At 44.6% G+C, this 115,343-nt stretch carries 78 protein-coding genes (2 of these 78 only partly in view); 46 read left to right on the forward strand and 32 right to left on the reverse strand.

Features of this window, described 5'->3' with window-relative positions; genetic code table 11:
* The 14 genes from PNC201_RS05260 to PNC201_RS05325 form a co-directional block, all read left to right on the forward strand.
* Positions 1–660, forward strand: partial view of a hypothetical protein gene (locus PNC201_RS05260; RefSeq protein ID WP_102056404.1) — the 3' portion only. 225 nt of this gene lie to the left of the window's left edge; the window shows 660 of its 885 coding nt (coding positions 226–885); the start codon falls outside the window, past its left edge; the stop codon is at positions 658–660.
* Entirely contained in the window at positions 660–2,528 is a 1,869-nt protein-coding gene (locus PNC201_RS05265) for a GGDEF domain-containing protein (RefSeq protein WP_102056405.1), read from the forward strand. Before PNC201_RS05260 ends, PNC201_RS05265 begins: the two co-directional genes overlap by 1 nt.
* Before the next feature lie 76 nt (positions 2,529–2,604).
* The gene (gene hrpB / locus PNC201_RS05270) at positions 2,605–5,115 is read left to right on the forward strand and encodes an ATP-dependent helicase HrpB (RefSeq protein ID WP_102056406.1); all 2,511 of its coding nucleotides are present in this window, start codon (positions 2,605–2,607) and stop codon (positions 5,113–5,115) included.
* A gap of 76 nt (positions 5,116–5,191) precedes the next feature.
* Positions 5,192–5,995, forward strand: coding sequence for an MBL fold metallo-hydrolase (locus PNC201_RS05275; RefSeq protein WP_102056407.1), 804 nt, complete (start codon positions 5,192–5,194; stop codon positions 5,993–5,995).
* A gap of 64 nt (positions 5,996–6,059) precedes the next feature.
* A complete protein-coding gene (locus tag PNC201_RS05280) occupies positions 6,060–7,160 on the forward strand; it encodes a hypothetical protein (protein WP_102056408.1) in 1,101 nt (366 codons plus the stop codon).
* Between the two features lie 318 nt (positions 7,161–7,478).
* Entirely contained in the window at positions 7,479–7,706 is a 228-nt protein-coding gene (locus tag PNC201_RS05285; protein WP_010604090.1) for a DUF1496 domain-containing protein, read from the forward strand.
* Positions 7,707–8,030: 324 nt separating this feature from the next.
* Entirely contained in the window at positions 8,031–9,224 is a 1,194-nt protein-coding gene (locus tag PNC201_RS05290; RefSeq protein WP_233525214.1) for an efflux RND transporter periplasmic adaptor subunit, read from the forward strand.
* A gap of 11 nt (positions 9,225–9,235) precedes the next feature.
* Positions 9,236–9,958, forward strand: coding sequence for an ABC transporter ATP-binding protein (locus PNC201_RS05295; RefSeq protein ID WP_102056410.1), 723 nt, complete (start codon positions 9,236–9,238; stop codon positions 9,956–9,958).
* Positions 9,958–12,384: an ABC transporter permease gene (locus tag PNC201_RS05300; protein WP_102056411.1), complete on the forward strand. Its 2,427-nt coding sequence runs from the start codon at positions 9,958–9,960 to the stop codon at positions 12,382–12,384. Before PNC201_RS05295 ends, PNC201_RS05300 begins: the two co-directional genes overlap by 1 nt.
* A gap of 40 nt (positions 12,385–12,424) precedes the next feature.
* Positions 12,425–13,759: a sigma-54-dependent transcriptional regulator gene (locus PNC201_RS05305; RefSeq protein WP_102056412.1), complete on the forward strand. Its 1,335-nt coding sequence runs from the start codon at positions 12,425–12,427 to the stop codon at positions 13,757–13,759.
* Positions 13,752–15,020 carry a sensor histidine kinase gene (locus PNC201_RS05310; protein WP_102056413.1) on the forward strand — a complete coding sequence of 423 codons (1,269 nt, stop codon included), beginning with the start codon at positions 13,752–13,754 and terminating at the stop codon, positions 15,018–15,020. Before PNC201_RS05305 ends, PNC201_RS05310 begins: the two co-directional genes overlap by 8 nt.
* A gap of 111 nt (positions 15,021–15,131) precedes the next feature.
* A complete protein-coding gene (locus PNC201_RS05315) occupies positions 15,132–16,505 on the forward strand; it encodes an MATE family efflux transporter (RefSeq protein ID WP_010604084.1) in 1,374 nt (457 codons plus the stop codon).
* Positions 16,489–17,463 (forward strand): AraC family transcriptional regulator, encoded by a 975-nt coding sequence (locus tag PNC201_RS05320; protein ID WP_010604083.1) that lies wholly within the window; start codon positions 16,489–16,491, stop codon positions 17,461–17,463. The genes PNC201_RS05315 and PNC201_RS05320 overlap by 17 nt, the downstream gene beginning before the upstream one ends.
* 66 nt (positions 17,464–17,529) lie before the next feature.
* Positions 17,530–17,946, forward strand: coding sequence for a GNAT family N-acetyltransferase (locus PNC201_RS05325; RefSeq protein ID WP_010604082.1), 417 nt, complete (start codon positions 17,530–17,532; stop codon positions 17,944–17,946).
* A gap of 8 nt (positions 17,947–17,954) precedes the next feature.
* On the opposite strand, the gene PNC201_RS05330 is transcribed toward PNC201_RS05325, so the two are convergent.
* Positions 17,955–18,407, reverse strand: coding sequence for a HugZ family pyridoxamine 5'-phosphate oxidase (locus tag PNC201_RS05330; protein ID WP_102056414.1), 453 nt, complete (start codon positions 18,405–18,407; stop codon positions 17,955–17,957).
* A 198-nt stretch (positions 18,408–18,605) separates the two neighbouring features.
* Between PNC201_RS05330 and PNC201_RS05335 the strand changes: the two genes are divergently transcribed.
* The gene (locus tag PNC201_RS05335) at positions 18,606–20,630 is read left to right on the forward strand and encodes a methyl-accepting chemotaxis protein (RefSeq protein WP_010604080.1); all 2,025 of its coding nucleotides are present in this window, start codon (positions 18,606–18,608) and stop codon (positions 20,628–20,630) included.
* Positions 20,631–20,645: 15 nt separating this feature from the next.
* Here PNC201_RS05335 and PNC201_RS05340 read toward each other — a convergent pair whose 3' ends face one another.
* The 8 genes from PNC201_RS05340 to PNC201_RS05375 all read right to left on the reverse strand — a co-directional run bounded on the left by PNC201_RS05340 (position 20,646) and on the right by PNC201_RS05375 (position 30,622).
* Positions 20,646–21,035, reverse strand: a complete 390-nt coding sequence (locus PNC201_RS05340) for a YbaN family protein (protein ID WP_010604079.1) — start codon at positions 21,033–21,035, stop codon at positions 20,646–20,648.
* The gene (locus PNC201_RS05345) at positions 21,032–21,622 is read right to left on the reverse strand and encodes a biliverdin-producing heme oxygenase (protein WP_102056415.1); all 591 of its coding nucleotides are present in this window, start codon (positions 21,620–21,622) and stop codon (positions 21,032–21,034) included. Before PNC201_RS05345 ends, PNC201_RS05340 begins: the two co-directional genes overlap by 4 nt.
* A 67-nt stretch (positions 21,623–21,689) precedes the next feature.
* On the reverse strand, positions 21,690–24,419 hold the full coding sequence (locus tag PNC201_RS05350; RefSeq protein ID WP_102056416.1) for a TonB-dependent receptor: 2,730 nt from the start codon (positions 24,417–24,419) through the stop codon (positions 21,690–21,692).
* An 84-nt stretch (positions 24,420–24,503) separates the two neighbouring features.
* On the reverse strand, positions 24,504–25,469 hold the full coding sequence (locus tag PNC201_RS05355; protein WP_102056417.1) for a FecR family protein: 966 nt from the start codon (positions 25,467–25,469) through the stop codon (positions 24,504–24,506).
* Between the two features lie 10 nt (positions 25,470–25,479).
* The gene (locus PNC201_RS05360) at positions 25,480–25,950 is read right to left on the reverse strand and encodes a sigma-70 family RNA polymerase sigma factor (protein ID WP_010604075.1); all 471 of its coding nucleotides are present in this window, start codon (positions 25,948–25,950) and stop codon (positions 25,480–25,482) included.
* Positions 25,951–26,158: 208 nt separating this feature from the next.
* A complete protein-coding gene (locus tag PNC201_RS05365) occupies positions 26,159–27,361 on the reverse strand; it encodes an iron-containing alcohol dehydrogenase (protein WP_010604074.1) in 1,203 nt (400 codons plus the stop codon).
* A gap of 78 nt (positions 27,362–27,439) precedes the next feature.
* Positions 27,440–29,779, reverse strand: a complete 2,340-nt coding sequence (gene ygjK / locus PNC201_RS05370) for an alpha-glucosidase (protein WP_102056418.1) — start codon at positions 29,777–29,779, stop codon at positions 27,440–27,442.
* Between the two features lie 96 nt (positions 29,780–29,875).
* Complete coding sequence (locus PNC201_RS05375; RefSeq protein ID WP_010604072.1) at positions 29,876–30,622, reverse strand: substrate-binding periplasmic protein; 747 nt, start codon at positions 30,620–30,622, stop codon at positions 29,876–29,878.
* A gap of 180 nt (positions 30,623–30,802) precedes the next feature.
* Between PNC201_RS05375 and PNC201_RS05380 the strand changes: the two genes are divergently transcribed.
* Positions 30,803–31,318, forward strand: coding sequence for an acyloxyacyl hydrolase (locus tag PNC201_RS05380; protein WP_102056419.1), 516 nt, complete (start codon positions 30,803–30,805; stop codon positions 31,316–31,318).
* A 169-nt stretch (positions 31,319–31,487) separates the two neighbouring features.
* Positions 31,488–32,723 carry an MDR family MFS transporter gene (locus PNC201_RS05385; RefSeq protein WP_102056420.1) on the forward strand — a complete coding sequence of 412 codons (1,236 nt, stop codon included), beginning with the start codon at positions 31,488–31,490 and terminating at the stop codon, positions 32,721–32,723.
* Between the two features lie 64 nt (positions 32,724–32,787).
* On the opposite strand, the gene PNC201_RS05390 is transcribed toward PNC201_RS05385, so the two are convergent.
* The 17 genes from PNC201_RS05390 to PNC201_RS05470 form a co-directional block, all read right to left on the reverse strand.
* Entirely contained in the window at positions 32,788–33,858 is a 1,071-nt protein-coding gene (locus PNC201_RS05390) for a hypothetical protein (protein WP_102056421.1), read from the reverse strand.
* A 75-nt stretch (positions 33,859–33,933) separates the two neighbouring features.
* Positions 33,934–34,986, reverse strand: a complete 1,053-nt coding sequence (locus tag PNC201_RS05395; protein ID WP_102056422.1) for a hypothetical protein — start codon at positions 34,984–34,986, stop codon at positions 33,934–33,936.
* 191 nt (positions 34,987–35,177) lie between these two features.
* Entirely contained in the window at positions 35,178–36,416 is a 1,239-nt protein-coding gene (locus PNC201_RS05400) for an NAD(P)/FAD-dependent oxidoreductase (protein WP_102056423.1), read from the reverse strand.
* Between the two features lie 128 nt (positions 36,417–36,544).
* On the reverse strand, positions 36,545–46,342 hold the full coding sequence (locus PNC201_RS05405) for a non-ribosomal peptide synthetase (protein ID WP_102056424.1): 9,798 nt from the start codon (positions 46,340–46,342) through the stop codon (positions 36,545–36,547).
* Positions 46,343–46,344: 2 nt separating this feature from the next.
* Positions 46,345–54,189, reverse strand: a complete 7,845-nt coding sequence (locus PNC201_RS05410; protein WP_102056425.1) for a non-ribosomal peptide synthetase — start codon at positions 54,187–54,189, stop codon at positions 46,345–46,347.
* 3 nt (positions 54,190–54,192) lie between these two features.
* Positions 54,193–58,746, reverse strand: coding sequence for a non-ribosomal peptide synthetase (locus PNC201_RS05415; protein ID WP_102056426.1), 4,554 nt, complete (start codon positions 58,744–58,746; stop codon positions 54,193–54,195).
* Between the two features lie 23 nt (positions 58,747–58,769).
* Entirely contained in the window at positions 58,770–59,525 is a 756-nt protein-coding gene (locus PNC201_RS05420) for a thioesterase II family protein (RefSeq protein ID WP_102056427.1), read from the reverse strand.
* Entirely contained in the window at positions 59,522–60,229 is a 708-nt protein-coding gene (locus PNC201_RS05425; protein WP_102056428.1) for a hypothetical protein, read from the reverse strand. Before PNC201_RS05425 ends, PNC201_RS05420 begins: the two co-directional genes overlap by 4 nt.
* Positions 60,226–60,957 carry an SDR family NAD(P)-dependent oxidoreductase gene (locus PNC201_RS05430; RefSeq protein WP_010606256.1) on the reverse strand — a complete coding sequence of 244 codons (732 nt, stop codon included), beginning with the start codon at positions 60,955–60,957 and terminating at the stop codon, positions 60,226–60,228. The genes PNC201_RS05425 and PNC201_RS05430 overlap by 4 nt, the downstream gene beginning before the upstream one ends.
* Positions 60,958–60,968: 11 nt before the next feature.
* On the reverse strand, positions 60,969–61,367 hold the full coding sequence (gene fabZ, locus PNC201_RS05435) for a 3-hydroxyacyl-ACP dehydratase FabZ (RefSeq protein WP_010369411.1): 399 nt from the start codon (positions 61,365–61,367) through the stop codon (positions 60,969–60,971).
* Positions 61,364–62,479: an ABC transporter permease gene (locus tag PNC201_RS05440; RefSeq protein ID WP_010369409.1), complete on the reverse strand. Its 1,116-nt coding sequence runs from the start codon at positions 62,477–62,479 to the stop codon at positions 61,364–61,366. Before PNC201_RS05440 ends, fabZ begins: the two co-directional genes overlap by 4 nt.
* On the reverse strand, positions 62,472–63,239 hold the full coding sequence (locus PNC201_RS05445; protein ID WP_010369407.1) for an ABC transporter ATP-binding protein: 768 nt from the start codon (positions 63,237–63,239) through the stop codon (positions 62,472–62,474). Before PNC201_RS05445 ends, PNC201_RS05440 begins: the two co-directional genes overlap by 8 nt.
* Before the next feature lies 1 nt (position 63,240).
* Positions 63,241–65,424, reverse strand: coding sequence for a beta-ketoacyl-[acyl-carrier-protein] synthase family protein (locus PNC201_RS05450; RefSeq protein WP_102056429.1), 2,184 nt, complete (start codon positions 65,422–65,424; stop codon positions 63,241–63,243).
* Positions 65,417–66,913 carry an AMP-binding protein gene (locus PNC201_RS05455; protein ID WP_102056430.1) on the reverse strand — a complete coding sequence of 499 codons (1,497 nt, stop codon included), beginning with the start codon at positions 66,911–66,913 and terminating at the stop codon, positions 65,417–65,419. The genes PNC201_RS05450 and PNC201_RS05455 overlap by 8 nt, the downstream gene beginning before the upstream one ends.
* Positions 66,914–66,947: 34 nt before the next feature.
* Positions 66,948–67,241 (reverse strand): phosphopantetheine-binding protein, encoded by a 294-nt coding sequence (locus PNC201_RS05460; protein WP_010369398.1) that lies wholly within the window; start codon positions 67,239–67,241, stop codon positions 66,948–66,950.
* Between the two features lie 137 nt (positions 67,242–67,378).
* Positions 67,379–68,998 carry an HAL/PAL/TAL family ammonia-lyase gene (locus PNC201_RS05465; protein WP_010606259.1) on the reverse strand — a complete coding sequence of 540 codons (1,620 nt, stop codon included), beginning with the start codon at positions 68,996–68,998 and terminating at the stop codon, positions 67,379–67,381.
* Between the two features lie 650 nt (positions 68,999–69,648).
* The gene (locus tag PNC201_RS05470; RefSeq protein ID WP_102056431.1) at positions 69,649–70,308 is read right to left on the reverse strand and encodes a hypothetical protein; all 660 of its coding nucleotides are present in this window, start codon (positions 70,306–70,308) and stop codon (positions 69,649–69,651) included.
* A gap of 280 nt (positions 70,309–70,588) precedes the next feature.
* Between PNC201_RS05470 and PNC201_RS05475 the strand changes: the two genes are divergently transcribed.
* Both PNC201_RS05475 and PNC201_RS05480 read left to right on the forward strand, forming a co-directional pair.
* A complete protein-coding gene (locus tag PNC201_RS05475) occupies positions 70,589–71,182 on the forward strand; it encodes an ABC transporter ATP-binding protein (RefSeq protein WP_010606261.1) in 594 nt (197 codons plus the stop codon).
* Position 71,183: 1 nt separating this feature from the next.
* Positions 71,184–72,257 carry a DUF6136 family protein gene (locus PNC201_RS05480; protein WP_102056432.1) on the forward strand — a complete coding sequence of 358 codons (1,074 nt, stop codon included), beginning with the start codon at positions 71,184–71,186 and terminating at the stop codon, positions 72,255–72,257.
* Positions 72,258–72,266: 9 nt separating this feature from the next.
* Here PNC201_RS05480 and PNC201_RS05485 read toward each other — a convergent pair whose 3' ends face one another.
* Entirely contained in the window at positions 72,267–74,273 is a 2,007-nt protein-coding gene (locus PNC201_RS05485) for a winged helix-turn-helix domain-containing protein (protein WP_233525216.1), read from the reverse strand.
* Between the two features lie 150 nt (positions 74,274–74,423).
* On the opposite strand from PNC201_RS05485, the gene PNC201_RS05490 reads away from it, so the two are divergent.
* Positions 74,424–76,682, forward strand: coding sequence for a DUF5916 domain-containing protein (locus tag PNC201_RS05490; protein WP_102056434.1), 2,259 nt, complete (start codon positions 74,424–74,426; stop codon positions 76,680–76,682).
* 283 nt (positions 76,683–76,965) lie between these two features.
* Here PNC201_RS05490 and fadE read toward each other — a convergent pair whose 3' ends face one another.
* Positions 76,966–79,419 (reverse strand): acyl-CoA dehydrogenase FadE, encoded by a 2,454-nt coding sequence (gene fadE / locus PNC201_RS05495; RefSeq protein WP_102056435.1) that lies wholly within the window; start codon positions 79,417–79,419, stop codon positions 76,966–76,968.
* A 532-nt stretch (positions 79,420–79,951) separates the two neighbouring features.
* Between fadE and PNC201_RS05500 the strand changes: the two genes are divergently transcribed.
* The 12 genes from PNC201_RS05500 (at position 79,952) to purF (ending at position 94,565) form a co-directional block, all read left to right on the forward strand.
* Complete coding sequence (locus PNC201_RS05500) at positions 79,952–80,272, forward strand: DUF6419 family natural product biosynthesis protein (RefSeq protein WP_010606266.1); 321 nt, start codon at positions 79,952–79,954, stop codon at positions 80,270–80,272.
* An 83-nt stretch (positions 80,273–80,355) separates the two neighbouring features.
* Positions 80,356–81,480: a 4-phosphoerythronate dehydrogenase gene (locus tag PNC201_RS05505; protein WP_102056436.1), complete on the forward strand. Its 1,125-nt coding sequence runs from the start codon at positions 80,356–80,358 to the stop codon at positions 81,478–81,480.
* A 37-nt stretch (positions 81,481–81,517) separates the two neighbouring features.
* Positions 81,518–82,534, forward strand: a complete 1,017-nt coding sequence (locus tag PNC201_RS05510; RefSeq protein ID WP_010606268.1) for an aspartate-semialdehyde dehydrogenase — start codon at positions 81,518–81,520, stop codon at positions 82,532–82,534.
* A gap of 289 nt (positions 82,535–82,823) precedes the next feature.
* Positions 82,824–85,646: a FimV/HubP family polar landmark protein gene (locus PNC201_RS23475; protein WP_233525217.1), complete on the forward strand. Its 2,823-nt coding sequence runs from the start codon at positions 82,824–82,826 to the stop codon at positions 85,644–85,646.
* Positions 85,600–85,923 (forward strand): hypothetical protein, encoded by a 324-nt coding sequence (locus PNC201_RS23480; RefSeq protein WP_233525218.1) that lies wholly within the window; start codon positions 85,600–85,602, stop codon positions 85,921–85,923. The genes PNC201_RS23475 and PNC201_RS23480 overlap by 47 nt, the downstream gene beginning before the upstream one ends.
* Positions 85,866–88,565, forward strand: coding sequence for a FimV/HubP family polar landmark protein (locus PNC201_RS23485; protein WP_233525219.1), 2,700 nt, complete (start codon positions 85,866–85,868; stop codon positions 88,563–88,565). The genes PNC201_RS23480 and PNC201_RS23485 overlap by 58 nt, the downstream gene beginning before the upstream one ends.
* A 142-nt stretch (positions 88,566–88,707) precedes the next feature.
* On the forward strand, positions 88,708–89,502 hold the full coding sequence (gene truA / locus PNC201_RS05520; RefSeq protein WP_010606270.1) for a tRNA pseudouridine(38-40) synthase TruA: 795 nt from the start codon (positions 88,708–88,710) through the stop codon (positions 89,500–89,502).
* Positions 89,503–89,636: 134 nt separating this feature from the next.
* Entirely contained in the window at positions 89,637–90,512 is an 876-nt protein-coding gene (gene accD, locus PNC201_RS05525) for an acetyl-CoA carboxylase, carboxyltransferase subunit beta (RefSeq protein ID WP_010606271.1), read from the forward strand.
* Positions 90,513–90,538: 26 nt separating this feature from the next.
* Complete coding sequence (gene folC / locus PNC201_RS05530; protein WP_102056437.1) at positions 90,539–91,795, forward strand: bifunctional tetrahydrofolate synthase/dihydrofolate synthase; 1,257 nt, start codon at positions 90,539–90,541, stop codon at positions 91,793–91,795.
* 36 nt (positions 91,796–91,831) lie between these two features.
* Positions 91,832–92,458 (forward strand): SPOR domain-containing protein, encoded by a 627-nt coding sequence (locus PNC201_RS05535; protein ID WP_010606273.1) that lies wholly within the window; start codon positions 91,832–91,834, stop codon positions 92,456–92,458.
* Positions 92,459–92,519: 61 nt separating this feature from the next.
* Positions 92,520–93,014 carry a CvpA family protein gene (locus PNC201_RS05540; protein WP_010369359.1) on the forward strand — a complete coding sequence of 165 codons (495 nt, stop codon included), beginning with the start codon at positions 92,520–92,522 and terminating at the stop codon, positions 93,012–93,014.
* 18 nt (positions 93,015–93,032) lie between these two features.
* Entirely contained in the window at positions 93,033–94,565 is a 1,533-nt protein-coding gene (purF, locus tag PNC201_RS05545) for an amidophosphoribosyltransferase (RefSeq protein ID WP_010606274.1), read from the forward strand.
* Between the two features lie 85 nt (positions 94,566–94,650).
* Here the strand turns inward: purF and PNC201_RS05550 are convergent, their stop codons facing one another.
* On the reverse strand, positions 94,651–95,436 hold the full coding sequence (locus tag PNC201_RS05550) for a MipA/OmpV family protein (RefSeq protein ID WP_010606275.1): 786 nt from the start codon (positions 95,434–95,436) through the stop codon (positions 94,651–94,653).
* Positions 95,437–95,655: 219 nt separating this feature from the next.
* Positions 95,656–98,421 (reverse strand): two-component sensor histidine kinase BarA, encoded by a 2,766-nt coding sequence (gene barA, locus PNC201_RS05555; RefSeq protein ID WP_102056438.1) that lies wholly within the window; start codon positions 98,419–98,421, stop codon positions 95,656–95,658.
* A gap of 78 nt (positions 98,422–98,499) precedes the next feature.
* Here barA and rlmD point away from each other — a divergent pair, with 78 nt between their 5' ends.
* The 5 genes from rlmD to eno all read left to right on the forward strand — a co-directional run bounded on the left by rlmD (position 98,500) and on the right by eno (position 106,200).
* On the forward strand, positions 98,500–99,819 hold the full coding sequence (gene rlmD / locus PNC201_RS05560) for a 23S rRNA (uracil(1939)-C(5))-methyltransferase RlmD (RefSeq protein WP_102056439.1): 1,320 nt from the start codon (positions 98,500–98,502) through the stop codon (positions 99,817–99,819).
* A gap of 92 nt (positions 99,820–99,911) precedes the next feature.
* Positions 99,912–102,065: a GTP diphosphokinase gene (gene relA / locus PNC201_RS05565; RefSeq protein WP_102056440.1), complete on the forward strand. Its 2,154-nt coding sequence runs from the start codon at positions 99,912–99,914 to the stop codon at positions 102,063–102,065.
* Entirely contained in the window at positions 102,049–102,867 is an 819-nt protein-coding gene (mazG, locus tag PNC201_RS05570) for a nucleoside triphosphate pyrophosphohydrolase (RefSeq protein WP_102056441.1), read from the forward strand. The genes relA and mazG overlap by 17 nt, the downstream gene beginning before the upstream one ends.
* 163 nt (positions 102,868–103,030) lie before the next feature.
* The gene (locus PNC201_RS05575) at positions 103,031–104,665 is read left to right on the forward strand and encodes a CTP synthase (protein ID WP_010369341.1); all 1,635 of its coding nucleotides are present in this window, start codon (positions 103,031–103,033) and stop codon (positions 104,663–104,665) included.
* Positions 104,666–104,907: 242 nt separating this feature from the next.
* Entirely contained in the window at positions 104,908–106,200 is a 1,293-nt protein-coding gene (gene eno, locus PNC201_RS05585; RefSeq protein ID WP_010606280.1) for a phosphopyruvate hydratase, read from the forward strand.
* A 66-nt stretch (positions 106,201–106,266) separates the two neighbouring features.
* Here the strand turns inward: eno and PNC201_RS05590 are convergent, their stop codons facing one another.
* Positions 106,267–106,446: a hypothetical protein gene (locus tag PNC201_RS05590; RefSeq protein WP_102056442.1), complete on the reverse strand. Its 180-nt coding sequence runs from the start codon at positions 106,444–106,446 to the stop codon at positions 106,267–106,269.
* Positions 106,447–106,547: 101 nt separating this feature from the next.
* A complete protein-coding gene (gene mutH / locus PNC201_RS05595) occupies positions 106,548–107,183 on the reverse strand; it encodes a DNA mismatch repair endonuclease MutH (RefSeq protein ID WP_233525245.1) in 636 nt (211 codons plus the stop codon).
* 478 nt (positions 107,184–107,661) lie between these two features.
* Between mutH and rppH the strand changes: the two genes are divergently transcribed.
* The 9 genes from rppH to PNC201_RS05640 form a co-directional block, all read left to right on the forward strand.
* Positions 107,662–108,186: an RNA pyrophosphohydrolase gene (gene rppH / locus PNC201_RS05600; protein ID WP_010369331.1), complete on the forward strand. Its 525-nt coding sequence runs from the start codon at positions 107,662–107,664 to the stop codon at positions 108,184–108,186.
* Between the two features lie 15 nt (positions 108,187–108,201).
* Complete coding sequence (gene ptsP, locus PNC201_RS05605; RefSeq protein WP_017218101.1) at positions 108,202–110,490, forward strand: phosphoenolpyruvate--protein phosphotransferase; 2,289 nt, start codon at positions 108,202–108,204, stop codon at positions 110,488–110,490.
* 47 nt (positions 110,491–110,537) lie between these two features.
* Positions 110,538–111,347: a sulfite exporter TauE/SafE family protein gene (locus PNC201_RS05610; protein ID WP_010369329.1), complete on the forward strand. Its 810-nt coding sequence runs from the start codon at positions 110,538–110,540 to the stop codon at positions 111,345–111,347.
* Positions 111,348–111,356: 9 nt separating this feature from the next.
* Positions 111,357–112,169 carry a prolipoprotein diacylglyceryl transferase gene (lgt, locus tag PNC201_RS05615; protein ID WP_102056444.1) on the forward strand — a complete coding sequence of 271 codons (813 nt, stop codon included), beginning with the start codon at positions 111,357–111,359 and terminating at the stop codon, positions 112,167–112,169.
* 13 nt (positions 112,170–112,182) lie between these two features.
* Positions 112,183–113,016 (forward strand): thymidylate synthase, encoded by an 834-nt coding sequence (locus PNC201_RS05620; protein WP_102056445.1) that lies wholly within the window; start codon positions 112,183–112,185, stop codon positions 113,014–113,016.
* 8 nt (positions 113,017–113,024) lie between these two features.
* Positions 113,025–113,909 (forward strand): UTP--glucose-1-phosphate uridylyltransferase GalU, encoded by an 885-nt coding sequence (galU, locus tag PNC201_RS05625; RefSeq protein WP_102056446.1) that lies wholly within the window; start codon positions 113,025–113,027, stop codon positions 113,907–113,909.
* Positions 113,910–113,996: 87 nt separating this feature from the next.
* Positions 113,997–114,506: a hypothetical protein gene (locus PNC201_RS05630; RefSeq protein WP_102056447.1), complete on the forward strand. Its 510-nt coding sequence runs from the start codon at positions 113,997–113,999 to the stop codon at positions 114,504–114,506.
* A gap of 99 nt (positions 114,507–114,605) precedes the next feature.
* Positions 114,606–115,187 carry a DUF4402 domain-containing protein gene (locus PNC201_RS05635; RefSeq protein WP_010606289.1) on the forward strand — a complete coding sequence of 194 codons (582 nt, stop codon included), beginning with the start codon at positions 114,606–114,608 and terminating at the stop codon, positions 115,185–115,187.
* Positions 115,188–115,190: 3 nt separating this feature from the next.
* Positions 115,191–115,343, forward strand: partial view of a DUF4402 domain-containing protein gene (locus tag PNC201_RS05640; protein WP_233525220.1) — the 5' portion only. Its footprint extends 306 nt past the window's final position; only the first 153 of its 459 coding nucleotides appear in the window; the start codon lies at positions 115,191–115,193; its stop codon lies off the right edge, out of view.

A 115,343-nucleotide genomic window follows, 5' to 3' on the forward strand; every position in this document is an offset into this window, starting at 1 on the left:
GGTGAGACGCGCAAAGTTGTATTTAATCCAAAACCTTCGGTGAATATTTTAGAGTTTTCCGATCTGATCGCTGGGGAAAGTTTAATCCTTGCTCGCAGTGTTTGGCATGAAAATATCGTGGACTATCGCGGCTCATTATTTATCTCAGATCCGCTTGTTGAAGTAGGAGATTACGAAGCTGGGCTTTACGTCACCAAGCGTAATGTCGCACTGCAGCAAACGCCGCTTTCACAGCTTCGGCAGCTGAATGTGGTATCTAACCCGCAATGGGAAGTGGATTGGCGTGCCTTGATGAATACAGATTTACACATGGTGAGCTTTATTGGCCCGTGGGAAACTATGTTGGCAATGGTAGAAAGTGATGTCGTCGACACTATGTTGATTAATTTTAGCGTGAGTGATTCTTTAACTTTAAATTTTGAAGGTAAAGAATATGTCCCAATCGAAAATATTAAGGTTGTCTTGCCAGACTCTCGGCATTTTGTCGTCAGTAAAAATCATCCTGAAGGCGTGCAAATATTTGCGGCACTCAATCGTGGGTTAAAAATACTTAAACGACGAGGCGTGATCAAACGGGCATTGACAGAATCTGGTTTTATCAACAAAAAAGTGGCGAATTGGCAGGTGGCTAACGCTGAAATGCTGGTGGGGGGGGACTAATGCAGCCAGCTGTGGTATCGCTTTGCATATTGGTAAGTGCGCTAATTACATTTTGTGGTTTTGCTTACGAATCATCGGAACAAATACAGCGCAACTTAAATGCGCTACAAATGTCGGCTGAACAAGATTATGACTTGTCTTTATTACCGGACATCAGAGCTCTTCGAGAGCAAGCGCGTGCGCAAGGTAATAAGCCGTTGCAAATCAAAGCATTACTGTTAGAGGGTAGTATAGTTCAACACTTTGGTGAGTTTGAGGATGGTTTGGACTTGCACCAACAAGCGTTGCAGTTGGCCGAAGCCGATAATAATACATTTTTAAAGGCAAACACCTATCTCGCCATCGCTCACCTTGATATTGACTTAGAGAGCTATGAGTTAGCGCAGCGCTATTTAGATAAAGCCTCATTGCTGGCTGAGCAAATTGATGATAATGCCCAGGTAAAAGCCGATATCAGTTTATGGCAGTCGCGCTTGAATATGGATAAGGGCGCTTATCGTTTAGCGCTTAAGTCTTCTTTCGTACCAGAGATTTCAGGCATTCGGCAGGAGACGCTTGCGCAGTTAAAGCTGACGCGTTCTTGGGCTCATTTACAGCTCGGGGAATATTTACCAGCCAAGCAAATTCTAGATGAATTAGACAATGCGGGTTATTTGGTTCAAAACCAAAGAATGCGGATTATGTCGGCAGTGCAGCGTGCCAGAGTGGCTTTACAAAGTGGCGATTTTGCAACTTCAATTGATTTAGCTCAGGCTGGGCTGAGAGATACACTCGGCACACGTTTTTTACTTTTTCAATCTCAGTTGCAGTGGATACTGGCCTCAGCCTATGCTCAGCTTGGAGACTATCAGCAAGCGCATCGTTATTTAAAACGCTATGCCGTTACCGAGCAGTCACTGAATTTGCAAAAGCGTAATAACAAACTACTTAAGCTAGAAGCGCAATATTCTCTTGCCCAACAAAAGCAGGCACTTAATGAGCTTGAGCGAGACAATGCCCAGCAGGCAAAGCAGATTATGGCGCATCAGCAACAGATAGAAAATGCAAGATTAAGCCAGCAGCGTTGGTTATTGATAGTCCTGCTTGTATTTACCTTAGCGCTGGTCTTTTATTGGCGTTGGCAAAATCGCCTTTACACCAAGCTGTTAGAAAGTCAGGTTGCGCAGCGTACTGAGGAACTCGCAGAGCGAAATAAGCGGTTACAAACCCTTAGTTTCACCGATAGCTTGACCGGTCTGAGTAATCGGCATCATTTTTTTAGCGTGATCGATGGCACCATTGAAGTGTACAGGCAAAAGTGGCAAATTCCGCAAACACAACAGAATGCCGATCTAATTTTTGTGATTATTGATATCGACCACTTTAAAAATATCAATGATAGTTTTGGCCATGCCGCAGGAGATATCGTGTTGCAAGACTTTGCTGAAATCCTCAAACAATGCACACGAGAGTCAGATATATTAGTGCGCTGGGGTGGGGAAGAGTTTTTGTTGGTGATGCCGGATATGGACAGAGCGGCTGCGCACGAAGTGACAGAACGGATCCGTCGCCAAGTGGAGAGCTATCCATTTGTGGTGAACGATCAAACTATCAACTGTACTTGTTCAATTGGCTTTGCTCCATTCCCGTTTGACCCAACACAACCAGACAAGCTTAACTGGGAACATGTGTTAGAGTTAGCCGACGGTGGCTTATATCTTGCGAAAGAATCTCATCGTAATGCCTGGGTTGGCGTGCACACTGGAGACGAGGAAGTACAGAGTCCGGCAGAGCACATGGTGCAAAATCTACGCTCATATTTACAAGCAGGCAAACTAAAAACGTGGTCAAATCTATCCGATCTTATTTATGCTTGTAATACTCGTTAAGCGAATTCTGCTGTTTGGAGACATCCAGTTTAGGTGTATCATATTGAACAAGATAGAATAATAAAGCGCTATAGTTTTGCTGCCGATTGAAGCCTTCATCCCCGAGATTATTTCCACCTTAAACAATGATAACCGTCTGGTATTACAAGCCGAGCCCGGCGCAGGTAAATCGACCTTAGTGCCGCTGCGTTTACTGCAAGCTGATATTTTTTCCGGTAAAAAAATTATTATGCTTGAGCCACGTCGTGTTGCTGCAAAATCTATCGCGACCTATTTGGCCAAACAGCTGGGGGAATCGGTCGGTGAGCGAGTCGGTTATCAAATCCGAAACGAGCAACGTGTTTCATCCAACACCCGCTTGGAAATCGTCACCGAAGGCGTATTGACTCGCCGTCTTCAAGCGGATCCCGAACTCAGTGATGTTGCACTTATTATCTTCGATGAATTCCATGAGCGTTCTATTCATGCGGATCTAGCTTTAATGCTCGCGTTTGAAGTGCAACAAGCGTATCGCGACGACCTCAAATTACTGGTGATGTCTGCAACGATAGACACCGAGCTTTTATCGAATTATCTGGATGGTGCACCAAGGTTATCTTGCCCCGGTAAAACCTATCCTGTTGAAATTGAATATGTCGGTAAAGCGAGTCGTTACTTAGCGGAGCATGTATTAAGTGCGCTGCGTCACGCTTTCACTCTACAAAGCGATGGTGATGTATTGGTTTTTCTTCCTGGGCAGGCTGATATTCAGCGCTGCATTGAGGCGTGCCAAGTGCTTGACCAAAGTAATATTGAGCTTCTGCCTTTGTACGGCGGGTTACCCTTATCTGAGCAAGAGAAAGTACTCAGTAAAAGCGCCAGCGCATCAAGACGTATTATTTTTTCGACCAATATTGCTGAGACCAGTTTGACTATAACCGGGATCACTATGGTTATAGATTCTGGCCTTGAAAAACGCTTAACCTATGACGTTAGAAGCGGTCTCTCGCGGCTCGATACGGTGATGATCTCAAAGGCATCAGCAACACAACGTGCAGGGCGTGCGGGTCGTCTACAAGCGGGCCATTGTTTACGTCTTTGGCGCGAAAGCGAGCATAATAATTTAAGTGACTTTCAGCCAGAAGAAATAACCACCACTGACCTTTCTGACTTAGCGTTAGAGCTCAGCGCGTGGGGAGTGACACAATACAAGGACGCGAATTGGCTAACATCGCCACCGGTGCAACATTTTTCGGTGGCCTGTCAATTGAATCAGTCGCTTGGCTTGGTCGATGCGCATAATAAAGTGTTAACTGCTGGGCAGCGTGCACTACAACTGGGGGTTTCGCCTCGTCTTGCCTGCATGCTACTGCGATGTGAGTCGCTAATTTCGCAACAACTTGCTTGTTTTTTGGCGGCAATATTGAGCGAGCGAGATATTTTAGTACAAGCTAACACAAGTGATGTATGTGAACGAGTATTGGCATTGGTAGAGTTTGTGCAAGACCGTACCCGTGCCGCCAAAGCATATCGCTTGCACAGAGCTGTCGCAGAGCAGGCCGTAAAATTGGCCAAATCATTTGCACACAGACTGGGAATTAGTCTCAAGAGTGAAGCAATCACCCTTGTAGATATTCAAACCTTAGCACCTACTTTATTGCTCCATGCCTTTCCTGACAGAGCTGCACAAAAACGTCCTTTAGGGGACAACCGCTACTTACTTGCGAATGGTCGGGGGGTGACATTACGTGACGGCGATCCGCTGCAAGGTCAGGCTTATTTGATTGTTTGTGATGTGGATGGCAAAAATAAGGATGGCTTGGTATTTCTAAGCTGCGCAATCGAAAAGAGCACATTACTTGAGCAGCTAGCGCCATATTTGAGTGAGGTGGTGCAGTATCAACTGGATAGTAAAAAAGAGGCGATTCAGGGCCGGCAACAAGTTAAATATCATGCTCTGGTATTAAAAGAGCAAAACCTGAGTCAGATCCCCAAAGAAGCGTTTGCCCAATGTGTGAAGGATATTCTCACATCGGAAGGACTTGGTTTGCTCAATTGGTCGGTAAAAAGTCACGCTTGGCTCGCTCGAGCTAAATGGTTAAGTGAACAATTGAATACCTTCCCACAGATATCTGAGTCAAGTTTGATAGCGCAGCTTGATACTTGGTTATTGCCCTATTTGACGGGCGTAAACACTATCAAACAACTGAAGCAACTGGATATTTTTAACCTGCTTCAAGCGACACTCACTTGGGAGCAGCAACAGCAACTCGAAGCGCAAGCACCTGAGTTTTATGTTACGCCAAGCGATAAGCGAGTCGCGATCCGCTACGATGAGCACCAAGGGCCAACCGTTTCTGTGGTGTTACAAGAAATGTTTGGTCAATTGACGTCGCCAACGCTCGCCAATGGTCAAGTCGCAGTGCGATTTGAGCTGTTATCTCCAGCGAAAAGGCCAATCCAAACCACCAGTGATTTAAGCAACTTTTGGCAAACTTCTTATTTTGAGGTGGCCAAAGAAATGCGTGGTCGATATCCAAAACACCGATGGCCAGATAAACCGCTTGAGGAAAAGCCCGGCCGCTCCATAAAAGCGAGAGGAAAGTAGGCTGGTGGAGCAACAGGCTTGTAAAGAAGTCATAATGGCTATAACGTGAACAGTCTAATGTAGAAAGGAGTGTGAAATGCGGTCTATTACGGGGTTCATCTTATTGGGCTTAATTGTTGCTCAGCCAACTTATAGCGGTGAGTTTGAAGTGCTTTATCAATCTGACACAGCAAAAGTCGTTAGAGATAAAAGTTATGGCACAAACATTGGGATCTTTGCAACGAAAAGGGGAGTGGTGATCATTGACCCCACAGCTGAAGATGCGGATTTGCCAAAGCTCAATGATTTGATACAGAATAGCTTTCAGACCGAGAAAAAATACCTGCTAAATACGCATAGTCATTCGGATCACACTGGTGGTAATGCTTTTTTCCAACAACAGGGTTTTACACTTATTGACAGCCCACAAGGGTTAAAGGAGCTTGGGGTGATAAAGCATACTCAAGCCGTTTCACATACCGCCAATGACAACATTCTCTATCACCCCACGAGCAATATTTTATTCACCGGGGACATTTACACCACAAACTGGCATCCAACATTTTATGCTGGGGGCTTAACGGGTTTTAATAAAGCGGTAGACTTACTTTTATCGATTGGCGATCAAAATACGTTGATTGTGCCAGGTCATGGCAAACCTACATCGAAAAGAGAACTCGAAGAACATAGAATTCAAACATTCGCTTTGGTTGAGCGGGTGAAGATTTTGAATCAAGCGGGTAAGTCGGTTGAGCAAATAAAGAACGATGAGGAGATTAAGCGCTTATTATCACAGTTTAATCTTGAAGGGCGACAACCCTTTCTTCCAGAGCGGGCGCTGAATACATTTGTAAAGCGGACATTATCTGTGGTAGCCAATTATCCAGAAAATCACAAGTAAGATCAGTTTTAGTTAAGCTTTGTTCATCAATACTAAACCTTTAGCATTCTAGGTGTGTATGTAGATGGTCTGGGCTAAAATAGGTAAATTTGTATTACTTACTATCTTGGTGGTATTAAGTTGGTCATCAGCTTTCAATCTCACCATGACGGAGTTCATTGATGGAGCGCTGCTACAATCTTCACTCGTCTATGCTTCAGCACGTACAGTAAATGGCGCTATTTCTTTGTTGCAATCTGCCGAGGTTGGGATTGGTGTTGCAAGCATTCAGCCTGCGCAGCTACTCGATCCTATCAATGATTTAGCTGAATACATTTCTGATGTGATGCAACTAGCCATTGGCTCTTTGTTTATACAACGAATTCTCTACACCATTTCTACTCATGTATTGTTTAGTGTCGCTTTTACTGTCACGGTAATTGGATATTTCGTGTGCTGCTATCTAGGGCTTTGGCAAACGGTTAGAACTAAAATATTAGCCACGATGCTATTGATCCGTTTTGTGGTTCCCTTTGTAATTCTATCGACAGGTCTCACTAGCCAACTCTTACTGGACCAAGAAATAAATAAACAAAGTGAAGTTGTGTCGAGCAGTGTTGATCTCTTCCAATCTCAAGCAACAAAGACCAGTGCGCAAAGTGCAAAAATAAAGGCCCAAATCACCGGTCAAAAGCAAAGCCATAGTGAACAAATAGCGTTATTGACAAAACAACAGATCCGTCTTCATGGTGAAGCTACCGAGCTACATGCTGAAATTACCGCGCTGGAAGGTGATATTGAAGCGGCTCAAGCAAACCGTAGTTTATCCGAGTGGCTAACATTTACCAAAAGTGAAGAGGCTAAGCCACTGATTGAAAAGCAACAACGATTGGCTAGTGATAAGGCTAAAATTGATACTCAAATTGCACTTATTAATAGAGAGAAAGATCAACATCAACAACAAATAGAAAGGCTCAATGAGCAGCTACACGGTAGTAATGAGGGGACGTTAAGTCGAGCAATTAAAGCCGTTTCTAGTGGTATTAACGATATGCTCGACGCTGCTGAGTCACTCTTTATCGACTTCTTAAACGTGGTATCGCTTTTGCTACTGAAGTTAGTATTGATGCCGCTGTTATTTTTCTATTTGGCGAGCAAAACCTTTAAAGCGATTTGGCGATTATAGTATTAGAGTCTAAGAATACCTCCACGTATATAGACATAAAATATAGTTCAATAGGGCCAGTGTTAATATGATTAGCATCATTCTTAAAGACTTCTATAGAGTTTTAGAATTCGGTGGTCGGTGTTAAATAATTGACATTGGAATTGAAATAGGTACGATTTAAAATTAGTCAGTTTTTATTGCTTTTAAGTTGTTTTAGGTAATTTCTGAGCAGGTTGAAATGTAATAAGAGCTTGGCTGTTGCGGTTGATATACCCGTCTTAACATGTAAATGAAACACCCCATAGGCTTTGTGGGCTGAATAAAAAGGAAATTAAAATGATAAAATATATTTTTTCAGTTTTGCTATTAGCACCTGTTTTTTCAATTGCTGCTGAAGCGAATAATGTTGAAGTAAATAACAAACAAGCAAAAACTTACGACTCAACAAAGTTTTGCTACTACGCAGATAAACAATTCTCTGAAGGCGCAAAACACTATATCGGCGATGTCGTGCAGCGTTGTGTTAGACGTGGGGACAATATCTTGGTCTGGAAGACACTCTAGTTTGCTGTAAACTTCGCGACCTATCATAGGTGTGTAGCTTACATCGGTTATACACCTCTAACTATGACCAAGTTAAAGCGTAACTAAGAGTTACTTTCTAGACTTCCAATTCATTATTTACTTCAAAAATTCCCAGAAAAGCTCTGCCACAGTCCCACTGTTGGGAAAGAAACACAAACAAAAAATCAAAAAACACAATAAATCAATTGCTTAACTTTGGCATGGATGTCGCTTTTACGTATAAAAAATTAATACAGTGAAGCGATGGATATTAAAACGACTCTGACAAAACCACCTGTCAAGGCTTTTAGGTGGCGATTAATTGTGACTGTCACCCTAATTATACTCTTTGGTATGTTGTTCTTACCGGACAAGCACCAGCTAGATGTAGAAACACTCAAGTTTGCCTCTATTCAATCCGGGCCAATAGAATTTAGTGTTAAAGGCTATGGAAGGTTACGCTCAAAGATCAGTAGAGAGATCACGACCGCATTTGCAGCTCAAGTTGAAACCATACTGCATCTTCCAGGCAGTAGGGTAGAGCCAGACACCGTTATTTTACAGTTAACCAATCCTGAGTTAACTCAGCAACTCCACCGAGAAAGACTAGTACTCGCTAGGCAAAAGGCCAATGTTGAAGCGTTAAGGCTAAGCCAAGAAAGTGAGCGACTAGTATTGAAAGGACAAAATACCCTACTCAGCAGTGAGCTTGAAAATGCCAAATTGCGAGAACAGGCTGAGCGCCAATTAGTTACTCAAGGCATAGTTTCAAGCTTAGATCATCAGCGCTCAAGCTTAACTGTTGCTCAGTTAAGCGAGCGAGTAAAGCTCGCTCAGCTGCAACTTAGCCAAACCAGTGCATTACACAAGCAAAGAATTGAGATTGAACTAGAACTATTAAAAGAATATGAGCTGAGCTATCAGGTCGCGCTTCAGGCGGTGGAGCAATTACAAGTCACTGCGGGGATCAGCGGCATGTTGCAGCAAGTACATGTTAGTCAAGGTCAAGCAATTACACGCGGGCAGGCGCTAGCTGTGGTGGGCAGTGAGCGAACTTTGGTAGCCGACTTACTGGTGCCAGAGCGAGAAGCAAGCGAGATTATCTTAGGTCAACGAGCAGTAGTAGACACCTTTGTTGGTCAGGTTGAGGCAAAGGTTAGCCGCATTGTGCCCATCGTACAAGACGGGCGTATTGCGATAGAGCTGGCATTGCTTGGGGAGCTGCCAAGCAATGCTCGCCCACTTTTGACTGTTGAAGGGCAAATTTTTACAGCAAAAAAGACCGCCGCACTTTCACTTATTAAGCCACCGCGTGCAACTCCACAATCTCAGAGTCAATTATTTGTTTTAGATAAACAAAACAACATGCTTATCAAAAAAAGTTTCAAGTTTGGTAAACTAGCCGGCAATGCCATAGAAGTACTCGAAGGCGGTGTATCCGGTGAGCAAGTGGTGGTGTCAGAAATGTCTGACTACCAGCACCTAGAAAAAATAACAATTAAATCACTCAATCGGTAAAGGAAGAACAAATGGACAAGACAATTTTGGCATTACATCAAGTGAGCAAAGTGTTCTTTGGCGAGGATGTTGAAACTCACGCCATTAGCAACATTAACCTTGAAATTGAAATGGGCGATTATGTTGCGATAACTGGCCCGTCAGGATCGGGAAAATCCACTCTATTGAGCATTCTTGGACTATTAGATGACATCACGTCGGGCAGCTATCGCATCCAAGATATAGAAACCAGTACGCTAGACGCAGACACGCAAGCAGAGCTGCGTAATTTGCATATCGGTTTTGTCTTTCAGTCATTTAATCTACTGGATGGGTTAACGGTATTTGATAATGTGGCTTTACCGCTTCAGTATCGAGAGCCTGCGCTTGCGACTGACGAAATTGAGCGCCGTGTGATGGGCGCGCTTAAGCAAGTTGAAATGTCTCACCGAGCAAAACATAAACCAAACCAACTATCTGGTGGACAGCAGCAGCGAGTGGCTATTGCGCGTGCGCTTGCAGGCGAGCCAAGTATCTTATTAGTTGATGAACCAACTGGAAACCTCGATTCTAAAAATGGGGATGCGGTAATGGCCTTGCTGGGAGAGTTGAATAGGCAAGGCACAACCATTTGCATGGTGACGCACGATATTCGCTATGCAGGTTATGCCAAGCGGCAAATTCAGCTTTTAGATGGTGTACAGGTTTCATCAAGCGTTGCAAAACGCGATATTTGTACTGCGGAGGTGGTGTAATGGGGTTTTTGCAACTTCGGCGTCAACTAGGGCTGGCAATCAAAAGTTTGCTTCAAGTACCGAATTTTTGTATCACGCTAGTACTAACGTTGGCACTCGCGTTAAGCTGCTTTTTTGTCGCATTGAGTCTGTTTAGTGGCTTTTTTATTAAGCCGCTTGAGATTGAAAATGAATCGCGATTTGTGGTGGTAGAACAAAAAAACGTATACCAAGACAGGGCGTCTGAAGGGTTGCAAAGCTTTCAAAATATGCTGAACTGGTATCAGATCCCCTCCATATTTGAAAAACGAGCTTTGATCAGTAGCTTTTCCGATGTGGTTGAAAATCTAGCTGGCAAGCCAAAGCTTACGCTGACTTTTGCAAGTTCGGATTATTTTAGTATGGTGAAAATGCCGCTAGCACTGGGGCGATACCTAACGCCGACGAAAAGTATTAGCCAGAAAAATCCAGAGGTCATTATTTCCTATAAACTTTGGCAACAATACTTCAATGGTGATGACAATGTGCTTGGGGAGAGTTTGCGGATTGTTGGCAGACTGTACACCATCGTCGGTGTTGCTGCGCGTACGCATATTGACCCTTACTTTTTAAGTGAAGGAAATGGGGCGCTGTGGCTTAGTTTTTCTGAAGATGAGCGATTTTTTGGTGATCAGCGCGGCGAGTATCATCCGTGGAGTAGCAGACTAAACAACTTGAAGTTAATGGCGATATTACCAGTCAATAGTGGTCAGGATATCCTCGCAGAGCAGCTATATCAAAATGCTCAACTGCACCAAAGCGAATGGAAATCGGCTGACGAAGCGTTACTTGATATTGAACCTATAGTACGTTCGTACCGTGACGTAGAACTGGCGGGACATGACAAGCTTGCCATTATCGTGTTGTTGAGTGTGTCATGCTTGGTACTCATCGCAATTTTTAATGTGAGTAATTTGTTTATCTCTCGAGCTCACACCATCCAGCAGCAACTGACCTTACAAGCTATGCTCGGTGCGAAGCGTAAGCTGTTGTTTCGTGGAATTTTGCTAGAAGCGCTGTTATTGGTGTCAGGCGCTGTGCTGGTGGGGTTATTTATCGCCGCGTGGGAGCTGAGGTTAGTTAAATCGCTCACCAGTGGTTATTTGCCGCTGATTGATACCTTAACCTTAGATACCACTGTACTGCTCAGTGCTATCCTAACCGTACTGTTATTGGCTTTATTGTTTGCGTTTGTCACCTCACGCATGATTGATTTTAGCCAGCTTAAGCAAAGCATGCAGTCGTCAGGTAAAGGCAGCGTAAAAGCGGTACGCATAGCGACGACAAAAACACTGGTTGCGGTACAGCTGTTTTTTACCACTGTGTTGGTGCTTGGGGCGACCTTAGTGTTGTGTAAAAGCGCCGATACCTTGCTTAGACCGCTCGGAACAAAGTTGGACAATATGTATAGCGTGATGCTACATATTCCCGCAGATCCCACTCCATTTCCCGCGCGTTACGCCAATATTGAAAGATTCAAACTCGCGCTGACTAACATTCCGGGCGTGTTAGGCGTAGCCCATGGAGAAAGTCCATTACAAAGCGATGTCCCTGTGGTTGCTATGCAAGATATGGCGGGTGAATGGACACCGAGCATGGTTAGAGGTAACGTTGGGCCGGATTATTTTGCATTAACTGGGCTTGAGCTCGTTGCCGGGCGCACTTTTAGCGAAGCTGCAATTCGAGGCGAAAAGGAAGAGGCTATTGTTTCTTGGGCTGCGGCACAGGCGTTAAAACCAGATGGGGATGTGATTGGTGAAACGTATTTTATTTTTAACCCAGATGTACCTGCTGAAATCGTAGGTATTTCAAAAAACTTCAATTACCCTAAACGTCATCATGAACTTCAAGGTAAAACCGTTTGGCTACCCGCGCTGCCTTTGGGTTATCCATTTATGATAGAAATGGAACCGGGAGCATCACTTACTCGCGCTCAGATCCAAAATGCCATCAGCGCCGTGAATGGTCAGGCGGGAATATGGCGTTTTTTAAACTTAACAAAGACATATCAGAGCATTACCTATTTGGAGCGCCTGACTTTACTGCTAAGCTTTGCGCTTTGTGGTTTTTGTTTGTTGTTATCTGGGGTGGGCATTTACGGTGTGCTTAACTATAGCTTTCAACAAAGACGCTACGAGTTTGGGATGCGAATGGCACTTGGTGCCAAACGACACCGCTTATATCGGTTGTTATTGTCAGATACCATCGCGCCGATGCTAGTGGCGATGTTGGCTGCCATTATGGTTGTTGCGGGATTTTATATAAGTGTTTCGTCAGATTGGTTGTTGGCAAAATCCAGCTGGTTGTTTGTAGTGATTGTTACCATGTTGGCTTTTGCGTTAGCCACGGCGATTTACCCAATGAGACAGTTAATAAACTCGACACCAATGCGAGCATTAAAACATTAAAGTTTGGGCGTAAGCCCAAACAGAATATAAGTAGGAAGTGATGACGCCAGTTTTAATCATCGACGACAACCCTGACGTGCGAATGTCAGCCACCATAGTGCTACAAAGTCATGGTTTTATGAGCCTTGAAGCCGCACACCCTGATGAAGCTAAAGCTATTTTATCGCAGCAGCCCGTTGCGCTTATTTTGCTTGATATGAACTTCAATAGAGATACAACCTCAGGAAAAGAAGGGCTGCAATTTCTTAGTTGGCTGAGACAAGCGCAAATGAGTGTGCCTGTGGTTGTTATTACTGCGTGGGCCAAAGTTGAACTTGCGGTCCAAGCAATGCAGTTGGGCGCATGTGACCTCATTGAAAAACCTTGGCACAACCAGCGACTGCTGAACACCGTTAGACGTTACACCAAAAGTGATAAAGCGCTATCGTCATCACATGAACCACACACAGACAATAACGCAACCACTCAGTTGTTTCAGCAAGCTCAGCGCGTTGCAAAAACCAATGCTAACGTACTTATTTTGGGAGAAAATGGCTGCGGAAAAAGTCAGTTGGCTAAATATATTCATGATAATAGCGGTCGCTCTGAGCACGCTTTTGTGAGCGTGAATATGGCCGCTATTCCAACGGAATTATTTGAAAGTGAGTTATTTGGCCATTGCAAAGGCGCATTTACCGATGCAAAAGCAAACCGCACTGGACGGTTTGAAATGGCTGAAAATGGCACTTTGTTTTTAGATGAAATCGGCAGTTTGCCGTTGTCACTTCAGGGCAAGCTATTACGCGTGCTCGAAACGGGTGAATATGAAGTCGTGGGAGATTCTGAAACGCGCCGCAGTAACGCGCGGATTGTTTCTGCCACTAATACGGATTTGTCAGAAGCGATTAACACCGGGCAGTTTCGTCAGGACTTACTCTATCGCTTAAATACGGTGGTGCTAAGGGTGCCACCACTCAGAGCGAGATTAGCAGAGCTTCCAAGCTTAGCAGCCCATTTTTTAACAAAGCACACCCTACGCCATGGTAATGATACTGGACGGGAGCGCTCGCTAACTGCTGCGGCGCTAGACAAATTATTGAGTTACAGTTGGCCTGGGAATATTCGTGAGCTATCTCATGTCATTGAACGGGCCGTGATCTTAGGACTTCAGCCTGAGGTAACCGCGGATGATATCGAGCTTGAGGAAGGTGTACTAGAGCAAGAGCTCCCACTTTTGAGCCTGGAAGAAGCCGAAAAACGCATGATTGCAAGAGCGATCCGCCATTTCGATGGCAATGTAGTGGCCGCTGGAGAATTTTTAGGTTTGAGTAAATCTGCAATTTATCGACGCCTAGAAAAGTACGATATTAGCCCAAAGGCAGAGCTTGATGGCTAAGCTGGCATCACTTGAGCACAAGTTACTTGTTGGCTTTGCGATACCTATAATCACACTTGCTATGCTCGCGCTTGGGTTGATCTGCTATTTTGAGCTTACGTTGTTAAGTGCAATCACTTTGTTGCTCGGTGTGATGATCCCCTCTGTATTAGCACTGAGTTACGGCTATCAATCAGTAATGCAGGTGCTTGAAAGTTTGGCGGTCCAGTTGGACGGTGTAACCAATGAAGAGTTTGGTGTATGGCAGTTAGCGCAATACCGCAAGGGTCGGGTTGAATTGCTCAAGGCTGAGCTCAAAGAAGCTGCCAAGCGATTACAGCAAAAGCGTCAAGAATATGGTCAGAATGAAGCTTTTGTATTTAATTTTATGAGCGAACTCACCCTGCCAATCGTGGTACTTGATGCGCATCATCATGTGTATTTTGCCAATCATGCCATGAATACAGTGTATCCAGAACAGGTGTTACATGGTGCACATGCTAAAGCTCTGGCGCTTCAGTATGTGGATGAACAATGGCAGCATACGCAGCACATCTCTCGATTTAGCATTGCGGCTCATAAACTATATCGGGGGCAGCGAGCCTATCAATTATTGGTGTTTTTCTCGGTGGAGCAAGCGCTGCGAGATAATGAAAAGCAGGTATGGCAAAAGCTACTATCGGTACTCAATCATGAAGTGCGAAACGCCTTAACTCCGGTGTACTCAATGGCGCAATCCCTGCAACAAGATGGCAATATCATTTCACCTGAGATGCAGCAAACTATGCTCGGTGTAATAGAAAGTCGTGCAGCTCATTTACAGCAATTTGTTGCAAACTACGCACAAGTAGCGCAGCTTCCACCCGTTGATATGCAAAACATTGAGGTGGAGTTGCTGGTATCGCGCTGGCAAGCTTTATTTCCCAGTGTTGAGATAAAGGCGCTTAATAAGGGCTTGGTTTATTGTGATGAAGCTCAGCTAACGCAGGCTATGATCAACCTTGTCAATAATGCTGAGCAAGCAAATCAATCTGCGGGGAATGATGGCATAACACTAACCATAGATAGACCAAAAAATTGGCGCTTTACCCTAGAAGATAACGGCGCTGGTATCGCCAATCCAGATAACCTTTTTGTACCATTTTATTCTACTAAACCAAAGGGATCGGGTATCGGCTTGGTGTTGAGCCGGGAGCTTATTCGTAATCAGCAAGGGGAGTTGCATTTAGCGAATTTACCGGACAATAAAGGGGCTCAAGCTGTGGTTACTTTGCATTTCTAGTAAATTTAGAAAAACTTCGCAATATTTGAATATTTATCTTTCTTTGGAATTTGTAACCTCAGGTTAAGTAGTTTTACCTTGCCATATTATGGCAACTGAGGAGTAGTTTACATGAAAGATAAAAATCAATTAGGGCTCGTGCAGCTCGCCGAGATGCCCATATTAGTGCTGTTTATTCGAACCTGTATTCCCATTTGTATCGGTTTACTCGTTGTGGGTTTATATGCCTTGGTTGACGGCTGGTTTATTAGTCGCTACGTGTCAGAGATGGCATTTGGTGCCGTGGCTATGGTTTACCCGCTGCAGGTGTTAATGATAGCGCTAACCGCTATGGTATCTGCAGGTATGGCGGCCACAATGACAAGATTAATCGGAGCAAAGCAAGTAGGTAAAGCCGCAGAGGTTATCGGTCATGGACTGATAATTGGCGGTATAGTTAGCGTGGTATTCTTGGTACTTGGTTGGCTTTATCCACTTGAGCTCTTATCACTTTTGCAAGTGGAAGCGGTTTTTGTAAAGGATGCGCTTAGCTACATACAGCCGTTATATCTTTGTGCCATTACCGGAGTTTTATTACCTATCGTGGCTGATATGTTCCGTGGTCAGGGTAAACCGCAGTTGATGATGCTGTTGTTATTAGTCTCGGCTGTGCTCAATATACTGCTTGATTATCTATTTATCGCGCAATTTGGTTTGGGGGTTGCAGGTGCGGCATATGCGACAATCGCAGCGCAATTGGGGGCATTGATTATTGCGCTTCAGCTAAAAAGAAAGCGTACTGACTTGCTTGCGGTTAAGGTGTGTTGGAAACCTCGTGCTTGGCTACCGATCCTCGCAATCGGGATGCCTATCTTGATCACGCAATTTTGCCTTGGCGTGCAAACTGCGGTGGTTAACTGGCAGCTGTTGTCTTTTGCAAACGAAAATTGGGTAGTCGCCCACGGCATGCTGGGACGTATCATTAATTTTGCAATTCTACCCGCGATTGCAATGTTGATCGCATTTCAAACTATCGTCGGCTATAACTTAGCGGCAGGACATAGTGGGCGAGTAAGAGCGTGTACGCGAGTTGCTTTTTTGGGTATGACAGGATTTGCACTGCTATTGACGCTAGGGTTGATGGGATTGCCGAGGCTATGGCTGAGCCTGTTTACCGAAGCGAGTGAATTTCTCGAAATAGGAGAGCGCGTTTTTCGCTCAGCCCTTTGGGGGATGCCGCTATTTGGCGTGGTAATTTTAGCATCTGGATTTTATCAAGCAAAAGGTGATGCCAAACGCGCTTGTTTTTACAGTGCCTTGAAGGTGATGTTTATTCTAGTTCCATTAATCGTTATTGCACCGCACTACTTTGGCTTAAATGGTGTATTTATGGCACTTGTAGGGGCTGATTTTATAGCCGCAGGGTTAACATTTATACTGTGTTGGCGGCACTATCAACAGGCTAAGAGCCAATCGGGAGAGATACAGCTTGCATCAATCAACTGAGCAAAAGTTAAGCGCTGAAGAGATATATTTAGGGCGGTTACAACCTGTCATTGAGTGGGTGCATAGTAATCCAGAGTCGCCGCTTTCGTTACAGCAAGCGGCGAGCCTGAGCCATTTTTCTAAGTTTCATTTCCAGCGCATTTTTGCAGCTGTGATTGGTGAATCTTTGAGCCAGTACACTAATCGCGTGAGGTTGGAGCGCGCGGCCAATATGTTGTTGCTAGCCGAAGAGTACAATGTGACAGATATTGCGCTACAGTTTGGTTTTTCTGGTAGCGCAAACTTTTCGCGAGCGTTTAAAGAGCACTTTGGTGTGACTCCTTCAAGTGTGCGAAAAACAGAACAACTACGTAAATTGGTGACAAAAAATAACATTGAGCCGGCCCTTAACACGACACAACTTACCCGAATACACGCATTAAGAGCTGAGCGACACAGTGTTATCCAGCCGGTTAAACTACACTCCATTTCACAGCTACCCTTATGTACATTACGCGCGTCACAAGGCTACCAATTGCAAGGAATTAGCGCCTGTTGGCAGCAGCTTGCAGCGTGGGCTAGTGCACATGGACTGGATTATAGCCAAGTACAAAAGTTTGGTTTTGGTCATGATAACCCCGTTTTTACGCCACTAGATAAAGCGCGTTACGATGGCGCAATTGTGATTAACGACGAGTTAAAATCTGCGGTGACTCGGCCATATCAACTCAATGTGCTCAGCGCGGGAATATACGCAATTTTTGATTACCGTGGAGCAATTAAAGACTTGTTGAGTTTCCAATTAGATATTTTCGCAAAGTGGCTGCCACAAAGCGGATACGAGCCAGAAGATGCGCCCTTAATTGAACATTATCCTGAAGTAATTTCACAAGAAAATGGAGGCTCGCCAAGTGAAAAGGTGATTGCGCTGGAAATTTGGTTAAAGGTCAAGCCGCTAAAATTTACTAAATCAATCTAAAAACTTCACAATTCGCCCACAAACTTTAAGCATGATCAACCGTACACCAAGCGGGAGATTAAAAAAGTGGTTGAACTAGAGTTAATTCGAGTTGATAAATACAGCGAGCAGACTTTTACACATTTGCTAGAAGCGAGCCATTATCAAAAGCAAGTGGGCTCGTTTGAACTGTGTAGCGCAACCAATATCGCTTATCTTTTTTATGCAGATGGTAAGCTGGTTGGCTTTACCGTAATAGGTATTTCAAACCGCCGAGAGTTTGAAGTCTGTGCGCTTTATATTACTCCTGCCGAGCGCAGAAAGCGTTACGCCACCGAGTTTATGGCACACATTTGGTCAGTATACAAAGGTCGTTGGAAAGTGCGTATGCAAGATAAGCTTGAAAGTTCGTGCGGTTTTTGGCGCAAAACCTTGGCTGAGATGACCAATCAACCGCAATCGCATAGACGAGAAAGCGAGTTTGAACACGCTTTTGCAGTGTAACACCTACGTTAGTACCATTCCTGTTTTTCTAGCCAAAATGCACGGCCAAAACCGCCTACATATCGAACCCTAGCCACTTCAATTCGCCATAGGTGGAAGTCACAGAGCATGGCATATTGCTGAGCTTTTTCGTGCTTTATTACGAATTGTGCAATCAGGCTTTCGCTATCCGCTCTTGGTAGTTTGTGTGCATGCCCAAGAATAGTAACTCGCGCATTTTCAACGTCTTCAACCGCACCATCACCGAGCACCATAAACGAAAGTGCCGGGTGCTTGGCTAAATTCTTGGTGTGCTGGGCGATATCACTAATAAAGAAGTAAAAGTGATTATCTTCAAGAAAAACATATTGAGCGATAGAAGAAAAAGGAAAGCCCTTTTGGTTGTTAGAGAAGGTAGATAAAAATGCGCTCTTATGGTTTTGGCATAAGGCCTTTGCTTCGTTGATTGCGGTTTCTCTCATCTTGTTATGCTCTTAAATAATAAAAGACCTAACCGCAATGATCGCTAAAACTAAAAATAAAATCAAAAACTAAGTAAGCAAAACCGCAAATTTGAAGCTACATTTTTAAAAGGTATGTTGGTAATTTTTAGAGTATTTACTTGGTTTTTTATCCCATTTGTAACATAGTTTGTTTACTCAAAATAGAGCAATGACATTATGCTAAGTAAACTAACAATAAAACAAAAAATTACTTTAGGCTTTAGTGCATTAGGCGTGCTGCTGTTACTTGCGTGCGTGCTTGCCTATTTAGCATTGGCGCAAATAAAGTCCGCTAATCAAAATATGGGGCAAATTACTTTGCCTATTCAGCGCAGTGCTGACGCCTTGCAACTTGAACAGCTTAAGCTCAGCAAGTTGGTTTCTCAAGCTTATACCCTCGAAAGCGAGCAAGATATCAATCGGGCTCGACAGCAATTTACCACACAGCAGCAACTGTATGTTGAGCGCCAGCGGCACTTAACGTCATTGACGCAAGCCATGCCTGAATTTGTCACACCATTAAAGCAAACTCTGGCGCTGGGTGAGCAGCTCAGTCGTGCCGCAGAACAAATGTTGCAGGCTAAGGCTGATGTTGTACAAGCGCAGCAACGGATCCAATCACAATATCAAGCACTTAAACAGGATAAAGAACAGGCCAGCAATGCCATGCTGGATCTTGAGTTAATCGAGACAGACAAAACACGGCAGTTGGAAGAAATGGTCGGGACTGGCGTTCGTATTGATGACATGTTGTTTACACTGGAAAACAACAGTCAGCGGATCAGCGGTTTAACGCTAGAGCAAGTAGATCAGCACCAGCAAGATATGTTGTTTTTGTTAGATAATATTGAAAATAACCTAACGTTTTTGAAGCGCCAAGCCTATGGCATGGATGCAGATGATTTGTTAAATCAGTTTAGTGAGGGCATGACTAAGCTCAGGGAAAAGCTGGGTGAGCCCGGTCATCTTTATGTCGCGGTACAAGAGAAACTGCGTCAGCAACAGCAAGCTGCAATGTTATATAAGCAATCAGAGCAGCATGCGTTTGCCATTTTAACCGAGCTTGAGAAAATGCAGCAAAGCGCTAATGCGGCGTTTAATCGTTCTCAAAATAATGCTGAAACCCTTATCGAGCGAGCGCAAAATACCGCCATTTTATTGGTGATTGTCTTTATTGCTTTAGGTGCGTTTATCTCGGTTTCAACTAGCCGGGCAATGCTTGGGCCGTTGGCTGCGGTGAATAAAATGCTCAAATACCTTGCTGCTGGAGACTTTTCGAAGCAAATGAGTAAGCGCAGTGATGATGAATTTGGTCAGTTAATTGATAATATTAATCAGGTGAAAGACAATCTCCGTGCTTTGCTAGAGTCAATCAATAATCAGGTTCATGAGTTAGAAGGACTATCGGAATCATCATTAAGCGAAAGTAAACAAATAGCCAATAATGCGACTGAGCAAATGCGCCGCATGGATAATGCCAATCGCTTAGCACAAAGTATTTCAGCTAGTGCTTTGGCGGTTTCCGAACGCTCGTCAGATAGCCTCGCGAGCATCCATACCGCTAACCAGCATAAAACCGAGGTCAGTAAATACACACAAGACAATAAAGAACATATTCTATCGCTCAGCACGCGCATGAGTGAAGCGGTAGAGAGTATGACCAAATTGACCACACATAGCGAGAATATCGGCAGTATCTTGGATACCATTGTTTCTATTGCTGAGCAAACCAATCTGTTGGCGTTAAACGCAGCAATTGAGGCGGCTCGAGCTGGTGAGCAGGGAAGAGGGTTTGCGGTGGTCGCCGATGAGGTTAGAACGCTTGCGTCAAGGACGCAAGAGTCGACTAATGAAATTAACCAAATGATCGCAGCTCTGAGACAGGATACACATAGCGCCTCTGAGGCCATTAACTCCGGCCAACGTGATGTTGCCTCATGTGTTAAACAAAGTGAGGCGCTTGCCAGTGCCATGGATGAAATTGCCAACGCTATTTTACAGGTTACGCAGTTGAGTGAAGAAGTCAGCCAAGCCGCTGATCACCAAGCGACGGATTGTCAGCAAATTGAGCAGGTGATGCTAGATGCACAAAGTACCGCAAATGAGAATGCTCAGGCGATGCAAAGCTTGGCTAAAGGCAGCGAGTCGCTCAGTAGCTTCTCGCATCGTCTAGCAACACTGGTTGAGCGTTTTAAATTATAAGAATGTAAACTGGTATTACACACGCTTTGATGGTCTGGAATAAATATAAGACATTACTGCGATCTTTATACTGCCAACTACACAGGCCAACCAGGCTGCTGGTGAGAGCAAAATAAGTAAAGCATAGCTCGCTGTCATGCCCACTGTTGCCATGACTTTGGCCTTGAGCGGAATAACCCTGTATTGCTTCCATTGCGTTAATGAAGCGCCAAACCTTGGGTGATTTAGCAGCCACAAGGCAAGCCTAGGAGAGGCTTTTGAAAAGCACGCCAAAGCCAGAATAAAAAACACAGTGGTTGGCATGACGGGCAAAACAATACCAATAACACCGAGGGCTACAAATAGATATCCGCATAGCAGTAGGGCTATTTTTTTATAGTTGGCTAAGGCGGCTTTAAACATCATGAATAAACGTGTGCCTGGAATGCTTGGAAACGGGTGAATGCCTGACGAGCACCTTCAATTAGCGCCTGTTCTTGCTGTTCGCTCAATTCAATTGCGTCTATGATTTGCACAAGCTCTCGCCAAGCGCTGCCGCGACCGGCTCCTGGGCCTGCTAAATATCGAGCGCCGTGCTGCGCATCAAAATTGAGCTTGGCCCCAACTTGTTTACCCAGCATGGCTGCACCGACCTTTGAGCCCTCAACCACATATAGCCAGCCGAGCGCTCTGGCGACGTCGGTATTATTGGTTACTTCTGGCATTAAGTAGGGAGTAGGGATGGTGGTTTCAAGGTCGATAAAGTCTTGCTCAAGCAAACCTAAGCGGCGGCGCGTGGCCAAATCAGGAATAAGCGCTAATAATTCTGGGTGTTCATAAAGAGCGCTCACATCTTTTAAAAAATAAAACTGTAGTCGTAAGAAATCGAGATAGCTTTGTGTATTGGCGAATGGGTCTTGCGCCATAATGGATTTGTCTACATTGTCGTGGGTATCTGCAGTTGCATGTTTTAAGTTTTGCGCTCGAGAAAGTGCAGAGGTAACGGTAGTCATTGATGCTCCAAGGTGATGTAAAAATATAGCGCTGTCTTTAAGCAAAAGTACAGCGCCTAAGTGTTGATTAAAGTTTGAGTTCTAAGCCAATCGAAATGGTTTGGCCAGGTTCTGGCATCGCGACGATTGAGCCGCTTGAAACTTTATACTGATCGGTCAAGTTGGTGATCGCTAGGTTGCCTTTGATGCTGTCGCTAAAGATATAATCAAGATAAAAGTCGAGCTGATAGCCTGCTGGAATATACTCAAGCGCAGTTACTCCAGTCCCTGCCAAAAAGCCGCCCGGGTGATGTTTCTCAGCGTGTTTTTTGTAAGTAAAACCCGTATCAATTGTGTCGTTAAAGAGTGTCATACCAAGCGTTGCGATATAGCTTTTTTCAGGAGGCACACGAAGTGGTGTTAAACTCCCCGCAAAGCCGGTCGTATTACAAGTATCGACACCTGCAGCCTCGGCCATTAAGCGTGAGCACATTTTGACGTCGGTGTACTTTGTGTAAGATAACCTGCTGTAAAATAAGTCGCTTTGGTAATGAAGGCCAAATTCCGTGCCGGGGAGTTCAAACTTATCATAGTTGGTAAAGGTGAACTTTTGATCCCATGAAGGTGCGTCGGGTTTGGGCAAGAAGCCTGTTGCCAACATACTTTCAATATTCGTGTAGAAGTACTCCGCCGAGATAATTAGCTTATCCCCGTGGCTGAGTAAGTTGCTAAAGTCACTCTCAAAGCCAATATCATACGATTTCGTTTTTTCAGGGGTGATCGGGTAGTCACTAGAGTAGGAAAACACCTCATTAGAAACTGTTGTTTCGTACAGGTTTGGCATTCGATATGCGTTGCTATATTTGGCTTTAATAACTGTATTATCAAGCAGTTGATAATTTGCTTGTACAGTCACATCCGCTTTGGCATCAAATGTAAGTTTTTCGCCTGTTTGATAGTCCTCGTTGACCGAGTCATGAAGGTTTACGTTCAGTGCAAACTCTACAGGCGCAAGATCGATATTGGCATTGGCGAATAATGCACGTTTTGTTTGTTTGCCATGTCGTGAAGTGGCTTTTAAATTGAAGTCAGCAGGGTACCAGTCTCGATTAAAATTATCTTTCCAGTCTTTATGAGGGCTTAATTTTTCAACCTGCCAGGATAGGCCGTACGTCAAAGTAATCGGTGTATTTGCCAACGATAATGCAGAGGTATTGAACGCACTTATCCCATGACGCTTATTGTTATAACGGTGAAAATATTGCCCCGCATTTGCTCCTAGGTTACTGCCAAGCGCATTATATTGCTGTAACCTTGCGCTGGTACGCCAAACGTTAACACTGAGGTCGACTAATGAGTTATTACTCGGTAAAAAACGGTATAACGCACTGGCACTGTTTACCAGAGCAGAGCCTGGAGCCCACTGCGGCATGGTTTCTACGCCTTCTGGAATTTCTTCGGACATCCATTGTTCTTGGCCATTTTCATCTATCACCTTCCAAAACTTGGTGTCACCGGCTCTTTGTTTATACCAGTAGGTGGCCAGCATTTCTCCCGCTTCTTGCTTATGGTAACGTGTATTCACCTCTAACGATTGTTCGTCCGTAAACGCATAAGTTAGTTTGGCAAGATATGAGTCGCTTTCAAAGCTTGTATTGACGACTTCGCCATTTTGGTTAACTGGAGGTGGGATCTGGTCGACTACTGTTACTTCGTCATATTGCCCCTCATGATCAGTTGAAGGCACCCAACGCACGTACTCCACGGTTTCAACAAAGTCGTCAAAGCTATTTTTACCAGCAAAGTAGTTACCAACCTTTTTCTTACTATAAGCGAGTACCGCTTGTAAGTTATCCTGTTGATAAGCGGTTGCTAGCGTAAACCCGCCGCCTGCAAAGTCGAGTGTGTCATTGTGGTTGCTGATTTCATAATAACTTTGCAGGCCAAAGCTCTCTGGTACTTCAGGTGTTTTATTGTTGTTATGCGTATTTACCTTAACTAAAGCGCCAAAACGCTTACCGTCTTGGAGAATATCTTGCGTGCCCAATGTTCGGATATTGACTGTTCCGCCGATTGCACCTGAGCCAAAAGGTGATGCTTTGGCCGATGCGCCTTTTTCGACATTAACCGAGCTTATCAAGTTTGAATCGATATAGGTTCTGTCAGACGAGCCCATATAGCCGCGGTTTGTGTGCGTTGATTGCAAACTACCGTCGATGAAAATCGGCACTCGACCTTCGCCTTGCATGCCGCGAATACCAATATCAAGTGCGCCAGCTTCGTTTCGAATATTGTTTGCCTCTATACCAGAAAACGTTGAGAAAATATCCGAGTTAGATAAACCCTTGGTTCGAGCAATCTGTTCACGATTAAGATTGAGTTTATCGCCTTTGACCGTGATAACTTCAATATTATCTTGCGGATTTGGTGTTTGGCTGTGCTTTGCCTTTTCCTGAGTATTATTGGTTTTGCTTTTTACAGGCGCTGACCCGTTAATCGCCGCTTTAATAACGATGTTGTTGTCGATAATGCTCGCTGTTAGCTGGCTACCTTTTAGTGTGCGTTCTAGTGCCTCGGTTAAACTTACCTCTCCTTTAAGTGCTGGGGCTTGCAGGCCATTTAATAGTTTCGCATCGGCAATTAGATTCATACTCGCAGCTTCAGCTACCTGCGTTAAGGTATGGCTAATAGGTTGCTGCGTAAGATTAAATTGATATAAAGCAACATGACTCTGCGCGGTTGCAGGCAGGCTCAGGCTAAGCCCGAGTGCAAATGCTAAGGGAGTGAGTCTTGTGTTTAAAACAGAGCGAGTTCTCATTGTTATGCGTCCAAATAAATTACCTAAGATGAAAACGAATGAGAATGAGAACTCCTCAATAAAAATTTGAATATTTTTATCTCATCATCGAGAATTAACTATAACTATATGATTGTTATACTCTTTAACTTCTACAGGGAGAACATGTGGAAGTAAGTTTAAAAAGCTTTCGAGCTCTGATGCTACAAAAGTACCCGAAATAACCAATTGCTCAGTTGATTGAGCGCTTAAGGTGTAACTTATCGCATGATGTCGTTTAAATTCCTCAAGTGCTTCGTTAAGTGGTGTATTGTCGAACACGAGTCGTCCTTGCTTAAACGCATCAACGAGATTGAGGTTTGGATCAAACTCAGCCTTGACAATGCCGTCACTGTCCACGACCGCCATTTGACCTTTTGTCAGCGTTATTTGCTGATGTTGGCTTTGCACGTTTACACGGCCATGATCCACCACAATGCGAACGCTATTGGGTTTTTTATCAACAGAAAAGCGGGTACCTAATACGGTAATTTTTGTGCTACCGGCGCTGATAACAAATGGACGGCTTTTGTCACTGGCAACGTCAAACAATACGCGTCCACTGAGTAGTTTATTACTACGCCGATTGCCATCAAAATCAATAGCGAGGGAAGTTTTGGCATCTAAGGTCAGTCGAGATTGGTCGGGCAGTGAGATATTGCGTAATTCGCCTCGTGCTGACTGATAGCTGGCGTGAAAGGTGTCTTTGTTTACTTGAAAGAACCACGTTTGATAGCCAAAGAAACTCAACGCAAAAAGTGCAAAGCATGCAGCAATGGCGAAGTACCGCTGAGTTGTCTTTGATTTAAGCTTCGAGTGTGTAATTGGATTCTCTAATTGTGCAATGTCTTGATCTGAAAATTGCGATAACAGTCGCTCAATCTGTTTACTTTCTTGATAGGCTGTTTGGTGCGCACGGTTCTCACCAAGCCAACGATTGAGCGCTTGCTGCTGCGTTTTACTGAGCCCTTGCCTTTCGAGTTCCAGCCAGTGGTTTACTTGCTGCTGTATTGATACATTATGACGGTCCATTGCGATTCTCTTATTGTTTTTGTAATGCGTTACGGCAAGCGAGCATGGCAGTTGCCAAGTGTTTTTCGACCATGCTGACAGATATCCCCATTTGCTCTGCTATTTGTGGCTGGCTTAAGTTTTTAAATTTATAGAGCACAAATGCTTGCTTAGTTTTTAGGGGTAAGGAGTCGATACTTCGATTAAGTAATGCCAGTTGTTGTTGACTTGCAAGCTTAGCCTCAGGCTCATAATAACTTGGCGCGACTAATTCGAAGTCGTCGGGCTCAGCAACGGTTTGATTTTTGCGATACTGATCAATCACAATGTTTTTTGCGGCTTTAAAAAACAGCGCGCGCTCTTGCGTGTTATCCTGCTTTGGATTGCTGCTTTTATAACTTAGTATTCGGGTATACGCCTCTTGGACTATATTTTGAGCCTTATCTTTGCACCCCACTGAACGAGCGATATAACTTAATACTTCTGAGTAATAACGTTCCAAAATACACCAGTTTGCTTTTCAAAAGTCGCGCATACTAGCATTAAAAATTGTTATTGAGAATTGTTTTTGTTTGCGTTTGTCGACTTTTAACTGTTCGTTAATAGGTTTTATGTTTTTAGTGCTTTCACTTGATGGTTTTTTATAAAGCTTTGAAAAGTTTGGGTTTATTTTAAATTTCTTTGAGTCCAAACACTAAACGAAGTGCTTATTAAGGCGTAGGAGCGATACCTTTTATAATGCGTTGGCAGGCGCAGGGATCCATAAAATGGGGCACCGGATAATCTGGATGTGCTTCTTTTAGCGCCAGCTCTGCGAGTAGCGCGGCATCATCAGGAAGTACTTCGGCGAGCGTGGTTTGGATCTGTAAATCAAGCAATAAGCGCTTGATGTGCTCCAACAGGTCATCCGCTTGGCGTTCGACGGGATAGTCTAACGAGGTTAATCCACAGTATCTGGCGATGAGCGCGAGTTGCTGGTTAATGCGCTCGCCATACCAGGTTAGCACGGGCATGAGTAACACCGCATTGGCAAGCCCGTGTGGCGTACCATATTGAGCGCTCAATTGGTGTGAAATTGCATGTACGTAGCCGACAGAAGTTCTGGTAAAAGCTTGTCCTGCGTAATGGGAAGCGAGTAGTAGTTGCGCCCTTGCTTCTAGATTTTGTGGGTCTCGTTGTGCTTTGGGTAAATATTCAAAGATGGCTCTACAGGCCTCAAGAGCACGGCCGCGGCTAAACTTAAGACAGTTAATGCTCAGTAGTGCCTCAATGGCGTGGGTTAGTGCATCAATTGCCGTAGTCGCGGTGATATGTGCAGGCATACTTGTGGTTAATTCCGGTAATAATACGGCATGGTGCGGCACTAAACAAAAATCAGTCGCGGCATACTTGGCGTGATTGCTAGGATCGTTAACAACGGCGGCAACGGTGGTCTCCGAGCCGGTTCCTGCGGTTGTTGGGATCGCGATATTCGGCGGTAGGCGTTTTAAGACTTTAAACAACCCTTTGAGTTTAGTCACCGGTTTGTTCGGCTTGACAGCCCGAGCACCGATCAGCTTGCCCGTGTCGAGTACCGAGCCACCGCCAAGCGCGATAATTGCTTTACACTGATGCTGTTGGTAGACCTTTAGACCATCTTCAACGTTTGTTATGGTTGGGTTGGGTAAAACATCTGCGTAATAATGCGTGACTAACTCTGACTCACGTAGTGTGTTTTCCACAACCTGATGCAAGTTGAGCTTGAGCAGCACTTGGTCGGTCACGACTAAGACGTTATCTCCATTTTTTAACCCCAGCGCCTTAATGGCGTCTAACAGCCCCGTTTTTCCCTGATGTAATTTGGGATTCGGGATCCCGATAAAAATAACAATGCACTTTAGGGCAAAATGGTAAATACGGTAAAACCAACTCATTGCGATCCGTCTAATTTTGTTTTTGTATCATTTAAAAAATGTAGACGGATCATCACTGAATTGCTAGCAAATTTTCGGCTAGTTTGTAGTGATTTGCTGTGAAACTGGCTTTTCTTCTTTAATTGGTGCTTTGGGCTTGTCCATCTCAAATGCTTCTATCATCAGCAAAATATGGGCCGCGCTCCATGAAAAGTTCGGTGCACCTTGCTGCTCGCCGGTGAGTGGATTGTAGTTTTCGCGAATAGGCGCGTTTTGCAGCAGACCATCCGCATTTTGCATAAATCGATCAAGCAAAGTGTTCGCTTCAGTTTCATAACCATAATAACTTAGTCCCATCAAGCCAAAATACAATTGGTCAAGCCAGACACGACCACGCCAATAGATGTTTGCACCAAATGCAGGGTTGGTCTGGGATGCAGAGCCTAGAGGAATATAGGTGTTGAATTCACTGGGGCTGAGCATTACTTCAGAGACGCGTTTAGCATGATACGCTGTTGCGACCTGATTAAAGAGCGGAGCCCAACCCTCGGGGCCGCGACCACGTTCAATGATTGGTTTCCCTGCACAGCCATTTTCAAGCGGTGACGGGGCAATGCGAATATCGTAGTAGTATCCGCTGTTATCGTCGAACATGCAGCGGTTAATATAATCGGCGATTTGCTTTGCTTGTGCTGAAAAGGCTTTGGCTTCCTGTGGCTTAGCCAAGATATTGGCGATGGTACTCAAGTTTTTGGTGTCAGAATAAAAATAACTGGCCCCATCAACCGACTCTTGCATCAAAGAGTAGCCTAGCAGATGGCCTTGGGCGTCCATATTGCTAGCAAATTCGACTTGCCAGTCTTTAGCATCGCCACCTTGTTTCACATAGATCTCAAGCTGCTGTGGTGAGATAAAACCAAAGTTAGCAGCATCGTCTCTTCCAGATTCCCATGACGCTGCGGTCTGTGCGGGAATACTTATCTGTTTACCCTGTGCCTGCGCATCGCGATAGGCTTTTAGCCCAAAATGGGCATGCTTTTGCTTTCCTTCATGTAGATAAAATAACAACTCTCCCGCTTGATTATTATGGTGTTTATCTATGGTTGCACCAAATTCTGGAATACCATTTTGGTTGTGATCACGGTTGCGCAGCCACCAATCACGATAGGCGACAAGTTTAGGGTAAATTTGTGCAAGCCAAGCTTTGTCTTTGCTGGCATGGTAGGTATTCAACACCGCCCAAGCGGCCAGCGAGGGTTTTGAATTCCGTTCGCTCCAATTACCCCCATCGCCACCGCGTTCTGGTGGCTGGTTATAACCAATTAAATCGGGTAATAAGCCTTTATCTTGGGGTCTCACAGGATCGTTAGCTGCTATTTGATAGGAAAATACGGCATCAATGTTGGCCTTGGCTAAATCTGGTGCAAATAGTCTCAGCGCTGACGCTTGTTTCCAACTGTCCCAAGGCCAAGTTAAATTGCCGGAAAACCAGCGAGCAGTGACCGAAGGCGATACGGTATCAAACACGATTGCCCCTGCAGGAGATCGCCAGTTACCAATGAGGGTTTCAACGGCTTTTATCGCCAATGTTTGTTTATCTCGTGGTAAGGTTTGATAGCGTGCTAAATAGCCCATCCAGCGAGCTTTAGAGCGTTGCCAATACGTAACAGGGGATGAGAGAATTTTGGCAACGGCCTTTGCTGTTTGTATGCGTTCCTGTTGATTATGGACATAACTTATGGCGGTATAAAACTGCAGATCACCAGAGATTTGTGTCTCGCTATAATAACGGTCATTTTCCACCACATTTTTGAAAGGGATTGTGCGGGTGATTGAGTACTCGTTGCTACCAGAGGTCAGAAGCGCCCACGGATCGCGAACACGACCAAAAGTGGTACTGATCCCACTTTCGCTGGCAACCATGGTTGGAGCGAGCTTAGGGTATTGTTGGTCCAGTGCTTGTTGTTGATTAAGTTGGTGGAGTAATTTGCCGTCCAATTTTAAAGTAAGTCGTTGCTTAGTATGAATAGTGGTTTGAATAAGAGAAGTGCGCTCGCTAACAAAGCGTAAGCGGATCGTCACCGTCGCGAGCTCATGTCTGAGCGTTTGTACCAGCTCTCCTGGTAGGCTGTACTGCGCTGCATCAAATTGCAATTTGATATCACCGTGAAAAACCTGTAGACGCTCAATACGTTCAAATAAATAGGTTAAATACTCTTCGGTGATAATCGCGTTACCCGTAAAACCACCAAATTCCGCCGCGCTATCAGGAAGTAAGTGACCATGCCATGCGCCGTTGTCAAACAGTGGTGAATAGGGACTATGGCCAAACTTGTCTGCGGGCTTCATCACCTGAGGGTGGCCAAAGCGTGAAACTGCGTTGATGATCTTTGGGCTTGCGTGTGTTTCGCATGCTACAAAGAGCACGAGTAATAACATTCCTGTGAGTACTTTCATTTGTTGTTTTTTGAATAAAGTATACAATTTTGAAAATGCTATCACAGCGACGTACAAAGTTCAGTAGCAAACGATGAATTACTCGTCAATGGGGCAGCCGACATCAACCTTTTTGCGTTGCATCTGCACCCGTTCAGCGGCGGCGCGTAGCCGATTTATATACTCTGGAGGGGCGCTCGGGTTGGCGGTTAAATAGAGGGTTTTACTTAACTCAGGGACTTCTAGCACTTTGTCCCATTGCTCCACTAAACCCATTCTAGCAGCCATTCTATCTACAAAGTTTTCGGCACCAAAAATAAAGTCTATTCTGCCTCTTTCAAGCAGCTCACCTGCACGACTAAAACTGGTTACTGATAGCATATTCTTATCGGCGACAAAGCCTTGTGCTTTTAAATAGTTTTCGGAGAGCTGATCAGCCGCAACAGCGACAACATGTTGTTTGATTTTCCATATTTCCCACACCTGCTGATCGGCAATATCAGCACGCTTATAAAAGGCGACCTTTAGCTCACAAAGTGGCGCAATCCAGATATGGTTTTCTTCACGTTGCTCCGTTCTGGCGATCGAGTAGAGCAATGAATAAGGGGATTTTTTGGAGAAGGCTTTTGCGCGAGTCCAAGGCAACATATAAATTTGATAGCTTAGCTCTGCTTCCCACATAATGAGGCGCACGATATCAGTGGCAAGCCCAGTAATGGTGCCGTTCTTTTGCTCTATCTGGTACGGAGGAAAATGCTCGGTATAGATATCTACTTTTGTTGGTGCTGCGGCTAAGGCACTGAATACACTAAATATCCCTATAACGCTCCCAATTATATACTGCATACCACATTCTCAAGATCGTTTTTAATAGTATAACTCATAATTTGTTATTGGTTTTAGTTAAATTAATGTACCGATTAAAACTTCAGATTGGTGCTTAAATGGCAATTATTATATGGTCTTTTGGTGTCTTTTAAGAATTAAATAACGGCGTAGAATTGCTCTTGTTGTAGAGGAGTCGTTATGCGCTTAGTTTTATTCTTGCTTATGTTGTTTGTGTCTACTTACTCACATGCTAGTGAAGTTGCAGTTGATTATGTGATGGGAGAGGGGGATGTAAAAGGACTGCGGCTTGGGTATCGTCCCTTGCATTATAGTTTAGCGGATTATGGTTTTGGAGAAGGTGCCTATGTTTATTTTGAGCTGAGCACCAACTATTGGGAATACGGCAAACCAAAACGCTCAGACACGACGTTTGCTATTGCATTGTCACCAGTGCTTAGTGTTCCACTGAATGAGTTTGCTGGAAAGCCGGTAAATTTTGAGTTTGGAATTGGCATGACCTACGTCAGTGATACTCGATTTGCGGGTAAAGACATTGGTGTTCACTATCAGTTTGAAGACCGCATTGGACTTAGTGTTAATTTGAACCCCAGTACTAAAGTTGGGATCCGATATCTACATTATTCTAATGCTGGTTTGAGCGACCACAACCCCGGTCTTGACTTTTTTAATGTGTTCTACGTTAAGCGGTTTTAACGCTTAATTTCATTGAGTTAGTTTTATCTCCCTTTGTGATTTCAAGGATGAAATTTTTTCTTCATAAAATTCCAGTATCCAAGATAATAGAATGCAGTTAAACGCTTGACCTAAACTAAGGTTTAGGAATTAGGGTTCTGTGTAAACCAATAATAATCAAGGAACATCAATGGAGAATAGCTCTGCAATTGAGCGGTTAAAGCGCTTTACACCTTTAGTTTGGGTAATGCTTGTTGGTAACTTTTTCGTTCGCGCTAGTTACTACATGGTATGGCCTTTTTTGGCTGTTATTCTTTACGAAAATTATGGACTGAGTGCAACAGAGGTCGGTTTATTGCTGACGGTGTCAGCGACTTTCGCCGTATTTTTGGGGTTTTATACGGGGAATCTCGCTGATCGCTTTGGTCGCACCAAAATGCTCTACACGGCAGTGTTTGTTGGTGTGATTTCTTTTTCTCTGTTGGCTGTGGCTGAGTCGTTGTGGTTGTTTGCAACCTCAGTGTTTTTAGCTTGTCTACCTAGGACGCTTTGGGATGCGCCTAGTAAAGCGTTACTTACTGAAGAACTTGCCGACGCAAAAGACAGAGAGCTTGCACTGCATTTACTCTATTTTCTCGTGAATGTGGGAGCGGCTTTAGGACCATTGTACGGGCTATGGGCGGGGCTTAATGGTGAGCAGTTTAGCTTTATCTATACTGGCATTTCGTATATTGGTTTGTTGCTCGCGCTGCTTTACTTTAGACCTAAACTGAGTGAAGCGCAGACTTTCGCTTTGCAGTCTGCCGCTCAGTCGGTACCCAAGTTTGCAAAGTGGCTGAGGATCTTACGAAAAGATAAAGTTTTTTTAATTGTGCTCATCGCTACAACTTTAGTGTATTTGGTTTATGCGCAATGTGACTCTAGCTTAGTGCAGTATTTGACGCGTGCAGAGGTCCCCGATCTAGCTTGGCTAATTTCTAGCTTAATCATCGCAAATTCTAGTGTGATCATCGTTTGTCAGTTTCCATTACTACATCTGATGCGTAATTGGCGCATTGAAAATAGGCTTTATGCGGGTGGTGTGATATTGATTATTTCACAAGTCATGATGGCCTTGAATGATGTACACAATATTTGGGGATGGATTGCAGCCATGATGGTGTTGAGTCTGAGCGAAGCAATTATGTTTACTAACATCAATGTCTATATTGACAGGTTGGCACCAGATAACCTGAAAGCTAGCTATTTTGGTGCTGCTGGCTTATGTTCATTGGGGTATGCATTAGCGCCCATTTTAGGTGGGCTTATTTTAGATTTTTACTCCGGTATGATGCTGTTTATCATCATGACCTTAGTATCTATCACCGCACTTGGTTTTTATCGTATTGCTGAGCTGAGGCCTAAGACGACGGCTGAAGCGATATAGCTTAGCTAACTCGGTGACCTAAAAAGGGTCACCGTTTAATTATCCAAAGCAAAGGTTAGTTGCTTTACTTACCTGCCATTTTTTGCAAGTAACCTAGACGTTGACGCTCGGCAGCCGAGGGCTTATATGGGCGCTTCTCCAGTGCGTCAAAGTAGAAATCAGTGATGTGGTATTCGGTTATTTTGCTATCACCAAACTGCGCAAGCTCTCCCGGCATTGGCGACATTCTCTCAATCACAAATGTCTTTAACGTGAACTGGGATGGGCCGGATTTAGCTGAAAAAGGAGCAAGCACCGACTGATGTGCTTTTAAGTTGAATACCTGTTTCCCTTCGCTTAACTTTTGCTTTTCAACCAAATGACTGATTGGTGTGCCATCGGGAGTAAATAGGTTTGCACGGATACGATAAGTACCACTTTGCTTTACTTCAAGTTGCAATGGAATTATCAAGTCAGCTTGCTCGGGGTAAGGTTCAGCAATGGCGAGCAGTGTGGCGCTGGGCTGGTAATAGCGGATACTTGCTGTTAATGCAACGGCCTTAGCCGAGTTTGGTTTAGCACGCACAACAACATTCAGCTCTTGAGGCCATGTCGTCTCGCCATCGACTGCGCCAAGCCAAATACCATTAGACTCTTTGAGGCGGGTGGTAGATAAGGTTTGCTGCGATGTAGGGTCAAGTATCGTTGCGGTTGCATTAGAAAATTGACTACCAGATAAACTTATCTCGATAGTAGCGGGGTGTACAAAGCGATATTGATTCAGCGACAAAGATACTTGTTCGTTGTTTTCTTCAATTGGCATTTCGATGGCATAGAAATGATTTGGATTGAGCCTATCAAAATCACCTTTGCCAAGGGGCTGTGAATAAGGCGGTAGAGAAATAGTATATTCATAGTGTGCCGCAGCTGATTGCGCAGCTTGTGCCAGTGGTAGCGATTCGATCAGTGATTGTTTTTGTGTTATCGCAGTTTTAGGTGTGACTGGTGGTGTTGTTGGTGGTGTCAAAATAGGTGTGGTGACTTGTGGTGTTGCTGCTAACTCAGGTGAGGGCAGAGCTTCGCGCTGCAAGGCAAAATATCCTGCAGTGATACAGATCACAATAAGAATGGCGCTAATCAACAAAAACTTTTTCATAGCAATACTCGGTTAATATAAGGAACTGCATGGAGCAGTTCCTTGGGTATAGAAATTAGCAAAATAACCGTTAAGTTACAGTGAGTTTAGTATTAACTGTGAAAAACTTTGTGAGTTAGACTCGCTAACATAACGGTAAGTTTTTTTCCAAAACCAGCTACCCGTTGTTTCTTCATAGGTGTTGTAGCTAATCGTTTTATAACCCGCGTTAAACTGAGTACGAGCCGCTGTTACTTTGCCTTGGTATCCAGCATCTGGCAGGTTACCGTGGCTATATTCCGCGCTCATTAGTAGTGGATAGTGATATGGCATAAAGCTAGTTACTGCATCATCTTGGGAGGCTAACTGACCGTTGATAGCAACGCTTGTACTACAACTACCAAAGTCACCTTTTGCTGATGCACCACAAGAAGAGTGCGTTGATACAACACCATCGTCGTTACCTGGTAAGAAGCCTGAAGTTAGGCCGTAATAGTCGCTTGCATCAGCAACAAAGCGTAGGCGAGGCGCATTGTCACTCGGATACTGAGCAACTTGTCGCGCATTATTTACTTTTAAATCCCACATGATACCAAACTCTTCAGGCATGCTGCCCAGCCATGCCTCAACTGCTTGGCGAGTTAGTTCACCTACTACACCACCAGAAGTCGCAGCGTTGATAGCTGTGTCTGCGAGTTCGCTTCCGCCACCCGCGCCTGCAAGGTCGAAAGTAGCAACGATATTAAGTGGTTGAAGGCCCGCATTTTCAAGCCAAGTTGCTTGGTTATCTAAGATATAGCGCGCGACTAAATCACCCGTTGAGTGGGTAACAAAGACACAGCCAGGATTACAAGTGCCATTTTCTGCAAATGCTTTTAGCTTTGGCCAAATATAATCTGTTGCGATTTTGCCTTGCAAACGCTCATAAGAAGGCCAATCAATACGCTCATCAGCGTGGTTTATCCAAAAAGATGACCAGTATTCTTCACCTTCAAGTTCGACATTGGTGCTGTTAGGGCGGTTAAGTTGGTCCGCTTGAAAGCCATGAATTAGAATTGTTTTATATTCTGAGGCCTGTGCGGGAGTTGCAAGTGCAGTGCCTGTTAATAACGCTGAAAGTGCAGCAGTGTATACAAAGTTAGTTTTCATTGTCTAAGTCCTTTAAAGCGCCAAGTGCCACATCTATGGTCGGCCTACAACAAAATTCCCCACTTTGTTTAATCGCAAATAAGGGAAACTATAGGCATCGCACAACTACTTTCACTACTACTGAAACGCATCTTTGTTAGTATATTATGTGGCGTGAGAAGCTATTCCCACGCCGGTCTCAAAAGCTAAAATCACGCCATTTCAGGGTTATTATGGAGATCAGATAGCAAGTTCAAAGTTTTCTCGCTGCGGTTCACAAATGGGTTAGTCTCATCCCATACATAACCCGCAAGCACAGAAGTGATTTGGCTCTTAATTTTTTCAGGCTTGTTGTTTGAGAAAAATAAACGGCGCAAGCGCCCGTCGTACCAGCCTTCAATATAGGTGCGCATGACAGCAATCCCTTTAAGCATATGCGCTTCATATTCTTGCTGCCAATTTGCTTCTTCGCCATTTAACTGCGCAACAATGAGAGCAGCAGCGCGTGCGCCTGACTCAATGGCAAACATAACACCGGCTGAAAATACGGGGTCAATAAATTCGCTGGCGTTACCGGTTAGGACAAAGTTTTTACCAAACAGTTGTTTGATACCTTTAGAGTAGCCTTTGATCTCCTTTGGTTCCATACACAGCGCCATTCCTTCCAACATTGCAGAGGCATGTTGATCGCGAGCAAGGTAGGTTAAAAAGCGCGCTTTAGCATCGCCTTCTGCACTTTCCAAATACTCAGGGTTACCAACAAAGCCGACTGAAACACGACCGTCAGAGAAAGGTATTAGCCAAACCCATACATCCTCTTCGTGAACCAGAATCGTTACTTTATTGTTTTCAGCCCCAGTTTCTATGCCATCAGCTGGTTTAAATTGCGCGAACAAAGTTGCCCGAGTCGGTGCTGACGAAGGTTCATTTAAGTCAAGTAGATTTGCTAGTACTCGGCCATAGCCGCTTGAGTCAACAACAAATTTGGCTTGGATCTCCTGCTCGTCGCCAGCCTCATTGACTACCTTAATGATAGGTTCTTCTAGATCCATGTTGGCATCGACTACGGAAGTGCCAAATTCGATGGGGGCACCCATTTTTTGCACTTCTTCAGCCAGTACATTGTCAAAGTCATCTCTTGGAACTTGCCATGTCCATGTCCAGCCGTCGGTGTAATTTTTAGAGAAATCGAAAAACTCTTGGAAGTCATCTTGTTTAAAATTAGCACCGATTTTCTTTTGGTAATTGCGTGCGACTAACGCATCCATAAATCCAGCATCTTCTAAATGCTGCATACTTTGTGGTAGAAGACTTTCACCGATAACATAGCGTGGAAAGTGGCTACGTTCAACGATCTTCACGGTTAACCCTGCTTGAATTAGCTTTGCAGCGGTCATTGTCCCAGCAGGTCCAGCGCCGATAATAAGTACATCTACATTTTCCTTAGCCATTTTGTAATTCCTTAATCATATATTGTGAGAAAATGTGGCAATTAATTAATCCTAGAGTGAAGAGGGGAGCTCCCTTTAATGCCTCACTCTAGAAAATCTAATTTAACATTATATTAACGAATAAAATGTTAAAGAGTGTTCATAATTTCTGACATTTTTATTAAGTCTTCCGGTGTTTTTACCCAACTGTTGTGCGACCCTTTCATGGTGAACACTTGAACCTGACTGGGTTGCATTGCTTCTTCGATAAGATTTTGATTCTTATCAAGGTATCGGTTGATTATATGACTGGAAAGTTGTAACTCTAGGCTATCCGACTGAGCCACTTCAACCGCACAACCAGCACTAAATAGCGTCACCTTTGCGGTGCTAGAAAATGCCGGATCATTTTGGTAGTGATAATTAATTCTATCGGGCTCAAGATGACTGAACTCTGGGTGTAGAGCAAAAACTTCATCATGCATCGCGGCATAGTCAAAACAAGGGTCGACGAACACCAAGTGTTCGACTGTGTCCCCCTCATTTTGCAGCAGTTTGGCAACCTCAAGTGCCAGCGTTGCGCCAAAACTCCAACCAAAAATCCGATAAGGACCACTAGGCTTTAGCTTTTTAAGATGAATAGCATACTGCAACGCCAATGTTTGGAACTGATAATAGTCATAGGCGAGCGAGCCCTTTGGTTTTTCCTGTGCGGCATAGATGTTATTGAAGCAATAACAAGGCGCGGAAATCTTGGGAGCAATGGATTGCAAGTAACTCTCAGCACCACCGCCACCCGGAGGGAAGAAAAACCATTCAATAGGGGCATCGGCTTCATTCACCAATACGCCGATCTCAATATCGCTTAGGGTTTTTATGCCTTGGGGATTTGCGGCTGTAATCGAATGTGAAACGACGGCTCGAAGGGCAGCATCGAACTGCTCTATGAATGCGGTGGTTTGCGTCTCATCTAACTGACTTGCAATGCTCACTTGTAGTCGCATTTGACGCACTTCGGCGTTCACGATGAGTGCCATTTCATCCTGATTATTCTTGCTGCTGGCATCGCCTGAGTGTGCATTTAGCATTCGTATGCCCTGATCTTGTGCATCGCTATTGCTATCAAGTTGTCCCAAGTAATTAAAGCTAACTTTAGGTAATTGATTGAAGGAAAATTCCCCACGTCTGACCAATTCGCTGAAACCTAAACCTTTATCTGGAATGGCACGAAGCGTTTCTTTGCTTTGAATAATCAGCGTCGATAAATCCGTGTCATTTTTCAGAGCAACCGGAAACATACTAGTAAACCAGCCTAGTGTTCTTGACGTATCAATATGGTCACTCAGATGTTCTCGGCCGTGGCCTTCTAACGTGAGGTGGCAATAGTTTGTAGCAAAGGTATTGCACCAAGCCCGAGTAAACGCACTCATTAAGAGATCATTGATTTCTGTGTTAAATCCAGCAGGAGCAAGGCGTAGCAATTGCTCAGTAAGCTGAGTATCAAATTGATGCGTAAGACGCTGTTGTGATTTACCGTAAGGTATGTTTTGTTGTGTGCTTAGCACGTTTTGCCAATACGGTATTTGTTGTTCAAAAGGATGCTGGGCCACAACGTCTGACCATTGGCGATAACTGCTGGTTTTGTCGCTTAAGGTGTCGCCTTGTAGCAAGCGGCTTAAGTCTTCGACCAAAATACGCCACGAAACACCATCAATCACAAGGTGGTGAACGATAAGTACGAGTCTAGTTAGCGGCGTATCATCGCTGAGTAAAACCGGGTGCCACAAAGCACCTGAACCGAGTTCAAAACGGGCGTGTATTTTGCTCAACGCCAGTCCAGTTTGCTGCTCATCAAGCCCCAAGGTGTCCAGATGGATAAGCTTTGGTGCTGGGCACGCTTCAATACTTTGATATTGGGATTGCCAAGTCTCGGTTTTGCTAAACTGAGCGCGCAACATGTCATGTTGTTGATGCAGCTGCGCAAGTGCACGCTCCAAAGTATCCAGCGTGGTATTGTGCGGAAGTGCGAGCATGACCGACTGATTAAAATGCGCTTTATGACGGTAGTGGGAGTTGAGGAACCATTGCTGGATAGGTAATAACTTGATTTCTCCGCTGAGCTCACCTTGTTCAGCCTCGATTTCTACCCGTTCATTATTTGCCAAAAATGCACAAAGCGCTTCTAGGGTTGGATACGTAAATATGTCTTTGGTCGACAGCGAATAGCCAGCACGTTTGAGAGCTGACATGAGCTGAATGCTCATAATTGAGTCACCACCAATATGGAAGAAGTTATCTTCCAAGCCAATCTGCTTAATTCCCAATACAGCACACCAGATTTTAGCGATATGCTTTTGCTGTTCTGTGTTTGGAGCATGGTGAGTCTCAGTTTGGCTAAAATCGGGCTGCGGTAGTGCTCGGGCATCAATCTTGCCATTAACCGTAACGGGTAGGGCGTCTAATGTGACGTAAGCACTTGGCAGCATATAACTCGGTAGCATGTGAGAGAGTGCTTGCTTGAGCTTTGCCTCATCTAGTGACTCAGCATTTGCCATGACCAAATAGGCTACGATACGTTTAATCCCATCTTGTTCATTCACGTTTACAAACGCAGTATGAATTTGCGGTTGTTGCTTAATTGCAGTTTCAATCTCGCCAAGTTCGATGCGGTAACCACGAATTTTCACCTGAAAATCATTACGACCAACATACTCTAATAAGCCATCTTCACGCCATTTAACCAAATCTCCCGTTTTATACATTTTGTTCCAACCGCTTGCGAGGTATCTATCCGATGCGAACGGATTAACTAAGAATGCTTGTTCGGTTAAATCTGAACGGTGTAAATAGCGTCTTGCCATACCCGCGCCGCCAATATAAAGCTCTCCTGCCACGCCCGGTGGAAGTATTTTGCCAGCAGGTGACAACACGTAAGCAGATTTATTGGCAATAGCGCGGCCAATAGGTGCTCCGTGATTTACAGAGTTGAGTAAGCAGCAAGTCGCATAAACGGTGGTCTCTGTTGGGCCATAGGCGTGGTAAAGCATCAGCTCTGGCGCTTGATGCTTTACTCGCTCAACCATAGCTAAGTCGACCGCCTCTCCACCAAAATTAATCTGTTTAAGTCCGGCGTGTAAGAAGAAGTCTTCGTTAGCTAAACGATTAAATAGCGCAGTGGTTACAAAACACGTATCAATCTGCTGTGCTTGGCAGTATTCAATCAGTCGTTCTGGATCAAGTTGAGTCTGTTTATCTATCAGGTGTAGTGCTGCGCCATTACTGAGTGTGACAAAGCAGTCAAAAATAAACGCGTCGAAGCTAATACTCGATAAGCTAAGGACTTTGCTCAGTTGTGTGGGATCGATAAAGTGGTCGTCAGTGGCATAGTTTAATAGTGCCTCATGGTTGATTTCTACGCCTTTAGGGTTACCTGTGGTACCAGAGGTATAGATAATATAAGCCAAATCAGACGGGCTCACCGATACCGCTTGGTCTAAGCTTGTTTCCTCCATTGGTGCATCGCTGAGTACATGTGTCAGTGAGGCAAGTGTTGTACTCGCAACTCTATCCATTAATCCCGATTGGGTGACCACGATTTTCGCACCACAGTCCTTGGCAATATATTCAATCCTTGAGTCAGGAAATTCCGGTGATACAGGAACATAACCACCGCCTGCTTTAAGAATAGCGAGGATCGCAACGATAGAGTCCAACTGTTTTTCATGCAGCAACAAGACTGGAAAATCACCTTGATACTCGTCGCCATAAATCTCAGCCTTAATCACCAATAATTGCTGGGCAAGCTGGCAAGCCTGGCGGTTGAGTGCTTGATAGCTTAGTGCTTCATCTTGCCAGAACACAGCGGCTGCATCCGGGAATACAGCGACTCTTTCACTAAATAAGTCGTTGAAGTTCTCGAAGCCACATGACTCGCGCTCGGTTTTATTCCACTCGTTGAGAATACGGGCCTTTTCCACTGTATTAGCAATTTCAATGTGCTGATGAGGTAAGAGAGTATTGTCAGCGACTTGCTTGAGGATAAGTAGCAGTTGAGATTGCAGTTGTGCGGCACGTGCTGGCGAAAGCAAACTGGCGTCGTACATCAGCTCAAGTTGCAGCTCTCCTTGCTCCTTTGCTATCAATGCAAGTGGGTATTCAACTTGCTCTGGTGCGGCGTCAAACTGCCAGCGAGCTTGTTGTGCCTCTGCTTGTTCATTTTCAAGGCTTGGGTAGTTTTCGAAAACGACTAGGCTTTGGAATAGCCGATTACCACCTTGTTGCAGTGACGCGAGTGACACATTCGCATGGCTATTTAAGTCCAAAATGGCAGTTTGGATCTTCTCGAGTTGTTGCGCGATGGTAGCATCTGTAGGCCAATCAAGATAAAGCGGTAGCGTATTGATGTAAGCTCCAACACTTTGCTCTATGCCGTCAATTGGTAAGTCGCGACCTGCGATAGTTGTACCTACTAAAGTAAATTCGTCGCGAGTATGGATTTGGATAAGCTTATGCCAGGCAAATTGTACCGCAGCATTGAGCGTGACAGAATGTTGCTGACATGCTTGCTGCAACTTACTTAACATCTCGTTTGGTAGGGCAAAATGCAGCGCCTGCGGGTCATGATTATGACGGAGCGTTTCTAAATCTGTTGAGTGACTAAACAGGGTGTTAAGATCGTTTGCTTGTGATAAATCAGCGACATGATATTGCCAAAATGCTTTGGTGGCGGCCTGATTATCTCTTAGGTAAGCATGGGCATCTAAATAGGCGTTGTCCACCTGTAAAACAGGTTCTTGACCTTGTAGTAATTGCGTATAGTTCTGGTGAACGGTCTGCATAACTAACGGGCCACTCCAGCCATCACAAATGCTGTGATGCTCTGTTTTTATTAGGTGATAATGCGCTTCACCGCGTTTTACCAAATGCAGTGTAAATAACCCCGGTCTTGCAAAATTAAAGGGCTGATTTAGCACTTGGTTTGCAAGCTTTTCTATGTGTGCTTGTTGTTCTGCTTTTGAATATTGACTGATATCAATCACGCTAAAGTTATCTTCATCAACACAGGTGTGATCCACGATAAGTTGCAGCATGGTTTCTTCAACATCAAAAGCACAGCGCAGCGCTGGATATTGCAGCGAGGTTAGTTGCCACGCACGACAGTAAAGCGCAGTGTCAATTTTATCGAAATACTGCATCTGTGACTGCACCCGATAGGCGGTATCTTCTGGACTATTAAGCTGGTGGAAGATAAAACCTTGCTGCAAGTTTGTTGCGGGATAAAGCGCGGCTAGGTCGTAGCGTGTGCGCAGTGCATCTAAGTGGGCGAAGCTGACGCCTGTCAGGTTATAGTCGCTCGGCGTTTGTTTGGCGCCAAGCGCTTTGGTATGTAATGCCGTGTCCAGCACCGCTTGCAGACTGGCAGTGAACTGACTTTGGAATAGGGCAAATTCGGTTTCAGACAATGCCGTGGTGCAATTTAAGACAAGCTGACCATGAATAATAGCCGCGTTGATATCAAGAACGTAATGACCATTATTTTCGCTTGCGACTGGTTGACCTGTAATGGCTTCAGTTAAGTAGAAGTCACCACTGGGTTGCTGCGTTTTTGTGCCACCGATTTGGCCTAAATAGTTGAATGCAACGGTTGGTAAAGTCCCCGTCACTTGTTTGGAAAAATAGAATTGACCAAAACCAACGCCATTGTCTGGCAATTTACGCAGCTGCTCTTTGGCATTGACAATAGCGCTTTCGAGACTAGAACCCGCATGGAGTGCTAGTGGATATAATGACGTAAACCAGCCCACGGTGCGTGAATGATCTATATCTTCGGCGATGTGTTCACGACCATGTCCTTCAAGCGCAATAACCTGATCATTACTACCAGTGATATGAGCTAGAGTTAGTGAAAGCGCAGCGACGACAAGGTCTCGAGGCTCTGTGTGGTAGCCTTGATTAGCGTCAAACAGCAACGTTTGTGTAAATGCAGAGTCAAGTTTAATTACTTGGTTTCTCGGTGTACTATTCGCTGTTAAGTGTGTTTGACAAGTATCAAGTACTTCTTGCCAGTAATCGATTTGTTCGGCTTGAACATGTGCGTATTGGTTTAAGGTCTCAACCCATTGACGGTAGCTTGAGGTTTTTTGCGCCAATTTTTTGCCTTGATAAAGGCTATTTAAGTCCTCAATTAGGATCCGCCAAGAGACAAAGTCAATGATCAGGTGGTGGAAGGCCAATACCAATACATCTTGGCTTTGGCGTTTGACACGAATTGGCTGCCATAGAGGGCCTGAATTTAACGCAAACTGTGACTGCAAACGGGTTAATTGCTTGGCAAGCTCGTCGTCACTGAGTGTGTCTGCATCAAGTTTAACTAGAGGCGCCATGGTATTATTTTGTTGGTACTGCTGGGTAATGTGCGCCGTCTTTTGATTGAAAACAAGGCGGAGCACATCATGTTGCTCAGCAAGCTCGGACAATAGCTCAACTAATCTCTCATCACTGATTGCGCTTGGCATTACAGTGGCAAAAGTTTGGGCAAAGTGTGCGGGGTTAGCAAACTGATTTGCGAAGAACCACTGCTGGATAGGCAGCAGATCGAACTCGCCTTCAAGCTGGCCTTGTTCGGTTTTTATCGTAACCTTCTTGTCGCCATTCGCACTGATAAGCTTTGCCAGCCGCGCGGGAGTTGGGGCGGCAAATATCTCTTTAACTTGTACCGTTAACCCAGCTTCTCTTAAGCGTGAAACCAGCTGAATACTGACAATTGAGTCGCCGCCGATTTGGAAGAAGTTATCCTCAATCCCCACTTGTTCTAGGCCAAGTACCTGTTGCCAAATCTCACAAAGCTGGGTCTCTAAGGCATTGCGTGGTGCCACATAGAGGTTGTCGGCTTGAAGCTCTGGCACGGGGAGTGCTTTGCGGTCAAGCTTACCGTTACCCGTGAGTGGAATATGCTCGATTAGAGTAAAGTGACTGGGCACCATGTATTCAGGTAAAGCAGCACTTAGGGCGAGCTTTACCTCGGTAATTTCAAGGTCAGGCTCTGCGACAAGATAAGCGGCCAGCGCTTTGCCTTGCGGTGCAGGCACGTCAATCACTACCGCGTTTTGTACGCCTTGTTGGTCGACAATAGCAGCGGCAATCTCGCCTAGTTCGACACGATAACCACGAATTTTCACCTGCTCATCGTTACGACCGAGATACACCAAGTCGCCGTTGTCTAGGAAGCGGGCAAGGTCACCGGTTTTGTACAGCTTGCTATGGGCGGGGTCGTGACTAAATGGATTATCAATAAAGCGCTCAGCATTGAGTTCAGGGCGGTTTAAGTAACCCCGGGCAACCCCAAGGCCTGAAATATATAACTCACCCGGCGCACCAATGGGCATGGGCTGCAGCGACTCAGACAACACATGAAGATTAACGTTAGGGTAGGCTTTACCTATGCCTTGATGAAGACGTGGGTAGGCCTGTGCTAGCATCGCACCGACTGTGGCTTCCGTTGGGCCATATTCATCGAAAATAGCGTTCACATGGTCGCTTAATGCGGCGATGGCCAGCTCGGTCAGCGCTTCACCACCGAGCATTAGGGCATCGACTTGTGCGTCGCTGCCAGGCAATAGCGCCATGGCAAGACTGGGTGTGGTTTTCACAAAGCCAACGTTCGCGGTATTTAGATGAGCTCTAAAGGCGGCGGCATCAAGAATATCGCCTTCATAAACACACACCGTTTGTCCAGCAAGGAGCGGGCATAAGGTGGTCGTCACCGACAGGTCAAAACAGTAGTTAGAAGAAAAGTCGATATTACGATACTTGTCACCTAACTGGCTGGTTAAGGCATGAAGGTAGTAAAGCACATTGTGCTGCGTGAGCATCACGCCTTTTGGTAGTCCGGTTGTCCCTGAGGTGTAGATGATATAAGCCAAGTTAGCCAACGCGGTTGGACGCACTAAGTTCTCATGCTCCACCGCCAGTGCAGGGGTGTTTACGCCGAGCGCTGTGGCTTTTCCAAGCACAGGCTCAAGTGAAGGCAAGTGGCTTTCCTGGGTTAGCACTAAGTCGGTGTTGGTGTCAGTTAAAATAAATTCAACCCGAGCTTCGGGGTAATCTGGTGAAACAGGCACATAGGCACCACCGGCTTTGAGCACGGCCAAAATAGCAATAAGCATCTCGCTACTGCGAGAAAAGTAGAGGGCGATAGGGGTATCGGCAGGCAATAGGCCAGCTTGGGCTTTGGGGTGCTGAGCAATGATTTGCTTCGCAAGGGCATTAGCTTTACCGTTCACTTCGGCATAAGACAGCGTTTCACCGCTGCTGGTTAACATGGCCGCTTGCTCTGGGGTGTTAGCGGCGTGCTGCTCTACTAAGCTGGCCAGATCTTTGTCGGTAGCAAACGACTCGGCGTTGTTGTGCCAAGCACGGAGTGTGTCAGTCTCAGTTCTATTTTGTAGGGCTACTTTTGCAAGTGGCTGTGCGGTTCTGGCGATCACCTGATCGATAATATTGATAAAGCGCTCAGCAAGAGTTGCGATCCAGTCACTTGGAAATAGTGCGGTGGCATAGTTAATATCACCAAATACTTCTTCGTCACCATTTTGTAGCAGTAAACTAATGTCGAACTTAGCCACTTTATGTAGCGCTTTTACTTGTGACTCATCCACAGGCGTAAACAGCTGTTGGCTGCTGTCGTCGCTGTTATTTTTAAATTGCTCAAGCGCAAACATCATTTGAAATAGCGGGTGGCGAGACGGATCCCGTTGTAATTTTAGGGCGTCGACCAATTTATCAAATGGCAGATCTTGGTGCGCCTTTGCCGCTTTTAAGGTTTGGTGCACTTGTTGGATTAAGGTATTAAAGTCGAGTGCGTTATCAATATGAACTGGCAGGGCTAAGCTATTGACCAAAAAGCCAATAAGATTTTGTGTCTGGCTTAGGTGACGGTTGTCAGATGGCGTACCTATGACTAAATCTGACTGACCGCTGGTTGCTTGTAATGTCAATGCCCAGCTGCTGAGCAGTACTACATAAAGACTGGTTTGTTGCGTTTTGGCTATGGCCTTGAGGGCTTCGCTTCGTTCCTGACCCAAATGAATACGGTGGTCGGCACCGTGATATTGATATTCATTTGGCCTTGGTAGTGGCGAATGTAATTCAAGCTGCTCAGCACCTGCAAGTGCATCAGTCCAGTGGTCTAAAAGCTTAGTTAAGGTATCGCCGCTGAGATACTCGCGCTGCCACCTTGCGTAATCTTGGTACTGTAACTCAAGCGCTGGTAGCTCAGGCGTTTTGCCTGAAGCTAGCATAAAATAGGCTTGGTGTAGCTCACGCATAAAGATTTCGGTGGACCAGCCATCAAACGCAATATGGTGCCACATAAATAGCACGTAACGTTCAGCGTCTAATGTCCAACAGCAAACCTTGAACATAGGCTCATTGGCTAAGTCAAATGGTGTACTGATCGCTTGTTTAACAGCCGTATTAAGCGCAGCTAAGTCAGCCACAGGGCTAGGCGTAATCTCAATACAAGCGCTCAACACTTCTTGATAGTCGAGGCCTTGCTCGTCTTGACGATAGACACTGCGAAGGACTTCGTGCCTATCTAACACGATATTCAACGCCTGTTCTAAGTGTGCAAGCTCGGTGTGCTCAGCGAGTTTAACCAAAAACGGAATATGATAAGCGTTGGTGCCATTTTCTAACCGTTCGATAAATAATAAACGCTCTTGCGCAAACGAAAGCGGATAGCGGTTTAATTCTGGCAGTGTATTAAACGCATCCTTTGAAAAAATTGCTTTTGCTTCAAGGTAATCCATTAGCTGCGTTTTGTTTGACTTTAACTTTGCAACAAGCGCAGCATCTGGCGCTTGCGCGCCAAATGACAGCTCTAGTCCGCCGTCTTGCAACCAGATTGAGAGATTGTGATCTTTCAGTTCAGCGAGCAATGACAACATGGTTAAATCCTCATGCTATTAGTTTGTTCTTGTTGTGATCCGGAGTCTGCTTTAATCTCGATATCCACGCTCAGCGTCTCTAAGTTGTCGACGATTGCGGCAATATGGGTATGCTCAAACAAGGCTGAAATTGGGATGTTTAAATCCAGTGCTTTATTACACGCATTCATCAACCGGATAGCCGAGATAGAGTCCCCCCCGATACTGAAGAAATTATCTTCAATCCCCACTTGTTCTAGGCCAAGTACCTGTTGCCAAATCTCACAAAGCTGGGTCTCTAAGGCATTGCGTGGTGCCACATAGAGGTTGTCAGCTTGAAGCTCTGGCACGGGGAGTGCTTTGCGGTCAAGCTTACCGTTACCCGTGAGTGGAATATGCTCGATTAGAGTAAAGTGACTGGGCACCATGTATTCAGGTAAAGCAGCACTTAGGGCGAGCTTTACCTCGGTAATTTCAAGGTCAGGCTCTGCGACAAGATAAGCGGCCAGCGCTTTGCCTTGCGGTGCAGGCACGTCAATCACTACCGCGTTTTGTACGCCTTGTTGGTCGACAATAGCAGCGGCAATCTCGCCTAGTTCGACACGATAACCACGAATTTTCACCTGCTCATCGTTACGACCGAGATACACCAAGTCGCCGTTGTCTAGGAAGCGGGCAAGGTCACCGGTTTTGTACAGCTTGCTATGGGCGGGGTCGTGACTAAATGGATTATCAATAAAGCGCTCAGCATTGAGTTCAGGGCGGTTTAAGTAACCCCGGGCAACCCCAAGGCCTGAAATATATAACTCACCCGGCGCACCAATGGGCATGGGCTGCAGCGACTCAGACAACACATGAAGATTAACGTTAGGGTAGGCTTTACCTATGCCTTGATGAAGACGTGGGTAGGCCTGTGCTAGCATCGCACCGACTGTGGCTTCCGTTGGGCCATATTCATCGAAAATAGCGTTCACATGGTCGCTTAATGCGGCGATGGCCAGCTCGGTCAGCGCTTCACCACCGAGCATTAGGGCATCGACTTGTGCGTCGCTGCCAGGCAATAGCGCCATGGCAAGACTGGGTGTGGTTTTCACAAAGCCAACGTTCGCGGTATTTAGATGAGCTCTAAAGGCGGCGGCATCAAGAATATCGCCTTCATAAACACACACCGTTTGTCCAGCAAGGAGCGGGCATAAGGTGGTCGTCACCGACAGGTCAAAACAGTAGTTAGAAGAAAAGTCGATATTACGATACTTGTCACCTAACTGGCTGGTTAAGGCATGAAGGTAGTAAAGCACATTGTGCTGCGTGAGCATCACGCCTTTTGGTAGTCCGGTTGTCCCTGAGGTGTAGATGATATAAGCCAAGTTAGCCAACGCGGTTGGACGCACTAAGTTCTCATGCTCCACCGCCAGTGCAGGGGTGTTTACGCCGAGCGCTGTGGCTTTTCCAAGCACAGGCTCAAGTGAAGGCAAGTGGCTTTCCTGGGTTAGCACTAAGTCGGTGTTGGTGTCAGTTAAAATAAATTCAACCCGAGCTTCGGGGTAATCTGGTGAAACAGGCACATAGGCACCACCGGCTTTGAGCACGGCCAAAATAGCAATAAGCATCTCGCTACTGCGAGAAAAGTAGAGGGCGATAGGGGTATCGGCAGGCAATAGGCCAGCTTGGGCTTTGGGGTGCTGAGCAATGATTTGCTTCGCAAGGGCATTAGCTTTACCGTTCACTTCGGCATAAGACAGCGTTTCACCGCTGCTGGTTAACATGGCCGCTTGCTCTGGGGTGTTAGCGGCGTGCTGCTCTACTAAGCTGGCCAGATCTTTGTCGGTAGCAAACGACTCGGCGTTGTTGTGCCATTGGCTAAGCGTTGTCTGCATTTGGTTATTGACCAAGCTAATGCTTTGATGGCTTTGTGTCAGTCGCTCCCCAAGCTGAACCAAAATAGCTTGTACTTGGTCAAGGATCCACTCTGCCCGTGCGGTGCTCAGCCATTCCCCGTTGTAATGCATCACAAAGTCTAAGCGGTCTTGTTCGCTTTGGACCACCACAGAAAGCGGATAGTCGCCTTTTTCTATTGATTCTCTAAACTTCCAACTGCCGGTATTTTCTGGAGTCGGGTAGTTTTCAAATACAAATAGGGTATGGAACAAGCGTTGACCATCACGTTGCAGTTTCGACAAGCTCATGTCGCTGTGGCTATTGAGTGCAGCTACGCCTTTTTGAATGGCTTTGAGAATGTCATTACAACTTGCTTCTGCTTGCCAATTCACCACTAAAGGTAAGGTATTGATGAACAAACCGACCGCTTGTTCAATCCCATTGACTGGAATTTCACGACCGGAAACTGTGCTACCAACAATCGTTTGGCTATCACCAGAATAGGTTTGCAGTAACTTATGCCAAGCAAATTGCAATGCAACGTTGAGGGTTACGCCAGCTTGTTGACAAGTATGTTGTAGCGACCTAAACGCCTCGCCTTGAAGACTAAACTGCACCGATTGCACTTGCTCAACGATTCGACTTTGCGATAAGTCATACTGACCACCAAGCAACAAGTTAATATCGTTTGCGGTATCAAATTCGGCTTGTTGTTGCTGCCAGTAAGCCTGAGTTTGCTTGGCATTTTTAAGGTAATAAGCTTGCGCCTCTAAATAGGTTTGCTGCGCTTGCACCTCTGGTGTTTTCCCTGCACAAAGCTGGCGATAATACTCAGCGACTGCTTGCAGGATTAACGGTCCACTCCAGCCATCATTAATGGCATGGTGCTCGGTTTTAATAAGTGTGTAGAGGTTTTCACTGCGCTTAAATAAGGTGAAGCGAATAAGCCCCGGTTGACTTAGGTCAAACGGAACTTGTCGGTCTGCGGCTTGGGCTTTGCTGATGGCTTGCTGTTGGCCGTGCTCGTCAAGGGATGACAGATCTACTTTGGTGAAGTGGCTGTCATCGATACTGGCATCGCGACACACCACTTGGAGTAGACACTCTTGCCAATCAAAAGCGGTGCGAAGAATAGGGAAGCGAAGCGATGCTAAACGCCAGGCATGAATAAAGTGTTCAACCTCTAGCGCTTGTTCAATATCCATGACCAATTGCACTCGGTAGGCATCATCCGTTGGGAAGTTAACAGCATGATAGATAAAGCCTTGTTGCAAGCTATTAGCCGGGTAAAGTGCTTCGATATTATAGTGCTTGCTCAGCGCTTGATAATGCCCATAAGACAAGTCGCTTAATCCCAAATCGCTAGGGGTTTGCTGTGGTGTTTGCGCGGCTAGTTCACAACTTGCATTAATGACCTGATGAAGCGCCATTTCAAAGTGCTCAACAAATGCCAACGACTGTGATTGGTTCAACCTCGAAACCACATCAAAGTGAAGCTTGTCACCGCGAACTGCGCCATTGATGTTGAGTAGCAGTGCATTGTCAGCCTGAGCGTTTGCCTCAGTCATCACATAGCCTGCTTGAGTATCATCCAGCTGCCAATCTCGGTTTTGCTGTTGTTGCTGATTCAATTGACCTAGGTAGTTAAAGCTCACCTGAGGGCGAATTGCGCTGACTTTGTCTGCTTGCACAAAAGCGCCATAACCCACGCCTTTATCCGGGATTTGGCGCAGCATTTCTTTGGTGTTTGCGATGGTTGCAATAACGTCGTCGTGGTGTTCAAGGCGCACAGGATACATACTGGTAAACCAGCCTAAGGTTTGCGACACATCCAAGCGCGGATCTATATTTTCACGACCATGACCTTCAAGTTGAATATGATTAACGGTACTGTCAAAAGTGCTGTGTAGGGCAATATTGAGTGCCGCCAAAAGCAAGTCGTTAATGTCAGTATTCAAACCAAGATTGGCATCTCGTAGCAATTTAGCGGTCGTTTCTTGCTCAAACGTGATGCTGTATTGTGATTGTGCTGAGTAAGTGGGTTGGCTAGTAAAGCCTTTTTGTACCCGCTGCCAATAGTACGCTTGCTCAGGGTGAGCCGAAGGGTAGGTGGCAATGGCATCCACCCACTGACGATAGCTGGTAAGCTTGTCTGTTAGTGCTTCACCATTTAATAGGGTTTGTAAGTCTTGGCTTAACACCCGCCACGATACCACATCAATAATGGCATGATGGAAGGCAAAGAATACCTGACTGCCCTCGGCCGTTTTCACCAACGCTGCCTGCCACAGGGGGCCATTGAATAAATCAAATTGGCTTTGTAGTTTGGTCAATTCGTTAAATAACGCGTCTTTACTCAGAGCCGTTGCATCAAGTAATGGGACTTCAAGCTCTATTGCCGCTTGGTACGCTTGTTTTACCCCGTTGCTGGTCTGAACAAAGTGACAACGTAGCATGTCATGATGCTCGCTCAGCGCTTGAATAGCTTGAGTCAGCCCCGGGTGTTCAATGTGTTCAGGTAAGTTAAGGGTAAATGCTTGGTTCCAATGGTGTGGATTTGGTAGCCCTAAATCGAAAAACCACTGTTGGATAGGCAGTAGTGCAAACTCACCACTTAACCTACCTTGCTCCGTGATAAGTTCAATGGTTTCAGTGCTAACGTGTTGAATTAAATAGGCCTGCGCTGCCACGCTTGGGGCGTCAATGATGTCTTTAACCTGAAGGTTAAAGCCAGCTTTACGCAGCGCAGACACAAGTTGAATACTGACAATAGAGTCGCCACCGACTTTGAAAAAGTCATCATTAACGCCCACTTGTTCTAGACCCAATACTGACTGCCAAATACCACACAATTGTTTTTCTAATTCGCTGCTCGGGGCTTGATAGTTGTCTTCATCCACCACGGTTGGAATAGGCAGTTGCTTGTGATCCAGCTTACCATTGTTGTTAAACGGTAACGCCGACATCACTTCAAAGTAGCTTGGGATCATATAGCTAGGTAAAACCTGAGCCAGTTCCTGTTTTACTGCATTGAGGTCTAACTCGCCGTGCTCTGGTACCACGTATGCAGCAAGTTGCTTGTTGCCCGCTTGTTCGAATACCACCACAGCGGCGACTTTCACTTGCGCCAATTCGTTGAGTTGAGCTTCTATTTCAGCAAGCTCAATCCTAAACCCGCGGATCTTCACTTGGTGATCGTTACGGCCTAAAAACTCTAGTACGCCAGACTCGGACCAACGTCCTAAGTCTCCCGTTTTATACAGTTTATCTAGCCCGAGTTGTTTGGCCTTTGCGCTTGCAAACGGGTTATCGATAAAGCGCGCAGCACTCATTTCTGGTTTATTAAGGTAGCCACAGGCAAGTCCGGCACCCGCTATAAATATCTCGCCTGTCGCGCCGTATGGCACTGGATTAAGATGTTTATCAAGCAATAATACTTGGCGATGATTAATGGCTTGGCCGATGGGCACCGGGCCATCAATATTGGCACATGGATAGAAAGTGGTAAATGTCGTGCTTTCAGTTGGACCATATGCGTTTATCACCAACTCAGGTCGCGTATCTCTGGCGAGAATGCGTTTAACTATGCTTGGAGTGATTGCCTCACCGCCTGTTAGTACGCAGCGGACATTGTCATAAATATCAGGTTGTTGTAAATACAGCGAATCAAACAGTGTGCGCGTTAGCCAAAGTACACTAACACCGTGTTGTTTAATTAACCTTGATAGGCTGTCAGGATCCGCGCCTTGTTGCGCACTTGCTACAACCAATTTGCAGCCGTTTATCAGTGGTGTCCAAATTTCAAACGTTGCGGCGTCAAAATTTGGATTAGATAGGTGAATAAACACGTCGTTTTCTGACGTGTTTATTAAATCAGTATCTTGTACCAAAGAAACAACGCCACGGTGTGGAACGACCACGCCTTTTGGCTCACCTGTCGTACCGGATGTATAGATCACATAGGCTTCGGTTTGCGCATGTGCGCCTGATAGTACGGGCGCTGCATCAGACAAAGACAAGCTATCTAAGCAGGTAATTTGCGGCTCTGCATCACAACTTACAACGAGTGTTTCGATACGCGGGCGCAGCTCGCTTTGTGTTAAAATCAAACCAAGTTGCGTGTCGTTGAGCATATACTCTATGCGCTGATCTGGATAATCAGGGTTAAGCGGTACATAAGCACAACCCGCTTTTAGGATAGCCAGTTTTGCGATTACCATTGCAATAGAGCGTTCACAGAAAAGCCCAACAAAGCGATGGCTGCCAACGTCCACATGATCTTTAATGTAGGCGGCAAGATTATTCGCGCTTTGTTCTAATTCTTGATAGGTCAGCTGCATTTCGCCTTCAACCAGCGCTATTCGAGTTGGCGTTTTTTGTACTTGCTGAGCAACCAATTCATGGATAGTAGAGTGCAAATAATCCGCATGCTCATCTACCTCAACCATTGGTGCTCGCTCATCATTACTTAACAAAGAAATTTGGCTATGCGGCTGGTTCTCATCAGCAATAATGGCATCTAACACCAATGTCATTTGGGTGAGCAATCGCTGTGCTTTGCTTGGTGCCAACATGGTTTCGCAGAAGCTTAACTTAAGTAGCAAGATATCTTGTTGTTCAACAATGCTGATGGTGAGCGGATAGTCTACTTTTTCAATCATCTTATCGAACGACCATTCGAGTACGTCTTGTCCCGCTGGCGTCGGATAGTTTTCAAATACAAATAGACTGTTGAACAGGCGAGTATTCGGCTCTTGTAGTTGCGACAGTGAAACACTGCTGTTGCCGTTAAGTTCTGCAATTTTTTCTTTCAGCGCTGTAAGCTGGGTGCGAATACTGGCCGTTTCTTGCCAATCAAGGGAAAGAGGTAGGGTGTTGATATATAAACCAACACTGGCATGGATCCCGTCAATGGGGAGTTCACGACCCGAGACCGTTGTGCCTACTATGGTTTGCTCAGCGTCGCAGTAATATTGCAGTACTTTATGCCAAGCAAATTGCATTAAGACGTTCAGCGTTAGTCCGTGTTGTTTAGCAAATGCTTTGAGCTGTTGATGGCGCTCTGAAGAGAGCTTTAATTCGCTCGCCGCTGCTTTTTGGATCTGTGACGAGCCAGATTGGTCAATATTTTTACTCAATAAGCGGTTGATATCATTGGGCTCACCAAATTGTGCCTTTTGGGTTTGCCAATAGCTATCGCTAGATTTTTGATTTTGCTGATAGCGCGCTTGTGTTTGTAGGTAAGCCGTTTCTTCTTCAACAATGACCGGCTCGCCTTTGGTTAGTTTGGCGTAGTTTTGATGCACGGTTTGCAGCATCACCGGAAAGCTCCAACCATCGCTGATGCTGTGGTGTTCTGCTTTAATTAGGGTGTAATGTGCATCGGCGCGTTTAACAATAGCAAAACGCATTAATCCAGGTTGAGTCAAATCGAAAGGCGTATTACGGTCGTCGTGAATGAGCTTATCGATACGCGTCTGTTGTTCAATGTGGTCTAACGTGCTGAAGTCGTGAAAACTGAAGTGATTTGGGGTAAATCCGGCCCCTCCTTTGATCACTTGGATGATTTCATTTTCCCAGTTGAACGCGGTACGTAGCGCAGGGTAACGCATTGATGCCAAGATCCAAGCCTGTTGGTAAGCATCGACATCAAGTGCTTGATGGTAATCGATGACTAACTGAACGCGGTAAGCATCGTCATTTGGTTGGGCAAGGTGATGATAAACAAAACCTTTTTGCATACTGTTAGCATCAAAGATGGCACGGATCTCAGATGCCTTTTTATGCTCAGTCGCTAGCAACTGTTCAAAGTCTTGTTCGGAAAAAACTTGTTGCGATACAAGGTAATCTAATAATACGGCTTTATTCGCTTTGAGGTAGTCAACCCATTGTTGGCTGAGTCCTTGCTCACCATGGACAATCTTAAGTTTGTCTCCATTGGCCCAAAGCGCAATGTTATCCTTTGCAAGTGATTGGCATAAATTCAACATGGTTTAAATCTCTAATTCTTGTGTTTTTTCAGACTGAGTCGTGGTTTGTTCTAGTTGTGTTTCACTTAACTGAGATTGCAGTGCAGCTAGTTGATCCTGAGAAAGCGAGCCCGCGCCAAAGTCGCTAGGGGTGCTTACACCGCCGCGCTTTTTCGCCTCGAGCGCCGTATCCAATACGTCATGTAGCGCTTGTGTTAAGTGAGTAGCGAAGGCATCGGTAAGATTGCCATCTAGTAATGAATCCACTTTGATCCTGAGTTGTTCGCCCTGAACTAGCGCATTGATATCGAGGATCAGATCCGAGCCGTTTTGTGCAGAACTTGTCTCGGTTTGCAGTTGGTTGTCTATCTGCCAAAGCGCATCGCTTTGCCCACCCATTTGGCCCAGGTAGTTAAAGCTGATACTTGGCAACGTTAAGCTGGTGTCTTGCAGTTGTGCACTACCAAAACCAAGACCTTTATTCGGGATCTGGCGTAGCGCTTCTTTGGCATCAATAATGGTGTCGCTTAGTGTCGCTTGTTGAGTCAGGCGTAGCGGGTACAAACAAGTGAACCAGCCAATTGTTTGGTTGATATCAGCATCATCACGCCACATTTCACGACCATGACTTTCCAACGTGATAGCATGCTGAGTTTGCTTAAAGGTTTTACTCAATGCTTGGCACAAAGCAGCCAGTAGTAACTCTTCACCTTGCGTATTGAAGCCTGCATTCGCGTCACGTATGAAGCGGGCCGTGGTGTGCGCGTCTAGCTCTAACCAAGCGGTTGACGGTGTTGCAGCCATGCTTGGCGGATAGCTTGGCAAGTTGGTTGCTAAACGCTGCCAAAATGCCATTTCTTGCGGGTGTGCTGCCGGGTACGCTTGCATCATTTCTACCCACTGTCGATAGCTGGTGCGTTTACTCAGCAACTCTCCTTGTGCTAAAAGGGTTTGCAGATCTTGCGCGATGATCCGCCAAGAAACCGCATCGATGATTAAGTGGTGAAGTGCAAAGTGAAGCAGGTCGTAGTCTTCACAAAATGCTTCGATATGTGTAACTTGCCAAAGTGGGCCATTACAAATATCGAACTGGCTTTGTCGCGCGTTGAGCTCTGCTTGTACATCGTGTGACTTGCCGTTAAGGACGTTGAGTGGCGCCATGGTACTCACATCGTTATATTCTTGCGTAATATGGCCTTCAAATTCCATAAAGGTTGTGCGCAACATATCATGTTGATCACTTAAACTGTGTAGCGCCTCTTGTAATTGAATTTGGCTAAAGCCGCTTGGGATCCTGATTGCAAATGCCTGATTCCAATGATTCTCCTCCGGTAGTGCTTTATTGAAAAACCATTGTTGAATTGGCAGTAGATCAAAGCGTCCGCTCAGCAGGCCTTGCTCCTGTGTTATCTCTCGTTGATTCGCTTGTACGCTAACAATACGCTGACTTAACGCCGCTGCAGTTGGACAATCAAAGATATCTTTCACTTGCAGTTCAATGCCTTGCTTTCTGAGCAAAGCAACGAGTTGAATCGTGAGAATAGAATCACCACCGATAGCAAAGAAATCATCTTTGGTGCTCACTTGCTCAACACCAAGCAAAGTTTTAAATGCTTCACACAGTTGCGCTTCCGTTTCGTCTTGCGGCGCCACATATTCGCTTTGGCTTACCAGTTCAGGCTCTGGCAACGCTTTACGGTCTAATTTACCGTTGCCAGTCAAAGGTATTTCCGCAAGCTCAGTCCACGTTTTTGGCTGCATATAACTGGGTAGCGCTTGACTCACATGGGCTTTCACTTGGGCAGTTTGGCCGTGATGTTGTGGCTTAAACTTGATATAAGCGGCTAGGTAGGGAACACTTTGTAGGGTACGGTCGATAACCACCGCTTGGGCAACTTCTGGCAATTGGTTGATCACGCTTTCGATTTCACCCAGTTCAATACGGTAGCCACGGATCTTCACCTGATTATCGTTACGACCGATATACTCCAACTCACCATCCGGCAGGCGTCTTGCCAAGTCACCGGTTTTATACAGTCTGGCTCGTCCTTGTTGAATATCTTGTTCGCTTGCGTACGGGCTGCTAATAAAGCGTTCTTGACTGAGCGCTTCGCGGTTTAAATAACCACGAGCAAGACCTGCACCGCCAATATATAACTCACCGCAGGCACCGGGTTCGACCAACTGCAATTTGGAATTTAGTACGTACGCTTTCATATCTAATATGGGTCTACCGATATGAGAGGCTTTAGAACTTGATTGTTGCGTGAGTGCTTTATAGGTGACATGCACCGTGGTTTCAGTGATCCCATACATGTTGACCAATAGCGGCTGTTCATCGCCGTAGCAGTTCCACCAAGGGTTGAGCATTTCGGGGTTAAGTTTGTCACCACCGAAAATCACATACCTCAGTTTGTCAAAATTCAATTTTGCGCTTAGTGCCGCTGCACTAAATTCATAGAATGCGGCAGGAGTCTGATTAAGCACAGTCACTTGATTATCTGAGCAGTAGTCTGCAAAGGCCTCAAAATCGCGGATCAGGTTGTTGTCAGGAATACAGAGTTTACCGCCATAAAGTAGGGCACCCCACATTTCCCATACACTAAAGTCAAAAGTATTGGCATGGTAAAGCACCCAAGTATCGTGATGGTCAAAGCCATAATCTTGTTCCGTTGCCGTGAACAATCGAGCGACGTTTTCATGAGTTTGCATCACGCCTTTTGGTTGGCCTGTCGTACCCGAGGTATAAATGATGTATACCAAATCCTGCGGTGATTGGTTTATGACAGGGGCTGTGTCGCTTTGTTGCTGGGCATTGAGTGGTGTAACTAATGGGCAAGCCACCTCCGCCAAACGGCATTTTTCTTGTGCAGCGGCATACTCTTGCTCATCGACAATCAATAGGCTTGGGTTAGTATCACTTAGAATAAAGGTTGTTCGCTCGCTGGCATGGTCGGGAGACAGCGGCACATAAGCCGCACCCGCTTTAGTGACAGCAAGAATTGCAATCAGCATCTCGATAGAAGGCTGCATGTACAGCGCAATTAACGTATCTGCAGTGAGGGGTTGTTGATACTGAGACTGATATTGCTCCCGTAAATGCAAGGCAAGGGCGTTGGCTCTGGCGTTAAGGGTTTTATAATCGATAGATTGTGTTTGGGTTTGTAGCGCGATTTGATCTGGGTGTTTACTTACCGCTTGTTCAAACCAGTGATTTAAAGTGGTGTCGGAAAAGAACGTTTCATTATCTTGATTGCTGCGCGCCAAGATCAGCTTTTGCTCTTCTTCATCCAGTACAGGCAGCTCGGCGATATTAAGATCGCTAGAGTGGGTAAGTAATTCAATAAAGCGCGCCTGAATATCGGTGATCCGTGTCATTGCCACGCGAGAAAAGACAGACTTAGCGGCGACCACTTTACGACAAAGGCCACCTTCGGTTTCAAAATGCGTAAATTCGATATCAAATTGTGAAACACCAGGCTCAATGGATACCCCTTTGATAATGGTATCTCCCGCTGTGCCCAAAGCAAGTTCGTACCCTTGGCGACCAATCATCAACGGGGTGATCCCTGGACGAATGCCATTGCTTTTTAGTTTGGCTAAGTAGTTACAGGTGACATTAATATGCTTCGCAGCGTCTTTATTATTATTTCCTGACAGCAGTAATTGGGTGAGCTGGTTACTGACTTCACTGATAAGCGATGCGCCTGTGTACTGCTCAATATCGCAAATAGAAACCGTTTCAACGTCTGAGTAATGACCTAAGATCGCACGGGTTTTACGGGTGCGGCGAGCCATCGGGATCCCTATGGTCAAATCGGTTTGCCCAGTGGTATGAAATAAAGTCAAAAAGACGCTGGCAAGCACGACGCTAAAACTCGTGACGCCAGCTTGAGAGGCTACCTGTTTTACTTGTTTGAGTGCCTCTGGGTTTTCTTCACGAAACGCGATGCCGTCATAATGGTGCGCTAGTGCCTCAGTATTACTCTGGTAAAAATCGATAGGATAGAGTTCGCTCTGTTGTGAAGTTGCTGCACGCTCAGGCTTTTCTTCAAACATCACTTGATAATCAAGGGGGGCGAGATCAAGTTCAGAGTTATCAAGCACCGCTTCTATACATGCGAGTAAATCGCTCATCAGTACTTGCAATGCCCACTGGTCACAGTTGATGTGATGCCCTTTGATGGTCAATAGCAAACGAGTTTCTGAGCTACAAGCGTAGAATTGAAAGGTCTCTTTAGTGATATCGATAGCTTGCTCAATTAAGGTTTTGGCGGTGACAGAGTCACTAAAAGCGGCAATCTCATCAGGCACGGCTAATAACTTAGGGGCACTGGCTAATAATTCGAGTTGTGGCTCGCCATGAGCCTCATCAATACGACTCGATAAAACAGGGTGTCTTGCAAATAGCAACACTAAGGCTCGCTCTAGCGCCTCGGCTGTGAGCCCGCCGGTAAATTGTACCGCGCAAGCGATGTTATATACTGGATTTGCCAAATCAAGCTGTTGGGCTTGCCATACGTGAAGTTGCCTCGTTGTCAGTGACTTGAAATTGGCGGAATTGGACTGTGAGTTCATTGCGTGATCCTTGTTTTTTCGCCTTAACACAACGGCTTTTGCCAGTTTGCTTTTTGGTATTTTGTTTGCTGCAAGCGTGCTAGGTGTCGCGCTACTGCGGCGACAATCACCTCACACGCCAGCGTTGGGCGTTGTTGTAAATACATATGACCGCCATCGACATGATGGTATTGAAAATAGTTCTCGCAGTACTCAGACCAAGCTTGGTGTGACTCAGGCTTAACCAAGTGATCTTGTGTGGCGAGGATCAGTTCGACCGGCATCGTTAACGTAATGTCAGTACTGACGGGTTGCTCGGCTAACATAAAGTCGTCTTTAAACATGGCGGCCACAACCGCTTCTACGTCCTTCGTTAAACGATGTTTAGGCAGCATGTCGAGATGATATAAAGTCGTGAGCAAGTCCGAGTCAGTCAATTTTGAGTACTGGGTAGCCGAGGGAATACTTGGCGCGCGACACCCTGATAGACAGAGTAAATCCGGTGTTGTCAGTGCGTGTTTAGCAAGATGATCGGCAAGCTTATAAGCCACCATCCCGCCAAGACTGTGACCAAAAAACACGCACAACCGCTCACTACGCGGCTGAAGTTGCGTGCTACTACTTAGGTGACTAAGTGCCTCATCCCAGTCCCGTAAAGATTGCATGCCTGCTTTAGTACCACGGCCCGGTAAGTCGATGCCGTGGAGTTGCCAATGCGCAGGTAAATGTTTGGCCCATTCCCTAAAAAACAAAGAAGAGCCACCTGCGTGATGGAAACAGTATAAGTCAACCGGCATCATAGCTTGAGCTCCAGCGTTGGTGTGAATGCGATGGATTGACCGGTGAGCATGGTGTTGGTTTTCATAAAGTTGACTAGGTATTCCACCAAGTCTTGATAGCTGTATACCGCAGGTCGTGCACCCAATACGCCTCCTTTTAGGTTGCGCTTTTGGATTCTTGCGGCTTTGCTATCGGTAGCCAGTAGCGGTAACACAAAACTGTTAACTGCCAGCTTGCTACCTTGATACTCGCGCGCGAGCGTCATCATCAACGCATTATGAGCGTGGTTACAGACACTGGCGGTGGCTTCTAATTCGTAATTTAAGGTGTCTGATTGAGTTAAAAAGACGAGGTTTCCACCACTTACTCTGAGGTTGTCCGCGATGACTCTGAGGACCGAAAATACGCTTTCTAGACGCGCAATCACTTGCTCGCCAACGGCAATGTCTTCGAGTAGATTGCTTTCATCAAGGCGATTGGCACAATGCAGTACCATCACTTCTTGCTGATTATTATTGAGTTCAAACCAATCTAGTAATGTATTGGTATTTAACTCCGAGAGGGGAGCGTTGAGGTGGATATGGCTCGCTTCTGGATTATGCTCGAGCACCTCAGCACTTGCATTGATAAGGAGTAACGGATGTTTTTGCGACAGCAAATGGGTAACGAAGTGGCTATCAAACTCACTTGTTGGATAAAGTAAAATAAACGCTTGAGCATTCATACCGCAAGCCCTCCATCCAAACGAAGCACATTTCCAGTTTGGTAGTTAGAGGCGCTAGAAGCGAGATATAGCGTGGCATCAGCAATTTCTTTGACACTCCCAACACGACCTAGTGCGGTATGTTTAAGCACCGGGTTGATAATGCTTGCGGGGATATCATCAATCATATCGGTTGCAATAAACGTCGGAGCGAGTGCGTTACAGTAAACACCACAGTGACCATATTGCCGTGCAATAGTCCGAGTGAGGCCAATAATTGCGCCTTTTGAGGTCGCGTAGTTGGCTTGGCCTTCACGTCCGCTTATTCCACTTTGCGACACCATGTTGATGATCTTGCCTGCACCTTGCTTAGTCATGACTGGTAACACCGCTTGGCAACACAGCAATGTACCCTTGAAGTTGATATCTAACACGTTATGAAAAGCGTCGTACGACATCTGAGAGAACAAGCTATCATTCGTGATCCCAGCGTTATTCACTAACACATCAACCCGACCCGTGTCGCTTATCGCTTGGCGAATAGCGGAGTTGACGAACTCGCTGTCGGTAATATTGCCGCTTTGTTGAGTGAAACGAGCTTGATACTCAGGTTTGTGTAACTCCGCGATGGGGGTTTGTGTGCGACAAATACCGTATACTCGAGCACCACCTTGCAAAAAGGCGAGTGCGATGCCTTTGCCTATCCCTTTGGATACGCCAGTCACTACTACTGTCTTTCCAGTAAACACAACCAAGTTCCTTAATCCGTGTAAACAATCGTGAGTTCGGCTTTTGCAACCAACTCATCTTCAACGTGTGCTTGTGCTTTAAAGCGCGCCATCGCACCAAATTCAGTTTCTAGTTTTGCCGTTACTTTAATGATTTCGCCGGGGCGAACAGGGCGACTAAATTTGGCTTTTTCTATGGAAGACAGCATGCCTCCTTTGTGCGTGTTGTTGCAGCACAAGCCGCTGATCTGCGCCATGGTCTCAATGATTAACACACCCGGGAAAATAGGCTCATCCGGAAAATGTCCTTGGAGGCCTGGTTCGTTATGCGAGACAAACTTTAGTCCAACAATCATCTCTCCCGGTGAATGTTCGATTATCTTGTCTGCAAACTTAAATGGTGCCTTGTGCGGCAAGTTATCGGTGATCATGATTTTTCATCTCCCCAGTCAAAGCAGAAGTAAACGATGAGGAAGAACACCACGCTGGTGACGCCTAAAATAATCAGTTGACGACTTACCGCAGCCAGTTCAACGCCTTGGTTTGCGACTAAGCGCAGTGCATCCAAAAACGCAGTGGTTGGCAGTAACGAAACTATTTCTCGCAGTAGAGTGGGGAAGTTAGCGGTGTCGAAATAGATGCCCGATAAAAACATCAACGGAAAGTAAAGTAAGTTAGCTATCCCTGATGAGACTTCAACCCGTTGGCTACGGGCGCCGACTAACACGCCGAGCATACAGATACAAAATGAACCGAGTGCCATTACTGCAATGATATCCAGCACGTTTCCTTGCAGCGTGTAACCAAATAAAAAGTGAAATGCGACGAACAGAATCAGCATTTGGAACACCAGCAAGAATAAGCGTGCGAGCACGATCCCAATGATGTAATCACGGCGTTTGAAAGGAGAAAGGCGTAGACGTTTAAAAAAGCCGTTTTGTCTGTCCGAAACTAAACTGTTGGCAATCGACACCAGTGCTAAACCAAGGACTTGTAACACGATGATCCCCGGGATCAACCAGTCAGTGTAACGATAACCTTTGACGCTAATGACATTGCTTCGCATCTCTTCGCCGTTAGCTTGCGCTTTAAGACGCAATAGATAGTTACGTGCCATTAACGATTCATCGGAGTTATGAGTAGAAAACATAGCGTTGGGGGCAAGGTAAACTTCAGGGCTCACCTCATTTTGCAGCTTACGTAGCACTGAGCCTGGTGAGCTGATCACTTCCGCCAGCTGAGCAGAAGCAAAGCTGTCTTCCAGCACAATTGAATCGGTTTGTGAGAGGCGGGTAACGGTAACGAGTGGATCTTCTTCCATCGCTTTAAGCCATTTCTGTTCAATTTGCTCGCCATGCATCACCACCACATTCATAGGAGACATTTTTGGTCCACCGGAGAAGGCTTGGATCAACAATAGGGCGATAAAAATAGGTAAACCGAATGTCCATAGCAATACCGCTTTATCACGGAAAAAAGGTCGAATATTGACCATCATTAATTGCCAAAATGGATATAACTTAGTTTGACTTAACTCAGGCATAACTTTCCCTCTCCATCGTGGAACCTGTGAGTTTCAAAAATACGTCGTTGAGTGTGGCTTTTCTGGGTTCTTTAATCACCGGAGTCTCAAAGGTGCGATTAATAATGTCGCTTGGCGCGCCTGACTCTATGATTTGACCTGAATTAATGATGGCTAAGTTGTCGCATAAGAACTCTGCCTCATCCATGTAGTGCGTCGTTAACATCACACAGGTACCAGCTTCTTTGAGATCTTTAATGATGTGCCAAAACTCCTGGCGACTCGTGGGGTCAAGTCCCGTAGTTGGCTCATCTAAAAACACCAACTTGGGCTGGCCAACCACTGCCATCGCCAAAAATACGCGTTGCTTTTGTCCACCGCTGAGTTCGCTTAGCCAAGCGTCCTTTTTCTCGCTTAAATTGAAGCGCTCAAGCAGCGTATCAATTGGCGTGTAGCTTGGGTAAAAGCTGGCAAATAGCTCGACGCACTCTTTTACTTTGAGTTTTTCGTAGAGGTTATTGTGTTGCATCACGCCACCCATAAGGCTGCGAAGTTTGGTTTCGTGTTGCTTCCAATTAAGACCGAATAACGTCACTTCACCTGACGTTGCACTACGCAAGCCCTGAAGTATTTCCAACGTCGTGGTTTTTCCGGCGCCATTGGGCCCAAGGAGTCCAAAACATTCGCCTTCGCTAACGCTAAAAGAGACGTCATCGACGGCAACTTTTCGTGTTCTTTTGTAGACCTTCCTTAAGTTCTTCACTTCGATCACGGTCGTCATCTTATTTCCTTACTGTTCGTAAAATACATCCCGTCATACTTCCCGCGAGATTAACGCTTAGGAGTAGGGTTTGATCTAACTCGGTATCACCAGCTGGGGTGTTGAGTGCATGCATTAGCGCACGCACTGCTAATTCTGTACTGTGTAGAGGCGTGGTTTGTGGCTGATATTTTATAAGTTGGGCCTGTGGTAAATGGCTGTCCAAGCTTGCTGCAATGGTGGCAAACGCTTCATCGTGATAAGTACTTAACACGACATTGCCCACTTGGCTCAGCTTCCTAGCATGGCTTGCTAATAATCTGTCTAGTGCTTGATGTTCCTGCGCATCATTGATTTGAATAAAATCAATGATTTCTGCGAGAGGTTGGTAGCCTGCCGGTAACACTTCGCTGGTTGCCAAGAGCGCCGCGCTGGAAAAATGACCGATATCTGCTTGGAATTGATGTGCAGCCCAGACTTGCTGCGAGAGTGCAGTATCGTCTTGCGAGCTACATACCATCGCATATCGACTTCGACCTTCACGCATATCAAGTGCTGCGCTCCAAAGCGCATGTAAAAAGTCATTGCCTAAATCACTCACACAAGTGGCCGAGTTTTTAAAGCTGAAGCCGAGTGCCAGTTGGCCTAATGTGGCATTGACGACGGTATTGGGGAAATGCGTACTTTTTAGCTCTGCAATGCCATCTTGAAATGATGCGAGGTTTTTATCTAAGGTTTCCAGCGAACCAATGGGATTAGCATAGTAGGCTGCGAATTCTGGCAGTGGTAATTGCGCAAGATCGAGATCGCTGTCTTGTAAGGTAAATTGGCAGGCACCCAAGGCAAATTGTGCAACACACGGTGTACGGCGCTGGAAAAGTGCAGGGAACTGCTGTTTTAAGTTAAATTCAGCAAAGTGGTCGGTGCTATTTTGTCTAGCATTGTATACTTCAGTATCAGACAGGCTGGTGGCAGCAAGTAGGTACACCGGATTTGGCGCCGTGTTAATCGACGTTTTCTGATGTTTACTGAGTAGCATGCTGGTGTTGTGGCCACCAAACGCTGAGTTAGTCACTGCAAAAACATCAACAACCTGAGGTTTCGCCTGATTGGTCACTAATTGATATGCTTGGCAACAAGACCTTATTGAGTCGACACCCAGTGTTGCTGGTAGAAGCCCTTCATCCTGACTGACCAAAGTTGAAATAAGTTCTACGGCACCAGCGGCACCAAGGGTATGACCAAAGTAAGATTTACTACTTGAAACCGAGACGTCGCGCATGGCCTGTTCACCAATGGCTGATTGGATCCCTTTTAGCTCTGCGCCATCATTTGCTGGCGTACCAGTCCCGTGGCTGTTGATATATTCAATATCACTTGCTGCAACGGGCGCATAGGACAATGTCTGCGTAAAAGCGCGGCGTACACCATCGCCCTCGGGGTTAGGCGCTGTAGCGTGGTGAGCATCTAAGCTCGACCCTGTCGCGAGCAACTGATATCGCAGCGTTGCGTTACGCTTATTAGCATGTGTTTGCGATTCAAAGACTAAAAAACCTGCGCCTTCACCTAAACTTAATCCCATTTTTTCGCTGTACGGAGCACAAGGTTCAGGACTCAAGGACTGTACCGACTGAAAGCCGCCGTAAACTAGCTCGCTGAGGGCATCTGCACCGCCAGCAATGACAACATCTGCTTGGTCATTTTCGATAAGTTGCTTAGCAAAAGCAATGGCACTGCTACTTGCGGTACAGGCCGAGGTGAAAGTCATTACAGGGCCCTGAATATCGAAGTGGCGGCTGACATCGGTTGCAATTTGATGTGGTGGATAAAACTTAAACCCTAGTTGATGCTGACCTTTAAGGCTCTCCATCAATGAAAACATACCGCAGTTTGCATTACCGAGAATAAATGCCACACGGGTACTGTCCATCTCAGTTAAGGCTAAATTTGCATGCTCAAGTGCTTCTGTAACGGCATGGATAGCGTATTGGCTCGCCAGATCCATATCAAAATGTTCTGCGCTGTGGTGCTCGTAGTTGATAGCGAGCGCCCCAACATTGTGTGTTAGTCCCTGTGTGTCGAAACGATTAATGCGGTCAATACCAGTGCGGTTTTCCTTGATGCTAGTTAGCAGCGCTTGGCGATTTTCGCCCGCTGCACAGAGCACACCATAACCAGTAATGAAAGTTTGTTGTTTATTATTCATGTACGCATTCCTGTAGTGCCGAGAGGGTGATTTTGCCGAGCTCGTTTTCTGGAAATTGCGCCAAAAAATGAACCTGCGGCGTGGGTAAATCTTTAAACCAACTTCTGATGTCCTGAAGTGTAGGGATGCAAGATAGTCCTTCGACAAAGGCGACCAGCTCGCCCCCTTTATTATTGTTATTGTCCTCGATAAAAAACACGCGATGGCGAAGTCCCGCAAAGCGTTCTTGGAGGATTTTTTCTATACTTTGTAGCGAGTAGCGTTTACCTGCATACTTAAATATTTGGTCTGCGCGCCCACCGTGTGTGAATTGGTTTTCATTGCTGAAAATCAGCTTATCTTTGAGCTCAAACTCTTCACAATTAGCCACTAAAAACGGCGATCTCAACATGGTTTTACGCTCGGCATTTTGATAAATGTCGACCGCAGTGAACTTAGTAAAGTGTGTTTCGTTGTTGCCTAATGGACGATAGCCGATACCGCCGGTTTCAGTGCTGCCTAGTACCTCAAAAGCTTGTATTGAAAGCGATAGGGAAGAAATAAGGTCGGCAAGCTTTTGCTCTTTCTCACCTTTGAATGGTGCACCTGAGCTTATTAAGTAACAGTGGTTTTGACTTAACTGATCGGCCACAAAATCAAACATAGTTGGCGTTAAGATCACACCTACCTGTTTATCTCTTACTGGTTGTAAATCCGGTGTAGAACCAAGTTCGTAACACACCGGTTTGCCAAGTTGCAGAGGGAGCATAAATGCCCAAATAAAACCGAACATGTGGCGGATATCAACGCAGGCACAGAAATAATCTACTGCGTCAAACGAGAAAGTGTCAGCAAAGGTGACAGCTTCTGCATGGAGTGAGGCGATGGATTTATGCCAAGTTTGTGGCTTGCCTGTGCTGCCTGACGTTTCAAAGCCAATTGTCTTATCGCTATGCTGTTGTAAAAATGCCGTCATGGAATGAAACGGAACTTCTACCTCTTGATTGGCAAGCGGGAGTTCTCGCCAGCTAAACGCATTGGCGTTCGCGGCCGCATTCGCACTTAATACCGGAGTGATATTGTGCGCTAATAACACCATAGTGCTCACAATGATATCGCAGGGCGTGCTGTCTTTGATAAGGCGAACCTGACCGTTGATCTCGCACTCTAGACTACGCTGTATCAGTGCTAGTAAATCGGTCTCGTTGAGAGAGGTGACTTGATCTGCCCAAGTCTCCAAGGGTGTTGCTTGTTTTTGTTGCGTTAAGTTTAACGCTATTTGACGTGTTAGAGTCGCCAAAGTTACAGTGCTCAATTCGCCCAAGTCTTTTAATTGGAACGCTTTTTTACATGCAGCAGATAACTGCATAAGGTCGACCGAGTCGAGAAACAGTGGCGCCTCAATTAAATTGGCGTCGTCACTTAGTACGTCTAGTTGTTCTTTATCTACTTCTAACTCAGCTTCAATCAGTTGCATGAGTGTTGAACGAATGGCACTGTATGTTTGCATGGTGTCCTTCCAAGCGAAAATGGTTACGGTCAGGTCAACAAGCTTCAGCTGTTGTTTGTGCTTCAACTTGTTCGTGAACAAAGCTAGCTAAGGTACTGACGTTTTTCATTTTTTCTTGAATGGTTTGTTCTGGGTAATCTTTGAACTTAAGGTTGTATTTTTTCTCGATAGATACCACAAGATCGAGCACCTCGATGCTGTCTAGATCTAGACCGTCACCGATAAGTTGAGCATCATCTTCGATTTCATCAATGCTATCTACCACTTCTAAATTGTCTACAATGATGTCTTGTTTAATAAATTGTGTTATTGATTCTAAGCTACTCATTTTTATATCCTTTTTAGTTTCTCTGGTGTGTAGTTTACGTCTCATTAGCGGTTTTTGAGCAACAACAAGCCCTAGCTGGCTGCAGTGAAGCTGCCAGCTATAGCGTTATCGTCATCTCAAAAATGACTTAGAGAGGGTTACTGCTCATTAAATAGGGCGTTAACCATATTGTTGATTTCGACATCCATCGGCCTATCTTCAATGACTGGTTGGAAGTTGCTGCTAATTTCGTCGAAAAACTCGCGAGAAAGTGCGTTGAGTTTCTCTGCTTTTGCATCTTTCCCATCAACATAAAATGCCTGGCGGATCGCCATTGCCTGAATAGCAATAACTGGCTTGATAAGATCTGTAATACGACGAAGGTCACGTGCGGCGATGGTGCCCATGCTGACGATGTCTTGGTTTAGTGCTTCTGTTGTGCGTGAAAATACTGACATAGGGCCTGCATTTTTCAGTGCTTCTGCAACAAGAGAAGAAGAGGTAATTTGCATTGCTTTGAAACCGTGGTGTACCCAAGCTTTGTCGCCAAGATCTTCACGCGCAACCAAGTTGTTAGAAATTCCACCGTTAAGACGGTCGTCAACCAAAATGCCTAATTCACGCTCTAGTAAGGCGCCCATGTTTGCAACGAGTGGCTTGAGGGTATCGCACACCGCTGCAACGTGACCACCGTAGAAGTGACCCGCGTTGAGGATAAGGTCGTTCTCATCATCAAATAGTGGGTTATCGTTCACAGAGTTGATTTCAGTCGTTAGGATCTGTGATGCCCACATCTCAGCATCAATTAATGGACCTAACACCTGCGGAGAGCAGCGAATTGAATAGCTATCTTGTAACCTGAACGTTTCTTGCTTGCCAAACTCAATGTTGTCATCGGTGCGGTTTCTGCGACCTAAACGCTGATCGACGTTAGTTAAGCGTTCTAGAATTTTCTCTGCGCAGATCTGCTGTCCGCGGTGTGGTTTGAGTTCGTGTACGCGTTTATGGAATGGCGATGCACGACCTTCGATAAGTTCGACATAAAGCGCGATCAGTTTACAGCTTAAATCAATGCCGCGGCGGATGTCTTTTAGCGCATTCGTGGCGATGGCAGACATAACCGAAGTACCATTCATGATAGCTAAACCTTCTTTCGGCTTTAGCTTGTATGGCGCAATGTTTAGCTCTTCTAACACTTCAGCGGTTTCACGTAGTTGTCCTTGATAGTACACCTTACGCTTACCACCAAGTGCGGCACCGACATAAGAAAGTGGTGTTAAGTCGCCACTCGCACCCACTGAACCCATAGAAGGGATAGCTGGGATGATGCGGTTGTTTAGAAAGGTTTCCATTTGCGCCAGCAATTCCCAACTAACGCCCGAAAAGCCTTTGGCATTACAGTTCATGCGGATCAATAAAGTCGCGGCACAATCAGACTCTGAAAGGTAATCACCAACGCCACAGCCATGATAAGCAATGAGGTTTTGTTGTAATTCTTCAGAGAGAGAAGTCGAAATACGGTTACTTGCTGAGTTACCAAAACCAGTCGTCACGCCGTATATATCTTCTTGATTTGCTAATTTATTGTCCAGGTATTGACGGTTTTGCTCGATTCTAGCTTTTAGTGCCAATTCGTCCAATTTTACTTTGGATAAGGGCTGAGCTGCGTAATCTTGCACTGACTCCAGAGAAAGTGATTGATCTTGCGAGATGAAAACAATACTACCGAGCTTTTTCTCGACCTGAATTGCTTCCTTTTCTGTGTTGTACTGGTTCATGACTTTCCTACTCTGACTAAAATAATGAATCCGATTGTGATTTTCACAATGCTTATATTTTTGTATGGCGGGAAATTGTTTAGAAAACCCAATCATACTTGTTAGAGGCGAGTACTACTTAACCAACGTCCCGTGTGTGCCAATCCGCTAACTTGGTCGGCTTTGTCGCGATACTATTGTCGCTATCTTTGTTACAAGATTATTTTATTTGTAAATAAAAAATATTAAATGTGATTTTTTGATTGTTGTGTTTTAAGAACGGCGGCTAGGTTAAGCCCGAGTTTTCAGGGTGTCAACACGAAAAATTTGACATTTTAATGTTAATTAAATCCAACGTTAACATAATTGAAATGTTATAAAATGATTGCAATATGGAGTTGTTAATAGCTATTTTTTATCTCTATGAGATATAAAGAATTAATTGATTTTTAAAGCTAAAACTCTATTTTTATTGCGCGTGGAAAGTTTAATAAAACTGACTTATGACAAATGTCACTATTTTGTATGGTCGGATCTGAAAATGAATAGAATTGACTTATTTCGGCAGAAAGTTGAATTTTTTGTGAATAAAAAATGCGTTATAAATATAAATCTAGACGGCTAACCGTTGAGGTTGCCGGAATATCGGCAGCCTCAAAAACACTAATTAGTTAGTATTCTAAAACGGTGCTCATTAATCCAGTTTCACCGACGACGAGTAAGTAAGAGCGGTCTAGTGATGCATTGCAAAGACTTATAACCTCATCACCCATCATAATATCTTGATTACAGTCATCCACTTGATACCAGCTACTGACTTCTCCTTTATCAAATTCAACGTCTGAACCGTTAATATTTAATGTCATTGTTTTGGAAGCTAATACTCGTACGGTAAATTTATTATCGTGATCATCTTTAGACTTTCTAACCACCTTTATATCTAAGGTATCGTTGCTATCCTGCATTACAACAAAGTGATAATCTCGGTCATTACTTACCTTAATTTTTTCTTGTTCTATCATGCCAAGCTTGTTGACTGACTCAGCATAAAAACTGATTTCACGGTTGGTGTTATGTTCGTGTGTTATGCGTACGGGTTCTGAACCGGAAGCTAGTACTTTGACGCGATATTTATCGTCAGCGACATTTCGTTCATCACCGTCTAGCTCAGTGTTAGCAAGGTGAAATGCAATTTCATAATCGGTGGCATTAACCAAGTTATATTGGTTTTTATAGATGTCAGAACCGAAGTTGGCGGTCTCGATATCTTCAGACGAACATGCTACTGCTAATAGGGATAGGGTGGCTGCAGTTAGGATACGAAAGTTCATAGTTGATCTCCTTTATCAATATTTTGAACATAGGTCGTTATTCAAGCGATTTCGGAGCAAGAGTATAGGATGGAAAAATGAAAGGTTACTTAATGATGTTTATAAGATGTTAAAAAATGTAGAGTGTAAGGCTTTGTTACAAAATAAGGTACGTAATATATGTCATTTTACTTTCTAACTAGGTGATAAATATTGGCTTTTGTAATAAGTTAAGTTTTATGACAACTACATTTTTAAACATAAATATAAATCCCTATTTGGATTTATAGTGTAGAGCAAGATGATAACGATAAAATCTCTAAGTAAAAGCTTCTCCAAAGAGGTACTGTTTGACAATTACTCACAAGAGTTTGAGCATAATAGAATTTGTTTAGCGGCGCCGAATGGCGTAGGGAAAACCACCTTACTGTGCATGATTGCTGGGCTTGATGATGCGTTCAATGGCGACATTCTATTACAAGACAAGAAAATCGATAAACGCCAAACACTTGTTGCACTTGCGTCAGACAACATTCCATTTCCTGCTTTTTTGCGTGCAAAAGAGTTATTAACTCTCACATCAACCGCATGGCAATGTGATTTTCCTTCGCAGCTTGTAAACGACTTTCAGTTTGAAACCTTTTTAATGACGCGTTACGCGGATCTCTCCTCTGGTAACAAAAAGAAGCTTCAGCTTATTAATGCCTTGATGCGTAATACCCCTTATTTATTGCTCGATGAGCCTACTGCAGCTTTGGACGCGGCAGGCTGCGAATATATCGTTGAGCTCGCGCAAAACTACGCTGGCATGGTGCTGATGACAAGTCATGAGCCTGAACCTTTTTTACAAGTTGGATTTCACTCTGTTCCCTTAGCACCAAAACAGGGTAGTTAATATGCTTTATTACTATCGTTACAGAAAAGCATCACTTTCCTTATCGCTGCAAGCTATAGGCCAGCAACTTCAGCAATTTGGCTTGATGATAGCTGCATTGTTTCAAGTTTATCTGCTAGGTTTTATCGCAATACTATTTATGGGTATAGGTAAAATTGTAGAAAGTGATAATCCCGTTGCACAGGTACAAATTGCGTGGGGATTACTTGCGGCGCAAAGCTTTATTCTATTTGTGTTTCGAGATGCGGTTTTGGACAAAGCGCACCGAAGTTACCACCACACGATCCTGCATCGTACCATCCATCAAAAAGTGGCGGATGGATTGTCCGTACTGGTTGTTCACCCCTTATTATTGATGACGCTAATTCTTTGCTACTCGATTGGAATTGAGAAAATCACACAAGCATGGCATTTACTGTTTTTTGCGGTGACGCAATTCTTCGTTGCTCTTTGTTTTATTTATCGTCCTTTGGGGACCAGTATTGGATTATTGATAACAGCTATTATCAGTTTTGCTGTTGTCGAAATTACTTGGTATTTGATTGCTGTAAACCTAATAGTGTTTGGCTGTGCTGCTTTGCTACCGCGTAAAGTGACGTTATCGGTAATGGTTAAAGGGTTAACGACATTTTGGCTGAGCTTTGCTTACAACCACTATTTTGTGTTGCTTTGGCGCATTGTGATGAGTGTGTTGGTGCTATGGTTTGGCGCGATCTTAAGCGCAGAGCGCCCCGATCTGATGGCAAATTACGTTCCAGGTCTGGTGACGTTAAATCTATTATGGTGGTCGAGCCTTGCCATTGATCTCAAACCTGAAGTCTACGACCGCACTGCATATTGGTTGAGTATAGATAAGCTGCAATCGGCAAAGCAGAGCATCTGGATTATTGTGCTGACGGCTGCCGTCTGTTTTTCAGTGCCTGTCTATATGTTATTAGGACTGAGTGCAGTGAGCCTGTTACCCTATGCCTTTCTACCACTTTTAGTGTTAAGTGCATTAAAAAGTCCACAGCTTTTAGCTATGACTTGGCTCAGCACCTTAGTGCTGAGCTATACCGCGTATGTGCTTTTGTAATGATAATCGTTAGTTAGCAGCTTCAGATAGGCGAGTCAGTTTCTTGATATCGCCTTCTACACTTTCCATTTTTGCTATGAGTAGATCCCCAAGCGCGTCGATATCGTAGTGCCAAATCAAGTGGCCGACTTTTTTAAGCGTAGGGTTTTGCTCTGGCATCAAGGTGAGTTGCCAAATGTAGTCCCTTTTTGACCAAGCGGATTGCCAATAGATGTCGTTGCCGCGAATTCTTAAGTTACTAAATTGATTGGTTTGTTTTTGACTTAACGCATATTTATTTAACGCTTCTGAGTCGCTTTCGAAGAGCGTCTCGTACTCAAGCAGTAGGTTTTGTTGTAGCACAAACCAGGTTTGTCTTTCGGGGTGATAAAAGACAAAGTCAGCTGTACTATCATGACTGCTGATAAGCGCCCCAGACAAGCTGTATTGGTTTAATGTTTCGCCGTCATAAGCCCATAGTGTTTGCTCATCTATCCAGCCCATGCTTTTGACGGGCAGACTCAGCTGTGAATTGAACTGGGTGAGTGGGCGTTTTCGGTCGTATATCACTAAATCGTTATCACGGTTTGAGGCCAAATAGCTCAGCTCTGGACTCCATACTAAAAAACCAACGTATTCATGCCCCTGATGAAAGGAAAGCTGATTGATTTTATCATCGTGATATAGATACACCTCGCATACGCCGCTGCGCCTCGACATAAACGCCGTTTCCCCCAAGCTGTTGGTCAGTGGTAGATAGTCGATGCTTGAGCTTGAAAATAAGGGGAGATCATCTCGGTCTTTGATATTAACTTGAAAACTCTCCAATGCCGCGAATATATCGCCGCGATTATCGCTTGAGAAGCTTGTGTATAAGCCAATTTCCGTTTCTTTGATGGCTTGACTGTCACCGTCTCTAAAGTGTCGCGATAGGCTGCCATATTGGCTCGCAATCACAGCTTGATGATAAACATCAAACGCAACTGAAGTGACTGGAGCTGACCACTTTAGATGTACCGTGCCATCGAGCGTTTGTAGTCGTGCTAACCCTTGTTTATCTTGAACTAAATAATAGGTTTTATCTTGCCATGCTCGAAGGGCCATTTTTAACCGCTCGTTGGCTGCCAAAGCAAGTGGCAGCTTAACCATTTGATGGGACTCAAGCCGGTAAAGGTGTGCTGCTTTGGCATTATATTGGCCGAACGTTAGGATGAGCTCTTTGTCATTTTTCCAAACGGGTTTAGTACCAACTTGGCACGGAAGAATTTGAGAACTGTGGAAAAATTGCCCTGCGGCAGTCATAACATGAAGTTGACAGCCACTACCTTGATATTGCCAGAATGCCAGCTTATCTGAGTCGGGACTCCAACTTGGAAAGCTGATCCGCGAATCAAAGCGGTGTTCATTTAATTGATAGCCTTGTTTGTTGGCAATAATAAGGTGGGTAAAATCTTTTACATAGGCGATGAGATCTTTGCTTTGGTGGGCATCAACGTCAAATTCAAGGCCAAGCTCATGACTGAGGCTAGAAGTTTCGTAGCGTGATGGTGTTTTTTCAGTCGGTGCTTGATTAAAAAAAGCGATTGCGCCAAAGCATAGAACCGCCATTGCGACGGCACTGAGTGATAAAATACGGGACTTGGCGATTACGTTGACTGGTTTTGCCGTATGACGAGGTGCTATTTCATGTCTTTCTAGTGGTGCGATAAAGCGATAGCCCCGCTTTGGGATGGTTTTGATGTAAATCGGGTTTTTAGGGTCGTCCCCGAGCACTTTTCGCAGTTTAGTCAGAAGCTGATAAAGACTATTAGGTTCGACAACCGCATGTTGCCACAGCTGTTCGGTAAGCCAATATTTCTCTAGCACTTCGTTATGATGCTCAATAAAAAGCGCGAGTAACCTTGCCATTTGTGGCTCAAGTTTTACGGTTTCTTGGCTTTGCCTATGTGTTAGGCAATCTTGCTGGAGATCAAACTGCCAATGTCCAAAACAAACCATCTCTACTTCCTGTGCCTGCACGCTGAGTACCAATTTCAATAATTAAAACCAATTGTTCCCATAACGTTAGCGTTTCTTAAGATTAAGTCAATGTTTATAAAGGTTAAGTCAGCTTTCTTCAGAAAAAGTTAAGAACTTTTTACGGCAAAGTTTGTTGCAATAGCAGGCATAACTCTGAGGAAAGTATGTATGAATAAAAGCAATAAATTTTGGCTCGGTTTAAGTTATCCCATGATGGCAGGAGCTGCACTTGCGGAACCTATCGTGGTTGATGGTAAGTTGAATGAAGCGCAGTGGGGTTCAGCTACACAGTTTGAACAATTTGTTCAGGTTGTGCCTGTAACTTTGGCATCTGCCAATGACAAAATTACCGCAAAAGCTTTTGCAACCGCCGACGGTGTTTATATTGGTATTAAAAACTTCCAGAATGAAGCCGAGCGCAAGCGACAATTCAATATCCATGACCGCTTTATGCAAGCTGACTTCAATCGGGTAGTTGTGGACTTTTCAGGCGACGGTAGTAGTGCATATCAATTTTCGGTGACATTAGGTGGCGGCTCGCAAGATGGTGTTGTAACCCCAAGCTTAAACGTGGATTACGATTGGGATGGGGACTGGCACTATGCCAATCACATTGACGATACGTATTGGACCACGGAATTATTGATCCCTTGGCATACCGTGTCGTTTCAGCCAGGAGATGAGCAGGGGCTTACAAAGATTGGGGTTTCGGTACAGTTGTATGAACTTAAAAGTAATTTTATCTATGCAAACCATGAGGATACAACAGCAAATAGTGATTTCTTCCTGACCATGCCAAAGATCGCAGCACAGATCCCCGCGCATTCTCAATTGGCATTTGTGCCTTACTTTGCGCATCAGGCTCAATTTGCACCGCTAAGCACTTCACCTTCCGAGCGCCAGCACCAGTCCGATGTTGGCTTTGATTTGTTTTACAAGCCTTCTCATCATCAGAAGGTGAGTCTTGCCGTGAATCCTGACTTTGGTCAGGTGGATATCGATGATGTTGACGTGAATTATTCAGCCGTGGAAACGCTTCGCACCGATAAACGTCCATTTTTCACCCAAGATATCAGCCTTTTTGACGTTGCTGCACTTGAAAGCACTAAGCTTATTCATACTCGTCGGATAGGGGCATCAAGTGATGATGGTACACGCGCAATCACCCCCATAGATGCGGCACTACGATTTGTGCATAAAGGAAAGTCGGTACAATTTGGTACTTTTGCTGTGTCTGAGTCGGACTTTTCGGACGATATTGGTAAGCAGTTTTTTGCAACAAGAGCTAATTATCGCACGCAAGATTGGCAGGTCGGTGTGCTTGCAACCAAAACAGATCGGCCATTTCTTGAACGCGATGCCATGAGTTATGCCCTTGATGGCCAGTATCGTAGTGATACTTGGTCTTTCAAAGGCGCGCTATTGCAAACAGAGGTAGAAACACAAAAGCAACATGTTACAGGTCAAGGTGTATCGCTAGACGCGGAGTATCAACTTTCTTTACAGACGAAGTTCGCTGCGCGCTACTTTGCTGTGGATGACGAATTTGATAACCGTGATCTCGGCTATATGAAACGCAATGACTGGCAGGTGAGCGAGCTTTATGGTGAATACTCGATGCACCCAAAAGACAGCTGGTTTACCAGGTTTAAGCAGTCACTCACACTGAGGCATGAGCAAAACAATGCTGGAACAGGTTTAGCGGCCAGACAAGCATATTTAGCGCAGTTTTTGTTGGCAAATGGTGGTCAGCTTAACCTCGGGCTAGATTATTACACTAGCGGTAAACAAGACAACTTAGGGCGAGGCACTGAGGTGTTTGAGATGCCAAGCCGTATAGAGTCTCGGGTCTTTTATCAAAGCCCTTATGTGGGGGATTTTTCTTGGGCTGCGAGTATAGAGCTTGACCAAGAAGGAATATCAGGCTCAGCACAGCAATACGCCGTGGATTTGACGTGGATGCCACACTACAACTGGAACCTTAAGTTGAGTAATTTCTTTAGAAGCGGTGATGGCTGGCTGATGGCGAACGGGCAAAACCGCTTGAGTGAATACGACAGAGATGAGTTTTCCAATAAGTTGGAATTTAACGGTCGGATCACCGACAACCTTGAACTCAGTGGTTCGCTACAGTGGACGATACTTGAAGCACAAAGTAAGACGATTTATCAAATTACCAACGGAGAGCTTCACGAAATTCATGGTGACACCAGTTTTGACGACAGGCGCTTAGCAAGCCAGATAAAACTGCGTTATCGCATGGGTGCATATTCAGATATTTTTTTAGTGTATCAACGCGGAGGTGCAAACTTTTCGACACTTGAAAAGTCGCAAGTCGGGCGCAGAGACTGGTTTGGTAGTGTCGCTGATTTATGGCAGCAACCAGTGCAAGACTTAGTGACGTTTAAAGTGCGATATTTATTTTAAAACACTAGAGCTGTGTTCCCCCGGCTCTAATACCAATTTTCTTAATTAAGTGGTCTATTTTGAGGCGAGAAAATCTTGTCGATAACCAGGCAAAAATTTTGTTATTTAGTTGTTCTAAATAAGAAATTTTTAACGCTGTTAGCGTCAGATTTATTCCTTCAAATTGAGCAAGTATTAAGCCAAATTGGTATAATCTGCCAAGAAAAAAGGTCAGAAAATTCTGACCTTTATATCCACGCTAATTGCTATGGTAGTATGGATCACACTACCTAAACAAAAATAGTTATGCTGCGTCTGCTTTACTTGATTCCTTCGTTCTTGCTTTACCGGCAAGTAACTCTTCAGGGTCAAAGTCATCAACGTTGATAACGGCAAGACGTTTCGCTTCAACGGCAGTCAATTTAGCTGCTTCGTCTTCGCTCAGTACACCTGCTTCAAGCCCCATTGCTGCTACTTTATCAAGTTGCATAAACGGTAACTTTTTACCAGTACCACGGCATACCTTTTCAAATAACGGCTCTACGGCAAGAATGTCTTTTAGCGTTTGCTCTTGCTTACCAAGCAAGCACAGAGGCTCATCTTTTAAGTAGATGTGTGTTGCAAGGCGGTCACGCGTTTCGCTAGATACTTGAAGTAGCTGAGCAAGTTTGTGCTCCATTTTGTCGGTTGGTTTACGAACCGGACGACCAAATGGGAACAGTACCACTTTCAACAAACCACGTAATGCAGCAGAAGGCATGTTGTTGATTAAGTCAGCAAGGGCACGTTGACAAAGGTACAGGTGCTCCTGACAAGACCATTGCACAAAAGGTAAGTCTTCTTTACGACGACCTTCATCGTTATAGCGCTTAAGCGTTGCAGAAACCAGATAAAGGTAGCTTAATAAGTCGCCCAAACGTGCAGAAATACGCTCTTTACGCTTAAGTGAACCACCAAATACAGCCATACAAATATCAGACATTAATGCCAATGATGCACTGTAACGAGCAGCATTACGATAATAAACAGCGGTTTCATCGTTAAATGGTACTTTGGTGAAACGTGCACCGGTTAGCGCTAACCACTTAGTTCTTACCAAGTTCGACATAGTGAAACCGATGTGACCCATCAAGGATTTATCGAAGCTATCAAGCGCTTCTTGTTTATCTTTGATAGAACAAGCTTCAAGTTCAGCCAGTACAAAAGGATGGCAGCGAATAGCGCCTTGACCGTAGATGATCATGTTACGGGTTAGGATGTTTGCACCTTCTACCGTAATTGCAATTGGTGCACCTTGGTAACCACGGCCAACGTAGTTGTTTGGACCTAGACAAATCCCTTTACCACCATGAATATCCATGGCATGGATGGTTGAAGCACGCATTTGTTCGGTTAAGTGGTACTTCAAAATGGCAGAAACAACCGAAGGTTTTTCACCTAAATCTACCGCGCCAGTTGACATAGTCACCGCAGCATCAGAGCTATACGCATAGCCACCAAGTTTCGCTAGTGCCTCTTCAATCCCTTCCATCTTACCGATAGGCAGTTTGAACTGGCGACGAATGCGGCTGTATGCGCCACTTGCAACTGCAAGGGATTTAATACCACCGGCAGAGTTTGAAGGTAGCGTAATAACACGACCAACCGACAAACACTCAACCAGCATGCGCCAGCCTTGTCCTGCCATTTTTGCGCCACCGATAATGAAATCGAGTGGTACAAACACGTTTTCGCCTTGGGTAGGGCCATTTTGGAATGGCACATTCAGTGGGAAATGACGTCGGCCAATTTTTACGCCTGGCGTGTTTGTAGGAATAAGCGCACAAGTAATACCTAACTCTTCTTTATCACCTAATAGACCGTCCGGGTCGCGCATCTTAAACGCCAGACCAAGTACAGTCGCAACAGGTGCTAAAGTAATATAGCGTTTGTTCCACGTTAGGCTAATACCTAATACTTCTTCACCTTCCCATTCGCCTTTACATACCACACCAAAGTCAGGGATAGATGAAGCATCAGAGCCCGCTTCTGGTGACGTTAATGCAAAACAAGGGATTTCATCACCCACTGCTAGACGAGGTAAGTAGTGTTCCTTTTGCTCGTCAGTACCGTAGTGCTGAAGTAGTTCGCCTGGGCCTAACGAGTTAGGTACGCCCACGATAGACGAAAGTAAAGTTGATTTACTGGTAAGCTTTTGTAGTACACAAGATTGCGCGTAAGCTGAAAACTCAAGACCACCGTATTGCTTTTTGATGATCATCGCAAAGAACTTGTTGTCTTTTAAGTATTGCCACACGTCTTGCGGTAAGTCAGTCAGTTCGTGCGTTGCTTCCCAATCGTTAAGCATGGCACACACTTCTTCCACCGGACCATCCAAAAACGCTTGCTCTTCAACGCTCAAGCGTGGCTTAGGAAACTGATGAAGTTTATCCCAGTTTGGGTTACCACAAAATAGATCGGCTTCCCACCAAGTGGTACCTGCATCAATCGCTGACTTTTCGGTTTCTGACATTGTCGGCGTAACTTTTTTGAACGCTTTAAATGCTGGAGCCACGATGTATTGCTGACGCAGGTTCGTTACTGAAAGCGGAATAACAATCGCTAAGAAAATTAACCAAGAGATAATGCCAAATGCACCAGCAAAGGTGCCAACTAGCATTGTAACTGCTGCAATACCTAGAGCGGTATTCCAGCTTGCGCGATGATAGCTTGCTGCGCTGAGCAAGGCTAACAACGCGAGAACAAATATAAGTGTCATGTTGTTCTTCCTTATAAGAGGTCTGACCACCCAGTTAGACTAGCTGGTTAACGCTGATATTTCAAGCGTCTTCATACCCTCTATGCGAATTAGTTGATGCCTTGTTGTGACATATTATTTACGTTTTGTACTGAATCTGAGTGTTAAATGAGTCATGCTTCTCATGTCAGTAATTTAAAAGTTATTGATTACACCCCAGCTATAACTTGAGAGAATTTTCAACGCTATTAATTACTGATCGATATTTAAGTGTAATGAACGTAGTGCAATATGACGAAAATGCACATGAAATTTCTTTCAGAGAAGTTCGTTATCTGTGCATTATAATTGCCAAAACTTCATGTCGGATTTGCATTGAAATACACGTTAATGTTTCTACAATTGGGTTAAGCATAGCCACGAAATGGTGCTTTTAAGAATTGCTAAGGAGTAGCAAATGCAGTCCATTTTCTTGGTAGCTATGTGAGTTAGGATTTATCGCTACGACCTAGTGTAGCGGTTGATATTGCTGTCCATGTTAAGGAGAAACAAGATGCAGCAGAGTATTTTTTATCTAGTCACTATTTTGGCCTTTGCCGCCATGTTGTCGGCCTTTCACCTCTTTCCTGAAGCGGTAATTTTTAATGTTTTTAGCAGTTTGTTTGCCGCATTACTTGGCTACCGAGCTTATACCCGTTGGGCTTTATTATTGTGTTGTATTAACGTGTTGGCCATGACGTTTTGTCCTTTGCTTGATTCAGGTGGCTGGTTAAGTCTCAAGGGAGCGGTCGTTTTTGTATGCTGTGTGATGTTTTTTGCAATAGCGTTTGGTTGCAATAAAGCGGTGACACAAAATAAAAGGTTTTATTATTAGTCGCCTAGCTTGCCATGTTAAACTCGACTCAGGCGATGTGTTATCGCCTGAGTACTCGAGACAATAGGTGACAGGAAACCCGCATGCGAATATTAGCCGATCAAAATATGCCCTTAGTTGAGTCATTCTTCTGCGAAATTGGTGAGGTAACACGGTTTGATGGCCGTAACCTTCAACCTGACGAGCTAAAAAACGTCGATATTCTGTTGACTCGCTCAGTCACTAAGGTCAATGAGGCCCTGTTAGCACAAGCAGATAATCTGAAGTTTGTTGGGACTGCGACAATAGGGATTGATCATATTGATACCTCATTGTTGGCCAGCGCCAATATCTCGTTCAGCAGCGCACCAGGCTGTAATGCGATAGCTGTTGCCGAGTACGTGATAAGCGCTCTACTTGCATACGCACAAGAAACTTCCACGCCACTTCAAGATAAAACGATTGCCATCATTGGTGTTGGTAATATTGGCGCGTGTTTGGCATCAAAGCTTAAAGGGCTTGGTCTTACGATATTATTGTGTGACCCCGTAAGACAGCAAGCGGGGACATTGGATTCACATGTAGCCTTAGATGAAGCCTTAGCGCGCGCGGATATCGTGACATTTCACGTTCCATTAGTTAAGCAAGGCCCGCATAAAACGGTTCATCTACTTGATGCACCGCGGATAGCGGCATTAAAGCCGGGTACGGTGATAATCAATGCAAGCCGTGGAGATGTTATCGATAATCAAGCGCTTTTGCACGCGGTAGAGAAGGGGCAAGCGCTCGAGCTGATCTTAGACGTTTGGGAAAATGAGCCGAATATTTTGCAGTCATTATTGCAATATACTCGCTTTGCATCTGTGCATATTGCCGGCCATACGCTAGAGGGTAAGGCGCGAGGCACGCAAATGTTATACGAAGCCGTATGCCGAGAATTCGATTTACCAGCCAGCAAAACGATTAGTGATTTTCTTCCTAAGCCAAGTGTCACTGGCTGCCAATTGCAAAGCACAGCCAACGAGCAGGATATTATCAATTTAGCGCATCTTGTTTATGACATTCGTCGTGATGATGGCATCATGAGAAAACAGCTAAACACATTGGGCTTTGATACCTTGCGTAAAGCATATCCCGTGCGTCGAGAATTTAGTACAATTGCAGTCAATAATGACTCACCAATCAGTGAAAAGCTTTACCAACTTGGCTTTTCTGAGCACAAGAGTTAAGTGCTGTGGTTGGTATATTACAGAATGAGGAAAAATAATGTCGCAAAAATATAATGTTGCGGTACTTGGCGCAACAGGTCTTGTTGGCAAGCAAATTATCGAATTACTAGCAGAACGAAAGTTTCCTGTAGACACATTATACCCACTCGCGAGTAGCCGAAGCGCGGGTGAAGAGATTGACTTTATGGGTGAAAAAATCGAAGTTCTGGATGTTGAAGAGTTTGATTTTTCTAATGCCCATATCGGTTTGTTTTCAGCGGGTGGTTCCGTGTCGGAGAAATATGCACCAATCGCCGCTGACGCTGGCTGCATTGTGATAGATAACACCTCACATTTTAGATACGACTTTGATATTCCATTAGTAGTTCCTGAGGTGAATAAAGACAGTCTTGCCGATTTTAGAAATCGTAATATCATTGCTAACCCAAACTGCTCTACAATCCAAATGCTAGTGGCACTTAAACCAATTTATGATGCCTATGGCATTGACAGAATTAATGTCTCAACTTATCAAGCGGTATCTGGTGCAGGTAAAGAAGCGGTAGATGAGTTGGCTAAGCAAACTGCAAACTTAATGAATGCAAGACCGATGGAAAACGAAGTGTTTAGCAAACAAATCGCTTTTAATGTCATTCCTCAAATTGATGCGTTCCAAGAAAATGGTTACACCAAAGAAGAAATGAAGATGGTGTGGGAAACGCAAAAAATCTTGGGCGACTCAAGTGTTTTGGTTAACCCGACTGCGGTTCGCGTTCCTGTGTTTTTTGGTCATGCTGAAGCCATTCATCTTGAAACGCGCATGCCTTATGATCTTGAACATGTTAAGCAGTTACTTGCTGATGCGCCGGGTGTTGAACTAATTGAAGACGAAAACGACTACCCAACACCGGTAAGTGATGCAAGTGGTAACGATACCGTTTATGTGGGTCGTGTAAGGCAAGATATTTCACATCCATTGGGCTTAAACTTATGGGTGGTATCAGACAACACCAGAAAAGGTGCAGCAACAAATAGCATTCAAATAGCAGAAGCCCTTATAGAAAGCTATCTATAGGTACCCTTTGATATCGCAAAGTAAGCAAAATTTTGCTTACTATTCTGCGTTATAACGGCAAACTTCTGCCAAGAAGTTTGCCGTTAGGTCAAATACTTGACTATTCTTCACCTATATCAACTATTCCAGAATCAGTAAAAAGCATTATAACCATGTTAACTTTCAATACGTTGCAATGGATATTCCAACATATCTGGTTTATAGTTTGCATTTGGAATAGAGCTTGCTTCAAAGCCATAATAATAAAATGTCGTTTAACGGGTGTTAAACATTTGAGTAAAGGATCGGCATGCGCGGTTTAGCCTTATTTAGTATCTTTGTATTCGCACTGATTGCCACACCAGTATATACCCAAGAGGGGGTAGTGCTAAAAGGCCCTAAAGGGGTTGATTATGGGGCTCAAGGTCGGTCAATAGGGCCTATCAGACCCACGGATACATTGTGGCGTATAGCACAAAAAGTGCGACCAGATGACTCGGTCACCATTTATCAGGTGATGAAGGCGCTTTACGATAAAAATCCTAATTCATTTCTAGATAAAAACCTCAACCATATGCAGGATGGGGCGTATTTACGTATTCCTACCATCAATGAAATTCGCAGTGTAAACCCTGAGTTGGCAAAGCAAAAGTCGGATCAAGATGACAAACTTTGGGAAATGAAGCGTAAGGGATTATTGAACCCAAATGCAATCAACGAAGCTGAAAAAAAGGTTACGCAAGCTCGTAAAGTCGATGTTGAAGAAGCAAAAAAAGACCTGACTAATCAACTGCGCTCTTTAAAGATGGAACAGGACATGAGGCTGATGGACTTACAAAAAGAGTTCAAGTCCTCGGTGCGTAATGTTGAAGAAATCCTATCCGAAAACAATAAGTTAAAGCAACAGCTCGGCGCTATTTCTACCGAGCTTCAAACGGTTCGTACTCAGCTTGGAAAAGACAGCGAAATCCAACAACAGCTAAAGGCTGTTATCGACTTGCAAAATGAAATGATTGATCAGCAAGCCGCTCAAGCAAAAGCGCAAGAAAGTAGCGAGTTAAGCGCATTTTTTAGCTCGCCAGCTGGCATTGCATTACTTGCTACATTGCCAGCACTACTGGCAATTGCTGGATTCGTTATGTTCCTACGCCGGAGAAAGCAATCTCAGACGTCAACAGATGATGACGATTTTCTTCCGCAAACACCATCCGTGGCTGCAGGCGCTGCGGCGGGAGCTGCAACCGCTGCGACTGCATTTGACCCTGAGCCAGACCCACTTGATATCGGAATGGGCGACGATGAAGATGCACTGGGCGCAAGCGTTCAGTTAGATGACGATATCTTACCTGAAGACGATGAAATTACCTTTGACTCACTTGATGACGACTTCGATGAAGGAAGTGATACGTTAGATCAAGACGAACTGGATAGCTTACTAAACGAAGATATTTCGTTTGGTGATGATCACGACGAAGACTTTATGCAACAGAGCTTCGAGGAGGCTGATGATGAAGTTTCGCTCGATGTTGATGATAGCAAGGATATTTTAAGTGACAGCGATCTAGATGATTTGTTCAACGAGTCTCAAGACGAAGAAATTGATGTTAGCGATGATGCGCTTGCTGCCCTGAGCGAGGAACTTGCTGATGAGCAAGCGGATGCTGTTGCAAACGACGATGATATCGATTCAATTCTTGACGGGGCGCTAGATGAAGAGCCCGAATTTAGCGGCAACTTTGATAGTGAGAGCTTAGTCGATGCTGATGATATCGATGCACTACTTGATGCATCTCAAGATGCTGACGATGATGCACTGCCTGATTTTGAGGAACCAAGTAGTGAGCTTGCGGGTGATGATATTGATGCTCTATTAAATGAAGTTCAAGACGATGCGTTAGCTGAAATTAACGAAGAGCCAGATACGCTTGATGGTGATGATATCGATGCTTTATTGGATGAAGCACAGGAAGATACGTTGCCAGAATTAGAAGAAGAGTCAGATGCTCTCGCTGGTGATGATATTGATGCTTTATTGGATGAAGCGCAAGAAGATACGTTGCCGGAATTAGAAGAAGAGTCAGATGCTCTCGCTGGTGATGATATTGATGCTTTATTGGATGAAGCGCAAGAAGATACGTTGCCGGAATTAGAAGAAGAGTCAGATGCTCTCGCTGGTGATGATATTGATGCTTTATTGGATGAAGCGCAAGAAGATACGTTGCCGGAATTAGAAGAAGAGTCTGACGATCACGCTGGTGATGAACTCGATGCTTTATTGGATGAAGCACAAGAAGATACATTACCTGAACTGGAAGAAGAGTCCGATGATCTCGCTGGTGATGAACTCGATGCTTTATTGGATGAAGCACAAGAAGATACGTTGCCGGAATTAGAAGAAGAGTCCGATGATCTCGCTGGTGATGATATCGATGCTTTATTGGATGAAGCGCAAGAGGATATGTTGCCGGAATTAGAAGAAGAGTCAGATGCTCTCGCTGGTGATGAACTCGATGCTTTATTGGATGAAGCACAAGAAGATACGTTGCCGGAATTAGAAGAAGAGTCGGATGATCTCGCTGGTGATGATATCGATGCTTTATTAGATGAAGCACAAGAAGGTACGTTGCCGGAATTGGAAGAAGAGTCAGATGATCTCGCTGGTGATGAACTCGATGCTTTATTGGATGAAGCACAGGAAGAGCTGTTACCTGAACTGGAAGAAGAATCCGATGAACAGGCCGACGATGAACTCGATGCTTTATTAGATGAAGTACAAGAAGATACGTTGCCGGAATTAGAAGAAGAGTCAGATGATCTCGCTGGTGATGAACTCGATGCTTTATTGGATGAAGCACAGGAAGAGCTGTTACCTGAACTGGAAGAAGAATCCGATGAACAGGCCGACGATGAACTCGATGCTTTATTAGATGAAGTACAGGAAGAGCTGTTACCTGAACTGGAAGAAGAATCCGATGAACACGCCGACGACGATCTCGATGCATTAGTTGACGAAACACCAGAAGAAGCTTTGCCAGAGCTGGAAGAAGAATCTGATGAGCTGGCCGATGTTGAACTCGATACATTAGTTGAAGAAACAAGAAGAAGCGTTGCCAGAGCTGGAAGAAGAATCTGATGAGCTGGCCGATGTTGAACTCGATACATTAGTTGAAGAAACACCAGAAGAAGCTTTGCCAGAGCTGGAAGAAGAATCCGATGAACTGGCCGATGTTGAACTCGATACATTAGTTGAAGAAACACCAGAAGATGGTTTGCCAGAGCTGGAAGAAGAATCTGATGAACTGGCCGACGACGATCTCGAGATGCATTACTTGACGAAACACCAGAAGAAGCTTTGCCAGAGCTGGAAGAAGAATCCGATGAACTGGCCGACGACGATCTCGATGCATTAGTTGACGAAACACCAGAAGATGGTTTGCCAGAGCTGGAAGAAGAATCTGATGAACTGGCCGATGTTGAACTCGATACATTAGTTGAAGAAACACCAGAAGAAGCCTTGCCAGAGCTGGAAGAAGAATCCGATGAACTGGCCGACGACGATCTCGATGCATTAGTTGACGAAACACCAGAAGATGGTTTGCCAGAACTGGAAGATGAATCTGATGAACTGGCCGACGTTGAACTCGATACATTAGTTGACGAAACGGCAGAAGAAGCTTTGCCGGAGCTTGAAGAGGAAGTTGGTGAGCCAGCAGATAACGAGCTTGATGCTTTATTAGATGAAGCACCAGAAGATGCTTTACCAAATCTGGAAGAGGTATCTGACGAGCGTGAACTAGGATCTGAACAGCTTTTAGCAGAGTCTGAGCAAACGGAGTCAGGACACTTGTCTGGTATGTTGGATGAAGAGGATGCAATTCCGGAATCACCAGAAGAACCGGTGGAAGATACATTACAGTCCGATCTAGCCAATGAAGCAGATTTTAGTGATGAGAATGTTCAAGCTGACGAAGACAGTGAATTTGAAGATCCTGATTTAAAAAGTGTTGATGAGCTATTACAGGAGCTTCAAGCCGAAGAACAGTTTGAGTTGGATGCTGAACTTGAAGACGACTTCTCGGATGAAGAAGTTGAAATTGAGCTGGGAGATGATCCACTTAATGACGAAGTGGATTTACTGGCAGAAGAAGAGTTTCTTGACGAAGAAGATCTGCAACCAAGCGCAGAACTAGATAGTTACCCAGAGCTGGAGCTTGGTGAAGAACTTGAAACTACTGACTCGCAAAGCGAAACCGAAAAAGCACTATCAGAAGCATTATCCAATGACGCTCAATTTGATATAGAGGATGGGCTTGATGACGATCTTCTCGACGATGAAATCTCTGACTTTGATGAAGATGATTTGCCTGAATTTAGTGCGGATTTTGACGAAGAAACTTTGCTTGAAGACGAACCTGAAGCACCAGTCGAAGCAGCAGAAAGTGACACGCTTGAGTCTGAACCTGCACTTGAAATCGAAGACGAGCTGCCAGAATTAACTGCAGATTTCGATGAAGAAACTTTGCTTGAAGACGAATCTGAAGCGCCGCTCGACGAAGCTGAAAGTGATGCGCTTGAGCCTGAACCTGAGCTTGAAATCGAAGACGAGCTGCCAGAGTTAACTGCAGATTTTGATGAAGAGACTTTGCTTGCTGATGAGCCTGAAGCGCTAGTCGAAGAAGCAGAAAGTGATACGTTTGAGTCTGAACCTGAACTGGAAATCGAAGACGAGCTGCCGGAGTTAAACGCAGATTTTGACGAAGAAACCTTGCTTGAAGATGAGCCTGAAGCACCAGTCGAAGCTGCAGAAAGTGACACGCTTGAGTCTGAACCTGCACTTGAAATCGAAGACGAGCTGCCTGAATTAACTGCAGATTTTGACGAAGAGACTTTGCTTGCTGATGAGCCTGCAGCACCAGTCGAAGCTGCAGAAAGTGATACGCTTGAGTCTGAACCTGAACTGGAAGTTGAAGACGAGCTGCCGGAGTTAAACGCAGATTTTGACGAAGAAACCTTGCTTGAAGATGAGCCTGAAGCACCAGTCGAAGCTGCAGAAAGTAATACGCTTGAGTCTGAACCTGAACTGGAAGTTGAAGACGAGCTGCCGGAGTTAAACGCAGATTTTGACGAAGAAACCTTACTTGAAGACGAACCTGAAGCACCAGTCGAAGCAGCAGAAAGTGATACGCTTGAGTCTGAACCTGAACCTGAAATCGAAGATGATCTGCCAGAGTTAAACGCAGATTTTGACGAAGAGACCTTGCTTGAAGACGAACCTGAAGCACCGGTCGAAGCAGCAGAAAGTGATACGCTTGAGTCTGAACCTGAACTTGAAATCGAAGATGATCTGCCAGAGTTAAACGCAGATTTTGACGAAGAGACCTTGCTTGAAGACGAACCTGAAGCACCGGTCGAAGCTGCAGAAAATGATGAGCTTGAGTCTGAACCTGAGCTTGAAATCGAAGACGTGCTGCCAGAATTAAACGATGAAGATGACTTGGAAACTCTACTTTCTGAGCCACAAACTGAATCTGAATTACCAGAGGTCAATGAAGCCGAGATTGAAAAAGAATTTATGGCTGACTTTACCCAAGCAGACTTCGATGCTCTACTCAGCGAACTGGACGATCCCAGTGACTTTGACGCCGGAAATGCAGAAGATTTTGAAGTAGATTTCGATAGCTTGTTACAAGACGAATTGGTCGCAGGGGAAGCCCAAGCGTTACCAACGGACGCCGAAGGTACAGAAGACTACTTAGAAATTGAAGACCTACTTGAACAAAGCGACGATCTTGATAGCGATGTTGAACCTTACGTCGGTGCAAATATGGATGTTGGGCTTGGCGATTTTGAAGAGCTATTAGCGGGTGAAAATACCACGGATGTTGATTTAGAGGATGAAGGATTCGCCGCTAAATTAGATTTAGCGAAAGCTTATATCGAAATTCAAGATTATGATTCGGCGATATCAACGCTCAACGATGTTATTGAGAACGGTCCGGATTCGGTGCAAGCTGAGGCTAAGTCGCTTAAATCCAGTCTTACAGAGTCTTAATACTCACATCAACGATACCGACCAAACAAAGTAATTGCCTTGTTTGGCCGGTATCATCATCTACTTCTTAGCTTAAGCGCTTTAATTCACATCGCCAATGGCATAAAATGTCGTTTTTGTTATGGGTTGCGATAGAAAAAGTATGCGAGTAGCGTTAGGCATTGAATATAATGGTGCAAATTATAGTGGTTGGCAGAGGCAAAATCATGTCAGCAGTGTCCAAGAAGAAATAGAAAAAGCGCTATCGAATATCTGTAATCATCCCGTTGAGATAACTTGCGCGGGGCGCACTGATGCAGGGGTTCATGCAACGGGTCAACTCGTGCATTTTGACACGGATTCTGCTCGCGATATGAGCGCTTTTACATTAGGAATGAACTCTCAGCTTCCCGACGACATTGCGGTACGATTTGCTAAAGAAGTCGACCCTGAGTTCCATGCTCGTTTTTCTGCGACAGCTCGTCGATACCGCTACGTTATTTATAATCACACCTACAGGCCGGGTATTTTACGCAGTGGCGTAACGCATTTTCACCACGAGCTTGATGTTGAAAGAATGAAAGTTGCATGCCCTGTGATGATAGGGGAGCAAGATTTCACTTCTTTCAGGGCGGTACATTGTCAGTCTAATACGCCGTTTCGTAATATCCATCACTTAGAGGTGAAACGCATTGGCAAATATATTGTCATTGATATTAAAGCAAATGCGTTTTTGCATCATATGGTGCGCAATATTACAGGTTGTTTACTTGATATTGGTGTTGGCAAGCAAGAGCCTGAGTGGATGGCGGAGCTGCTTGTTGCAAAAGATCGCACGTTAGCAAGTGCTACGGCAAAACCTAACGGATTGTATTTAGTTGATGTGGACTATCCTGAACAATGGCAAATAGAAAAGATGCCGCTTGGGCCTTTATTCTTGCCTGAGGAATTAGTGTAACGGTCATATTTATGTAGTACCTTGTACTCTTAAGACCAGTTTTTTATATCACCTATAGCTAAATCATGATTTAATTGGGAAAAGATGTCTGTCTTTACTGACGGAACAGAATAAAGCACGATAGAGAGTTGCAAATGAGTTGGTTAGAAAAGATCTTACCTAAAACCACTAAATCTTCTGGTAAAAAAGAGATCCCAGAAGGGGTTTGGGCAAAGTGTACAGATTGTGATTCAATCCTATACAAAGCGGAATTAGAAAAGTCGTTAAACGTATGTCCTAAGTGTGATCATCACATGCGCATTACGGCACGTAAGCGCCTTGAAAGTTTTTTAGATGATGCAGATCGTCAAGAGCTTGGCACAGAGCATGAGCCACAAGACGTATTAAAGTTTAAAGACTCTAAAAAATATTCAGATCGTATCGTTCAAGCGCAAAAGGTAAGTGGTGAAAAAGACGCTTTAGTTGCAATGAAAGGCCGCGTAAAGGGTATTCCTGTTGCTGCTGTTGCTTTTGAGTTTTCCTTTATGGGTGGTTCAATGGCGTCGGTTGTTGGTGCGAGATTTGTTGATGCAGTTAACGTTTGTTTAGAACATAACATGCCGTTAATCTGTTTCTCTGCATCTGGTGGTGCACGTATGCAAGAAGCACTTATGTCATTGATGCAAATGGCAAAAACAAGTGCTGCATTGGCAAAAATGAGTGACAAAGGCTTGCCATTTATCTCTGTATTAACCGATCCAACTATGGGTGGTGTTTCTGCATCATTGGCAATGCTTGGTGATATCAATGTGGCAGAGCCAAAAGCACTTATCGGTTTTGCGGGTCCACGTGTTATCGAACAAACTGTACGTGAAACTCTACCTGATGGTTTCCAGCGCAGTGAGTTCTTATTAGAGCACGGTGCGATTGACATGATCGTCGACCGTCGTGAAATGCGCGATACGTTAGCGCGTATTTTGGCGAAGTTTATGGACTTGCCTTCCACTGAACAAGAGCATAGAGTAGCGTAAATTTTTCAAATTGAGCTACTCAACTTATGACGGTTAAACAGCCTAGCCAATCATCAAGCCTTGATGATTGGCTTTGTTATTTAGAAGCAATTCATCCAGCCACCATTGAAATGGGACTTGAGCGTGTAGCGCAAGTTGCCGAGCAAGCCGGATTACTTGAGCCTTTCAGTAAAATTATTCTAATTGGTGGAACCAATGGTAAAGGCACAACGGCCAGGTGCTTGGAGTCGTTGTTGCTCGCACAAGGGTTTTCGGTTGGCACCTACGCTTCACCACATTTAGTGCGCTACAACGAGCGTGTCCGAGTGAATGGGGCAGAGCTTGAAGATCAGTATCATATCGATGCATTTAAATTCCTCGATGACACCCGCAAAGACACTCAGCTGACCTATTTTGAGTTTGGTACGCTTGGCGCGTTAAGTATTTTCAAGCGCTGTAAGGTTGATTATATTTTGCTTGAAGTTGGTTTAGGCGGGCGCTTTGATGCGACGAATATAGTCTCGCCATTTGCCTCTGTTATCACGACTGTTGACTTAGATCATAAAGAGTATCTGGGTGATACCCGAGAGCTGGTAGGCTATGACAAAGCTGGCATTTTCCGCAGTGGTAAGCCTGCAATCGTTGGCGATTTAAATATTCCACATACGGTTACAGACTATGGCGACGAAATTGCGGCAGATATGGTGTTATCAAAGCGCGATTTTTATTTTACCCCGCTAGATTCTCAGTTTAGATGGCAATATCTTGATTTTGATTGGCACTTCGACAAACCAGCCATTCCAGCACAAAATGCTGCGACAGCGTTAACGGTATTAGCTAAACTTGAGTTGCTACCTAGCTATGATGCAGTGAAGACTTGTTTGGCAAATTTGCAAGTGGAAGGTCGCTTTCAGCGACTCAATACCACGCCGCTAGTCTATACAGATGTTGCTCATAATCCAGAGTCTGCAAGATATTTGGCAACTAAGTTACAAGAACTAAAGCAAAAAGGGTTTAAAATTCATGCCTTAGTCGCTATGCTTGCGGATAAAGACAAAGCCAGTGTGCTGAAAGAAGTCACCCAATATGTAGATAGCTGGAGTTTAGCTTCACTTTCAGGGCCTCGTGGAGAGCGTGCGGAAAACCTTAAACCTTTGCTTGACCCAAGTTGCAATGTCACCTTATTCGATAGCGTTACAGCAGCACTTGATACTCAGCTCGATACCCTTACGAGCGATCAGGCATTGGTGGTATTTGGCTCGTTCTTTACCGTTGCTGAGGCAATGGAATACTGGCGAAAATAACCAAAGAAGATTTAACGTTTAGTAGAGAGTAAAGTTGTGAACTCAGTATTTATAAATCGCCTTGTTGGAACAAGTATCGTCGTGGTTGCTGCGGTGATCTTTATTCCAAATATCCTTGATGGTGAAAAGGTCCACTACAAGGAAGGATTTCAAGCGATCCCTGAAAGACCTGAGTTCAAAACCATTGATCTCCAAGAAAAAGTGGACGCGCAAGCCAAGCTTGCGCCTGAGTTGCCCTCTGATCCGTTGGAAGATATTGACGCCGATGATGCAAAACTAGAAGGCACGGAAGAGACAACGCTAGCCAATACGCCGCAATCAGATACGTCACCTACACACGTTGAGGCGAAACCCGTCGCAACGACCGACAAAGTTGAGGTGGCGAAATTAACGCGTCCAGAGAGTGCTAACTTTTCAAAAATGGCCTATGTCATTCAGCTTGGTAGCTTTTCGCATAAGTCGAACGTCGATGCACTGACGAAGAAGCTTGCTGACAATGGCTTTAAAACCTTTACAAAACCCGTTAAAACCCCTAATGGTACACTGACAAAAGTGTTTGTCGGACCAGACTTAAATAAAGCTGAACTTGAAGCTAAGTTACCAGAACTAAAGAAATTAACTAAGTTAAATGGTCGTTTGACACAATTTGAAGTGACAAAATGATCTGGCATTTAGATGCCAAACCTTTTAGAATGCGCCCCACATTAACGACTTATTGGTTACTATGATCTGGGTTGATTACGCCATTCTTGGTATTGTTGGTTTATCGACTATCTTTGGCTTGCTTCGAGGCTTTGTCAAAGAAGCGATGTCACTTGTCGTATGGATCGGCGCTTTTTTCATCTCTAGTATTTTTTACCAATATCTCGCAACCTTCCTAACATTCATTTCAGAACCCCTTTTAAGAAATGCAGCCGCAATAGCCATACTCTTTTTTGCGACCTTGATGTTAGGCGGGCTTGTTAATTATGTCTTGAGTGAACTGGTTCAAAGAACAGGGCTCTCAGGCACCGATAGGATCTTTGGGATTGTATTCGGTGGACTTCGAGGTGTGTTGGTCGTTAGCGCCTTACTCTTTTTCCTTGATGCGTTTACCAGTGCACCAGACACGCAGTGGTGGAAAACATCAAACTTAATTCCTGAATTTGGCTTTGTGATAGAGTGGTTTTTCTCCTATCTTGAACATAACTCGAGCTTTTTAGATTCAGTAAACCGTTAATCGGCGAGGAAATTTTTAATGTGTGGTATCGTTGGGATAGTCGGAACATCTCCTGTTAATCAGGCGATTTATGACGGCTTAACTGTTTTGCAACACCGCGGCCAAGATGCGGCTGGCATTATTACCATTGACAACAATACGTTTAGCTTACGAAAAGCAAACGGTCTAGTGAAAGACGTATTTCATACAAGACATATGAAACGCCTACAGGGCAACATTGGTCTTGGTCATGTACGTTATCCTACTGCTGGCTCTTCAAGCTCAGCAGAAGCTCAACCTTTCTACGTAAACTCTCCATTTGGTATTGCCCTTGCACACAACGGCAACTTAACCAATGCAGAAAAATTAAAAGAGCGTTTGTTTACTCAAGCGCGTCGCCACGTTAATACTACGTCTGATTCAGAGATCCTGCTGAACATCTTAGCTCACGAGCTTGGCAAAACAGACAAGATGAAATTAGACGCGGAAGACATGTTTACGGCAGTAACTGAGGTTGTGTCTATTGTTTCTGGTGGTTACGCGAGTATCGCGATGATCATCGGCCATGGTATTTTGGCATTTAGAGACCCTCATGGTATTCGTCCGCTTGTGTTCGGTAAGAAAGAAACTGAGCGTGGCATGGAATACATGTTCGCTTCGGAGAGTGTTGCATTGGCAACGGATGGCTTTGAGTTTGTGCGAGATGTTGCACCTGGTGAAGCTATTTACGTAACCGAAAAAGGTGAGTTTTTCTCTCAGATCTGCGCTGCTAAAACGACGCTTGCACCTTGTATCTTCGAGTTTGTATATTTTGCTCGCCCAGATTCAAACATAGATAAAATGTCTGTTTATGCGACTCGCGTGAATATGGGTACCAAGCTCGGTGAGAAAATCGCGACAGAGTGGGGCGACAAAGATATCGACGTGGTTATCCCAATCCCTGAAACATCATGTGATATCGCACTTGAAATTGCTTCCGTGCTAGGGCTTCCTTATCGCCAAGGGTTTGTTAAGAACCGCTACATTGGCCGTACTTTCATTATGCCTGGCCAAGAGCTGCGTAAGAAGTCTGTACGTCGTAAACTTAACGCGATTGACAGAGAATTCGCTGGTAAGAACGTGCTACTTGTCGATGATTCGATTGTGCGAGGCACAACATCAGCGCAAATCGTTGAAATGGCGCGTGAAGCGGGTGCGAAGAACGTGTACTTTGCATCAGCAGCACCAGAGGTAAGGTTCCCGAACGTATATGGCATCGATATGCCTTCTGCATCAGAGCTAATCGCTCATGGTCGTGAAGTGGAAGATATCAATGCGAGTATTGGCTCGGACGGTTTGATCTACCAATCCCTAAGCGATTTGATTGCAGCCGTTGGTCAAGAAAATCCAGAGATCGTTCGCTTTGAGACTTCGGTATTTGATGGTCAATACATCACAGGTGACGTTGACCAGAACTACCTCAACCATATTGATGAGCTACGCAACGATTCGGCAAAGTCTAATCGTGAAGCCGCGATGTCTGCAAGCCTTGAGCTACACAATCAAGAAGCGGAAAGCGCCGAAAGCGACTAAACTAGTTGATGATGTGAATAAGCATTATGATAAAAAACCCAAGTTTAACTTGGGTTTTTTATTTAATTTTAACTCAGACAACAGCCTAAAATTGATAGACTAGGCCAACATAAGCGAGGTCACTGGTGTCTCTGTCTAGCAAAGGGCTATTGGCAATAACATCATCGAGTTTAGTTCGAGTTATCCCACCAACCAGACTGAGTTGTGTTTTTATCTGATAATGCGCAGTCAACCCTGCGGAATAATTCACAGCGTCATCAGCAGTTAAGTAGCGGAATCGGCCTCGGCTAATATCGATATTTTCACCAGTTATTCCGTAGATATAATTAACATAATCAGACTGCTGCCATTCTACATTACCTACTGCCGAGATTTTAAATCCTCGACCATCGTTGTACAGTGGGATTGATACTGAAAAAGTAGCCGTGGTTGAATCTGAATTATCGGAAATATCACTGTGACCAGCGAGCGTAAACCACAGATAGGTGACGCCATAGTTAACCGTGACATCGCCATCCGGCGCGTCATATCCGTCAAAAATCTTATCTTCAGACTTTGCGTCTCGGAATACACCGTCATAGCCATCTTGACGATAGCCCAACCCAGAGTAGACAGATAAATCTTCAGTAATAGGAAAGCGGTAACCAATTAGGCTATCTTTGTTGATAAACCAATTTCCTTTTTGAATATCTATAATGGGAATTGAGATAAACTCACTGTCAATGCCTTTCCATGGCAAATCTGCAGCCGCGGCTCCTCCCCCTAAACGAACCTGCCATTCGTTAGATTTCGGCTCAATGGCATGACTAAAAGAAGCAAAGGTTAATGTGAAGACGGCAGCAGACGTGAGTGCTGACTTGATTAGATACATACAGAATTCCTTTCGTAAGTTAAAAATTGCGAGAATTTAGAATGTAAGAAGTTTGTTACAAGACTTGGGAAAGTGCTGTTAGAAAGTGTAATAAATTGTCGGGAAACGTTGTTTGAAGTGTTATCTGTTTAAGAAATCGTTGTTGTCTTACATCCCTAATCTACTCGCCACTTCAAAAGGGTTTTATAAAAGTAGCGAGCAGATAGGTGTGTATAAGATTTAACTGGATTGAGTGAGATCAGAATCTGTTAGTAATACAGTTAGTCCATCAACCAGCTCAAATAGCTCAGGCTCGATATCACTGAGTGGTTTTTCTTGTTTTAATCCCGTTTCAATGATCTCAGCCAATTTCTTTAGGGTTGGTACGCCAGTATAACAGCAGGCACCGTGGAATTTATGAACTACTTTGAGCAGCGTCGGGAGATCCTCCGCGTCTTGTGCAGACTCCAACTGCTGCAACGTTTCGGGCACGCTAGAAAGCAGCATATTGAGCATTTCCAATGCTAAATCAGGTTTATTACCCGCTCGCTGTAATGCTAATCCCCAATCTAACATTTGGCTATTAAATGGCGGCACGCTGTGCTGATGACTCTCAATATTTTTTTGTCTCGCTACTGGTGAAGACGCGCTATGGTCGCAAATAATTTGCTTGAGCATATCTTCATCTATGGGTTTAGTCATATAGTTACTAAAGCCATCTTTAAGCAGTTGCTCTTTTTCGCCAGCAAGCGCATGTGCGGTGACGGCGATGATAGGGGTATCCTCATTTAACGACGACTCTCTTATGCTTCTACAGGCGCTTATACCATCCATTATGGGCATTTGAATATCCATAAATATCAGGTCGTATTTTCTTGATTTACATAAACTGACTGCTTGAGCACCATTATGCGCTGTATCTATTGCCTCTACTTGTTCATCTAACAATGTGCATATCAACTTCAAGTTAGCATCGTTATCGTCTGCAACCAGCACTTTAAGTGGCAGACTTGTGGCTTCGATTTCATTGGCACTCATGTCTGGATGGTCTAAACGATAAGGTGCTGCAAGCATTTCGCATAGTTTTCTGTGGTTAAGTGGCTTGCTTAAACAAGCGTCAGCTCCACTGCCAATAAGCGCCTCACGCATATTATGTGAGACGGTATTAACCATCAAATATAGGTAGTCTGCGGATCCGCGAGCTTGCTTGATGTAACTCTTAACGGTTTGCATTTGGTCGACGCTTGCCATAGATCCAATTAAACAGATATCGTAATTAAAATCTTGGCCTAAGGCAGTATCGAACTCTTCTTCGGTAAGGCAGCGAGTGACCTGCATTTCCCACGCTTGTAGTTGAGCTATTACCGCATAATGAGTATGCTCTTGTGGTTCAAAGTAGAGCACGCGTTTATTTTCAAGTGGCTTGCTTGGTAAGTTGTCGTTGTAGAGGCGGTTTGGTAATGCAAAGACCGCGTTAAATGAGAAACAGGTGCCATTTCCTGGTGCTGAGTTAAGAGTGATACGACCATTCATCGCCTCAACAATATGCTTAGTAATGATAAGACCTAGACCTGTGCCACCAAATTTACGGGTAATACTAGTATCGGCTTGAGCAAACGGTGTAAATAGTGCGTCTTGCTTATCCTGAGCAATACCGACCCCGGTATCGCTGACAGACACTAGCAACGAGGATTGAGATTCATCCATCAGACGGTGGTTAATATCCACTTTGACTGAGCCTTTTTCCGTGAACTTGATGGCATTACTGATCAGATTGGTCAATACCTGTTTAAATCGCGTAGGATCGCCAATTAAGTTGTCGGGCACTTGGCGATTAACAGAAATGGAAAACTCCAACTGCTTTTCGTGAGCGCTTGGCGCTAATAAGGTCATGACCTCATTGACTGCGTCGCGTAATTCAAACTGGATATTCTCCAGCTCCATAGCACCAGCTTCTAGCTTTGAAAAATCCAAGATGTCACTAATGATGGTAAGCAGGCTATTTGCAGATAGCTCTATGGTATCTAAATAATCTTTTTGGTGTTTATTTAATGGTGTTTTATAAAGTTGACGGGTAAAGCCTATAACACCATTGAGCGGCGTTCTAAGTTCATGACTCATCTTAGCCAAGAAATCCGACTTTACGCGGTTAGCATCTTGTGCCTCTTTTTTGGCAATATTGAGCTGAATATTCTGCGTTTCATACTGCTCTAGGGTTTCACGATAATCACTAGTTGCCTGGTCAATGTGCTTTTGCATTTCGTCTTTTTGATTGGCCATCTTTCTGCCAATAACGATCAAGCCTTGGCGCAAAAGCTCAAATTCACCCCGCATCGGCTCATTGATTGCGATGTCTTGTTTACCTTCGTTGAGCTTGTCTGTGGCTAAAATCAAATTGGCAATTGGTTTGGTTAGCATACGTGACAATCGCATGGCCAACATAACACTAAGTAAAAAGGAGAAAATAATAACAATGGCACTCAAAATCAGCGCGCGTTGCTGCGATATCAACGCTTGGTCTTTACTGATCTCTACAACTAAAATCGCCAGCGTAGCCGGCTCTGCACTGTGCCAATCGGTTTTTTTTGCTAAATGGTTTTTAACTGGTGAATAAAACACAAAGGTATTTTTTAGTGTAGTGACTTCGGTGGTTTGTAGCTTTTGCACTTCACCAAAATAATGTAATTTATCGAATTCACTATGATAATTACTGGTAAGAATAAGCTGATTTTGGCTATCAAACAGCGCGATGCTTTTTACCAGTGGTGCATGTTTATTGTGTGCCTGGCTTAAAATGCGGTGTAAGTGCGCTTTATCTTGTTTTTCTATTGGGTATTCTACTGACATGGCAAGTGAATCTGCAATGCGATTTCCCTGACTTATCAGAATTTCCTCAAGCTCTACGTAGCGATTTATAGTAAAATAACCACCAAGTAGCAAGCCAACCAAAAGGGTTGGCAAAAGAGTGAGTAGTAAAATACTGTCACGCAGGTTTAATTTTGTCATAGGGTCAAAAAAGTGCAGAGAAATCTGTAACTAAGATTATCTTTTACCGACGTGATAAGCAAACAAATGAGGAACCCAATGGCACAGATTTTTCGTGCTAAGAAAGCTGCTAAGCCGTCAAAGCAAATAGAATTAAGCATAGAGTCAATGGATCATCAGGGGCGAGGTGTTGCTCGCCATGAAGGTAAGGTCTGTTTTGTGGCTGGTGCCTTGACTGGTGAGCGAGTGAGAGCACAGGTTGTACAGGCAAAGTCTAAACTGTTGGAAGCGAAGGTGATCAAAGTACTTAATGCCTCCAAAGAGCGTGTTAAACCGTTTTGCCCGCATTACCAGCAGTGCGGTGGTTGTAGCTTGCAGCATCAAAGTATTGATGGTCAGCTCAATGAAAAGCAACATGCAGTCGAAAAACTTTTTGCGCGTTTTGCCAACATCGAGCACTTACCTTGGCAAGCGCCGATCACCTCTATGGCGCTTCATTATCGCCGTGCAGCTCGTTTGGCATGCATTTTTGATAAACAAAGCAAAAGCGTCAAGTTAGGCTTTAGAGCAAGTCAGTCGAAGCAGATTATCGAAATAGCGCAGTGTGACGTATTGGTGTCGCCTTTTGATCGTATTGTTAACACGCTAAGTTTGCTAGCACAGTCGCTAAGTGAGTTTAGACTAATCAGTCATATTCAGCTTTGTCAGGCTGACAACTATAACTATGTGTTGTGTCGTCATACAAAGCCACTGTCCGCTTCGACTCGCGAAACGCTACAAAACGAGCTGGAAAATTGTCAGGTACTGTTTGACGATGGCGAGACGCCAGTTGTGTATTCCCAGTTGCCGCACTATCACCTTGGTGAATTTGACTTAACACTTGAATTTAAATTGAACAACTTTATTCAAGTGAATCAATCGGTAAATGAAGCAATGCTGCGCCAAGCGACAGACTGGCTACAGCTGAATAACGATGAAAGTGTCCTCGACCTTTTCTGTGGGGTGGGAAATTTCTCTTTGGTGCTCGCAAAACAAGCAAAAAATGTGATTGGGGTAGAAGGTGAAGCGCAATCGGTTGCAATGGCTCAGCAAAATGCGCAAACTAATAAAATCAGTAATGTTCAGTTTCACTGTTTTGATCTAACCCAGTCGATTGCAGAGGCTGCTTGGTTCGACGCAAATCTGGATGTATTAGTACTGGACCCTTCAAGGCCGGGGGCGCTTGAGGTACTGCAGCAATTACCTTTGACGCAGTTTACCCGTATTTTATACGTGTCATGCGACCCAGTTACACTGGCGCGCGATTCTTTGGTGATAGCGCAGGCAGGCTTTGAAATAGAAAAGCTTGGCTTAATGAATATGTTTGTCCACACAGGACATATCGAAACCATGGCGCTGTTTAAAAAGCAGTGTAAATAACCTGAGCTATGAGGCCGTTATTGCCCGAGCATTAGGCTAGATAATTTACCCGAAAATGAGGCGGGTAAGTAATTTTAAGGAGGTATTAAAACATGGTTGCTACTCGGCAGTCGCATCAAACCACTTTGCCACTGGAGTTTGATGCGCGACTCACTATCTTAAACTTGTCTGAAGATCAAAGAACATGGCTACAAAAGGCTTATGAACTTTGTCCTGCGGATGAGTCAACGGAACATCTCAATAACGCCATCGAAATGGTAGAGATCCTTGCAGACTTAAATTTTGATAGCGAATCCTTAGCAACTGCGTTTTTAACTCCTTATTTTGTTGCTGGAAAGTTGTCCCTTGAGCAAGTGGAAGAAGCGCTTGGCAAAAATATCTCTCTGCTTTTAAGAGGGGTGGAGAATATGGACACTATTAGTACGTTGGCACACCAAAGCTCCGGTAAGGTACAAGTCGACAACATCCGCCGTATGTTACTCGCTATGGTGGAAGATGTGCGCGCTGTAGTGATTAAGCTTGCTGAGCAAATCTGCCATTTACGTGCGGTTAAGAAAGCATCTGAAGAAGAAAGAGTCGTTGCTGCAAAAGCGGCTGCCAATATTTTTGCACCACTTGCGAACCGTTTGGGGATTGGCCAATTAAAATGGGAACTTGAAGATCTCTCTTTCCGTTATTTGCATCCGGATACGTATAAGTCTATTGCCAAGAAGCTTTCTGATAAACGCCTAGACCGCGAAGCTTATATGGAGAATATGGTTAATTCGGTGGCACAAAAACTTACGGATGCAGGCATTAAAGCGCAGGTCTACGGTCGCCCTAAGCATATTTACAGCATTTATAAAAAAATGGCGCAGAAAAGCTATGAATTCGAACAGTTGTTCGACATTCGCGCGATGCGTGTGGTGGTAGATGAAATTCAAGATTGCTACGCCGCTTTGGGTATTGTGCACACCAGCTGGCGGCATTTAAACAAAGAGTTTGACGACTATATTGCTACGCCTAAGCAAAACGGCTATCAGTCTATCCACACCGTGGTATTTGGTCCTGAGGGCAAAACGGTAGAAATCCAAATTCGCACTGAGGCCATGCATCGAGATGCAGAGCTAGGGGTGGCGGCACATTGGATGTACAAAGAAGGTGCATTGCCGGGCAGAAACTCAGGATACGAGCAAAAAATTAGCTGGCTACGCAAACTGTTGCAGTGGCAAGAAGAAGTGGTAGATGGCAGCGAAATAGCAGATGAGCTGAAGAATCAGGTTGTCGAAGACCGTGTTTATGTATTCACGCCCAAGGGCGATATCTTTGATTTGCCACTAGGCTCGACGCCACTCGACTTCGCTTACTACATTCATTCTAATGTTGGACATCGCTGCATTGGTGCAAAAGTGTTTGGTAAAATAGTGCCTTTCACTTACACATTGCGCACAGGCGATCAGGTAGAGATTCTTACCCAGAAAAATGCTTCACCAAGTCGAGATTGGTTAAACCCGTCGCTGGGATATATTCATTCTTCAAGAGCGCGCAGTAAGATCCATCACTGGTTTAAGCAGCAAGATAGAGACAAAAATCTTCAAGCGGGTAAGGAAATTTTAGATAGTCATCTGCAAAAACTAGATATTACCTATAAAGATTTAGAACCCGCGATTGACCGCTTTAACTTTAAAGAACTCGACGATTTAATGGTGGCGATTGGTGCCGGTGATATTCGTATCAATCAATTCCTGAACTACGTGCAAGATAAACCTGAGGATACACCTAAGTTAAAAATCTCCTCGCCAAAACACACTAAAGGCGACAAAAATGCAGTGGTCGTTGATGGGGTAGGCAGCTTAATGAGTCATATGGCGAAATGCTGTGAGCCAGTACCGGGCGATGAAATTGTGGGTTACATCACGCAAGGGCGAGGTATTGCCGTGCATCGCTCTGATTGTGAGTCGTTTGCTCATATTACGGATATACATCCAGAGCGTGAGATTGCAGTCAGTTGGTCAGAGGATGTTAAAGCGTCGTACGCCATTACATTAAAAATTGAAGCGCACGACCGCCAAGGGTTGATCCGAGACATTAGCGCTGTGCTTGCCAATGAAAAAGTCAATGTGCTCAATATGAATGTACAAACCCAAGACGATAAAAACGTGGCGGTATTTATGATGAAGGTAGAGGTGGATGACCTTTCTGCTATGCATCGCTTGCTGACTAAATTGATGCAAATCGAAGGTGTTTTTGATGCCAAACGACTCTAAGCCTTCGGCAACAATGGGGATAGAGCAGCTGCTAGAGATTATGTCGCAGCTACGCGACCCAAGCACTGGATGCGACTGGGATAAGAAGCAAACCTTTAAAACCATTGTCCCTTATACGTTAGAAGAAGCACACGAAGTTGCCGATGCTATCGAGCAAGGCGACTTTGTTCACTTAAAAGAAGAGTTGGGGGACTTGCTGTTCCAAGTGATTTTTTATGCTCAGCTTGGAAAAGAGCAGGGGTTGTTTGATTTTGCTGACATAGTGCAAACTCTCAATGACAAATTAGTGAGACGCCACCCTCATGTATTTGAAAAGCAGGAAAGCTTAAGCGAAGCAGAGCTTGAGCAGCAATGGCACGCCATTAAACAGCAAGAAAAACAGGCACAAAAACAAGGGGCGTTCGCGGCAGATATTCCAAGCAGCTTGCCTGCATTATCAAAAGCCTACAAAATTCAAAAGCAAGCAGCCAAACTTGGATTTGACTGGCCAAGTTACCACGGCGCGTGGGATAAAGTACAAGAGGAAGTCGCAGAGGTGAGCGAGGCGCTGCAAGTTGATCCACGCTCTGAACATACAGCGGAAGAGGTGGGCGACTTGTTGTTTGCAACTGTGAATGTGAGCCGACATATAAAACGAGATCCGGAGCAGCTGCTACGTCAAGCCAATGAGAAATTTAAAAATCGCTTTGTGCAAGTCGAAGCCGTTTTGAATGAGTCCTCACTATCACTTAAAGATGCGAGCTTGGAGGAGATGGATGGTGCTTGGGAGACAGTGAAACGTCGTCAACGCAGTAAAAACTGAGACTGATTTTACGGTTTGTTCGTTACTTAAAACGACCTCCTGATAAAATATATTACCGCGCTAAGTCATTTTTAGCTGGAATGACTTAGCTGCTTTTGCTATACTATCGCCCCGTCTTGATTCTTATTTAAATTCCAATTTTCCTGAAATTTCTAGGGTTCGCATGAGTACAAAATTTATCTTCGTAACGGGCGGAGTAGTATCCTCCTTGGGTAAAGGTATTGCAGCTGCTTCTTTAGCCGCTATTTTAGAAGCACGTGGCTTGAAAGTAACGATTCTAAAGCTGGATCCTTACATCAATGTTGACCCTGGGACCATGAGCCCTATCCAACACGGTGAAGTATTCGTAACCGAAGACGGCGCGGAAACTGACCTTGATCTTGGTCACTACGAGCGTTTTATTCGCACTAAAATGACCAAGCGTAACAACTTTACACAAGGCCGTGTATTTGAAGACGTGTTGCGCAAAGAGCGTAGAGGTGAGTACTTAGGTGCCACTATTCAGGTTATTCCTCACATCACAAACGACATCAAGCGTCGCGTGCTTGAAGGCGCGGAAGGCCATGATGTTGCTATCGTAGAGATCGGTGGTACGGTTGGTGATATCGAGTCACAACCTTTCCTAGAAGCAATTCGTCAGCTAGGCACAGAGCTTGGTCGTGAGAGCGCTTTGTTTATGCATTTGACGCTGGTGCCTTTCTTAGGCCCTGCGGGTGAAGTGAAAACTAAGCCAACTCAGCACTCTGTGAAAGAGCTTCGTTCAATCGGTATTCAACCTGATATTTTGATCTGTCGTTCAGATCGTAAACTACCAGCGAACGAGCGCGCGAAGATTGCACTATTCACTAACGTGGAAGAAAAAGCAGTTATCTCGCTACAAGACGTAGACAGTATTTATAAGATCCCTGCGCTATTGAAGTCGCAAGAGCTTGATAACATCATTTGTCGTCGTTTCTACCTTGAGCGTCCGGAAGCGGATTTATCTGAGTGGGAACAAGTACTTTATCAAGAGTCAAATCCTACTGGTGAAGTGACAATTGGTATGGTTGGTAAATACATCGAATTACCGGACGCATATAAATCAGTTAACGAAGCATTGAAGCATGCTGGTTTGAAAAACCGTTTAACGGTGAATATTGAATATGTTGACTCTCAAGATATCGAGAGCAAGGGCACTGAGTTACTTGAGCACCTTGATGCTATCTTAGTACCTGGTGGCTTTGGTAACCGTGGCGTTGAAGGTAAGATTTTAGCTGCAAAGTATGCACGTGAAAACAAAGTACCATACCTAGGTATTTGTTTAGGGATGCAAGTTGCGCTAATCGAGTATGCACGTAACGTTGCAGGTCTTACTGGTGCTAACTCAACTGAATTTGATCTTGAAAGCCCACACCCAGTGGTTGGTCTGATCACTGAGTGGTTAGATGCAGATGGTAAGATTGAAGTACGTGACCACGACTCTGATCTTGGTGGCACTATGCGTCTTGGCGCGCAGCTTTGCCACTTAAAAGAGGGCTCTAAGGTGCGTGAAGTATACGGTAATGCCGAAATCGTTGAGCGTCACCGTCACCGCTACGAAGTAAACAACAACTATGTTGCTGAGCTTGAAAAAGCGGGTCTGCAATTTACTGGTCTGTCAGAAGACAAGAAACTAGTTGAGATTATCGAGAATAAAGATCACCCTTGGTTTATCGCGGCTCAGTTCCACCCTGAGTTCACGTCAACGCCTCGTGATGGTCACCCATTATTTGAAGGTTTTGTTGCGGCGGCATACAGCCACCAAAAAGCATCTTCGTAATAAGAAAAAGCCGTGCTCTTGCACGGCTTTTTTGTTGCAGAAGGTTTTGCAATAGGCGCTAAGAGTAGTGTTTATCGCCAAACTTTTTCTTATCTGCCGGCGCGTCAATGTGATACGTGTAAATTCTTCACTTTGCGAAGCAACAGAGATAAGGCAAACTTTAAAGCGGGTTTATTGACCCTGAATTCGCCTGCGACAGAAGCAGTGCAACACACACCACTTTGGGAATAAGAGGAATCAAGATGTCAAAAATCGTTAGAGTGATTGGCCGTGAAGTTATGGACTCACGCGGTAACCCAACAGTAGAAGCGGACGTACACCTAGAGTCAGGTGCATGGGGCCGTGCATGTGCGCCATCAGGTGCATCTACGGGTACCCGTGAAGCACTAGAGCTACGTGATGGTGATAAGTCTCGTTACTTAGGTAAAGGTGTATTAACAGCGGTAAACTACGTAAATAACGAAATCGCGGCAGCACTTGAAGGTCAAAACGCGCTAGAACAACGTGCAATCGACCAAATTATGTTGGACTTAGACGGCACTGAAAACAAAGAAAAACTAGGTGCGAATGCCATCCTTGCGGTATCTCTAGCAACAGCAAAAGCAGCTGCACAAGACAAAGGCGTGGCGCTATACGAGCATATCGCAGACATCAACGGTACAGCAGGTCAGTACTCAATGCCAGTTCCGATGATGAACATTATCAATGGTGGTGAGCACGCGGATAACAACGTTGATATTCAAGAGTTTATGGTTCAGCCTGTTGGCGCAAAGAGTTTCCGTGAAGCACTACGTATGGGTGCTGAAATCTTCCATAGCTTGAAAAACGTACTTAAGTCACGTGGCCTGAACACTGCTGTTGGTGATGAAGGTGGTTTTGCTCCAGACCTTAAGTCAAATGAAGAAGCGCTAGAAGTGATTGTTGAAGCGGTTGCAGCAGCTGGCTACGAAATGAACAAAGACGTAACACTAGCACTTGACTGTGCAGCGTCTGAGTTTTATGTCGATGGCAAGTATGACCTAAAGGGCGAAGGTAAAACATTCGACTCGGAAGGTTTTGCAGGCTTCTTGGCCGATCTTGCAGCACGTTACCCAATTGTATCAATCGAAGATGGCCTAGACGAAAGCGACTGGGCTGGCTGGAAAGTCCTAACAGATAAAATCGGCGATAAAGTTCAGCTAGTGGGTGATGATCTTTTTGTTACTAACACTAAGATTTTAAAGCGTGGTATTGAAGAAAGCATTGGTAACTCAATCTTGATTAAATTCAACCAGATTGGTTCACTGTCTGAAACGCTTGATGCCATCAAAATGGCGCAAGATGCTGGCTTTACTGCCGTTATTTCACACCGCTCTGGTGAAACTGAAGACGCAACCATTGCTGATTTAGCAGTGGCGACAGCGGCAGGTCAAATTAAGACAGGTTCACTTTGTCGTTCGGATCGTGTAGCTAAGTACAACCAGTTACTACGTATTGAAGAAGCGCTAGGTGAAAAAGCGGTATACAAAGGCCGTAGTGAAATCAAAGGTCAGTAATTAGCATTACTTGATGTATTGTAAAAACGCCAGTTTAGTTACTGGCGTTTTTGTTCCTAACGTTCATCACCAAACTTCACAATGTCCTTGGCCATATCGGAATGTCCAACAGACTTGAAGTGAATTACAAGTATCATCCATCGTTGCTGCTCCATTACCTCCAGCAACAGCTGGTGTCATCTTGGTCACAAGTATTTTGTTCACACTAAGTTCTTTAATCGATTTTTTGTTGAACTTTAATTTCATTGTCGTTTCCTTCTATAAAAAATATAAATGTTAACCAAATCCATACAAGATGTTGGTTGTGTTACATTTGTACTTTTTGTATAAAAAGTCAACAGGTGTTTTTAAGCACCAAATTCTTGCGCTAATATCGATTGAGTGAAATTGATTTTCAAATAAAAACCTCTTGGCAAAGTTTGCACTATTTTACCGTTAGGCCCAATTGCATCGGTGAGCGCTTTGGCATTTGCCGCTTTTGGCCTTATCTGCATGACTTCTCCAAGATGCCCTGAGATTTGCTCTACATGGCCCGTAGCGATTAACTCGATTTGCTCTTCCCAGTCTCTTCGTAACAATTGTTCTTGATGCGCGTCTGGCCGCCATAAGAAGCCGTGTCCAATAACCCTATCTATTAAAGGAATTTCTCGCTCGGCTAATATGGGTAGCCAAAGAACGTGAGCTAATTTCTTTTTAACACTCGACGCTTCCCATGTTAATCCTGTTAACTGAGTCAGCGGCACGACAGAAACATAGGTGGTCTCTAGCGGTTTGCCTTGATAGCTTATGGGCAAAGTCTTGAGTTCAACGCCAATATGCTCAAAATCAGGCACAGGCTTTGAGCCCGCGGTGGCACCTAAGGCCGCTTCTATGAGTTGTCCTACCCAGCCTTTCTCTTTGAGCAAGTCTTGCGGTGTTTTAAACGAGAGCTGATGAGCGAGTTCACCTAATGTTAAACCGGCTATGTTTTCAACACGCTGCATAAGTTCGCCCACAGAGCGTGGTGGTGTAACTGATGGCAAGCGATACTCCTGAGTCTATCCCCTAAAAACACGATTATAAAAGAAATCATGTGGTGAAGTAAGTTGGTTATTTTGCACTCAACTTAAGTGTGGTTTGTGATTTCAACATACGGTTAAAGTAATAACTTTATTATCTATATGATAAATATGAAGTTATTTTTATTTTGCTACAGTCAGAGCGGCTTGGAAATCTTATGGCTTTGGATAAATACAAGACTATAAACATAATTATCCACAGAATATGTGGAAAACCTGAGGTTTGAAGTGTGTAATTGTGGATTTGTTCGTAATTTGAACTGAAAAATACTTAATTATGCACAAGTTGTGGGTAACTTGAGAGTATGCTGAGATAATTTAGGTATAGAATGGAATTAAATTTGCCGTGGCGCGGGAGTTGTGGAACAATCATTAAAAATCGACTTATAAATGAGGCACTAAGGTGATTGATGCCGAAGGGTTTCGTGCCAATGTCGGAATAGTGATTTGTAATAATCAGGGGCAGGTTTTTTGGGCCCGTCGTTACGGACAACACTCTTGGCAATTTCCTCAAGGCGGAATAGATCAAGGGGAAACACCTGAGCAAACGATGTATCGTGAACTTCATGAAGAAGTTGGACTTAGGCCAGAAGATGTTGAAATAGTAGCAAGTTCTAAACATTGGTTACGTTACAAACTACCAAAAAGGTTAATTAGACGAGATTCAAGCCCAGTTTGTATCGGGCAAAAGCAGAAATGGTTTTTATTGAAACTTAGGTGTAAAGATGAAGACGTAGACTTATTACGTACGCATCACCCTGAGTTCGATGATTGGCGCTGGGTTAGCTATTGGTATCCAGTACGTCAAGTTGTATCGTTTAAGCGTGATGTCTATCGTCGAGTGATGAAGGAATTCGCTCCGTTTGCGATGCCATTTGGTAAACGTGAACAGCAAGGGCAGAAGGATTTCTGGCGCACAAAACGATAAAAATAGGAGCAGCAGGTGTTAGCAACGTTAAGATCGATTGCTGAGTCAGTGGCACAGCAAAGTGACCTACAAAGCGCGTTAAATTGCTTTGTTACTATGGTCAAAGATGCCATGCACACTGAATGCTGCTCAGTTTATTTTGCCGATTACAGTCAAGATAACTTTATCCTGATGGCAACGGATGGCTTAAACCCTGAAGCAATCGGAAAATTCCGAATGGGATTTACCGAAGGCCTAGTCGGTCTTGTTGCCCAGCGTGAAGAGCCAATTAACGTTGCCCACGCCCAATCACATCCAAGATTCAAATTGTCACCTGAGGTCAATGAAGAAGGCTACAATGCTTTCTTATCAGTGCCCGTTGTACACCAGCGTAAAGTGCTTGGGGTTATTGTGGTGCAGCAAAAGATTGCTCGTGTATTTAGCCATGATGAAGAGTCCTTTCTTATTACGCTTTCAGCGCAATTGGCTTCACAGCTTGCCAACACCGAAATTCAAACTTTACTTCAACAAGATGCAAGCAGTCACAGAACCTCAGTGTTAAAAGGGGTATCGAGTGCACCAGGTATTGCCTTAGGTGATGGTTATGTGGTGTTACCCCATATTGATTTTGCGAGTATTGAACCGCAGCATAGTGACAATATTCAGCAGCAAATTCAGCTGTTTCATCAAGCGGTTGCCGCGACTCGGCAAGAATTCCATATTTTAGCCAAAACTCTGAGTGATGATATTCCAAAAGAAGCGGTAGCTGTGTTTGAAGTTTATCAGCAACTTTTGGATGCCAAGAGTTTAGGTAAACAAGTGGAGTCTGAGATACAACAAGGCTGGAACGCAAAAACCGCGCTAAAGCTTGTTATCGAAAAGCTTGTGGCTCAGTTTGATATGATGAGTGATCCTTATATCAAAGAGCGTGCGATTGATGTTAATGATATTGGCCTGCGCGTGCTCCAGCATTTAGTCTCAACTGAGCAAGCTGTAAAACACTATCCAGATAATACGATTCTAATCGCCCATACCTTGACCCCGACTATGTTAGCGCAAGTACCAAAAGAAAAGCTCAAAGGGGTAGTCAGTGTGCATGGCTCGGCCAATTCTCATGCCTCCATTCTCACTCGCGCGATGGGCGTTCCCGCTATTTGGGGCATAGAAGACATTCCATTATTACAGTTTGATGGTAAGTCTATGATCATGGATGCGTATTCTGGGAGGCTTTATATTTCGCCTTCGCAAATGTTGGTCAATGAGTACGTTGAAATCAAACGTAAAGACAACATTCTGCATGATAAGTTTGAAGCGGAACATGATTTGCCGCCTATAACACTCGATGGTGAGCGTATAAATTTACTCTTAAATGCTGGGCTTGATCTATCGACCGAGACATTAAGCGCCAGTTATTGCGATGGCGTTGGTCTTTATCGTACTGAGTCTTGGTTTATGCAAAAAGGCCAATTCCCAACACAATCGGAGCAAGAAGTCTGGTATCGCGAGGTGTTATCACGTTATCACCCTGAGCCCGTAGTGATGCGGACTTTAGACATCGGTGGCGACAAAATTCTAGATTACTTTGATATCAAAGAAGAAAACCCATTTTTAGGATGGCGGGGCATTCGTGTATCGCTGGATCACCCCGAACTTTTCTTGGATCAAATCAAAGCGATGATCAAAGCAAACGCAGGTCTTGGCAACTTACAGATCATGTTGCCTATGGTGGGTCATAGTGAGGAAATAGATGAAGCGATGGCACTCATTGAGCAGGCTTGTTTTGAGTTGCAAGACGAATGGGCCGATCCTTTTTATACCATCGACCGACCAGAAATCGGCGTGATGCTCGAAGTACCGTCTAGCGTGTACTTGTTACCTGAGTGGTCGAAAAAAATTGATTTTTGCTCTGTGGGCAGTAACGATTTGACGCAGTATTTATTAGCCGTTGATAGAACCAACGCGCAAGTAGCGGATCTTTTTGACCCTTATCACCCCAGTGTATTACGAGTGTTAAACCAGATTGCACAGCAGTGTGAATTACACGAGCTGCCTTTTAGCCTGTGTGGAGAATTAGGCGGTGAGCCTGAGGGAGCAATCTTGCTTATTGCAATGGGGTATCGCCGTTTGAGCATGAATATCTCATCACTGAACAAAGTAAAATGGGTGTTACGTAGACTGAGAGTAACGGATATGGAAGCTTTACTTGAAAATTGTTTAGCACAGCCGTCATCTAAGCAAGTGCGCCGAATTATTAAAGAATTTATGATAGAACATCATTTTGCAGAATTACTCTATACCAGCCACCAAGCAAAGGGTGCTTCTTAAGGCTATTTACGCTACCATTACGGCGCTATAAGAATAAGAGCTTGTTGATGGAAACTATTATACTCATCGTTGTACTTTGCGCTTTGCTCGGCTGTGCAGTTGGCTTTTTGGCAGGTCTACTTGGTATCGGCGGCGGGCTGCTGATAGTCCCTATTTTATCTGTCATCTTGACCAAATTTAATGTTATACCCACAGATCAAGTGGTGTTAGTTGCAATTGCGACGTCTCTCGCCTCCATTATTTTCACTTCGACATCTTCAGCCAAAGCGCATCATAAAAATGACAATGTTCCATGGCACATTGCTCCATGGGTGATGTTAGGTGTGGCAGTCGGCGCGTTGGGCAGTGGTTTTGCCGCAGTGATGTTGCCTGAAAAACTCGTCAGAATTATTTTTGTGGTTAGTGTTGTGGGCATTGCATTGAAAATGGCGTGGAGTTCCAGAAGACCGCCACAATCAACCAGAGTTATACCGCAAGGACCGATACTTGCGATGCTAACCTCGGTAACGGGGGCGCTGTCTGCAATGATTGGTATCGGCGGGGGAGCATTAATCGTCCCACTACTGACATTTTTCTCTGTTGATATGAAAAAAGCGATAGGATGTGCGTCTGCCAGTGGTATTGTTATCGCTATCTTTGGCTCCTTTGGCTATATCGCCTCTGGCAGCCAACATGTGGATATTGAACATGGATTTTTAGGTTTTGTCTATTTACCGGCTTTGTTTGGTATAGTGGCAACTTCATGGTTTATGGCACCTATTGGTGCTAAAGCTACGCACCACTTACCAGTCACAACGATTAAGAAAGTGTTTGCGGCGTTACTCATTGTTATCGCTGGCAATATGTTAATGAATTAAGGAAAGGCTATGGCTTTGCAGTTTCCACAGATAGACCCTGTGATTTTCTCCATCGGACCGTTAAGTGTTCGTTGGTATGGATTAATGTATTTAATCGGCTTTATGTTCGCCATGTGGTGGGCAGGGAAAGAAGCAAAAAAACCAGACTCTGGTTGGAATAAAGACCAAGTTGGCGACCTAGTTTTTTACTGTATGCTCGGTGTGATCTTGGGCGGGCGAATTGGTTACGTGTTGTTTTATCAATTCTCTCATTTTATTGAAAACCCGCTTTATTTGTTTAGGGTGGACCAAGGCGGTATGTCTTTCCATGGCGGTGCATTGGGCGTTATCACGGCAATTATCGTGTATGCGCTTAAAAACAAACGTTCGATTTTATCGGTAGGTGACTTTGTCGTTCCTATGGTGCCTGTTGGGCTTTTTGCTGGTCGTATCGGTAACTTCATTAATGGCGAATTATGGGGTCGTGTAACGGATGTTCCCTGGGCATTTATTTTCCCAACGGGCGGACCACAGCCGCGCCACCCATCGCAACTTTATGAAGCGTTTTTTGAAGGGTTGGTATTGTTTGTGATGTTGGTATGGTTTAGAAAAAAACCGCGCCCAGCGGGCAGCGTAGCAGGTCTATTTTTAGCCGGTTACGGTGTCTTCCGCTTCTCAATCGAGTATTTCCGTGAACCAGATGCACATATTGGCTTATATGGTGGCTTTATTTCTCAAGGTCAGATCTTATCCCTCCCTATGGTGATTGCAGGGGCTATCCTTATGGTATGGGCATATAAGCGAGAAGGTAGCAACCCATCTAACGAGCAAGTTAAAAGTTAAAGAGTAGCGAACAATGAAGCAATATTTAGAACTGATGCGCCATGTGCGTGATAATGGCACAAAAAAAGAAGACCGCACTGGCACTGGCACAGTGAGTGTTTTTGGATACCAGATGCGCTTCAACTTGCAAGAAGGCTTTCCGCTTGTAACGACGAAAAAGTGTCATCTACGCTCGATTATCCACGAGCTACTTTGGTTCTTGCAAGGCGATACTAACATCAAATACCTAAAGGAAAATGGCGTTAGCATTTGGGATGGCTGGGCAACGGATGAAGGGGACTTAGGGCCAGTTTATGGCAGCCAGTGGCGCTCTTGGACGGGGCCAAATGGTGAAGTGATAGATCAAATCAAAGATGTTGTAGAGCAAATCAAAACCAACCCTGACTCTCGTCGCCTGATTGTGAGTGCTTGGAACCCTGCGCTTTTGCCTGATACTAACTATTCACCGAAAGAAAATGCAGCGATGGGCAAACAAGCGTTGCCACCTTGCCACACGTTATTCCAATTTTATGTACTAGATGGCAAACTTTCTTGCCAGCTTTATCAGCGCAGTGCGGATATTTTCTTAGGTGTGCCCTTTAACATCGCAAGCTATGCGCTGTTAACGATGATGATTGCACAAGTTTGTGACTTAGAAGTGGGTGATTTTGTACATACTTTCGGCGATGCCCATTTATACCTAAACCATATGGAACAAGTTGAAGAGCAGTTAAGCCGAACGCCGTTTGCGAAGCCGCAAATGCAGATCAACCCTCAAGTAAAAGACATATTTGGTTTTAAGTTTGAAGACTTTGAGTTGGTGAACTACGAATGTCATCCGCATATAAAGGCACCGGTCGCGATTTAGGAGCATTTATGAAAGCCGTTATTCCAGTGGCGGGTCTTGGCACTCGCATGTTACCTGCGACGAAGGCCATTCCAAAAGAAATGCTGCCAATTGTCGATAAGCCTCTGATCCAGTATGTGGTAGATGAAGCAGCGGCCGCTGGCGTCAAAGAAATTGTCCTGGTAACCCATTCAAGTAAAAACTCAATTGAAAACCACTTTGATAAAAGCTTTGAGTTGGAAGCAACACTGGAAAAACGGGTGAAGCGTCAGCTGCTAGAAGAAGTACAATCTATATGCCCCAAAGGCGTTACGCTGATCCATGTGCGTCAAGGTGAGGCTCGTGGCCTTGGTCATGCCATCAACTGCGCTGCACCTGTGATTGGCGATGAGCCCTTTGTGGTTATGCTGCCCGATGTATTGGTCGATGACGCTGCATGCGATCTAACAAAAGATAATCTTGCTGATATGATCGCGCGTTTTAAAGGGTCAGGTAATAGCCAAGTGATGGTAGAAGCGGTAGCGCCTGAACTCGTCTCCCAGTTTGGTATTGTGGATTTGGGAGGAGCAGCGCTAGTGCAAGGAGAGTCAGGCGCAATGCAGTCTATTGTCGAAAAGCCTGAACAACAAAATGCGCCTTCAAACTTAGCTGTTGTTGGTCGTTACGTGTTAAATAAATCTATTTGGCCACTTTTGGCAAAAACACCGCTAGGTGCTGGTGGTGAAATTCAATTGACCGATGCGATTGCCATGTTGATGGAGCGAGAGCAAGTTGATGCATACTCGCTACGTGGAAAAAGCCATGATTGCGGAAGTAAAATTGGCTATTTAAAAGCGATAGTTGAGCATGCGATGCGAAGAGAAGAGTATTCAACTGAGCTTGCTTCTCTTATCGACTCTATTGCAAAAAGTTAAATGTACCGATATTTGCGGTAAAAGCATTTGGTTATTTACCGCGATTTATGTACCATAGCAGAAAATGGATTTTTGTTATAACTTATTGTGAATATTCAGTTTTTTAAACTTTTACTACTCGGCTCTGTAATCACCTTAGGTGGCTGTAGTCATTCAGTTCAACAGCCCTCGCAGTTAAGTGAGCAACAGCTCAAAAGTATTAAGCGATTGAGCTCGTTAGAACAGGATCTCTCAAACCTGCTGACTTTGTTAGAGTCTCAAGCTAGCGTCGATAATATCCAAGCAGCATCGACTACTGACGTAGAGGTTAAGCGTTATTCCGCCAGTAAACAAAAGGCGAATCAAACGACTGGAATTCAACTCAAGTTGTTTCCAATATCCATCAATTCCATGCCTCAAGTTGAGCAACATCAAGCGCTATTAGCGGCAGTAAAGCGAAAGTTTCCTAGTATATTCTCTGAGGCAGAATTTCGAATTCAAGCATTTGAAATGTGGGATTGGGCAACAGTTTCTGGATTAAGATCAACTCAAGAAGCAAAAATCTACTGTAGACTATTTTCTATCCAAAGCATTGATTGTAGGAGATTAATGCTTTAATTTTTACTAAAGTTTTCCCATTTGGGAACGATAAACAATAAGTCACCAAAAAAATGGCATTGCGGTGATGATAAAAATGACTCCTAAAGGAATTTAAAGATGAAAACACTGATTAAATCTGCGCTTGTTGCAAGCTCTATTTCCGCTGCTTTACTTACTTCTTCAGCAATTGCTAAAGATACTGCCCGTCTTGAAGTTAAAGTAGAAGTTAAAAACTTATTTTCAGCGGAAGCTGGTGATCCGCTTGATTTCGGTATCATTCGAGTGCAGGGCGATGCAGCTGATGTCGCCACGATGAAGATTGAGGCGGATCCAACACTGACCGATCCTGAAATCAAGAATACTGGTGACGCAGTAATAAACCTTATTAGTACAGGTGGAGCAGGCTCTATCAATATTACTGATGCAGCGCCAAACACTGAGCTAACGATTACAGTTCCGGCCGCAACTACGGTTGATAGCGTGGGTAATGCCTCTTTTGATTTAAAGGATTTTGAGTTTTATGTGGTAAGTGGTGCACAGCCTAATAGTGAAGTGACAAACAACAAGTTTAGGGTTGATGCAAATGGTGCCGCAACGCTTTCCGTTGGTGCGACATTAAGTACGAAAGCACTTTCTGGAACAGATACGTATGGTGGTGGTGTATACACCAGTAAAGTTGATATCGAAATCGCTTACTAAAACATGTGGCGTTACATGGTACTGGCATTGCTTTTTGCCAGTCACTGGGCCAAAGCTCAAGATATATCGGTCGTTAAGAAATTGAGCTTTGGCACTATTGCGATTATTGACCAAAATAGCGCAGGCACTGTGACAATAGAACCTAATGTTAGGCCA

Source organism: Pseudoalteromonas sp. NC201, assembly GCF_002850255.1.
Classification (GTDB): Bacteria; Pseudomonadota; Gammaproteobacteria; order Enterobacterales; family Alteromonadaceae; genus Pseudoalteromonas.

Coding starts and splice junctions, on each gene's coding strand:
- PNC201_RS05265 (WP_102056405.1), top strand. CDS start 660: ATGCAGCCAGCTGTGGTATCGCTTTGCATATTGGTAAGTGCGCTAATT.
- PNC201_RS05275 (WP_102056407.1), top strand. CDS start 5,192: ATGCGGTCTATTACGGGGTTCATCTTATTGGGCTTAATTGTTGCTCAG.
- PNC201_RS05280 (WP_102056408.1), top strand. CDS start 6,060: ATGGTCTGGGCTAAAATAGGTAAATTTGTATTACTTACTATCTTGGTG.
- PNC201_RS05285 (WP_010604090.1), top strand. CDS start 7,479: ATGATAAAATATATTTTTTCAGTTTTGCTATTAGCACCTGTTTTTTCA.
- PNC201_RS05295 (WP_102056410.1), top strand. CDS start 9,236: ATGGACAAGACAATTTTGGCATTACATCAAGTGAGCAAAGTGTTCTTT.
- PNC201_RS05300 (WP_102056411.1), top strand. CDS start 9,958: ATGGGGTTTTTGCAACTTCGGCGTCAACTAGGGCTGGCAATCAAAAGT.
- PNC201_RS05305 (WP_102056412.1), top strand. CDS start 12,425: ATGACGCCAGTTTTAATCATCGACGACAACCCTGACGTGCGAATGTCA.
- PNC201_RS05310 (WP_102056413.1), top strand. CDS start 13,752: ATGGCTAAGCTGGCATCACTTGAGCACAAGTTACTTGTTGGCTTTGCG.
- PNC201_RS05315 (WP_010604084.1), top strand. CDS start 15,132: ATGAAAGATAAAAATCAATTAGGGCTCGTGCAGCTCGCCGAGATGCCC.
- PNC201_RS05330 (WP_102056414.1), bottom strand. CDS start 18,407: ATGAGAGAAACCGCAATCAACGAAGCAAAGGCCTTATGCCAAAACCAT.
- PNC201_RS05335 (WP_010604080.1), top strand. CDS start 18,606: ATGCTAAGTAAACTAACAATAAAACAAAAAATTACTTTAGGCTTTAGT.
- PNC201_RS05340 (WP_010604079.1), bottom strand. CDS start 21,035: ATGATGTTTAAAGCCGCCTTAGCCAACTATAAAAAAATAGCCCTACTG.
- PNC201_RS05345 (WP_102056415.1), bottom strand. CDS start 21,622: ATGACTACCGTTACCTCTGCACTTTCTCGAGCGCAAAACTTAAAACAT.
- PNC201_RS05350 (WP_102056416.1), bottom strand. CDS start 24,419: ATGAGAACTCGCTCTGTTTTAAACACAAGACTCACTCCCTTAGCATTT.
- PNC201_RS05355 (WP_102056417.1), bottom strand. CDS start 25,469: ATGGACCGTCATAATGTATCAATACAGCAGCAAGTAAACCACTGGCTG.
- PNC201_RS05365 (WP_010604074.1), bottom strand. CDS start 27,361: ATGAGTTGGTTTTACCGTATTTACCATTTTGCCCTAAAGTGCATTGTT.
- ygjK (WP_102056418.1), bottom strand. CDS start 29,779: ATGTTATTACTCGTGCTCTTTGTAGCATGCGAAACACACGCAAGCCCA.
- PNC201_RS05375 (WP_010604072.1), bottom strand. CDS start 30,622: ATGCAGTATATAATTGGGAGCGTTATAGGGATATTTAGTGTATTCAGT.
- PNC201_RS05380 (WP_102056419.1), top strand. CDS start 30,803: ATGCGCTTAGTTTTATTCTTGCTTATGTTGTTTGTGTCTACTTACTCA.
- PNC201_RS05385 (WP_102056420.1), top strand. CDS start 31,488: ATGGAGAATAGCTCTGCAATTGAGCGGTTAAAGCGCTTTACACCTTTA.
- PNC201_RS05390 (WP_102056421.1), bottom strand. CDS start 33,858: ATGAAAAAGTTTTTGTTGATTAGCGCCATTCTTATTGTGATCTGTATC.
- PNC201_RS05395 (WP_102056422.1), bottom strand. CDS start 34,986: ATGAAAACTAACTTTGTATACACTGCTGCACTTTCAGCGTTATTAACA.
- PNC201_RS05400 (WP_102056423.1), bottom strand. CDS start 36,416: ATGGCTAAGGAAAATGTAGATGTACTTATTATCGGCGCTGGACCTGCT.
- PNC201_RS05405 (WP_102056424.1), bottom strand. CDS start 46,342: ATGTTGTCATTGCTCGCTGAACTGAAAGATCACAATCTCTCAATCTGG.
- PNC201_RS05410 (WP_102056425.1), bottom strand. CDS start 54,189: ATGTTGAATTTATGCCAATCACTTGCAAAGGATAACATTGCGCTTTGG.
- PNC201_RS05415 (WP_102056426.1), bottom strand. CDS start 58,746: ATGAACTCACAGTCCAATTCCGCCAATTTCAAGTCACTGACAACGAGG.
- PNC201_RS05420 (WP_102056427.1), bottom strand. CDS start 59,525: ATGATGCCGGTTGACTTATACTGTTTCCATCACGCAGGTGGCTCTTCT.
- PNC201_RS05425 (WP_102056428.1), bottom strand. CDS start 60,229: ATGAATGCTCAAGCGTTTATTTTACTTTATCCAACAAGTGAGTTTGAT.
- fabZ (WP_010369411.1), bottom strand. CDS start 61,367: ATGATCACCGATAACTTGCCGCACAAGGCACCATTTAAGTTTGCAGAC.
- PNC201_RS05440 (WP_010369409.1), bottom strand. CDS start 62,479: ATGCCTGAGTTAAGTCAAACTAAGTTATATCCATTTTGGCAATTAATG.
- PNC201_RS05445 (WP_010369407.1), bottom strand. CDS start 63,239: ATGACGACCGTGATCGAAGTGAAGAACTTAAGGAAGGTCTACAAAAGA.
- PNC201_RS05450 (WP_102056429.1), bottom strand. CDS start 65,424: ATGAATAATAAACAACAAACTTTCATTACTGGTTATGGTGTGCTCTGT.
- PNC201_RS05455 (WP_102056430.1), bottom strand. CDS start 66,913: ATGCAAACATACAGTGCCATTCGTTCAACACTCATGCAACTGATTGAA.
- PNC201_RS05460 (WP_010369398.1), bottom strand. CDS start 67,241: ATGAGTAGCTTAGAATCAATAACACAATTTATTAAACAAGACATCATT.
- PNC201_RS05465 (WP_010606259.1), bottom strand. CDS start 68,998: ATGAACCAGTACAACACAGAAAAGGAAGCAATTCAGGTCGAGAAAAAG.
- PNC201_RS05470 (WP_102056431.1), bottom strand. CDS start 70,308: ATGAACTTTCGTATCCTAACTGCAGCCACCCTATCCCTATTAGCAGTA.
- PNC201_RS05475 (WP_010606261.1), top strand. CDS start 70,589: ATGATAACGATAAAATCTCTAAGTAAAAGCTTCTCCAAAGAGGTACTG.
- PNC201_RS05480 (WP_102056432.1), top strand. CDS start 71,184: ATGCTTTATTACTATCGTTACAGAAAAGCATCACTTTCCTTATCGCTG.
- PNC201_RS05490 (WP_102056434.1), top strand. CDS start 74,424: ATGAATAAAAGCAATAAATTTTGGCTCGGTTTAAGTTATCCCATGATG.
- fadE (WP_102056435.1), bottom strand. CDS start 79,419: ATGACACTTATATTTGTTCTCGCGTTGTTAGCCTTGCTCAGCGCAGCA.
- PNC201_RS05500 (WP_010606266.1), top strand. CDS start 79,952: ATGCAGCAGAGTATTTTTTATCTAGTCACTATTTTGGCCTTTGCCGCC.
- PNC201_RS05505 (WP_102056436.1), top strand. CDS start 80,356: ATGCGAATATTAGCCGATCAAAATATGCCCTTAGTTGAGTCATTCTTC.
- PNC201_RS05510 (WP_010606268.1), top strand. CDS start 81,518: ATGTCGCAAAAATATAATGTTGCGGTACTTGGCGCAACAGGTCTTGTT.
- PNC201_RS23475 (WP_233525217.1), top strand. CDS start 82,824: ATGCGCGGTTTAGCCTTATTTAGTATCTTTGTATTCGCACTGATTGCC.
- truA (WP_010606270.1), top strand. CDS start 88,708: ATGCGAGTAGCGTTAGGCATTGAATATAATGGTGCAAATTATAGTGGT.
- accD (WP_010606271.1), top strand. CDS start 89,637: ATGAGTTGGTTAGAAAAGATCTTACCTAAAACCACTAAATCTTCTGGT.
- folC (WP_102056437.1), top strand. CDS start 90,539: ATGACGGTTAAACAGCCTAGCCAATCATCAAGCCTTGATGATTGGCTT.
- PNC201_RS05540 (WP_010369359.1), top strand. CDS start 92,520: ATGATCTGGGTTGATTACGCCATTCTTGGTATTGTTGGTTTATCGACT.
- purF (WP_010606274.1), top strand. CDS start 93,033: ATGTGTGGTATCGTTGGGATAGTCGGAACATCTCCTGTTAATCAGGCG.
- PNC201_RS05550 (WP_010606275.1), bottom strand. CDS start 95,436: ATGTATCTAATCAAGTCAGCACTCACGTCTGCTGCCGTCTTCACATTA.
- barA (WP_102056438.1), bottom strand. CDS start 98,421: ATGACAAAATTAAACCTGCGTGACAGTATTTTACTACTCACTCTTTTG.
- rlmD (WP_102056439.1), top strand. CDS start 98,500: ATGGCACAGATTTTTCGTGCTAAGAAAGCTGCTAAGCCGTCAAAGCAA.
- relA (WP_102056440.1), top strand. CDS start 99,912: ATGGTTGCTACTCGGCAGTCGCATCAAACCACTTTGCCACTGGAGTTT.
- mazG (WP_102056441.1), top strand. CDS start 102,049: ATGCCAAACGACTCTAAGCCTTCGGCAACAATGGGGATAGAGCAGCTG.
- PNC201_RS05575 (WP_010369341.1), top strand. CDS start 103,031: ATGAGTACAAAATTTATCTTCGTAACGGGCGGAGTAGTATCCTCCTTG.
- eno (WP_010606280.1), top strand. CDS start 104,908: ATGTCAAAAATCGTTAGAGTGATTGGCCGTGAAGTTATGGACTCACGC.
- PNC201_RS05590 (WP_102056442.1), bottom strand. CDS start 106,446: ATGAAATTAAAGTTCAACAAAAAATCGATTAAAGAACTTAGTGTGAAC.
- mutH (WP_233525245.1), bottom strand. CDS start 107,183: ATGCAGCGTGTTGAAAACATAGCCGGTTTAACATTAGGTGAACTCGCT.
- PNC201_RS05610 (WP_010369329.1), top strand. CDS start 110,538: ATGGAAACTATTATACTCATCGTTGTACTTTGCGCTTTGCTCGGCTGT.
- lgt (WP_102056444.1), top strand. CDS start 111,357: ATGGCTTTGCAGTTTCCACAGATAGACCCTGTGATTTTCTCCATCGGA.
- PNC201_RS05620 (WP_102056445.1), top strand. CDS start 112,183: ATGAAGCAATATTTAGAACTGATGCGCCATGTGCGTGATAATGGCACA.
- galU (WP_102056446.1), top strand. CDS start 113,025: ATGAAAGCCGTTATTCCAGTGGCGGGTCTTGGCACTCGCATGTTACCT.
- PNC201_RS05635 (WP_010606289.1), top strand. CDS start 114,606: ATGAAAACACTGATTAAATCTGCGCTTGTTGCAAGCTCTATTTCCGCT.